Source organism: Pseudomonas sp. DWP2-2 (assembly GCF_049897065.1).
Lineage (GTDB): Bacteria > Pseudomonadota > Gammaproteobacteria > Pseudomonadales > Pseudomonadaceae > Aquipseudomonas > Aquipseudomonas paracarnis.
The window spans coordinates 1-110463 of record NZ_JAFCVN010000013.1 but is presented as its reverse complement, the minus strand read 5'-3'; the positions used below and the strand labels follow the sequence as shown (position 1 = coordinate 110463).

112 protein-coding genes (1 of these 112 only partly in view) are annotated in these 110463 nt (G+C 60.7%); 59 read left to right on the top strand and 53 right to left on the bottom strand.

The window, feature by feature from the left end:
- On the bottom strand, positions 1 to 1509 hold the start of the coding sequence (locus ACP7CZ_RS23060; RefSeq protein WP_294167222.1) for a DEAD/DEAH box helicase. Its footprint begins 2739 nt before the window's first position; 1509 of the gene's 4248 nt are visible here — the first part of the coding sequence; its start codon is at positions 1507 to 1509; the stop codon falls past the left edge of the window.
- Between the two features lie 166 nt (positions 1510 to 1675).
- Between ACP7CZ_RS23060 and ACP7CZ_RS23055 the strand changes: the two genes are divergently transcribed.
- A complete protein-coding gene (locus ACP7CZ_RS23055) occupies positions 1676 to 2560 on the top strand; it encodes a sugar nucleotide-binding protein (protein ID WP_054896955.1) in 885 nt (294 codons plus the stop codon).
- A gap of 166 nt (positions 2561 to 2726) precedes the next feature.
- On the opposite strand, the gene ACP7CZ_RS23050 is transcribed toward ACP7CZ_RS23055, so the two are convergent.
- From ACP7CZ_RS23050 to ACP7CZ_RS23030, 5 genes are all read right to left on the bottom strand, one after another.
- Positions 2727 to 3425 carry an OmpW/AlkL family protein gene (locus tag ACP7CZ_RS23050; protein WP_014720136.1) on the bottom strand — a complete coding sequence of 233 codons (699 nt, stop codon included), beginning with the start codon at positions 3423 to 3425 and terminating at the stop codon, positions 2727 to 2729.
- 227 nt (positions 3426 to 3652) lie between these two features.
- A complete protein-coding gene (locus ACP7CZ_RS23045) occupies positions 3653 to 4174 on the bottom strand; it encodes a DUF3299 domain-containing protein (RefSeq protein ID WP_181125283.1) in 522 nt (173 codons plus the stop codon).
- Positions 4175 to 4185: 11 nt separating this feature from the next.
- Positions 4186 to 5451: an ABC transporter permease gene (locus tag ACP7CZ_RS23040; RefSeq protein WP_294167242.1), complete on the bottom strand. Its 1266-nt coding sequence runs from the start codon at positions 5449 to 5451 to the stop codon at positions 4186 to 4188.
- Between the two features lies 1 nt (position 5452).
- On the bottom strand, positions 5453 to 6163 hold the full coding sequence (locus ACP7CZ_RS23035; protein WP_054896940.1) for an ABC transporter ATP-binding protein: 711 nt from the start codon (positions 6161 to 6163) through the stop codon (positions 5453 to 5455).
- Between the two features lie 148 nt (positions 6164 to 6311).
- Complete coding sequence (locus ACP7CZ_RS23030) at positions 6312 to 6911, bottom strand: DUF2796 domain-containing protein (RefSeq protein ID WP_220382817.1); 600 nt, start codon at positions 6909 to 6911, stop codon at positions 6312 to 6314.
- Between the two features lie 129 nt (positions 6912 to 7040).
- Here ACP7CZ_RS23030 and ACP7CZ_RS23025 point away from each other — a divergent pair, with 129 nt between their 5' ends.
- Positions 7041 to 7382, top strand: coding sequence for a hypothetical protein (locus ACP7CZ_RS23025; RefSeq protein ID WP_089042525.1), 342 nt, complete (start codon positions 7041 to 7043; stop codon positions 7380 to 7382).
- Here the strand turns inward: ACP7CZ_RS23025 and trxA are convergent.
- The 3 genes from trxA to ACP7CZ_RS23010 form a co-directional block, all read right to left on the bottom strand.
- Positions 7379 to 8251, bottom strand: a complete 873-nt coding sequence (trxA, locus tag ACP7CZ_RS23020; RefSeq protein WP_294167247.1) for a thioredoxin — start codon at positions 8249 to 8251, stop codon at positions 7379 to 7381. The two genes, ACP7CZ_RS23025 and trxA, sit on opposite strands and share 4 nt — an antisense overlap.
- 151 nt (positions 8252 to 8402) lie before the next feature.
- Positions 8403 to 9059, bottom strand: a complete 657-nt coding sequence (locus tag ACP7CZ_RS23015; RefSeq protein ID WP_057975582.1) for a class I SAM-dependent methyltransferase — start codon at positions 9057 to 9059, stop codon at positions 8403 to 8405.
- Complete coding sequence (locus tag ACP7CZ_RS23010; protein WP_034133864.1) at positions 9056 to 9511, bottom strand: YbaY family lipoprotein; 456 nt, start codon at positions 9509 to 9511, stop codon at positions 9056 to 9058. The genes ACP7CZ_RS23015 and ACP7CZ_RS23010 overlap by 4 nt, the downstream gene beginning before the upstream one ends.
- 140 nt (positions 9512 to 9651) lie before the next feature.
- Between ACP7CZ_RS23010 and nrdR the strand changes: the two genes are divergently transcribed.
- The 11 genes from nrdR to ACP7CZ_RS22955 all read left to right on the top strand — a co-directional run bounded on the left by nrdR (position 9652) and on the right by ACP7CZ_RS22955 (position 17827).
- Positions 9652 to 10116, top strand: a complete 465-nt coding sequence (gene nrdR / locus ACP7CZ_RS23005; protein WP_019818855.1) for a transcriptional regulator NrdR — start codon at positions 9652 to 9654, stop codon at positions 10114 to 10116.
- A complete protein-coding gene (gene ribD / locus ACP7CZ_RS23000; protein WP_294167263.1) occupies positions 10113 to 11240 on the top strand; it encodes a bifunctional diaminohydroxyphosphoribosylaminopyrimidine deaminase/5-amino-6-(5-phosphoribosylamino)uracil reductase RibD in 1128 nt (375 codons plus the stop codon). The genes nrdR and ribD overlap by 4 nt, the downstream gene beginning before the upstream one ends.
- A 49-nt stretch (positions 11241 to 11289) precedes the next feature.
- A complete protein-coding gene (locus tag ACP7CZ_RS22995; RefSeq protein WP_047711880.1) occupies positions 11290 to 11952 on the top strand; it encodes a riboflavin synthase in 663 nt (220 codons plus the stop codon).
- 15 nt (positions 11953 to 11967) lie between these two features.
- Positions 11968 to 13059: a bifunctional 3,4-dihydroxy-2-butanone-4-phosphate synthase/GTP cyclohydrolase II gene (gene ribBA / locus ACP7CZ_RS22990; RefSeq protein WP_060772740.1), complete on the top strand. Its 1092-nt coding sequence runs from the start codon at positions 11968 to 11970 to the stop codon at positions 13057 to 13059.
- Between the two features lie 88 nt (positions 13060 to 13147).
- Positions 13148 to 13624, top strand: coding sequence for a 6,7-dimethyl-8-ribityllumazine synthase (gene ribH / locus ACP7CZ_RS22985; RefSeq protein WP_003194576.1), 477 nt, complete (start codon positions 13148 to 13150; stop codon positions 13622 to 13624).
- Positions 13621 to 14121: a transcription antitermination factor NusB gene (gene nusB / locus ACP7CZ_RS22980; protein WP_014720126.1), complete on the top strand. Its 501-nt coding sequence runs from the start codon at positions 13621 to 13623 to the stop codon at positions 14119 to 14121. The genes ribH and nusB overlap by 4 nt, the downstream gene beginning before the upstream one ends.
- A gap of 18 nt (positions 14122 to 14139) precedes the next feature.
- On the top strand, positions 14140 to 15105 hold the full coding sequence (gene thiL / locus ACP7CZ_RS22975) for a thiamine-phosphate kinase (protein ID WP_197900756.1): 966 nt from the start codon (positions 14140 to 14142) through the stop codon (positions 15103 to 15105).
- Between the two features lie 54 nt (positions 15106 to 15159).
- Positions 15160 to 15882 (top strand): substrate-binding periplasmic protein, encoded by a 723-nt coding sequence (locus tag ACP7CZ_RS22970; protein WP_259284739.1) that lies wholly within the window; start codon positions 15160 to 15162, stop codon positions 15880 to 15882.
- A gap of 129 nt (positions 15883 to 16011) precedes the next feature.
- Positions 16012 to 16629 carry a GTP cyclohydrolase II gene (gene ribA, locus ACP7CZ_RS22965; RefSeq protein WP_005791841.1) on the top strand — a complete coding sequence of 206 codons (618 nt, stop codon included), beginning with the start codon at positions 16012 to 16014 and terminating at the stop codon, positions 16627 to 16629.
- The gene (locus ACP7CZ_RS22960; protein WP_054896934.1) at positions 16626 to 17045 is read left to right on the top strand and encodes a nuclear fragile X mental retardation-interacting protein 1; all 420 of its coding nucleotides are present in this window, start codon (positions 16626 to 16628) and stop codon (positions 17043 to 17045) included. Before ribA ends, ACP7CZ_RS22960 begins: the two co-directional genes overlap by 4 nt.
- Positions 17042 to 17827, top strand: coding sequence for a cobalamin-binding protein (locus ACP7CZ_RS22955; RefSeq protein WP_072448233.1), 786 nt, complete (start codon positions 17042 to 17044; stop codon positions 17825 to 17827). Before ACP7CZ_RS22960 ends, ACP7CZ_RS22955 begins: the two co-directional genes overlap by 4 nt.
- Positions 17828 to 17917: 90 nt before the next feature.
- On the opposite strand, the gene ACP7CZ_RS22950 is transcribed toward ACP7CZ_RS22955, so the two are convergent.
- The 6 genes from ACP7CZ_RS22950 to ACP7CZ_RS22925 form a co-directional block, all read right to left on the bottom strand.
- Positions 17918 to 19792 carry a TonB-dependent receptor domain-containing protein gene (locus ACP7CZ_RS22950; RefSeq protein WP_054896932.1) on the bottom strand — a complete coding sequence of 625 codons (1875 nt, stop codon included), beginning with the start codon at positions 19790 to 19792 and terminating at the stop codon, positions 17918 to 17920.
- 137 nt (positions 19793 to 19929) lie between these two features.
- Positions 19930 to 21828 (bottom strand): 1-deoxy-D-xylulose-5-phosphate synthase, encoded by a 1899-nt coding sequence (dxs, locus tag ACP7CZ_RS22945; RefSeq protein WP_034126860.1) that lies wholly within the window; start codon positions 21826 to 21828, stop codon positions 19930 to 19932.
- Between the two features lie 110 nt (positions 21829 to 21938).
- Complete coding sequence (ispA, locus tag ACP7CZ_RS22940; RefSeq protein ID WP_034126861.1) at positions 21939 to 22826, bottom strand: (2E,6E)-farnesyl diphosphate synthase; 888 nt, start codon at positions 22824 to 22826, stop codon at positions 21939 to 21941.
- Positions 22823 to 23065 carry an exodeoxyribonuclease VII small subunit gene (locus ACP7CZ_RS22935; RefSeq protein WP_003194556.1) on the bottom strand — a complete coding sequence of 81 codons (243 nt, stop codon included), beginning with the start codon at positions 23063 to 23065 and terminating at the stop codon, positions 22823 to 22825. Before ACP7CZ_RS22935 ends, ispA begins: the two co-directional genes overlap by 4 nt.
- A 122-nt stretch (positions 23066 to 23187) precedes the next feature.
- Entirely contained in the window at positions 23188 to 23565 is a 378-nt protein-coding gene (locus tag ACP7CZ_RS22930; RefSeq protein WP_054896931.1) for a MerR family transcriptional regulator, read from the bottom strand.
- Positions 23504 to 24148 (bottom strand): NAD(P)H-dependent oxidoreductase, encoded by a 645-nt coding sequence (locus tag ACP7CZ_RS22925; RefSeq protein WP_082423386.1) that lies wholly within the window; start codon positions 24146 to 24148, stop codon positions 23504 to 23506. Before ACP7CZ_RS22925 ends, ACP7CZ_RS22930 begins: the two co-directional genes overlap by 62 nt.
- 174 nt (positions 24149 to 24322) lie before the next feature.
- Between ACP7CZ_RS22925 and ACP7CZ_RS22920 the strand changes: the two genes are divergently transcribed.
- From ACP7CZ_RS22920 to ACP7CZ_RS22880, 9 genes are all read left to right on the top strand, one after another.
- The gene (locus ACP7CZ_RS22920) at positions 24323 to 25354 is read left to right on the top strand and encodes a PDDEXK nuclease domain-containing protein (RefSeq protein WP_054896929.1); all 1032 of its coding nucleotides are present in this window, start codon (positions 24323 to 24325) and stop codon (positions 25352 to 25354) included.
- Between the two features lie 228 nt (positions 25355 to 25582).
- The gene (locus tag ACP7CZ_RS22915; protein ID WP_032895109.1) at positions 25583 to 26164 is read left to right on the top strand and encodes a YjfI family protein; all 582 of its coding nucleotides are present in this window, start codon (positions 25583 to 25585) and stop codon (positions 26162 to 26164) included.
- 17 nt (positions 26165 to 26181) lie between these two features.
- Positions 26182 to 26880: a PspA/IM30 family protein gene (locus ACP7CZ_RS22910; protein ID WP_014720114.1), complete on the top strand. Its 699-nt coding sequence runs from the start codon at positions 26182 to 26184 to the stop codon at positions 26878 to 26880.
- A 156-nt stretch (positions 26881 to 27036) separates the two neighbouring features.
- A complete protein-coding gene (locus tag ACP7CZ_RS22905) occupies positions 27037 to 27597 on the top strand; it encodes a rhomboid family intramembrane serine protease (RefSeq protein WP_197880345.1) in 561 nt (186 codons plus the stop codon).
- A gap of 72 nt (positions 27598 to 27669) precedes the next feature.
- Positions 27670 to 28704 carry an ion channel gene (locus ACP7CZ_RS22900; protein WP_054896927.1) on the top strand — a complete coding sequence of 345 codons (1035 nt, stop codon included), beginning with the start codon at positions 27670 to 27672 and terminating at the stop codon, positions 28702 to 28704.
- Complete coding sequence (locus tag ACP7CZ_RS22895) at positions 28691 to 29365, top strand: DUF2491 family protein (RefSeq protein ID WP_054896926.1); 675 nt, start codon at positions 28691 to 28693, stop codon at positions 29363 to 29365. The genes ACP7CZ_RS22900 and ACP7CZ_RS22895 overlap by 14 nt, the downstream gene beginning before the upstream one ends.
- A 15-nt stretch (positions 29366 to 29380) precedes the next feature.
- Positions 29381 to 29809 carry a DUF350 domain-containing protein gene (locus ACP7CZ_RS22890; RefSeq protein WP_003194539.1) on the top strand — a complete coding sequence of 143 codons (429 nt, stop codon included), beginning with the start codon at positions 29381 to 29383 and terminating at the stop codon, positions 29807 to 29809.
- A gap of 18 nt (positions 29810 to 29827) precedes the next feature.
- The gene (locus ACP7CZ_RS22885; protein ID WP_181125279.1) at positions 29828 to 30538 is read left to right on the top strand and encodes a DUF1190 domain-containing protein; all 711 of its coding nucleotides are present in this window, start codon (positions 29828 to 29830) and stop codon (positions 30536 to 30538) included.
- An 11-nt stretch (positions 30539 to 30549) separates the two neighbouring features.
- Positions 30550 to 31707 carry a glutathionylspermidine synthase family protein gene (locus ACP7CZ_RS22880; RefSeq protein ID WP_294167350.1) on the top strand — a complete coding sequence of 386 codons (1158 nt, stop codon included), beginning with the start codon at positions 30550 to 30552 and terminating at the stop codon, positions 31705 to 31707.
- Positions 31708 to 31859: 152 nt separating this feature from the next.
- Here the strand turns inward: ACP7CZ_RS22880 and ycaC are convergent, their stop codons facing one another.
- Entirely contained in the window at positions 31860 to 32492 is a 633-nt protein-coding gene (gene ycaC / locus ACP7CZ_RS22875) for an isochorismate family cysteine hydrolase YcaC (RefSeq protein WP_014720109.1), read from the bottom strand.
- Positions 32493 to 33179: 687 nt separating this feature from the next.
- Between ycaC and ACP7CZ_RS22870 the strand changes: the two genes are divergently transcribed.
- Positions 33180 to 34457, top strand: a complete 1278-nt coding sequence (locus ACP7CZ_RS22870; protein WP_198862895.1) for an outer membrane protein transport protein — start codon at positions 33180 to 33182, stop codon at positions 34455 to 34457.
- 457 nt (positions 34458 to 34914) lie between these two features.
- Here the strand turns inward: ACP7CZ_RS22870 and ACP7CZ_RS22865 are convergent, their stop codons facing one another.
- The 3 genes from ACP7CZ_RS22865 to ACP7CZ_RS22855 are packed head-to-tail and all read right to left on the bottom strand — an operon-like array spanning position 34915 to position 37633.
- Positions 34915 to 35472, bottom strand: a complete 558-nt coding sequence (locus ACP7CZ_RS22865) for an NADPH-dependent FMN reductase (RefSeq protein ID WP_198791694.1) — start codon at positions 35470 to 35472, stop codon at positions 34915 to 34917.
- Positions 35469 to 36422: an NAD(P)H-dependent flavin oxidoreductase gene (locus ACP7CZ_RS22860; protein ID WP_294167358.1), complete on the bottom strand. Its 954-nt coding sequence runs from the start codon at positions 36420 to 36422 to the stop codon at positions 35469 to 35471. Before ACP7CZ_RS22860 ends, ACP7CZ_RS22865 begins: the two co-directional genes overlap by 4 nt.
- Positions 36423 to 36439: 17 nt before the next feature.
- Positions 36440 to 37633, bottom strand: a complete 1194-nt coding sequence (locus tag ACP7CZ_RS22855; RefSeq protein WP_197880350.1) for an acyl-CoA dehydrogenase family protein — start codon at positions 37631 to 37633, stop codon at positions 36440 to 36442.
- A 183-nt stretch (positions 37634 to 37816) separates the two neighbouring features.
- Between ACP7CZ_RS22855 and ACP7CZ_RS22850 the strand changes: the two genes are divergently transcribed.
- From ACP7CZ_RS22850 to ACP7CZ_RS22840, 3 genes are all read left to right on the top strand, one after another.
- Entirely contained in the window at positions 37817 to 38479 is a 663-nt protein-coding gene (locus ACP7CZ_RS22850) for a TetR/AcrR family transcriptional regulator (protein ID WP_197880351.1), read from the top strand.
- Positions 38480 to 38905: 426 nt separating this feature from the next.
- Complete coding sequence (locus ACP7CZ_RS22845; RefSeq protein WP_294167364.1) at positions 38906 to 39598, top strand: Crp/Fnr family transcriptional regulator; 693 nt, start codon at positions 38906 to 38908, stop codon at positions 39596 to 39598.
- A gap of 189 nt (positions 39599 to 39787) precedes the next feature.
- Positions 39788 to 40552, top strand: coding sequence for an SDR family NAD(P)-dependent oxidoreductase (locus ACP7CZ_RS22840; RefSeq protein WP_294167367.1), 765 nt, complete (start codon positions 39788 to 39790; stop codon positions 40550 to 40552).
- 888 nt (positions 40553 to 41440) lie between these two features.
- On the opposite strand, the gene ACP7CZ_RS22835 is transcribed toward ACP7CZ_RS22840, so the two are convergent.
- From ACP7CZ_RS22835 to exaC, 9 genes are all read right to left on the bottom strand, one after another.
- Positions 41441 to 42211, bottom strand: coding sequence for a LexA family transcriptional regulator (locus ACP7CZ_RS22835; RefSeq protein WP_034126892.1), 771 nt, complete (start codon positions 42209 to 42211; stop codon positions 41441 to 41443).
- Positions 42212 to 42422: 211 nt separating this feature from the next.
- Positions 42423 to 42950 carry an inorganic diphosphatase gene (gene ppa / locus ACP7CZ_RS22830; RefSeq protein ID WP_003176323.1) on the bottom strand — a complete coding sequence of 176 codons (528 nt, stop codon included), beginning with the start codon at positions 42948 to 42950 and terminating at the stop codon, positions 42423 to 42425.
- A 109-nt stretch (positions 42951 to 43059) separates the two neighbouring features.
- On the bottom strand, positions 43060 to 43875 hold the full coding sequence (locus ACP7CZ_RS22825; RefSeq protein ID WP_057975558.1) for a zinc-dependent peptidase: 816 nt from the start codon (positions 43873 to 43875) through the stop codon (positions 43060 to 43062).
- A 6-nt stretch (positions 43876 to 43881) separates the two neighbouring features.
- Positions 43882 to 44538, bottom strand: a complete 657-nt coding sequence (locus ACP7CZ_RS22820; RefSeq protein WP_003194521.1) for a DedA family protein — start codon at positions 44536 to 44538, stop codon at positions 43882 to 43884.
- 321 nt (positions 44539 to 44859) lie between these two features.
- Complete coding sequence (locus tag ACP7CZ_RS22815; protein WP_014720105.1) at positions 44860 to 45318, bottom strand: GNAT family N-acetyltransferase; 459 nt, start codon at positions 45316 to 45318, stop codon at positions 44860 to 44862.
- Between the two features lie 89 nt (positions 45319 to 45407).
- Positions 45408 to 46244, bottom strand: coding sequence for an ethanolamine ammonia-lyase subunit EutC (eutC, locus tag ACP7CZ_RS22810; RefSeq protein WP_034126894.1), 837 nt, complete (start codon positions 46242 to 46244; stop codon positions 45408 to 45410).
- On the bottom strand, positions 46241 to 47635 hold the full coding sequence (locus ACP7CZ_RS22805; RefSeq protein WP_054896914.1) for an ethanolamine ammonia-lyase subunit EutB: 1395 nt from the start codon (positions 47633 to 47635) through the stop codon (positions 46241 to 46243). Before ACP7CZ_RS22805 ends, eutC begins: the two co-directional genes overlap by 4 nt.
- Positions 47636 to 47698: 63 nt before the next feature.
- Positions 47699 to 49132, bottom strand: coding sequence for an ethanolamine permease (gene eat, locus ACP7CZ_RS22800; RefSeq protein ID WP_054896913.1), 1434 nt, complete (start codon positions 49130 to 49132; stop codon positions 47699 to 47701).
- Positions 49133 to 49288: 156 nt separating this feature from the next.
- Positions 49289 to 50809: an acetaldehyde dehydrogenase ExaC gene (exaC, locus tag ACP7CZ_RS22795; RefSeq protein WP_005791797.1), complete on the bottom strand. Its 1521-nt coding sequence runs from the start codon at positions 50807 to 50809 to the stop codon at positions 49289 to 49291.
- A gap of 272 nt (positions 50810 to 51081) precedes the next feature.
- Here exaC and ACP7CZ_RS22790 point away from each other — a divergent pair, with 272 nt between their 5' ends.
- The 4 genes from ACP7CZ_RS22790 (at position 51082) to ACP7CZ_RS22775 (ending at position 55453) form a co-directional block, all read left to right on the top strand.
- Entirely contained in the window at positions 51082 to 52992 is a 1911-nt protein-coding gene (locus ACP7CZ_RS22790) for a sigma-54-dependent Fis family transcriptional regulator (RefSeq protein WP_294167501.1), read from the top strand.
- A 208-nt stretch (positions 52993 to 53200) separates the two neighbouring features.
- Positions 53201 to 54550: a UDP-N-acetylmuramate:L-alanyl-gamma-D-glutamyl-meso-diaminopimelate ligase gene (mpl, locus tag ACP7CZ_RS22785; protein WP_096144078.1), complete on the top strand. Its 1350-nt coding sequence runs from the start codon at positions 53201 to 53203 to the stop codon at positions 54548 to 54550.
- Positions 54547 to 55176 carry a flavin prenyltransferase UbiX gene (gene ubiX / locus ACP7CZ_RS22780; protein WP_032895136.1) on the top strand — a complete coding sequence of 210 codons (630 nt, stop codon included), beginning with the start codon at positions 54547 to 54549 and terminating at the stop codon, positions 55174 to 55176. The genes mpl and ubiX overlap by 4 nt, the downstream gene beginning before the upstream one ends.
- Entirely contained in the window at positions 55169 to 55453 is a 285-nt protein-coding gene (locus tag ACP7CZ_RS22775; protein ID WP_003194502.1) for a YceK/YidQ family lipoprotein, read from the top strand. The genes ubiX and ACP7CZ_RS22775 overlap by 8 nt, the downstream gene beginning before the upstream one ends.
- Before the next feature lie 159 nt (positions 55454 to 55612).
- Here ACP7CZ_RS22775 and ACP7CZ_RS22770 read toward each other — a convergent pair whose 3' ends face one another.
- From ACP7CZ_RS22770 to ACP7CZ_RS22760, 3 genes are all read right to left on the bottom strand, one after another.
- A complete protein-coding gene (locus tag ACP7CZ_RS22770) occupies positions 55613 to 56254 on the bottom strand; it encodes an oxidoreductase (RefSeq protein ID WP_014720096.1) in 642 nt (213 codons plus the stop codon).
- 29 nt (positions 56255 to 56283) lie between these two features.
- Positions 56284 to 58002, bottom strand: a complete 1719-nt coding sequence (locus tag ACP7CZ_RS22765) for a C13 family peptidase (protein WP_019818759.1) — start codon at positions 58000 to 58002, stop codon at positions 56284 to 56286.
- Positions 58003 to 58197: 195 nt separating this feature from the next.
- Positions 58198 to 58653 (bottom strand): MaoC family dehydratase, encoded by a 456-nt coding sequence (locus ACP7CZ_RS22760; RefSeq protein ID WP_003194496.1) that lies wholly within the window; start codon positions 58651 to 58653, stop codon positions 58198 to 58200.
- Between the two features lie 182 nt (positions 58654 to 58835).
- Here ACP7CZ_RS22760 and ACP7CZ_RS22755 point away from each other — a divergent pair, with 182 nt between their 5' ends.
- The 4 genes from ACP7CZ_RS22755 to ACP7CZ_RS22740 all read left to right on the top strand — a co-directional run bounded on the left by ACP7CZ_RS22755 (position 58836) and on the right by ACP7CZ_RS22740 (position 60831).
- The gene (locus ACP7CZ_RS22755) at positions 58836 to 59189 is read left to right on the top strand and encodes a CidA/LrgA family protein (protein WP_054918124.1); all 354 of its coding nucleotides are present in this window, start codon (positions 58836 to 58838) and stop codon (positions 59187 to 59189) included.
- The gene (locus tag ACP7CZ_RS22750) at positions 59186 to 59902 is read left to right on the top strand and encodes an LrgB family protein (protein WP_034126899.1); all 717 of its coding nucleotides are present in this window, start codon (positions 59186 to 59188) and stop codon (positions 59900 to 59902) included. Before ACP7CZ_RS22755 ends, ACP7CZ_RS22750 begins: the two co-directional genes overlap by 4 nt.
- A 22-nt stretch (positions 59903 to 59924) precedes the next feature.
- Positions 59925 to 60515, top strand: coding sequence for an LON peptidase substrate-binding domain-containing protein (locus ACP7CZ_RS22745; RefSeq protein WP_197900746.1), 591 nt, complete (start codon positions 59925 to 59927; stop codon positions 60513 to 60515).
- Between the two features lie 100 nt (positions 60516 to 60615).
- Positions 60616 to 60831, top strand: a complete 216-nt coding sequence (locus ACP7CZ_RS22740; protein ID WP_034126901.1) for a hypothetical protein — start codon at positions 60616 to 60618, stop codon at positions 60829 to 60831.
- Here the strand turns inward: ACP7CZ_RS22740 and ACP7CZ_RS22735 are convergent.
- Positions 60825 to 62141, bottom strand: coding sequence for a bifunctional DedA family/phosphatase PAP2 family protein (locus ACP7CZ_RS22735; protein WP_054918122.1), 1317 nt, complete (start codon positions 62139 to 62141; stop codon positions 60825 to 60827). The two genes, ACP7CZ_RS22740 and ACP7CZ_RS22735, sit on opposite strands and share 7 nt — an antisense overlap.
- A 156-nt stretch (positions 62142 to 62297) precedes the next feature.
- Positions 62298 to 62981 carry a DNA-3-methyladenine glycosylase gene (locus ACP7CZ_RS22730; RefSeq protein ID WP_294167524.1) on the bottom strand — a complete coding sequence of 228 codons (684 nt, stop codon included), beginning with the start codon at positions 62979 to 62981 and terminating at the stop codon, positions 62298 to 62300.
- A gap of 175 nt (positions 62982 to 63156) precedes the next feature.
- Here ACP7CZ_RS22730 and ACP7CZ_RS22725 point away from each other — a divergent pair, with 175 nt between their 5' ends.
- The 13 genes from ACP7CZ_RS22725 to ACP7CZ_RS22665 all read left to right on the top strand — a co-directional run bounded on the left by ACP7CZ_RS22725 (position 63157) and on the right by ACP7CZ_RS22665 (position 75640).
- Positions 63157 to 64422 (top strand): glutamate-5-semialdehyde dehydrogenase, encoded by a 1266-nt coding sequence (locus ACP7CZ_RS22725; RefSeq protein WP_034126904.1) that lies wholly within the window; start codon positions 63157 to 63159, stop codon positions 64420 to 64422.
- Complete coding sequence (nadD, locus tag ACP7CZ_RS22720; protein ID WP_003194480.1) at positions 64422 to 65066, top strand: nicotinate-nucleotide adenylyltransferase; 645 nt, start codon at positions 64422 to 64424, stop codon at positions 65064 to 65066. Before ACP7CZ_RS22725 ends, nadD begins: the two co-directional genes overlap by 1 nt.
- Positions 65067 to 65132: 66 nt before the next feature.
- A complete protein-coding gene (gene rsfS / locus ACP7CZ_RS22715; RefSeq protein ID WP_003176298.1) occupies positions 65133 to 65627 on the top strand; it encodes a ribosome silencing factor in 495 nt (164 codons plus the stop codon).
- Between the two features lie 9 nt (positions 65628 to 65636).
- Complete coding sequence (gene rlmH, locus ACP7CZ_RS22710; protein ID WP_003176297.1) at positions 65637 to 66104, top strand: 23S rRNA (pseudouridine(1915)-N(3))-methyltransferase RlmH; 468 nt, start codon at positions 65637 to 65639, stop codon at positions 66102 to 66104.
- Between the two features lie 15 nt (positions 66105 to 66119).
- Positions 66120 to 68018: a penicillin-binding protein 2 gene (gene mrdA / locus ACP7CZ_RS22705; RefSeq protein ID WP_034126905.1), complete on the top strand. Its 1899-nt coding sequence runs from the start codon at positions 66120 to 66122 to the stop codon at positions 68016 to 68018.
- A 31-nt stretch (positions 68019 to 68049) separates the two neighbouring features.
- Positions 68050 to 69153 carry a rod shape-determining protein RodA gene (rodA, locus tag ACP7CZ_RS22700; protein ID WP_044268991.1) on the top strand — a complete coding sequence of 368 codons (1104 nt, stop codon included), beginning with the start codon at positions 68050 to 68052 and terminating at the stop codon, positions 69151 to 69153.
- 17 nt (positions 69154 to 69170) lie between these two features.
- Positions 69171 to 70181: a lytic murein transglycosylase B gene (mltB, locus tag ACP7CZ_RS22695; protein WP_054896188.1), complete on the top strand. Its 1011-nt coding sequence runs from the start codon at positions 69171 to 69173 to the stop codon at positions 70179 to 70181.
- On the top strand, positions 70181 to 71185 hold the full coding sequence (locus tag ACP7CZ_RS22690; protein WP_032895156.1) for a septal ring lytic transglycosylase RlpA family protein: 1005 nt from the start codon (positions 70181 to 70183) through the stop codon (positions 71183 to 71185). Before mltB ends, ACP7CZ_RS22690 begins: the two co-directional genes overlap by 1 nt.
- 183 nt (positions 71186 to 71368) lie before the next feature.
- Positions 71369 to 72526, top strand: a complete 1158-nt coding sequence (locus tag ACP7CZ_RS22685; protein ID WP_003194468.1) for a D-alanyl-D-alanine carboxypeptidase family protein — start codon at positions 71369 to 71371, stop codon at positions 72524 to 72526.
- An 85-nt stretch (positions 72527 to 72611) separates the two neighbouring features.
- The gene (locus tag ACP7CZ_RS22680; protein WP_005791752.1) at positions 72612 to 72893 is read left to right on the top strand and encodes a DUF493 domain-containing protein; all 282 of its coding nucleotides are present in this window, start codon (positions 72612 to 72614) and stop codon (positions 72891 to 72893) included.
- Positions 72893 to 73540 (top strand): lipoyl(octanoyl) transferase LipB, encoded by a 648-nt coding sequence (gene lipB, locus ACP7CZ_RS22675; RefSeq protein WP_034126907.1) that lies wholly within the window; start codon positions 72893 to 72895, stop codon positions 73538 to 73540. The genes ACP7CZ_RS22680 and lipB overlap by 1 nt, the downstream gene beginning before the upstream one ends.
- Positions 73541 to 73565: 25 nt before the next feature.
- On the top strand, positions 73566 to 74567 hold the full coding sequence (gene lipA / locus ACP7CZ_RS22670; protein WP_161793230.1) for a lipoyl synthase: 1002 nt from the start codon (positions 73566 to 73568) through the stop codon (positions 74565 to 74567).
- Positions 74568 to 74719: 152 nt separating this feature from the next.
- Positions 74720 to 75640, top strand: coding sequence for a S66 peptidase family protein (locus ACP7CZ_RS22665; protein WP_198790880.1), 921 nt, complete (start codon positions 74720 to 74722; stop codon positions 75638 to 75640).
- A gap of 115 nt (positions 75641 to 75755) precedes the next feature.
- Here the strand turns inward: ACP7CZ_RS22665 and ACP7CZ_RS22660 are convergent, their stop codons facing one another.
- From ACP7CZ_RS22660 to leuS, 5 genes are all read right to left on the bottom strand, one after another.
- Entirely contained in the window at positions 75756 to 77081 is a 1326-nt protein-coding gene (locus tag ACP7CZ_RS22660) for a lytic murein transglycosylase (protein WP_054918108.1), read from the bottom strand.
- Between the two features lie 62 nt (positions 77082 to 77143).
- Entirely contained in the window at positions 77144 to 77308 is a 165-nt protein-coding gene (gene arfA, locus ACP7CZ_RS22655) for an alternative ribosome rescue factor ArfA (RefSeq protein ID WP_003176285.1), read from the bottom strand.
- A 172-nt stretch (positions 77309 to 77480) separates the two neighbouring features.
- A complete protein-coding gene (gene holA, locus ACP7CZ_RS22650; protein ID WP_032895162.1) occupies positions 77481 to 78518 on the bottom strand; it encodes a DNA polymerase III subunit delta in 1038 nt (345 codons plus the stop codon).
- A gap of 39 nt (positions 78519 to 78557) precedes the next feature.
- On the bottom strand, positions 78558 to 79163 hold the full coding sequence (gene lptE, locus ACP7CZ_RS22645; RefSeq protein WP_014720078.1) for an LPS assembly lipoprotein LptE: 606 nt from the start codon (positions 79161 to 79163) through the stop codon (positions 78558 to 78560).
- Between the two features lie 87 nt (positions 79164 to 79250).
- Positions 79251 to 81857, bottom strand: coding sequence for a leucine--tRNA ligase (gene leuS / locus ACP7CZ_RS22640; RefSeq protein WP_252950805.1), 2607 nt, complete (start codon positions 81855 to 81857; stop codon positions 79251 to 79253).
- A 261-nt stretch (positions 81858 to 82118) separates the two neighbouring features.
- Between leuS and ACP7CZ_RS22635 the strand changes: the two genes are divergently transcribed.
- Positions 82119 to 82424 carry a hypothetical protein gene (locus tag ACP7CZ_RS22635; protein ID WP_020301951.1) on the top strand — a complete coding sequence of 102 codons (306 nt, stop codon included), beginning with the start codon at positions 82119 to 82121 and terminating at the stop codon, positions 82422 to 82424.
- Positions 82425 to 82521: 97 nt separating this feature from the next.
- The gene (locus tag ACP7CZ_RS22630) at positions 82522 to 83283 is read left to right on the top strand and encodes a YdcF family protein (RefSeq protein WP_294167765.1); all 762 of its coding nucleotides are present in this window, start codon (positions 82522 to 82524) and stop codon (positions 83281 to 83283) included.
- A gap of 111 nt (positions 83284 to 83394) precedes the next feature.
- Here ACP7CZ_RS22630 and lnt read toward each other — a convergent pair whose 3' ends face one another.
- The 5 genes from lnt to miaB form a co-directional block, all read right to left on the bottom strand.
- Entirely contained in the window at positions 83395 to 84918 is a 1524-nt protein-coding gene (gene lnt, locus ACP7CZ_RS22625) for an apolipoprotein N-acyltransferase (RefSeq protein ID WP_252950806.1), read from the bottom strand.
- Between the two features lie 8 nt (positions 84919 to 84926).
- On the bottom strand, positions 84927 to 85766 hold the full coding sequence (locus ACP7CZ_RS22620) for an HlyC/CorC family transporter (RefSeq protein ID WP_003194444.1): 840 nt from the start codon (positions 85764 to 85766) through the stop codon (positions 84927 to 84929).
- 42 nt (positions 85767 to 85808) lie between these two features.
- Complete coding sequence (gene ybeY / locus ACP7CZ_RS22615; RefSeq protein ID WP_003194442.1) at positions 85809 to 86267, bottom strand: rRNA maturation RNase YbeY; 459 nt, start codon at positions 86265 to 86267, stop codon at positions 85809 to 85811.
- On the bottom strand, positions 86260 to 87264 hold the full coding sequence (locus ACP7CZ_RS22610; RefSeq protein ID WP_019818064.1) for a PhoH family protein: 1005 nt from the start codon (positions 87262 to 87264) through the stop codon (positions 86260 to 86262). Before ACP7CZ_RS22610 ends, ybeY begins: the two co-directional genes overlap by 8 nt.
- Before the next feature lie 230 nt (positions 87265 to 87494).
- Positions 87495 to 88823 carry a tRNA (N6-isopentenyl adenosine(37)-C2)-methylthiotransferase MiaB gene (gene miaB / locus ACP7CZ_RS22605; RefSeq protein ID WP_014720071.1) on the bottom strand — a complete coding sequence of 443 codons (1329 nt, stop codon included), beginning with the start codon at positions 88821 to 88823 and terminating at the stop codon, positions 87495 to 87497.
- Positions 88824 to 88953: 130 nt separating this feature from the next.
- Between miaB and ACP7CZ_RS22600 the strand changes: the two genes are divergently transcribed.
- Positions 88954 to 89280: a DUF1820 family protein gene (locus ACP7CZ_RS22600; RefSeq protein WP_003215457.1), complete on the top strand. Its 327-nt coding sequence runs from the start codon at positions 88954 to 88956 to the stop codon at positions 89278 to 89280.
- Positions 89281 to 89407: 127 nt separating this feature from the next.
- Here the strand turns inward: ACP7CZ_RS22600 and ACP7CZ_RS22595 are convergent, their stop codons facing one another.
- The 4 genes from ACP7CZ_RS22595 to ACP7CZ_RS22580 form a co-directional block, all read right to left on the bottom strand.
- Complete coding sequence (locus ACP7CZ_RS22595; RefSeq protein WP_034126914.1) at positions 89408 to 89962, bottom strand: tetratricopeptide repeat protein; 555 nt, start codon at positions 89960 to 89962, stop codon at positions 89408 to 89410.
- A gap of 226 nt (positions 89963 to 90188) precedes the next feature.
- Positions 90189 to 91472 (bottom strand): glutamate-1-semialdehyde 2,1-aminomutase, encoded by a 1284-nt coding sequence (gene hemL, locus ACP7CZ_RS22590; RefSeq protein WP_294167807.1) that lies wholly within the window; start codon positions 91470 to 91472, stop codon positions 90189 to 90191.
- An 11-nt stretch (positions 91473 to 91483) separates the two neighbouring features.
- The gene (gene thiE, locus ACP7CZ_RS22585; protein ID WP_294167811.1) at positions 91484 to 92113 is read right to left on the bottom strand and encodes a thiamine phosphate synthase; all 630 of its coding nucleotides are present in this window, start codon (positions 92111 to 92113) and stop codon (positions 91484 to 91486) included.
- 30 nt (positions 92114 to 92143) lie between these two features.
- Entirely contained in the window at positions 92144 to 92941 is a 798-nt protein-coding gene (locus ACP7CZ_RS22580; protein ID WP_127881461.1) for a hydroxymethylpyrimidine/phosphomethylpyrimidine kinase, read from the bottom strand.
- Positions 92942 to 93216: 275 nt separating this feature from the next.
- On the opposite strand from ACP7CZ_RS22580, the gene ACP7CZ_RS22575 reads away from it, so the two are divergent.
- The 4 genes from ACP7CZ_RS22575 to ACP7CZ_RS22560 all read left to right on the top strand — a co-directional run bounded on the left by ACP7CZ_RS22575 (position 93217) and on the right by ACP7CZ_RS22560 (position 99823).
- Positions 93217 to 95616: a hybrid sensor histidine kinase/response regulator gene (locus ACP7CZ_RS22575; protein WP_197901259.1), complete on the top strand. Its 2400-nt coding sequence runs from the start codon at positions 93217 to 93219 to the stop codon at positions 95614 to 95616.
- 195 nt (positions 95617 to 95811) lie between these two features.
- Positions 95812 to 97464 (top strand): acyl-CoA dehydrogenase family protein, encoded by a 1653-nt coding sequence (locus tag ACP7CZ_RS22570; RefSeq protein ID WP_294167817.1) that lies wholly within the window; start codon positions 95812 to 95814, stop codon positions 97462 to 97464.
- 182 nt (positions 97465 to 97646) lie between these two features.
- Positions 97647 to 99119, top strand: a complete 1473-nt coding sequence (gene amn / locus ACP7CZ_RS22565) for an AMP nucleosidase (RefSeq protein WP_294167818.1) — start codon at positions 97647 to 97649, stop codon at positions 99117 to 99119.
- A 71-nt stretch (positions 99120 to 99190) separates the two neighbouring features.
- Positions 99191 to 99823 (top strand): pseudouridine synthase, encoded by a 633-nt coding sequence (locus ACP7CZ_RS22560; RefSeq protein WP_005791693.1) that lies wholly within the window; start codon positions 99191 to 99193, stop codon positions 99821 to 99823.
- Here ACP7CZ_RS22560 and ACP7CZ_RS22555 read toward each other — a convergent pair.
- Positions 99818 to 100027, bottom strand: a complete 210-nt coding sequence (locus tag ACP7CZ_RS22555; RefSeq protein WP_025999909.1) for a DUF2788 domain-containing protein — start codon at positions 100025 to 100027, stop codon at positions 99818 to 99820. The genes ACP7CZ_RS22560 and ACP7CZ_RS22555 overlap by 6 nt on opposite strands.
- A gap of 227 nt (positions 100028 to 100254) precedes the next feature.
- Positions 100255 to 100734 (bottom strand): Lrp/AsnC family transcriptional regulator, encoded by a 480-nt coding sequence (locus tag ACP7CZ_RS22550; protein WP_003194418.1) that lies wholly within the window; start codon positions 100732 to 100734, stop codon positions 100255 to 100257.
- Positions 100735 to 101161: 427 nt separating this feature from the next.
- On the opposite strand from ACP7CZ_RS22550, the gene ACP7CZ_RS22545 reads away from it, so the two are divergent.
- Positions 101162 to 102124: a DUF6515 family protein gene (locus ACP7CZ_RS22545; protein ID WP_294167855.1), complete on the top strand. Its 963-nt coding sequence runs from the start codon at positions 101162 to 101164 to the stop codon at positions 102122 to 102124.
- On the opposite strand, the gene ACP7CZ_RS22540 is transcribed toward ACP7CZ_RS22545, so the two are convergent.
- Both ACP7CZ_RS22540 and ACP7CZ_RS22535 read right to left on the bottom strand, forming a co-directional pair.
- Entirely contained in the window at positions 102121 to 103014 is an 894-nt protein-coding gene (locus ACP7CZ_RS22540) for a cation diffusion facilitator family transporter (protein WP_054896180.1), read from the bottom strand. The genes ACP7CZ_RS22545 and ACP7CZ_RS22540 overlap by 4 nt on opposite strands.
- A 9-nt stretch (positions 103015 to 103023) precedes the next feature.
- Positions 103024 to 103443 carry a hypothetical protein gene (locus ACP7CZ_RS22535; RefSeq protein WP_003194410.1) on the bottom strand — a complete coding sequence of 140 codons (420 nt, stop codon included), beginning with the start codon at positions 103441 to 103443 and terminating at the stop codon, positions 103024 to 103026.
- A gap of 253 nt (positions 103444 to 103696) precedes the next feature.
- On the opposite strand from ACP7CZ_RS22535, the gene hrpB reads away from it, so the two are divergent.
- On the top strand, positions 103697 to 106204 hold the full coding sequence (gene hrpB, locus ACP7CZ_RS22530) for an ATP-dependent helicase HrpB (protein ID WP_294167862.1): 2508 nt from the start codon (positions 103697 to 103699) through the stop codon (positions 106202 to 106204).
- Positions 106205 to 106326: 122 nt separating this feature from the next.
- On the opposite strand, the gene ACP7CZ_RS22525 is transcribed toward hrpB, so the two are convergent.
- Both ACP7CZ_RS22525 and ACP7CZ_RS22520 read right to left on the bottom strand, forming a co-directional pair.
- Positions 106327 to 107415 carry an endonuclease/exonuclease/phosphatase family protein gene (locus ACP7CZ_RS22525; protein ID WP_089042501.1) on the bottom strand — a complete coding sequence of 363 codons (1089 nt, stop codon included), beginning with the start codon at positions 107413 to 107415 and terminating at the stop codon, positions 106327 to 106329.
- A gap of 41 nt (positions 107416 to 107456) precedes the next feature.
- Positions 107457 to 108116 (bottom strand): YciC family protein, encoded by a 660-nt coding sequence (locus ACP7CZ_RS22520; RefSeq protein WP_032873246.1) that lies wholly within the window; start codon positions 108114 to 108116, stop codon positions 107457 to 107459.
- A 182-nt stretch (positions 108117 to 108298) separates the two neighbouring features.
- On the opposite strand from ACP7CZ_RS22520, the gene ACP7CZ_RS22515 reads away from it, so the two are divergent.
- The 3 genes from ACP7CZ_RS22515 to ACP7CZ_RS22505 all read left to right on the top strand — a co-directional run bounded on the left by ACP7CZ_RS22515 (position 108299) and on the right by ACP7CZ_RS22505 (position 110257).
- Positions 108299 to 109024, top strand: coding sequence for a DUF2076 domain-containing protein (locus tag ACP7CZ_RS22515; protein WP_198862905.1), 726 nt, complete (start codon positions 108299 to 108301; stop codon positions 109022 to 109024).
- Between the two features lie 119 nt (positions 109025 to 109143).
- On the top strand, positions 109144 to 109620 hold the full coding sequence (locus tag ACP7CZ_RS22510; protein WP_003194396.1) for an NYN domain-containing protein: 477 nt from the start codon (positions 109144 to 109146) through the stop codon (positions 109618 to 109620).
- Positions 109621 to 109645: 25 nt separating this feature from the next.
- Complete coding sequence (locus tag ACP7CZ_RS22505) at positions 109646 to 110257, top strand: 3'-5' exonuclease (RefSeq protein ID WP_294167873.1); 612 nt, start codon at positions 109646 to 109648, stop codon at positions 110255 to 110257.
- The last annotated feature ends 206 nt before the right edge of the window (positions 110258 to 110463 follow it).

Genomic DNA, 110463 nt, shown 5'->3' with positions numbered 1-110463 from the left:
GGGGATCGTGCCGCCGCTGGTTACCGCCGTGAGCCTGGCGCCACGGCGGCCACGCAGGGTGTGGGCCACAGCGTCGCGGTGCAGGTAGGCGCTGCGCATGCCCTGGCGGCCGTTGTAGCCCTCGCTGAGCATCTGCAAAAGGGCCTGGTAGTGGCGTTCATCCAGTTCGGCGTAAGGCGCGGCGCGGTGGATAAGCGCCAGCAGCGCCTGTTCCGGCCATTCCTGGGCGCTGACCTCGGCGATGATCTGCTGGGCCAGTACATCGAGCGGTGCCACCGGAATATGCAAGGTATCCAGCTCGCCACGGCGCACGCAGTCGAGCAGCGCGGCGCACTCGATCAGGTCGTCGCGGGTGGTGGCAAACAGGCGCCCCTTGGGCGTGCCACCGACCTGGTGCCCTGAACGGCCGACCCGTTGCAGGAAGCCGTTGATGGAACCGGGTGAGCCGATCTGGCACACCAGGTCCACTTCGCCGATATCAATCCCCAGCTCCAGGGACGCCGTGGCGATCAACACTTGCAGTTCGCCGGCCTTGAGGCGCTGTTCGGCATCCAGGCGCATCTCCTTGGCCAGACTGCCGTGGTGAGCGGCCACGGCGGTCTTGCCCAGGCGCTCGCTCAAGTGCCGGGCCAGGCGTTCGGCCAGGCGTCGGGTGTTGACGAATACCAGGGTGGTGCGGTGTTCACGGGCCAATTGCGCGAGGCGATCGTAGACCAACTCCCACACGTCGTTGGCCATCACCGCCGAGAGCGGCACCAGCGGCACTTCGATCGCCAGGTCACGGGGGCGGGCGTGGCCGATATCCACAATGGCGCAATCACGTTCGGTGCCAACTAAAAAGCGTGCGACGACTTCGATGGGTTTTTGCGTGGCCGACAAGCCGATACGGGTCAATGGCTCGGCACACAGCCCTTGCAGGCGCTCCAGGCTCAAGGCCAAGTGGCTGCCGCGCTTGCCAGCGGCGATGGCGTGGATCTCATCGACGATCACCGTACGTGTGCTGGCGAGCATGTGCCGGCCGGAATCCGAGCCGAGCAGCACGTAGAGCGATTCAGGAGTGGTTACCAGGATATGCGGTGCGCGTTTGCGCATCTGGGCGCGGTCTTTTTGCGGGGTGTCGCCGGTGCGCACAGCGGTGCGGATTACCAGCGGCGGCAGCCCCCGCTTCTCTAGATGTTCGGTAATGCCGGCCAGCGGGTTTTGCAGGTTGATCTGGATATCGTTGGATAGCGCCTTGAGCGGCGACACATACACCACCAGGGTTTGGTCCGGCAGTTCGCCGCCGTTGGCCAGGCCTTGGTGCACCAGGTCGTCCAGCACCGCCAGGAAGGCCGTCAGCGTCTTGCCGGAGCCGGTGGGCGCGGCGATCAGCGTCGAGCGGCGCTGGCGGATCAACGGCCACGCCTGGGCCTGGGCGTTGGTCACCGAAGGAAAGGTACTACGGAACCAAGTGCTGACGGCGGGGTGAAAGCCGTGCAAACCCTTGTCCGTTGATTCGGGAAGGTTCATTCACCCTATATGCAACCGGCGGGGCCAAGTTGCAACCCCGCACTTTATCCGTGACGGTTGCGCTACAAACCCGCAAAATGCAACGATTCTGGCAACTACCTACGGCAAGGCGCACATGCCTGTCGATAATAACCATCGTTCCAAACAGACCGGGCCTGCTCAATCTATGCGAATGCGCCTTATGTTACTGGGCGGCGGGAATGCCCTCGGGCAGGCGCTGATTCGCCTCGGTGCGGAGGAAGACATCGGTTTCCTCGCCCCCAAACCGCCCCAAGACGGCTGGGATGCCGCAAGCCTCACCCAATTGCTCGACGACACCCGTCCCGATGCCTTGATCAACCTCGCCTACTATTTCGACTGGTTCCAGGCCGAAGCCGTGAGCGAAACCCGCTTGGCCGCCCAGGAGTTCGCCATCGAACGCCTGGCCGAGCTGTGCCAGCATCACAGCATCACCCTGCTGCAACCGTCCAGCTACCGCGTATTCGATGGCTCCCGCGCCACGGCCTACAGCGAGAAAGACGAGCCGGTGCCCCTGGGCCTGCGCGGCCAGGCGTTGTGGCGTATCGAACAAAGCGTGCGCGCTACGTGCCCGCAGCATGTGCTGCTGCGGTTTGGCTGGTTGCTCGATGACAGCGTCGACGGCACGCTCGGGCGCTTCCTGGCCCGGGCCGAGAACGCCGACGAGCTACTGATGGCCGACGACCGCCGGGGCAACCCGACGCCGGTGGACGATGCGGCGCGGGTGATCATCTCGGTGCTCAAGCAACTCGATTGCGCTGCGCCGCTGTGGGGCACCTACCACTACGCCGGCCACGAGGCGACTACCCCGTTGGCGCTGGGGCAGGCGATTCTGACTGAAGCGCGCAACTTCCATCCGTTGGCCATCGAGTCCCCCACCGCCCAGGCTCACGCAGCGCGGCCGGATGCGGCGGATGAACCGCAGCATGCGGTGTTGGCCTGCAAGAAAATCCTCCACACCTTTGGCATCAAACCACGGGCATGGCGGGCAGGTTTGCCGGCGCTACTGGATCGCTTCTACCGCCATAGCTGACACCCTCAAAACCAAAATGTGGGAGGGGACTTATGTGGGAGCTGGCTTGCCTGCGATAGCATCACCTGGGTATCACTGATACACCGTGGTGTCTGCATCGCGGGCAAGCCCGGCTCCCACATAAGCCCCCTCCCACATGGGTTATGCGGTGTGGCTTAAACCGAACTCAGAATTTGTAACCGATACCCACCATGTAAACCATCGGGTCTACATCCACATTGACCTTGGCCCGAGTGCCCTGGCCCAGCGCGTTGTTATCCACAGTCGCTTTGGTGCTGATGTCGATGTAGCGCGCCTGGGCGTTGATCATCCACTTGTCGTTGATCATGTAGTCGGCGCCGATCTGTGCAGCCCAGCCCCAGGAGTTCTCGGCCTTGAAGTTGCTGAAACCAGCCTGTTCGGCGCGGCTGCCCACGTGCTCGTCGTAGATCCAGGTGTAGTTGATACCGGCGCCCACATACGGTTGGAACGCGGATTTGTGATCCAGCGGGTAGTACACGACGCTCAAGGTCGGCGGCAGGTGCTTCAGCGTGCCGAGCTTGCCATTGGCGGCGCCCAGGGCGGTGTTCTTGATCTTCACGTCATGCTCGAACGGCGTGGCCGCGAGCAATTCGATGCCGACGTGGTCGGTGATCATGTAGGCGAAGTTCAAGCCCAGTTGGGTGTCGCTGCTCATGGTCGCCTTGCCGCCCAGATTGGTGCCGGCCAATGGGCCCTGGTCAACCTTGACGCTGCTGCTGTCGGCCTTCGGGTTCACGGTAATTGCACCGGCGCGAACCAGAATATCGCCCGCCTGGTGAGCGTGGGCGACGGGGGCGACGAGGGCGAGCGCGAAGAGGGACGCGCCGAGCAGAGACTTGTTCATGGGAGCTCCAAAGGACGTTTAAAAGTTGTACGTCCAATGGTAAAGATCGTTCCGTACGGTCTTTTGACTCAGCTCAATGAAAGGGTGATCAGTCACTTGCGCCACTGATCTAAACCTGTGGGAGCTGGCTTGCCTGCGAAAGCGGTGGTGCAGTAACAGATGCAGCGCCTGATACACCGCTTTCGCGAGCAGGCCCGCTCCCACATTTGGATCTTCGGTGTGTGGGGTTATTCCTCAAGCTCGTACATGTAAATCTTCTGGGCATCCATCTGGTAACCAGCGTCCGCCAACTCGCTGGACGATGGCTTGACCTGCATCGCGCCCTCGATCCAGTACGGTTGATACAGCTCATCGAGCTTCACCCCGACTTCACTTTTCACATGCACGATCTGGTTCGATGGCGGTGGCGGCACATGGATACAGGCGCCGAAATACGGCACCAGCAGAAACTCCGTGGTGCGGCCTTCTTCGCTGACTTCCAGGGGCACGATATACCCCGGCAGGCGAATGTGCTGGCCGTCCAGGCTCTGTACCACTGGCGCGTTAGGCATGTCCTGCTTGGCCGCCGGCGCGGCTTCGACGGACAAGGCATCGGCCATGTTCGACAGGTCGTGCAGCGGCTTTATATTGGGCACTTCAGGTGGCGCATCCGGTGGGATCATCTCCTGCCAGGACAGATCCTTGGGCTGTTCCTGCGCCCAGGCAGGCACGGCTATCAACAACAACAGGGCAAACAGGGCACGACGCATCGAAGCCTTCCTCATAAACGGATGGACAGGCCATCGGCCAAAGATTGGCGGTAGGCGCGCCACGCGGGCACGCTGCCCATCAACAGGGCGGCTGCCAGGATACCGGCGAGCAACGTCCATTCATATTCGCTCGGCCACGACATCGGCAGGTCCAGACCGTAGTTGGCCTGCAAATAACCCCGCGAGGCGGCGATGCACAGGTACAGCAACCCCAGGCCCGCCACCACGCCAGACAAGGCCAAGGCGAAGGCTTCGAAGATCAGCAGCGTTGCGATGTGCCAAGGACGCGCGCCCACCGACCGCAGGATCGCCATCTCGCGGCGACGCTCGTTAAGGCTGGTGAGAATCGCGGTGAGCATGCCGATCAAGCCGGTCAGCACCACGAACAGCGAGATCACAAACAAGGCTTTTTCGGCAGTGCCCATCATGCTCCAGAGTTCTTGCAGCGCGACACCGGGCAGGATCGCCAGCATTGGCTCGCCACGGAATTCATTGATCTCCCGTTGCAAGGCAAAGGTGGAAATCTTGTTGTTCAGGCCGAGCATGAACGCGGTAATGGCCTGCGGCGTCAGGTCCATATTGCGCGCCTGGTCGGCACTGATGCGGCCTTTGCCCTGAGCCGGCACACCGTTGTGCCAGTCGATATGGATCGCTTCCATGCCGCCGAGGCTGATATGCAGCGTGCGGTCCACCGGCGTACCGGTGCGCTTGAGAATGCCGACCACCGTGAACGGCTTGTCGTCATGCTTGACCAGGCTGACCACCGCCACGCCGTGGGCCAGCACCAGCTTGTCGCCGAGTTTGTAATGCAGGGCGTCGTCCACTTCGGCGCCGAGCACCACCTCGAACGGGTCGGTGGCGAAGGCGCGGCCGCTGGCCAGCTCGAGGTTTTGCTTGCGCCCGTACTGGTAGTGCTCGAAGTAGGATTCGTTGGTGCCCATCACCCGGTAGCCGCGATGGGAGTCGCCGAGGGAGATCGGGATCGCCCATTTCACTTGAGGGTTGGCGGCGAAGTGCTCGTAGCTGTCCCAACGGATGTTGTTGGTGGCGTTGCCAATGCGGAACACTGAATACAGCAGCAGGTTGACCGAGCCGGAACGAGCGCCGACGATCAGGTCGGTGCCGCTGATGGTGCTGGCGAAACTGTTGCGCGCCTCGACGCGCACACGCTCCACCGCGAGCAGCAAGCAGACGGAAAGCGCGATGGCAAACGCGGTCAGGATCGCGGTAAAGCGGCGGTTAGCCAGGCTGGCCATGGCTAGACGGAACAGATACATCTCAAACCTCTGCGGGCATGGCGGCGCGATTGAGTTCGGCCAGCGACAGGTTGCGGTCGAACAGCGACGCCAGGCTCTGGTCATGGCTGACAAACAACAGGCTGGCGCCCGCTTCGCGGCATTCTGCGAACAGCAACTGCAGGAAGGCTTCGCGGGCGTCGTAGTCCAGGGCCGAGGTGGGTTCGTCGGCAATCACCAGTTCCGGTTGTCCGATCAGCGCTCGGGCAGCGGCCACCCGTTGTTGCTGGCCGATGGACAGCGAATCGGCACGGCGTTCCAGCAGGCTCTGGTCCTTCAAACCCAAATGTGCGAGCAAGGTCGCCGCGGCCTGGTCGACACTGCCGTGGCGCTGTTTGGCCCGTTGCGCGCGCAGCTTGGAAAAGTGGCATGGCAGCTCGACGTTCTCGCGCACCGACAGAAACGGCAGCAGGTTGAACTGCTGGAAGATATAGCCGGTGTGGTCCACACGGAAACGGTCACGAGCACCGGCCGAGAGTTCGGTCAACTCCTGGCCGAGCAGGCGGATGCTGCCCTGGCTGGGCTTCTGCACGCCTCCCAACAGCCCGAGCAGAGTGGTCTTGCCACTGCCGCTCGGGCCCTTGAGGAACAGGGTTTCCCCGGGTTCCAGGCGGAACGCGGGAATGTCCAGCAACTGCGGGTGACCGGGCCAGTTGAAGCCCAGGTCGGACAGTTCGATTAACGCTTGAGTCATGGGAAGTCAGTGTCGCCTGGTAGTCGAAAATGGCGCCGATCCACTGTGGGAGCTGGCTTGCCTGCGATACAGGCGATGCGGTGCAGCAGGCACACCGTAGCGATGCCATCGCAGGCAAGCCAGCTCCCACAGGGACTGTGCTTTCAAGTCAGAACTTCAGGGTGGCGGCGGTGGCCGTCGCTTCAACACCTTGCTGACCGCTAGGGCCGATCAGTTGTACCTGAATTTTCTGCGTGGCGGGGAAGGTTTTGAACACTTGGCTCAAGTCCAGGTTGCCCAGGGCCGCCGGCGTGGCGCAGGTGAACTGGTAATGGGCGTGGATTTCACTGTGGTCGTGATCATGCTTGTGGGCGGCTGCGCCCTTGCCATCGGTGGCGTGGTCATCGTCGTCATGCTCGGCTTCTGGTTTGTCACCGAACAACGGGCTGTTGAGTTCCTGGCTGCTGACCACGCAACCAGCGGCCTTGGGCAGGTTGAACAGTGCCGATGGATTTTCCAGCTGCTTGCGTACGGCGGCGACCTTGGCTTTGTCGGCGGCGCTGGTGGCGGCATGTTCGAAACCCACCAGGCTCATGGCCGGGCTGTCCAGTTCCAGCTCCAGGGCCTGGCCGTCCAGTACGGCATTCAGGCGCCCGACGCCATGTTCATGGGCGCCGAGGCTGCCGTGCTCGTGGTCGTGGTCTTCGTGAGCATGAGCGACAGCCAGTGGCAGTAGGGCAAACGGCAAAGCAAGCAGCAAACGGCGCATGAGAGGGCTCCAGGATGAAAGTTTTGTTATGTGATCTTATAACAATTAATCCGAGAGTTTGACCGCCCGCTTGGTGTTGCGCAAGCTGCATGGGAGCATGCCCGTCAGAAAAATGCAGGAGTAAGGACGATGTTGCGAATTCGTGGAACCATCGGCGACCTGCCGGTGGACTTGACCCTTGAGCTGGACGACGGCGATTGGGCGCGATTAGGCGCTCAACTGCAGGCCGCTCCAACGCCCAGCGCACCGGCTGCGGCGCCGGTCAAACAGAACGAAGACCTGTGGCAGAACGCCCAGGATTTGCTACGCAAGGCCGGGCAACTCAATGGCCTGGAATTGCTCGACCAACTCGAAGGCTTGGCTGGCGATGCCGGGGCGGGCAAGCGCCTGCTGGTGCGCCTGCGCCACAGCGCCAAGGTGAAGGTGAGCAGCGGCGGGGATACGCCGCTGTACAGTTGGATCGGTGATTAATACAACGCGGCAAACAACTTGCGGCGGTACACCGTGACCAGCGGGTGATCATTGCCCAGCAATTCGAACACTTGCAGCAAGGTCTTGTGGGGCAGGCCTTCGCTGTAGCTGCGATTGCGGATAAACAACTTGAGCAAACCTTCCAGCGCCGCGTCGTATTGCTGGCGCGCCAGTTGCTGGATCGCCAACTGATAGGCCGCTTCGTCATCCTGGGGGTTTTGCGCCAGGCGGCTTTTCAGCTCGGCAGCGTCCGGCAAATCCGCAGCCTGGCGCAGGAAGGTTATTTGCGCCTTGGCCCCGGCCAGGGCGGCCTTGTGGTCGTCGCTCTTGACCGCGTCGAGCACGGCCTGGGCTTCACCCAATTTACCGCGTTCGGCCAGGCAGCGTGCATACAGGATCAGGGCGGCGGCGTTGGTATTGTCCTCGCCCAACAATTGCACCAGCAACGCTTCGGCCTCGCTGATACGCCCTTCGCTGAACAGCGCCTGAGCCTGCTCCAACGGGTCCGCCGCAGCCGGCGGTGGCATTTGCACATGGGGCTCCAGCATCGCCCGCACTGCCGACTCCGGCTGTGCACCGGCAAAACCGTCCACCGGTTGGCCATCCTTGAACAGCACCACCGTCGGCAGGCTTTGAATGCCAAAACGCGCCACGATGTCCTGTTCGGCTTCGCAGTCGATCTTGGCCAGCAGCAACTCACCCTGATAACTCTCGGCAATCTTCGCCAGCATTGGCATCAGTGCTTTGCAGGGGGCGCACCACTCGGCCCAGAAATCGACCAGTACGGGCTTTTCAAAGGAGTTCTGGATAACGGCCTGGTCGAAGTTGGCGGTGGTGACGTCGAAGATGTACGGCGTGGGCTCACTCATGGGGCGTCTCGAATAAAGCGGGAATGGGGGCAACTATAAGGGCTGGCGAGGTTGGCTGAAAGCATCCTGGATTCAAGACCGCTATCGCAGGCAAACCAGCTCTCACCTTGAAATGCATTCCCCTGTGGGAGCGGGCTTGCCCGCGATGGCCTCAAGCGCGCCGCGAATGGTACAGGCTCACCTTGCGAAACTCCCAAGGCTCGGCCAGGTCCGGCAGGGTCAAAGCCTCGAGGATCTCCAACCGCTGATAATTCGGATGCTGGAAGTCCCGTACCCGTGAATCCGCTACCAGCGCTTCGCGGCCGCGGGTGAGGAACTGATCCAGCAACGGCAGGTTGGCGCGGTCGTAGAGTACGTCGGCCACCAGGATCAGGTCGAAGCGGTCGGCTTCGGCAAAAAAGTCTGCCGAATAACTCAATGACACCTGGTTGAGCTCGGCATTCGCACGGCAAGCGGCCAAGGCCAGTGGGTCCAGGTCGCAGGCCACCACCTCCAGGGCCCCAGCCTTGACGGCGGCGATCCCGGCTACTCCCGAACCTGCGCCGAAATCCAGCACGCGTTTGCCGGCGACCCACTCGGGATGCGCCACCAGGTAGCGGGCCAACGCCAGGCCGCTGGCCCAGCAAAAGCTCCAGTAGGGCGGCTCATGCAGGATGCGCCGGGTTTCTTCCTGGCTGAAGGCGCGGTCCATGTTGTCGGCGTCGAGCAGCCACAGCGACAATTCGGTGCCCGGCAGTGGGCAGGGCACTAATTGCGCGTCGCCGATCAGTTCGCTCAAGGCACGCTGCAGGTGCAGCGGTGGTGTCATGGTGCCTTGACGAGTTGCAAGGGGCCGGTGCTCTGGGTGATCGCCTGGGTGACGCGCACGGCAGGTAGATGCAGGATCAACTGGCCGGACTGGCTGGCGCGACCGCGCAATTCCACGCGGGCACCGGCCGGGAAGGCTTCAGGGTTGAAGCGCAGGCGGAAGGCCAAAGGCTTGCCGTTGCCGCTCAGTACGCTGCTGGCGAGCAGTTGCTGCGGGCGCGAACGCTCGTCGATCACCAAGAGCGCCATCTCGACTTCGGCACCGGCGGGCACGTTGGTCAGGCTGCCGCTGATTTCGCGCTGATAGGCGGGCAGGGGGCCGAGGTCTTCAATGCCCGGGACTTTCTTCTCTTGCGCGGGTGTCGGTTGAGGCGCGGCCGGCTTGGGGGCTTCGCTGCTGCAGGCGACCAGAAAACTGAACAGGCTGAGTAGAACGAGTGGTCGTAACTGCATGTACGGCTCCAGAAAGGACAAAATCCGTGGCTTAAAAAATATCAAACATATAAGCCTGCCTATATACCGTAAAGGCTATGGCTTGTCTTGCCACAGGGATGCGCTACCATGGCCCTCCCATTTTTTGTTGCCTGCCAACCATGCACTGTCCCTTCTGCGGTGCCAACGACACCAAGGTCATCGACTCGCGTCTGGTCGCCGAGGGCGACCAAGTGCGTCGCCGGCGCGAATGCCTGGCCTGTGGTGAACGTTTCACCACCTTCGAAACCGCCGAACTGGTGTTGCCGCGTCTGATCAAGTCCGACGGCAGCCGCCAGCCTTTCGACGAAGAAAAACTGCGCGCCGGTATGCAGCGCGCCCTGGAAAAACGCCCGGTGAGTGTCGAGCGCCTGGAAGCGGCGCTGGTGCATATCAAGCACAAGCTGCGGGCGACCGGCGAGCGCGAGGTCAAGAGCCTGGTGGTCGGCGAGTTGGTGATGGGCGAGCTGCAAAAGCTCGACGAAGTCGCCTATATCCGTTTTGCCTCGGTGTATCGACGCTTCCAGGACCTCAATGAGTTCCGCGAAGAGATCGACCGCCTGGCCCGTGAGCCCTCCAAACAATGACATCTGAACAGGCTGTGCTTGACGCCCACTACATGGCCCGGGCCCTCGAATTGGCGCGCAAGGGCCTGTACACCACCCACCCCAACCCGCGGGTCGGCTGCGTGATAGTGCGTGACGGGCAGATTGTCGGCGAAGGCTGGCATGAGCGCACTGGCGAGCCCCATGCCGAGCCCAATGCCCTGCGCGCCGCTGGCGACAAGGCCCGTGGCGCGACAGTGTACGTGACCCTTGAACCGTGCAGTCATCATGGCCGTACGCCGCCCTGTGCCGATGCGCTGGTGACCGCCGGCGTCGCGCGGGTGGTGGCTGGCATGCAGGACCCGAACCCCGAAGTGGCTGGCCGAGGTATGCAGCGCCTGGCCCAGGCGGGTATCGAGGTGCGCAGCGGTGTGCTGGAAACCGAAGCGCGGGCGCTTAACCCCGGCTTCCTCAAGCGCATGGAGCACGGTCTGCCGTTTGTGCGGGTCAAGCTGGCGATGAGCCTGGACGGCCGCACGGCGATGGCCAGCGGCGAAAGCCAATGGATCACCGGCCCCGCCGCCCGTGCTGCGGTGCAACGCTTGCGTGCCGAGGCCAGCGTGGTGCTGACCGGTGCCGACACGGTACTGGCCGACGGTGCCCGCTTGACCGTACGCGCCGCCGAACTGGGCCTGGACGAAGCAACCACCGCCCTGGCCATGTCGCGCCCGCCGTTGCGCGTGCTGATCGATGGCCGCCTGCGGGTGCCGCTCAACGCACCGTTCTTCAAGGCCGGCCCGGCATTGGTCATCACCTGCGTGACTCCGGAAAACCAGTTCCCCCGGGGCCCTGAGTGCCTTGTGGTTCCAGGTGTGGAGGGTCAGGTTGACCTGCGCTCGGCATTGGTCGCCCTGGCCGCCCGTGGCGTCAACGATGTGTTGGTGGAAGCCGGCCCAAGCCTGGCCGGCGCGTTTGCCCAACAAGGCCTGGTGGATGAATACGTGATATTCATCGCCGGCAAGTTCCTCGGCTCCGCTGCCCGCCCGTTGCTGGACTGGCCGCTTGATAAGTTGGCCGATGCTCCCCAACTCAAGATCACCGAAATGCGCGCTGTGGGCGACGACTGGCGAGTCACTGCCATCCCCGTCCCAGCAGTGAGCGTATAATTCCCGGCCTGCGCTTGAGCGTCAGCCCCCTCGTTTTCAGGAGAACGAAATGTTCACCGGCATTATCGAATCCATCGGCAGCATCCGTGCAATGACCCCCAAAGGCGGGGATGTCCGCCTGCTGGTTGAAACCGGCAAGCTGGACCTCGGCGACGTCAAGCTGGGCGACAGTATCGCCGTCAGCGGCGTGTGCCTGACCGTCATCGAGCTGCCGGGCAACGGCTTTGCTGCCGATGTCAGCCGGGAAACCCTGGACTGCACCGCGATGAACGATCTTGCGGCCGGCAGCCCGGTCAACCTGGAAAAAGCCCTGACGCCCACCACACGCCTGGGCGGTCACCTGGTCAGCGGCCACGTCGACGGTGTCGGCGAAGTGGTGGCCCGCAGCGAAAACGCCCGCGCCGTGGAATTCCGTATCCGCGCGCCAAAAGAGCTGGCCAAGTACATCGCCCACAAAGGCTCGATCACCGTCGATGGCACCAGCCTGACCGTGAACGCCGTGAATGGCGCTGAATTTGAACTGACCATCATTCCCCACACCCTCAGCGAAACCATCATGGCCTCGTACCAGCCGGGTCGCCGGGTGAACCTGGAAGTGGACTTGCTTGCCCGTTACCTGGAGCGCCTGTTGTTGGGCGAAAAGGCCGCAGAGCCTGCAGCCGGTAACATCACCGAAAGTTTTCTGGCCGCTAACGGCTACCTGAAATCCTGACCAAGGGGGTGCCGCGTGGCGCTCAATAACATCGAAGAACTGGTTGAAGACATCCGCCAAGGCAAGATGGTCATCCTCATGGATGACGAAGATCGCGAGAACGAAGGCGACATCATCATGGCCGCCGAAGCGTGCAAGCCCGAGCACATCAACTTCATGGCCAAGCACGCCCGTGGGCTGATCTGCATGCCCATGAGCCGTGAACGCTGCGAATTGCTCAAGCTGCCCTTGATGGCGCCGCGCAATGGCTCGGGTTTCGGCACCAAGTTCACCGTATCGATTGAAGCCACCACGGGCGTCACTACCGGCATTTCCGCCGCTGACCGCGCCCGCACCGTGCAAGCTGCGGCGGCGAAAGACGCCAAGGCTGAAGACATCGTCAGCCCCGGCCATATCTTCCCGCTGATGGCCCAACCGGGCGGTACCCTGGCCCGTGCCGGCCACACCGAAGCCGCGTGCGACCTGGCGCGCATGGCCGGTTTCGAGCCAAGCGGGGTGATCTGCGAAGTGATGAACGACGATGGCACCATGGCCCGTCGTACTGAACTCGAAGCCTTTGCCGCAGAGCACAACCTCAAGATCGGCACCATCGCCGACCTGATTCACTACCGGATGATCCACGAACGTACCGTTCAGCGGATTGCCGAGCAGCCACTGGACAGCGAGCTGGGCCAATTCAATTTGGTGACCTACCGTGATTCAGTGGAAGGCGACGTGCATATGGCCCTGACCCTGGGCAACATTTGCGCAGAAGAACCGACCCTGGTACGCGTACACAACATGGACCCACTGCGTGACCTGTTGATGGTCAAGCAGCCCGGTCGCTGGAGCCTGCGCGCCGCCATGGCTGCGGTTTCCGAGGCCGGCAGCGGTGTGGTGCTGTTGCTCGGTCACCCGCTCGATGGTGATGTGCTGCTGGCGCACATCCGCGAAACCGCCGACGCCGTGCCGGTGAAAAAACCGACCACCTACAGCATCGTCGGTGCCGGTTCGCAGATCCTGCGCGACCTGGGCGTGCGCAAAATGCGCCTGATGAGCGCACCGATGAAATTTAATGCGATATCCGGATTCGACCTGGAAGTTGTAGAATACGTGCCCTCCGAATAAAGGCTGGCGATTTTTGCCCCTTGTTCGCGGTTAAATCATCACTGAGGGACGCACTTTTCGCGTCCCGGCTCTTTAAGAGATTTGTCGAATGACCCTGAAGACCATCGAAGGTACCTTCATCGCCCCCAAAGGCCGCTATGCCCTGGTGGTTGGCCGCTTCAACAGCTTCGTGGTTGAAAGCCTGGTAAGCGGTGCGGTTGACGCCCTGGTTCGCCACGGTGTGAGCGAGAGCGATATCACCCTTATCCGTGCCCCTGGCGCCTTCGAAATTCCACTGGTTGCGCAAAAAGTTGCTCAGCAGGGTGAATACGCGGCGATCATCGCCCTGGGCGCGGTCATTCGTGGCGGCACCCCGCATTTCGAATACGTAGCCGGCGAATGCACCAAGGGCCTGGCCCAGGTGTCCATGGAGTTCGGCGTGCCAGTCGCTTTCGGCGTACTGACCGTGGATTCCATCGAGCAAGCCATCGAGCGTTCCGGCACCAAGGCCGGTAACAAAGGCGCTGAAGCTGCCTTGTCCGCCCTGGAAATGGTCAGCCTGCTGTCGCAGTTGGAGGCCAAGTGATTTCCGACGAAAGCGATCAGTTCAACCCTCAGGACCCGCGTCCTGCCGATGCCGGCAAACCGTCCAAGAGCGAGAAGCGCCGCAAGGCGCGTCAACTCGCGACCCAGGCGCTGTACCAGCGTCACCTGGCGGGCGCTTCGCTGAACGAAATCGAGGCACAGTTTCGCGTCGATAACGATTTCACCTTCGCCGACCAGAGCTACTTCCACGACATCCTGCACGGCGTGCATGCCAACCTGACCGAGATCGACACAGCCCTGGCGCCATGCCTGGACCTGACCATCGAAGAACTCGACCCGGTTGAGCTGTGCGTGATGCGCCTGTCCACCTGGGAGCTGCTCAAGCGCGTCGACGTGCCGTACCGCGTCGTGATCAACGAAGGCATCGAACTGGCGAAAGTCTACGGTTCGACCGACGGCCACAAGTTCGTCAACGGCGTGCTCGACAAGCTGGCCCCACGCCTGCGTGAAGCCGAAGTGAAGGAACACAAGCGCTAATCTGCGCTTGATTCCTCAATGGGTGAGTTTGAGCTGATCCGCACATACTTCGCCGCCGCGCCTTGTGCGCAAGGCGGCGAAGGCATTGCCCTGGGGATCGGCGACGACTGCGCCTTGCTGGCGCTTCCCGCCGGGGAGCAACTGGCAGTCTCCACCGATACGCTGGTGGCTGGCGTGCATTTTGCCGACCCCTGTGACCCGTTCCTGCTCGGCCAGCGCTCGCTGGCCGTGGCGGTGAGCGACCTGGCCGCCATGGGCGCCCACCCCCTCGCCTTTACCCTTGCCCTGACCACGCCGAGCGTCGAAGCCGATTGGCTGCAACGCTATGCCCAAGGCTTGAACGCCATGGCGCAAAGCTGCGGCGTAGGCTTGGTGGGCGGCGATACCACCCGTGGGCCGCTGAGCCTGACCCTGACCGTGTTCGGCCGTGTGCCGGCTGGCCAGGCCTTGACGCGCAGCGGTGCACAGCCCGGCGACCTGCTGTGTGTGGGTGGCGAGTTAGGCAATGCCGCTGGTGCCTTGCCGCTGGTATTGGGGCAACGCACGGCTGACGCAGCAATCGCCGAGCCGCTGTTGGCGCATTACTGGTCGCCGCAACCGCAGCTGGCCCTGGGGCTTGCGCTGCGGGGCAAGGCGACAGCGGCCATGGATATTTCCGATGGGCTGTTGGCCGACTGTGGGCATATCGCCAAGGCGTCAGCGGTGCGCCTGGTGGTTGAGCGCCACCGGTTGCCGTTGTCCGAGGCGTTGCTGGCGTTTGTCGGTGAAGACCAGGCTCAAGTAGCGGCGTTGAGCGGGGGCGACGACTATGTGTTGGCGTTCACCTTGCCACCGTCCGAGTTGGCGCCGTTGCAGGCGGATGGCTGGCCGGTGCATGTGGTCGGTCGGGTCGAAACGGGGCAGGGCGTGACGCTGCTCGACGTCGACGGCCAGGACATCACCCCGGCCGTGCGCGGCTACCAGCATTTTCGCCAGACGCCCTGAGCCGGCGGTCTGCGCTACCCTTAAGACGATTATCCCGAGTAAGAGGCCGTGACTATGGCTGCATGCCGCTGGCTGCTGATCGTGCTGTGTTCCTTCGTTTCCCTGGCCCAGGCGGACACTCCCGTGCCCGGTAAAATCGTGCTGGCCAGTGAGGAGTGGAACGACTACACCAACAGAGATGGTAGCGGCCTGGCCTGGGACCTGCTGCGCCGCGTCTTCGAGCCAGCAGGCATTACCCTGGAAACTCGCAGCGTGCCCTATACCCGATCGGTCGGCCTGGCCCAGCGTGGTGAGGCGGATGGTTGTGTCGGCACCTACCGCGATGAGGTCAGCGCAGTGCTGTACCCGCGCTGGAACTTCGACGCCGATCATGTCTACGCTCTCGGGCTGGCAACTTCACCCACGCCGACGTTGGCGACCCTGGGCAACTACCGCCTGGCCTGGGTGCGCGGCTATAAATACGAGGAATACCTGCCCACCGTGCGCCGCTTCAACCAGATCGAGCGGCGCAGCGGCATTCTGCCAATGCTGCAACACGGCCGTGCCGATTTTTATATCGACGCCCTCACCGAAGCCAAATACGTGCTCAGCCAGGCGCAAGACCCGGCGCTGTTCAAACTCACCCATATCGCTGAGCTGCCGCTCTACGTAGGCTTTGCCGACACCGAGCGCGGCAGGGCATTGATGGCCGTGTATGACCAGCGTTTGGGTATCCTGGTCCAGACCGGTGAGTTGAAATCGATATTCGAACGCTGGAAACAGCCGTATCCGTTCTGACGCCCATAGAACTGACTCAAAGGCCAATCGAACCTATTGATCTTTATCAGCGATAATTCAGCTTAAGCGTCTGTAGGAACGTGCTGTTACAATGCCCGCCTCTGTGAAATCTGAAATCAGGAGCACACGGTGCCCGTCGTTTTCGTCGCCGCTTCCAAGCTGCCTACCCCTTTTGCCACGTTCACCATGAACGGCTTTCTTGAAGAAGCCACCGGGCGCGAGCACGTTGTGCTCAGCCTCGGCGACATCACCGATGGCGCGCCGGTGCTGGGGCGTGTGCATTCCGAGTGCCTGACCGGCGATGCGCTGTTCAGCCAGCGCTGTGACTGCGGCTCGCAACTGGAGGCCGCACTGCAGGCCATCGCCCGTGAAGGGCGTGGCGTGCTGCTGTACTTGCGCCAGGAAGGCCGGGGCATTGGCCTGTTGAACAAGATCCGCGCCTACGAACTGCAAGATGGCGGCGCCGACACCGTGGAGGCCAACGAGCGCCTGGGCTTTGCTGCCGACCAGCGCGACTACGCCATCTGCCTGCCGATGCTCGAGCACCTGGGGGTCAAATCCCTGCGCCTGATGACCAACAACCCCCGCAAGGTCAAAGCCTTGACCGAGATGGGCATCACCGTGGCCGAGCGCGTGCCTCTGCACACCGGGCATAACCCGCACAACAAGCTCTACCTGGCCACCAAAGCCAGCAAGCTCGACCATATGATGGGCAATGAGCACCAGGGCGAGGTCGACCGCGCGTGACCCGTGGCCAGGTGAAACGGCGACTGTCCTTCAACTGGTGGCAGTACCTGGCCTTGGCGTTGCTGCCCTTGTTTTTGATCAACCTGCTGTTTGGCCGCGCTGAATCCTTGCTACCGGTACTGGCCATGCCGTTCTTCATCGCTGGCGTGGCCTCGATGTTTCTTAGCCTGCGTTATTTTCATGGCTATAAACACGCGCTTATCGCCACCTCCAAAGCCCTTGATACTGCTGAAGAACCCGCCGCTTGGATCACCCTGGCGGCGCGTCGGCGCACAGCCTTGCTGGTTGCAGCGTTACCGGCCTGGATCGGTGCGCTGGCGGTGTTCGTCGGCCTGGAGGCGGTGCCGCTGTTTCTGTTGGCGCTGTCGACGCTGGTGCTGTTCTACCTCTATCGCATACCGCGTCAGTTGGGATGAAGCGCTATTGGCTGGCGCTGCTGCTGGTAGTCAGTGCCCAGGCGTTGGCGGTCGAGCGGGTTGTCAGCCTGGCGCCGTCACTGTCCGAAATCGTGCTTGAGCTGGGTGCCGAGGACTTGCTGGTCGGCGTGCTTGACGGTGGTGACCGCCCGGCGGCGTTGGCGAAGGTGCCCTCGGTCGGGCACTACGGCCAGTTGGACATGGAGCGCCTGCTCAGCCTCAAGCCCGACTTGATCCTGCTGTGGCCTGGCAGCGTCGGCCCGGCCCAGCGCGAGCAGCTCCAGCGGTTGAATATCCCGGTGTACGTCGCAGAACCCCACAGCCTTGAACAACTGACCGCCCAGGTGCAGGCCATTGCCGAGCAATTGGGCCGCGCTGAGGCAGGGCGCCAGCTCGCGGTACAACTGCGTCAGCGCTTGGCCGAGTTGCGCCAGCGCTACCAGCGGGCCGAGCCGCTGCGGGTGTTTTACCAAGTGTGGAACCAGCCGCTGTACACCGTGGGCGGTGGGCAGATCATCAGCGATGCCCTCAGCGTGTGCGGGGCGCGCAATGTGTTTGATGACCTGAAGTTGCCGGCGCCGCAGGTGAATATCGAATCGGTGCTGGCGCGAGACCCCGAGGTGATCCTGGTGGGGGATCAGGCTCAGAAGGAGGCCTGGAAGGCATGGCCGGCGATGGCTGCTCGGGTGCGGTTGGTGCCGGACAAGGGCCTGGAGCGGCCCAGCGGGCAGATGTTGGAGGCGGTGGGGCGGTTGTGCCAGGTGATTGCGCCGAACTTGTGACAACGCTATCGCAGGCAAGCCAGCTCCCACTGGGGAATGCATTTCAATTGTGGGAGCTGGCTTGCCTGCGATGACGCCGGATCAGGCTACTTAGATCTCAGGTGTCCACGTCACCCCAACCATCCACACCCGACCTTCTTCACGATAATTCTGGCTTTCCCCGAGGTAGCTGTACTTCGCCCGTGCGTAAGACTTGTCCAGCACGTTATCCACCTTCAACGACAACGACACCTCCCGGTTCAACGCCCAACTACTGCGCAGCCCCAACAAGGCATAACCGCCCAGACGGTTGCGGTTGGCTTCATCGTCGTAGCTGCTGCTGATCGCTTGCCAGCTGGCGCCGAGACCGAGTTGATCAAATTGCCGGTCCAGATCCAGGTTCACCGTTCGCCGGGCGCGACGTGCCAGGGTGTGGCCGCTGTCACGGTCACGCGGGTCGATAAGCGACAGGCCCAGGTTGCCCTGCCAGCCAAACAGTTCCTGCTTGAGCGCCGCTTCAAAGCCGTTGATCCGCGCCGACGCCACGTTTTGCGGCTTGCCAGCGTCAAGGATAATCGCGTCGCTCAGGTCGGTGCGATACAGCGAGGCTTCCAGGCGCGTGCTGTCGCTCAGTTGGCTGCGCCATTGCAGCTCGTAGCTCTTTGATGTCTCGGGCTGCAGGTTGGGGTTGCTGTACTGGGTGTCGGGGTAATAGAGGTCGTTGAAGGTCGGCGCGCGAAAGCCTTCGCTGTAGCTCAAGAGCAGGTCATTGTCAGGGTTGACCGGCAAGGTCAGGGTGCCGCTCCAACTGTTCTGGCCGCCGAACTGCTGGTTCTGGTCGCGGCGCAGGCCCAGCTCGGTGGAAAACCACTGGCTATGGAAGCGATGCTGCACGAACGCTGCCCGGTTCCAGCGGCTGTTCTCGGTAAAGGTGGTAGAACCGTGGAAACGATCTTCGTACCAGTCGCCGCCGACGATCAGGCTGTTTTGCTCATCCAGGGTCAGGTCGTTCTGCCAATTGACCGAGTCGCGGTAGGTGTTGAATGCACTGTAATCATCGCTGAGGGTATCGCGCTTGGTGTCGCGGTTTTCACTGTGGCCCAGCTCCAGGCGCGACTGCCAGCTGTCATTGAGCTTGGCATCGAGATAGCCGCTGGCGCTGCTCACGGTGTAGTCGGTGTAGGGTTTCTGGCCCAGGCTCTGCCCGGTGGCGCCGTCGTAGCGGCCATAACTGTTGTCGTACTCCGACTTGCCACGGTTATCCCACAGGTTGAAGCCCGCCTCCAGCTCATCGCTGAACGAATGGCTGAGGTTCAGGCTGATGGACTGGTTGCGGTACGCATCATGGTCGCCGTCACTGGGAAACGACGCGTGGCTCGCGTTGATACCGGCGGTTTCATCCAGGCTCGCGCCCAGGTTGAAACGCGTGTGTTCATCGCCGCCCGACAGGCCCAGGCTGCGCTCCCAGGTCTGGTTGCTGCCAAAGCCAAGTTTCAAGCGCGGCTGCAAGCCTTGCTCGGCATTGCGCCGGGTGAACACCTGAATCACCCCGCCAATCGCATCGCTGCCATAAATGACCGAACGTGAACCGCGCAGCACTTCCACCCGTTCAATCTGATCGACGTTGAGGTATTGCAAGCCGCTGTCGCCGGAGGTGGTGTTGGCGATGCGTTGGCCGTCCACCAGCACCAGGCTCTGCGCCGATTTGGTGCCGCGAATGAAAATCCCCGGCAAACTGCCACGCCCACCGGATGGCGCAACTTGCACGCCCGGCACGCGGCTGAGCAGGTCGGTGACGCTGGTGGGCTGAAGGCGGTCGATGTCGGCGCGGGTGAATACGGTGTTGGCGGCGCTGCTGTCATTACGCGCCTGGACTTGGCGGTTGGCGCTGATGACCACGTCGGAGAGCTTCAGGGCCTGGTCGCGGGTGTCGGCGAGCAGGTCAGCGCAGGGTAGCAGCAGCAGGGCAAGGCACAGGCGTTTCATGGGCTGTCCATAGCATTCGAAGGTCATGCAAAACCACTGTGGGAGCTGGCTTGCCTGCGATAGCGGTGTATCTGACACATTGTTAGCGAATGTGCCGCCGTCATCGCAGGCAAGCCAGCTCCCACATTTGGGGCAGATTACAGATTCAGTAGCGCCAAGCGCTCGCGAACGGACGCCTCGATACCCGCCTCGTCCAACCCGCATTCAGCCAGCATCTGTGCCGGCTTGGCGTGCTCGACGTATACATCCGGCAAGCCCAGGTGCAGCACCGACTTGAGGATATTCTCCCGCGCCAGGAACTCGCTGACCGCCGCACCGGCGCCGCCCATGATGGCGTTCTCTTCGACGGTCACCAGCAGCTCATGGCCAGCGGCGATCTCGCGCACCAACGCGTCATCCAGTGGCTTGACGAACCGCATGTCGACCACGGTGGCGTCGATCTTCTCAGCGACTTTCAAGGCTTCGGCCAGTTGTACGCCAAACACCAGGAATGCAGTCTTGCTGCCTTGGCGACGCACGATGCCTTTACCGATTTCAATCGGCTCCAGGTCTTTCTCGATCACGGCATTCGGGCCTGTGCCGCGCGGGTAGCGCACGGCGGCCGGGCCGTTGTACAGGTGGCCGGTGCTGAGCATCTTGCGCAGTTCGTTCTCGTCGCTCGGAGTCATCACCAGCATGCCGGGGATGCAGCGCAGGTACGAGAGATCGAAACTGCCGGCATGGGTCGGGCCGTCTTCGCCTACCAGGCCGGCGCGATCGATGGCGAACAGCACATCGAGGTTCTGCACCGCCACATCGTGAACCAGCTGGTCATAACCGCGTTGCAGGAAGGTGGAGTAGATCGCCACCACTGGCTTGGCGCCTTCGCAGGCCATGCCGGCCGCGAAGGTCACGGCGTGTTGCTCGGCAATCGCCACGTCGAAGTAACGCAGCGGGAAACGCTCGCTGAACGCCACCAGATCGGAGCCTTCCTTCATCGCCGGGGTAACCCCTACCAGGCGCGGGTCGGCGGCGGCCATGTCGCACAGCCATTCGCCAAACACCCCGGAATACTTCGGCCCGCTGGCCTTTTTCGGCGCGGCGGCGGGGGCATCGAGGGGTTCGAGCTTGGTGATCGCGTGGTAACCAATCGGGTCGACTTCCGCCGGAGCGAAACCTTTGCCTTTTTTGGTGACAATATGCAGGAATTGCGGGCCCTTGAGGTCGCGCATGTTGCGCAACGTGGCGATCAGGGTGGGCAGGTCGTGGCCGTCGATAGGGCCGATATAGTTCCAGCCCAGCTCTTCGAACAGGGTGCCGGGTACCAGCATGCCCTTGGCGTATTCTTCGGTGCGACGCGCGATTTCCCACGCGCCAGGTAGGCGCGACAGCACTTTCTTGCTGCCTTCGCGCATGCTGGCGTAGGTACGGCTGGAGAGGATCTTCGCCAGGTAATTGGACAAGCCACCCACGTTGCGCGAAATCGACATGTCGTTGTCGTTGAGGATCACCAACATGTTGGCGTCCACTTCAGGCGCATGGTTCAGCGCTTCGAAGGCCATGCCGGCGGTCAGCGCGCCGTCACCAATCACCGCAATCGCCTTGCGCTCACTGCCTTGCAGGCGGGCGGCAATCGCCATGCCCAGCGCTGCACTGATGGACGTGCTGGAGTGGCCGACACCAAAGGTGTCGTACTCGCTCTCGGCACGGCGCGGGAAGGCGGCCAGGCCGTCCTTCTGGCGCAGGCTGGCCATGCGCTCGCGACGGCCGGTGAGGATTTTATGCGGATACGCCTGGTGGCCCACGTCCCACACCAGCCGGTCGTCCGGGGTGTCGAACACGTAATGCAAGGCGATGGTCAGCTCGATCACGCCCAGCCCGGCGCCAAAATGCCCACCGGTCTGGCCGACCGTGTAGAGCAATTCCAGGCGCAGCTCATCGGCCAGGGTTTCCAGCTCGGCTTCACCCAGTCGACGCAGGCCGTCCGGCGTGGCAGCACGGTCGAGCAGGGGCGTAGACGGGCGTTTGCGGGGAATCTCTTGAAACGTCGTGGGCATCAGGCGAATCGTTATAGGTATAGAAGAGGCGGCAGTTTACCTCAAGCCGTGCAAACTGCCCACGCAGAGGGCCTAACTTGGCCGATATGCGGCGCAAATGGCCGCGGCTGTCAGTGGCGACGTTCGACGATATACCGCGCCAGGTCACGCAGTGGCTCGGCCGCCGCGTCGAAAGGTCGCAGGGCATCCAGGGCCTGGTCGCGCAGCTCGACGGCGTACGCCTTGGCGGCTTGCAGCCCCAGCAATGCAGGATAAGTCGGCTTGTCCCGTGCGATATCGGCGCCTTGGCGTTTGCCGAGGGTGGCGGTGTCACTTTCCACGTCGAGAATATCGTCCTGCACCTGGAAGGCCAGGCCGATAGCGCGGGAATAGGTCTGCAGGGCCGCCAATTGCTCGGCGCCGGCGCGGCCACTGGCCAGGGCGCCCAACTGCACGGCCGCCTCAATCAGCGCGCCGGTCTTGTGGCGATGCATGTGTTCCAGGGCTTTTTGATCCAGCTTGAGGCTGACCGAGCCCATGTCGATGGCTTGCCCGCCGACCATGCCAGCCGGGCCTGCGGCGTGGGCCAAGGCGGTGACCATGCGCAGGCGGATCTCGGCGTTGACGCTGCTCAAGCGCGGGTCCAGCAATGCGCTGAACGCCAGGCTCTGCAAGCCGTCACCGGCCAGGATCGCATAGGCTTCATCAAAGGCTTTATGGGTGGTGGGCTGGCCGCGACGCAAATCATCATCGTCCATGGCTGGCAAATCGTCATGCACCAGGGAATAAGCGTGGATCAACTCCACCGCACACGCCGCGCCATTGGCCTCGGCCGCCGGCGCTCCCAGGGCTTCGCAGGCCGCATAGGCCAGCAACGGGCGCACCCGCTTGCCACCATTCATCACGCTGTAGCGCATGGCTTCATAGAGGCGCGTCATTTCCGGGCTTGGCGCAACAAACAGGGGCTCCAGCGCGGCATTCACCCGGGCTTGGCTACTGGCCTGGTATGCGCTGATCATTCCGGCTGTTCCGCATCGAAAGGCTCTTCGGCCAACTCCCCGTCACGCTCCAGCAACACCTGGACCTTCTGCTCCGCCTGCGCCAACGCGCTCTGACAGTCGCGGGTCAGGCCGATGCCTTGCTCAAACGCTGTCAACGAGTCTTCCAGCGACAACTCGCCGTTCTCCAGACGCTCGACCAGGGCTTGCAGGTCGGCGAGGGATTGTTCGAAATCGAGTGCAACTTTTTTGCGGGCCATGGCGGCAATTCCGGTAGACGGTAAACCGGCGCGACACTAGCAGACATGGGGGATTGGGGCAAATGAGTGGCGCACACACGGTGGTGTAAGCCGATTGATGAGTTTATTCGGCTCACCGAGTCTCAGCTTGCCTTCGTGGCGACCGAGCACTCCCCCTGCGCCGCTTTCAATTGGGCCTCGAAGACCAATAAACCCCGATGCATATTCTGCAATGCCACAATTTGCATGGCTAACGCTTGCTTCTTATTGGCGATGGCTTGATCAGCCTTGTCCCAAGGAAGCGCGTCACCCTCGTACCCCTGCAAAATCTCCTGTAATTCCTTGAGCTTGAACCCCAGCTGTTGCGCGCACTTTATAAACATCAGCCGCTCGACACTCTGCGCGGTATAAACGCGATAACCGCCCTCACGCGCAGGTGCTGGCATCAGCCCGATCGCCTCATAGTGACGAATCGCCTTGATGGTCGTGCCGGACAACTGCGCGGCTTTGCCGATGTACATGAAAATTCCCTTTTTCAAATAGTGCGCCGGCCTGTTTGAGCCACTTGGCCCGCTGCGTCAGCGAAGAGCCCAGCACCGGCCCCAACAGCAGCGTCTTGCTCGTCGCGATGCCGCACAGCGCCAGCGTGGTGCGCCGCATTTGGTGGATGGCCGGCATGCGATAAGCCCAGCGGTAATACCACGGCGGCGTGTCGAGGGTCACTAACAAGTGCGCGGTTCGGCCCTTTAGCAGCGTGTCTGGGAATGCCTTGCCTGTGCGGTATTTGAAGGCAAAGCCGGGGAGGAAAACGCGGTCGATAAAGCCCTTCATCAGTGCCGGGATACCGCCCCACCAGACAGGGAAAACCCAGGCCAGATGCTCGGCCCAAAGGATGTCGGCTTGGGCGCTGAGCAAGTCAGGTTCCAGCGCTTGAACCTGGGTGTAAGCATGATGAAGGATGGGGTCGAACCTGAGATCACCCAGGCGCAGGACGCGGACTTCGTGACCGGCCGTTTTAGCAGCGTGGATATAAGTGTGTGCGAGGGCGGAACAAAAGCTATCGGCGGACGGGTGGCCGAGAATGACCAGAATGCGCTGACTCATGGTGATAAGTTCTGAGAAAAGGGCATTCAGGGTAGGGGGTGCCGTATAGGGGAGAGTCAAGTGCCAGCAGGACCTTTCTGTGAGGTACGCAGGACCCTTCCTGAACTGTTCTCGAATGCTTGTGACGGTACTGTCGGTTGGCTAGCCTGCCGAAAACACCAGAGTAAAAAAGGCATGAGCGAAACTTCTATCGGGTTGATCGCGCCTCCTGAGGGCTACGGCGATTGGCTGACAGACCTCAAGGGCCGTATCCATCAGGCGCAACAGCGCGCATCAATTGCCGTTAATCGTGAGCTGGTGCTGCTCTACTGGCAGCTCGGCCACGATATTTTGACGCGTCAGCACGCTCAAGGCTGGGGTAGTAAAGTGATTGACCGCCTTGCGCAAGATCTGCGAGCGGCCTTTCCGGACATCAAGGGTTTTTCGCCGCGCAATCTGAAGTACATGAGGGCTTTTGCCGAGGCGTGGCCGGATTCGGAGTTTGTGCAAGAGGTGCTTGCACAATTGCCTTGGTACCATCAAATCGCGCTTCTGGACAAACTTCCCGGCCCTGAAACGCGACGTTGGTACGCCATCCAAACGATCAAGCATAGTTGGTCGCGCAACACCTTGGTGATGCACATTGAAAACCGCCTGTTGGAGCGCAGTGGCAAGGCAGTGAGCAACTTCGAAAGCCATCTGCCCAAAGCGCAATCCGACCTGGCTCGCGAGTCTCTTAAGGACCCTTATCGCTTTGATTTCCTCAGCCTGGGTCAGAATGCACAAGAGCGCGAAATCGAAAACGCCCTGATCAAGCATGTCACTGACTTCTTGTTGGAGTTGGGCGCAGGTTTTGCCTTCGTTGGCCGGCAAGTGCTGCTGAATGTAGGCGGCGATGAGTTCTTCATCGACCTGTTGTTCTATCACCTGAAGCTGCGTTGCTATGTGGTGATCGAACTCAAGGCGGGCAAGTTCAAGCCCGAGCATCTGGGCAAATTGAGCTTCTATCTTGCGGCGGTGGATGCCGAGATAAAGCACCCACAAGACGGCCCGACTATCGGTCTCTTGCTGTGCAAGGGTAAAAATGAAGTGGTGGCTGAATATGCACTGCGCGATAACAACCGACCTATTGGTGTGGCGGAATATCAACTGATGGAGTCTTTGCCAGTCGAACTGCAGTCGAGCTTGCCTAGCATCGAGCAAATCGAGCGAGAGTTGGCGGGATAGGCTGGGTCTTTTCGGTGGTTGAAAAATGTAAGGAAAAATCTCACGCGTGAGCTATTGAGTACCTTGCGGATTGCCTGTAGATTTTCTCACGCGTGAGTTTTTCACAGCGAGGTCAGTACCATGAACAGCAGCTCTCCATCGAGCCCATCAACTGGGCCCGATACCGATTCAACAAGCCTCAAGGGAGAGCGCTTGAAGCCGTCCGCAAAAAAGCCGTCGAGCTTTTACATGAAGCAGATGCGTGCGGGGCTGGCGGCGGCCGGTTATGTGAAACACGAGACTTGGGTGCTTCCCGAAAACCGAAGCCTGCTCAAGCAAATGGAGAAACAGCTACGCCAACCGATCCTGGCTGGCTCATTCATGTCGGAGAATTTCATGAGCGCAGGTACCAACTGGAATATCGATCGCCTCTTCAGTGCTCTTCAGGCGCTGGATGACGTGACGTCCAATGACATTACGCTTTCTCTCGTCCAAGGCTCCGAGTCCAGCATCAAGCTGGAGATGAACGACTTTGGTGGCTTGCCGATTTACATCGCGGTGGTGGGCGAGCAAATCATCGTGGATACCGTCCTGGTTGACGCTGAGTCCATCAACGACGTGCCGGCCTTCAACGACGCCGTGCTGCGCAGCCGGGAGATGTTCCCGTTGTCGTCCATCGGTATCGAGTCCATGCCGAACGGGCAGGTGGTTTACAACATGTTCGGTGCGCTCAGCTCCGACTCCAGCCTGACCAACATCGTGACCGAGGTGAAAACCCTGGTTGATAACGTGCAGCGCGCCAGCGAAGCCTTCGAACGTTTCTTCATTTAATTATTCGGGAAAACCCAATGACTCAGTCCATCTGGAGCAAATTGTTCACCGCGTTGCGTGGCGGTGCCAGCGAAGTCGGCGAATCGATCGTCGACCAACAGGCCCTGCGCATCCTCGACCAGGAAATTCGCGATGCCGACAGCGCCTTGGCCAACGCCAAGCGTGAATTGGTAAGCATCATGGCCAAGCACAAACTGGCGGCTGATCGCGTTGGCGAGTACGACGCCAAGATCAAAGACCTGGAATCCAAGGCGATGGCCGCTATCCAGGCCAACCGTGAAGACCTCGCCCTGGAAGTGGCCGAAGCCATTTCGACCCTGACCAACGAGCGGGACGTGGAGCAAAAGCAGACCACCGAGTTCGGTGGGTACGCTGAGAGCATGCGCAAAGACATCACCAAGGCCGAAAGCCGCATCAAAAGCCTGCGCCAGCAAGTGGACATGGCCAAGGCTCGCGACAGCGTGCAAAAGGCCCAGGTCAGTGCCTCCATTGCCAGCGGCGGTGCCAACGGCAAGCTGGAAACCGCCGTCGGTACGCTCAATCGCTTGCAGGCCAAACAGCAACAACGCGCCGCTGAGCTGCAAGCCCAGGATGAGCTGGCTGAAGCGTCGACGGGGACAGACCTGGAACGCAAACTGCGCGATGCCGGCATCACGCCGAACGAAGGCAGTGCCAATGCGATTCTGGAGCGTCTGAAGCAAAAGTCGGCTGAGTAATCAACGTAGGTCAGTTAAGCCTGCAACTCTGTGGGGAGGGAGCTTGCTCCCGCTGGGCTGCGCAGCAGTCCTGTTTTTGGGGCCGCTTCGCGCCCCAGCGGGAGCAAGCTCCCTCGCCACAGTCGCAGTGCTCTTCTTTTGCATGTTGAGGTCAGGATGAACGCCTTGAAGGGTTTCAAGACAATCGCAGGCCTGGCCCTCTTCATGGTCGCGCTGCAACTGCTCAATGTGGCGACCGGTTACAGCCTCATGGCATTCGGGCTAATCCCAAGAACGGTGCAGGGTCTGTTCGGCATACTCTCCTCGCCGTTTTTGCACGCCTCCTTCGCTCACCTGAGCGCCAACCTGATTGCCTTTTTGGTCTTGGGCTCTCTGGTCATGATCGAAGGGGTCAACCGGTTCATCGCCGTCAGTGCCATCGTCATTCTGCTGGGCGGCTTGTTGGTCTGGCTGTTCGGTTTTTCAGGCGTACACGTCGGCGCCAGCGGCTGGGTGTTCGGGCTATGGGCCTATCTGCTGTCTCGCGCCTGGTTCCATAGAAGCTGGGGCAACCTGCTAACAGCCGCTGTCGTGGCTTTGCTGTATGGCGGACTGGTCGTGGGCTTCCTTCCGCGGCAGGGCGTTTCCTTCGAAGGGCATCTGTTTGGTGCGCTCGCCGGATTTATTGCAGCCAAGGTACTTCTATCCACGCCGCGCAGCGGGTTTAATGCCGGGTGAACGCACTTGAGCATCCAGACGCCGAGGCGATGCTGTCGTCAGGATTCAAGTACCCAGGGAGCCAGGGGCCAAATGTCGATTTTCCTACTGTTACGCATGTACGCCTCGTCCCTCTTTCACCGCTTCGGTTGGGCAGGGCTGATCGTTGCCTTGGGTGTCCACCTGAGCACGGCTTATCTGGGCCTGGTGTTGCTGGGCGAACAACACCTCACCGCTCCCGCCACGTTTATCTACTTCTACCTCACCACCACACTCACCGTCGGCTATGGCGACCTCGCGCCGCAGACCTCGGCGGGACGAATTTTCGTGGCGACCTGGGTCATGCTCGGGGGCATTGCGCTGCTCACGGCCGCCATCGGCAAAACCACCAGCAGTGTTATCGATGCATGGAGAAAAGGCATGAAGGGCAAAGGTGATTTCACCGGCAAGGTCGGCCATACCGTGCTGATCGGCTGGGAGGGCGCGTCCAGCGAGCGGGTGATTGAATTGTTGCTGCAAGACGAAACCTCGAACGACAACCTGATCGTGATCTGCGATTGCAGCCTTGAAGAAAACCCGATGCCGGGCAAAGCAGCGTTCATCCGCGGCGAAAGCCTGTCTTCCACCGCACTGTTGCTGCGTGCCGGTGTGCCCGGTGCCGAGCGTGTGCTGGTGCGAACCCCGTCTGATGACCTGACGCTGGCCACCGTGCTGGCGGTGAACCAACTGAGTCCCGTCGGGCATGTGGTCGCCCACTTCAACGAAAGTGAAATCGCCGCACTCGCCAGCTCCTACGCCCCGCGCCTGGAGTGCACGTCCAGCATGGCAATTGAAATGCTGGTGCGCGCCTCTCAGGATCCGGGCTCGTCGGTGGTCATCAATGAATTGCTGTGCGTAGGGCAGGGCGCCACCCAGTACCTGATGAAATTGCCCGAAGCCTTTGAGGCAACATTCGGCGAGCTGTACACGCAGATGAAGGAGCGCCACAACGCCACCCTCATTGGCTATCGCGCCAAAGGTGTTCAGCAGCCGTCGATCAACCCGCCCAGTGCCACAGAGGTCAAAGGCGGCGAACTCTTCTACATCGCTTCCACTCGCCTTAAGGAAATCTCCCATGGGATGGCTTAAACAGTTGATGGGGCTTGAGGCCCCAAAAGCCACTACCGACTCGAGCCGAACCGCCAGCCCAAGCCTGCCTGCTACCGGTCCTTTGGGCCTGGCGCCGGGCAAGGGCGTGATGTTCGACACCACCCTGAAATTGCTGCTCGATGAAAAAACCAACGTGGTGATCCCCGGCTCCCAGGAAATCTGGAGCAATGGCACCATCGATCTTGGCCAGTCCACCTGGCTGTCGCGCTATTACATGAACGACGAAGATTATTGGTTGCAGGTGCACACCACCGGCCAGATAGCGGGCCAGGTCGAGTCAGTGATTCTGTTCAACTACCTCAGCTACGTCACCATCAGCAGTGAAGCGGAACTGCGCAGGCTGGCGGGCCCACAGAGCCTGATCGGGCTGCCGACCTACACCCACGACGGCGTTGAGTACTTCCGGGAGTGGGGCAGCGAGGACGGCCAGACCGAATTGGTGGCGATGAGCGAACAGGTCACCAGCCCAGAAGCCACCTACAGCGTCGAGCACCGTTCGATGCTATACGCCCGCGACACCGGCCTGACCGACCGTCGAGAATTCCTGCTGTTCTCCGTCGAAGAAGATGCCGAAGGCACCATCAGCCTGAGCATATCCCTGGGCATTTCGCTGTACACCACCGACCTGACTACGCTCTAAAAAAGGAAGCCGTCCATGCTAGAAGCACTCTCCATCTCCCTCAACAAAGCTGCGGTGCTCGGCTTTGTCCTCTACATCCTGGGGGCTGCGGTACTGTTCGCGCTGTTCCAGTTCATCTACACCCGCATCACCCCGCACAAGGAGTTCGAACTGATCCGTGCGGGCAACACCTCCGCAGCGGTCGCCCTGGGCGGTGCCATCGTCGGTTTCGCCATTCCGGCCAGCAACGTGATTGCCTACTCGATCAACGTTCTCGACTTCATCGTCTGGGCCGTGATCGCCGCCGTCGTCCAGCTGCTGGCGTTCCTCCTGACCAGCCTGGTGCTCAAAGGCACGTCCGAGCGCATCAAGAAGGGCGAACTGGCGGCCGGTATCTACGTGGCCGCGGTGGCCATCAGCGTCGGCATGCTAAATGCCGCGTGCATGACGCCCACCTCGAACTGATTGCCCACGGAGCTCCCGATGAAACGAAGCAAGTACGTCCAGCTGTCGCTGGCAGCGTCGGTCGCCATGGCGATATCCGGCTGCGGCCCAACGGAAAAAACCTACGATCTGCAAAAGAAGTACAACTTCCAGTCGGTACAGCAATGCGCCGATGAAAAGCTTCCGGTGGACGTCTGCTCGGACGCCTACATGACGGCCATGGCCGAGCATCGCCGCATTGCGCCGGTGTATGACAGCCAGGCCGATTGCGACGCCGACTTTGTCGCTGATTGGTGCCAGCAAGACTCCACCGGCAAATTCATCCCGCGCTTGGGCGGTTTCGAACTGACTGCCGAAGGCCAGGTGACCCAATCCCAGGTCGACGCTGCCAATGCGCAAGCGGCCAATGCTCAGGCCAGCAGCGGCGGCTCAGGCTTCTCCACCAGCAGCCTGCTGACCGGCTTGCTGATCGGCAACATGCTGAGCAACAACCGCAACAGCTACCGTTCGGAACCGGTGTACCGCTATCGCGATGATCGCGGCAACTACGGTAATTCGACGCTCAACCAGCGCGTGTCCAATGGCGCGACCTTTGGCCGTTCCAATCAGGCCCGGTACGGCAGCAGCAATTACACCAACACGCTGCGCTCTTCACCTAAGTCGAGCTCGGTTTCATCGGCCACCTCCCGCGGCGGCTTCGGCAGCAAAGCCAGCGCACGCAGCGGCTGGGGCGGCGGGTCGAGCAGCTAAGGAAACCGGCCATGAAGAAGATCCAATGCGCAGAGCGTCATGACTGGAAACACACAGCCGAGAGTCTTGGCTTCCTGTTCCATACCATCGACGACGAACCTTACTGGGACGAAAGCGCGTACTACCAGTTCACGCTCAAACAAATCGAGCGCGACCTCGAAGACCCGACCACCGAGCTCCATGACATGTGCATTGACCTCGTCGCCCGCGTGGTCCACAGCGAAGAACTGCTTGAACGCCTGAGCATCCCCGCGCCGTTCTACGACATGATCCGAACCTCATGGCTCGAAGGCCACCCGCACCTGTACGGGCGCATGGACTTCTCCTACAACGGCAGCGGGCCCGCCAAGTTGCTGGAGCTCAACTACGACACCCCCACCAGCCTCTACGAAGCAGCTGCGTTTCAGTGGGGCTGGCTGGAACAATGCATCGAGCGCGGCCTGCTGCCCAAGCACGCCGACCAGTTCAATAGCATCGACACCAAACTGCACCAGGCCTTCGCCCAACTGCAGGTCAACCAGCCGTTCTACTTCGCCTCGATGAAAGACTCCATCGAAGACAAAGGCACCACCGACTACCTGCGTCTGGTTGCCGAAAAAGTCGGCATCGAATCGCGCCACATCGACGTCGAAGACATCGGCCTGACCAGCGAAGGCCGCTTCGTCGACCTTGAAGATCGCTGGATCCCCCACCTGTTCAAACTGCACGCCTGGGAGTTCATCTTCCACGAGCCCTTTGGTGCCGCGATTGCCAAGAGCGACACGCAGTTCTTCGAACCCGCGTGGAAATCCGTCCTCTCCAACAAAGGCATCCTGCCGCTGCTGTGGGAATTCAACCAAGGCCACCCCAACCTGCTCGCGTCCCACCTGGACACCGACCCAGGCAAGGCCGTGCCAAAAGGCTGGGTGCGCAAGCCGTTCTTCTCCCGGGAAGGCGCCAACATCGAACTACAAACCGCCGACGGCCTGATCGTAAAAGAAGACGGCCCCTACACGGATGCGCCCTTCATCCTTCAGGAGTTCGCACCGCTGCCAAAATTTGGGGACAGCTACACGCTGATCGGCTCTTGGGTAATTGGCGACCAGGCCGCTGGCATAGGTGTGCGAGAGGACAATAGCTTGATCACCAAGGACTCAAGCCGGTTTCTGCCGCACTTGATCCTGGATTAAGGAAGTTGATCGTTCCCATGCTCCGCTTGATCGTTCCCACGCTCCGCGTGGTAATGCATCCAGTGACGCTCCGCGTCACCCACACGCATCTCAATCTACGCCCATAAAAAAGCCTGCCTTTTCAGGCAGGCTCAATACGGAGCATGGCAGTCTTAGCTCTGGCGAGCAGACAGGGCCGAGTAGCTGTTCATCAAATTGCGATAGTTAGGAATCCGCTGGGACAACAAATTCCCCAGCCCTTCGATATCGTTGCGCCAGTCGCGGTGCAACTCACACGCCACCGAGAACCAGTTCATCAACTGTGCACCGGCCTGTGTCATCCGGCTCCACGCCGCCTGCTGCACCGTGGTGTTGAACGTGCCCGACGCATCCGTCACCACAAACACCTCAAACCCTTCCGCCAGCGCCGACAACGTCGGGAACGCCACACACACATCCGTCACCACACCGGCAATGATGATTTGCTTACGCCCCGTGGCCTTGATCGCCTTGACGAAATCCTCGTTGTCCCAGGCATTGATCTGACCAGGGCGAGCGATATACGGCGCGTCCGGGAACATCTCCTTCAACTCCGGCACCAGCGGGCCGTTAGGGCCTTGCTCGAAACTGGTGGTGAGGATGGTCGGCAAGTTGAAGAACTTGGCCAGGTCAGCCAGGGCCAGCACGTTGTTCTTGAACTCGTTGGGGGAGAAGTCCTGCACCAGGGAGATCAGGCCGGTCTGGTGATCGACCAGCAGAACAATGGCGTCGTCTTTGTTCAAGCGGTTGTAGGTTGCAGTGCTCATGGTTGAATCCTTTTTTGTTTAGGTTGGTTGGGCGTTGCGTTCAACATGGGCACAGATTAATGGGTGGGTGACGAGGGATAAATTGGGTGGAAGGAGTCTTACTGTCAACTTAAAAGAGACAGTTGTTGGCGCATAATGTTTGCATCGGATTGCTGCGCAAAGGATCCCCATCGCCTGCATCTTATGGTAGCTGTGCGCAGCACACCCTCGTGTGCGCCGGGTTCCAAGCGACCGGTGGACTAACTGCTTACGGCTGCCACCGTTTGTTTAGTTCCACAAATGACCGCTTCAATTAGCGATTGGAACTTTGCTATGGATAACGTTGTTTTGGATTCGATGTCGTCACGCGACTCATGTCTCACTGACATAGCAATTTTATTGAGTGGCAGTTTTTCAAGCGTTGGTGGTAGTTGCGGAAAATACTCAATTCGGTCAGGCCGGTTCTACTCATTGTCTAAGCGTATTGGGACGATCGAGAGGTCACGATTTTTCGGTTTGCTCTCCCGTTTTGCTTATTCAGACGATTTTCTCGAGCAGATTGTCTCCTAGGTGACACTTTGGGCTTTCTCGCCTTAATAGAATTAGAACTCCCATGTTTCACGCACGTTGTGAAAAGTGCATGCGCGCGTGGTAGGGCCCTTTGTGTATTCGTCAAAGGGCCATTTTACGAATCGGAGTCGGATAACAATGTATAAAAAGGCTGTTTCTCGAGTTTTTGCCCTGAGTGCTTGTGCAATATCGCTTCAAGCATATTCCAACGGCGTCACAGTTAATGAACAGAGTGCAAGTGGGGCGGGCACGGCATTTTCTGGCAGGGCATCGACTGTTCTGGACGCAAGTATTATCTACGGAAATCCCGCAGGATTAGTAAAGCTCAAGCGTTCGGAGGTCAGCGGTGGTTTTGCAGTCATTGATCCGAGCATTGATATAAAAAATGTATCGAGCAGTGCTCGAGGTACTAATAAGGGTGATTCAGCTCCTATTACAACCATTCCGTTTGGGTACGCTTCGTCCCCCTTGAGTGATGACGTCAGTGTTGGGATAGGTGTGTATGCGCCGTTCGGACTGATCAACGACTATGAGTCTTCGTTCCAAGGTCGCTATCACGGATCATATAGTATGGTAAAAGTCATCACTTTCCAGCCAACCATCAGCTTCCGAATCAATGACTTCATTTCTGTCGGAGGAGGTTTAACCATAAATCGTCTTGATGGCAAGTTGAAGAATGACTTGGCCACCGCAGCGCTTAACCCAACTGGAAAAGATACCGAACTCAAGATTAAGGGGGATGATACTGCTATCGGTTATAACCTTGGTGTGATGATCGACATCAGTGAGTCCGCCACGTGGGGCTTAGCCTACCATTCCAAGGTTGATTATAGCCTCAAAGGCCACATCAGCGTTTCGGAGTCCCCCGCTGCTTTTCGCTTGAACGGTCGATACGGCACGAGCATGGATGTCACTCTTCCAGAGTCTGTCGACACCTCACTGACATACCGCTTCGATGAGAAGTTGACTGGTTACCTTGGCACAACTTGGACACGCTGGAGTCGCCTGAAGGATTTGACTGCTGAGAATGAGGGAATCCCTCCGCTCGGCGTCGCTTTAGGATTTGGGACGGTGGGTGAGGAGGTCAACTTTCGTGATATTTGGTCGGTGGCTGTAGGTACTGCCTACCAATTGACACCGCAGTGGGTGCTGCGAACTGGCTTTGCCTACGATCCGTCTCCGACGACGAACGAAGATCGGATCGTTCGCATCCCTGTGGGGGATCGTCGAACAGTGACTGTTGGCGCAGGTTACTCTCCCTTGAGCGAGGTGACATTCGACATTGCATATGCTTACCTTTGGGAAAACGCTGCTCCGGTCAGTCAGTCAAACTCATCCGGTCTCCAGCCCGCATACAGCGCGAAGTACGAAAATAGCGCACATGGACTGACAGCGCAGATGACTTATCGCTTTTGAGCGGGCGATGTTGATATCGCACTTCGGCGCCCTGCCGGGTAATTGCTCCGCTACGGTGGTTGTCAGATTTACTGGCTGTTCCTCATCTTTGCCAGAGCAACCCTGACGATATAAAAGCTTCGTCTTTAAACGACCTCTACAGTGGTTTTCTGGCCGCCGTCTGTACCGACAATGTCATGGTATATCGCCTGTCGCTATACAGGGTATTCTGGATAGCGATGGGTCCGAGGCCGACTATATAACTCTGATAACATGATCTTCGCGCCTCGGTCATACCAAGGTTTCCAGATACTTGGGTCAGTTTAAACCCCCGTTGACCAATTGGATGTAAGTTGTATAAGGCTGCGCGCTGCAATAGGCGTTTACGCGTGATGACCGGACGATTTACCAATTCACATAGAGTGGCCGATTCGGCGTAAGATCAGTCAAAGTTTCAGAGCGTGAAGTTGGCATTACGTTAATGAGTCATGTGGCAGAACTCCAACACCTGATCGGTCATGATTTGTAATTGTTTATCCACCAGTTCGTCATTGCATGCACCGTCCGCCTCGAAAGTTGTCTGCGTCGAATTGATCACAACGCCCATAGGTGTGGGCCAGCCACGCAATGCATGAACGATACTGCGCAATCCCACTAGGGTAGCCGCGCCGGCCTGCCAGCCTGCCGCTAAACCGATGCAGCCCACGGCGCGACGACTTAGGTAGGGATGCGCATCGCCACGCGCCTCCTCCATATAGTCGAGAGCGTTTTTCATCAATCCAGAAAGCGCTCCGTGATAACCGGGCGAGGCCAGAATCACGCCATCGGCTTGCCGTATCTCGTTGAGCAAATCCTGCACCAGTGGGTGGGAAACCGGTGCTGAGCCATACAGGGGTAACTGCAGTTTTTCTCCCCCCAACAGTTTGATGCGAGCTCCACCGTTTTCTGCATGACTGAGGACGTTGAGCAGCACTCGCTCAGTCATTGAACCGGAGCGAGTAGTGCCACCGATAGCCACGATATAAGGTTTTTTCATTTCAGTGTCTCTTCCGTGCAGATGAAGGCCGGCCGGCGAACGGCCTGCCAGTAGTCGTTGACCAAACCGGCGATTAGCTCGCGTGCGGGCTCCGAACGCTTGATCGCATCCACGCCGTGTCCCGCGGACCGTACTTGAGTCCAGCGTCGTTTTGCGCCTTTGGGATCGGCGAAGTCGATCGCCGTGGACTTGCCCGGGTTGTCATCAGTGATATCCGCAAGATCCAAACTCTGCCGCAACCAGTTGGCTGCCACACCGGTGACTTGGTTGCTTAGCACCAGATCCTCGAAGCCAGATTCCACTAGCATTTTCCTGTAGTGCTCATCAGCGAGGCTTTCTTGGCAAGGAATGAAACGCGTACCCATGGATGCTAAATCTGCACCCAATAATTCGGCGGAGCGTACTGAGGCCCCCGTCATCAAGCCTCCGGCCAGTACCAAAATGCCGTCGAAGAACTCACGAACGGCGCCGACCATGGCGAAGCCGTTCATCTGTCCCGTATGCCCGCCAAATCCGGCACTGACTAAAATCAGGCCATCAGCGCCTGCCTTAGCGGCCTCCCTTGCATATTTCAGCGAGTTGACATCCGCTAGTACGCGGCCACCGTATCTCTGTACCCGCTCGATTACCGCCTTGGGACTGCCAAGCGCAGTGATCACGAGTGGTGGCTTGAACTCTTCAACTAACTCGAGATCTTGCGATAGACGATCATTACTGCGGTGTACCACTAGGTTGACCGCCCAAGGCGCATCCTTTTCGGTAAGCGTCTGGCTAATCTGCAATAGCCATTCTCGAAGAATCGCAGGAGTGCGGGCGTTGGGAGTCGGAAAGCTACCAATTACACCGTTTCGGCAACACTCGATCACCATTTGCGGTCCAGAAATGAGGAACATTGGAGCCGCGATTAGCGGCAATGCAAGACGTGAACGCCACTCCGTAGGAATGCTCATTGGAGGTCTCCTCTGTTTCAGAACATAGAGACGTTGGTATCGAGCCCAAGGAATAGCCGCCCGACCACTTCATAGGTGGATTCACTCACCATGAAGTGTTGGGTGACTACGTGGATGTCACGCAGACATTGCTGCAGGGGCGAACTGTCAAAAATCGAAGAGCCACCACCCAGTTGATACATGCTGGTAACGATGTTACGGGCGATCTCTACTGCGTAAGTCGTAGCCAAGCGAATATCGCGGCGCTTTTCAAGGGCAATCACACCTTGCTGCTCGGCCTCATTCCACGCCTGACGAACGGATTCCATCAAGAAAGCCCTCGCTGAGCGCAAGCCAGCCTCGGCCTTTGCTATTGCCTGTTGCGTGCCCGGACGTTGATCCAGGGTTTTGCCGCTGAACTGCGGTGTTCGCACTTTGGCTAGGTCGCACAGGCTGTCCAGCGCATGTCGGGCTATACCCAGCGCCACAGCACCTACGCCAATACCGAGCAGGCCGAATGCGGGAAACCGATAAAGCGTTCGAGGCAGCGGCTCATCATCCGTAAGCGAGGCGCTGTGATGTTCAGCTACGAATACGTCATGCACTTCGAACTCGCCGCTGCCACTTCCACGTAGCCCAAACGTGTCCCAGTTGTTCAGCCAAGTCACTTGGTCTCGACGGAATACCATCATCTGCACACGTGTAAAACCGTCGGGGAGGATTTCTGGTTTGCCCTGCTCGTTGAGGACCATGCAGCCACCGAGGACGATGTCAGCATTTTTGCTTGCCGACCCCCATGCCCAGCGACCACTGATGCGAAAGCCCGGTACGCCGTCGCGCACTTCACGTGTGGCTTTGCCACGCGGGGCGAACACACCCGCCGCCTTTAGCTGAGGATTGGAAAACAGTTCCGACGCGCCCTCATTGGGTAAATAGGCGGCGAGAATACAAGCGGTGCAGTCGATGAATGTGCACCAGGCAGCCGAGGCCTCGTAGCTTGCCAGCCGCTCAATAACTTCGACAAAGGTCTCCACACTCACTTCCAGTCCACCATACTCGCGCGGCGTCAGCATACGGTACAGTCCGGCGCCGGCCAGCGCTTCGGCCAAGTCTTGAGGCAGGAATCGATTGGCTTCGATCTCCTTGCTCCGGGCCGCACAGCGACGCCCAAGATCATCGGCCGAGGCCAAGAGGTCTTCACGCTGGGAATCGGAAGGGGCAACAGTGCTCATTATTGTTCTCCTGTTTTCAAGCGGGTGGCAGACAGCTGCACAGAAAAGTACTCCAAGTGGAGTATTTTTACTTTTATCCGAGTGGATAATTTTGTCAATAGGCGCGTATCTGAAATAATCACCCCTCATGCCGCAGCCGGAAAAATTGGCCGTGGAGAACCGTCTTCCTCCTCAGGTCTTGTCATGACAGAACTGCATTCGAATAAACCGTCGCCGTCCCGCTGCGACGAAAACCTTTCCGCCAAAGGGGAGCAGCGCCGCCTTTCGCTGATTGAAGCAGCCATGCGTCTGATCGTTCGCGATGGGCATCACAGCCTCAGCCTGCGCAGCGTGGCCAAGGAAGCGGGTTGCAGTCATGGCTCGGTTGCTTACTATTTCGGTTCGAAGGGCGCATTGATGTCGGCAGCCATCGACCATGCCTGCGAAAAAATCGCCACCAGTTTCAGCGAAATCGCTCCTGACTTAGAGGCGTGCGCACATGACCCAGCACGGTTCGCTACGCTCATCGCCCAGTACAACACTCGCCTGCTGATCGAGGATCGCAGTATGGGGATCGCTGTATACGAACTGAATCTTGCCGGTGCCCACGACCCGAGCTTGCGTCCAGCCCTATCAAAGTGGGGACGTATACACGCTGACCTTTGCAGAGAGGCGTTTCTGAAGCTCGGCTCGCAGGACCCAGGCGCCGACTTTGCCTTCGTCTTGCATGCCATCGGCGGCTTGGTCATTGCTCAGTTATCCCTTCCACGCAAGGACTTCGAACATCGGATTTTCCTACCCGCCATCGAGCGTTTGGTATTCAGTGTTGCTGGACTCGCGCCGAGAGCTGCTCAAGCTAAATCCTAGTGTGGCGTGTTAATACGTAGAATAATAAAGCATTAAATAATATATAAATTATTGCGTTACTCATGATTGTTGTGGGGACTGACCTACCACGTTGAAGGTGGGGGGGCGCATTTGCCAGTCTGATCGAGTGGGCAGTGTTCGGTATTTAGATCGGTTTTTTTTGCAGTTGTCTTAATATATAAGGCTGAGGTTGTGGAGGGTTGGCTTCTAATCAAGTCTGGCGCGTAGTCTCCTTTTCGTAGGTCAATAACAGTAATCGACGAACGTATCGCCAACCACGGGTTGTCCGAATTTGCGTGACGGCTTGTAGTCGTGATTTGATGTGGTCAGGGCGCAACCTGGTAAGCCGTACCTTGAACATATTCTGGCGGCGGATAGGTCGGTTGGTTAGAGACGATTGATTACATGCGAAAGGGGAGTGATGAAATGACCGGTTTTAATTGGATCGAAGACTTGAGTCCTTCGGCTAGCGAAGCTTTGCGTGAAAAGTCACGCATACGTAGCCTGCCTGGTGGCATTACTCTGTACCGTCAGCGTGATCCAATGACGGAGGTCTTTCAGATTGTTTCTGGCGCGGTTCGGCAATGTATATTAACCGCGGATGGACAAGAAGTTCTGATCTATATCTATAGGCCCGGAGATGTAATCGGTGACAGCGCTGTAGCTAGCAATGAATCGTATTCGATAAACTTTATCACGCGGGGGAAGTCGGTATTAAGAGTATGGGGTGCGCGTGACTTTAATGATCTTAGGGCTCGTTATCATGACATTGAAGCGGCTATAGTTGCGCAGACTAATCGTCGACTCAAAGGTGCGCTTCAGATAATCGAGGAGCTTTTGACGCTGCCGGTCGCCGCCCGCATAGCGTCTCGGTTTGTTTCTTTGGCACAGATGCAAAAGTCAGAAAAAGTTGCTGTCAGCCTGAGTTTGTCCCAATCAGATATAGGCTTGATGGTTGGCAGTGCTCGACCTAATGTTAACCGAGCAATAAGGGAATTGCGCGAGTTGGGTCTAATAGAAACCGATTACGGTAGAATTTTGGTAAAGAATAGGGAAGGGCTTGTCCGCTACATACACGATCATGGTCGTCAAACTAAAAACAATATAGATGATGAATGATACGACATCGCGACGGGTGATGTTGCATGAGAAGGTACAAGAGTGTCATTTGTATGACGTTGTTAGGGAGCGACTCTTTCTATCATAGGGGCCCGGTGTGTGACCCAAGGCGGATCGGGTTCATTACAAAAATCGAAGCGCTTTAAAATTGTTCTCTGATACGCACACGTCCGGTGGGTAGCATTAAAAATGAATAGTAATAATAAGCTTTTTGATGTGTCTGGCAAGGTTGCTGTCGTAACTGGAGGCACTCGAGGGATAGGTTTCATGATTGCCAAAGGGCTGGTGCAGAACGGGGTTAAAACCTATGTGGTATCTCGCAGTTCTGAAGCCTGTGCACAAGCAGAAGCTGATTTGAAACAATATGGTAAGGCGATCGCAATCGCTGCCGACTTGGCAGACCTAGCGCAGCTGGACGTTGTGGTCGAAAAAATTTTGGCGCGTGAGCCAGAAATCGACATTTTGGTAAATAATGCTGGCGTCACTTGGGGGGCGAGTTTTGATGCGTTTCCTGAAGCTGGGTGGGATAAGGTGATTGATCTCAATGTGAAATCTGTCTTCTTCTTAACTCAGCGCTTGGTGAACGCGTTAAAGGCAGCCGGCAGCCTCGCGGATCCATCTCGAGTGATTAACATCGGTTCTGTCGACGGGATTAGTGTTCCTGAGTTTGAAAATTATTCATATTCCACAAGTAAGGCAGCGGTGCACCATTTGACCCGCCATTTAGCGTGCGATCTCGCGTATGCAAACATTAACGTTAATGCTATAGCGGTAGGCCCTTTCAAAACTAAAATGACAGAGTTTATGCTTGGTAAGCATGGCGATGCTATAATAAAGTCAATGCCGCGCGGACGTCTTGGTATTGAATCAGATATCGTTGGAACCGTTATTTTTCTAACGTCCGCGGCATCGTCGTTTATGACTGGAGCAGTGATTCCGCTTGATTCCGCTTGATGGCGGTTGTTCAATCAGTCGATAAGAATGCACCCGCTGATAGACTTTAAAAAGATCGAAATATTCTCTATTAGAGTAATTGAGGTGACCGGGTAGTTGTGAAAAATCAGTTTTTTCCGCGGTCCACTCGCTGGTAAAAATCAAAGAATATTTAATATTGGTGTTGCAATGTTCTGGAGGCGATAGTGGCCGCTGTGCTTGCGATGCTCTGTTTTGCAGCTTGAGCGCGCGTGAATATTTTCAGGGCGTTGCGGGGTTGTGAGCTAGAACTTTTTCCCAATGGGTTTAGGGAGGCGGAAGCCACGACCTTCTGGAATACTTCCCATTTTTTATTGCGGTAAAATTATTGTCTGCAGTGTACTTCGATTTGGGGGGCTATTGTTAATGCAATTGAGTTATGGTCTGTGTGTCATCTAATATTAAATGTGATTTCTGTGTTCGATATGCTATTAATTACCTGCCAGGTGTTTGCTGTTTCTCTGTGGTTGCAATAATTAAATATCAAGCGCGTTTTTTCTTGGTGGTGATTGCGGGTGTTGTAAAACTCGGCTAGCTGAGTTTTCCCTAAAGCCATATTTACGGATGGGTTAATTAAAGAACACCATGGGAAAGAGAAATGTCCGAAAGCCCCGAAATATCTTAGCTATCAGGAAGATTCTCGGATGGGGCAGGATTATTTCGGACATTAAAAAGCCGGCTTGTGGCCGGCTTCTCGGGGGACTGCCTCAGCTTGTTTTTGACAAACCTCACCAGCCTTCAAATCGCTCAGCCCACATTGCGTCAGGCTGAATAGTAGGGGCATCCGCGGGAACTCCTCCGCTTCGCCGGCAGGGAATCAGCTAAAAGCGACCCCTGCCAAATGTGCGGCGCATGATACCCACATTCACTTCAGTTGCCCACCTCCGGTTCCGATTTAGAGCCTTCCCAGCCCAGCAGGTGTTCATCCAGCGGCACCGGTGGGCGGCGGTTGTTGAGGGTGGACCACCAGAATACCCAGCCGACGATCTTGAAGCTTTGCTCGAAGCGTTCCTCGTGGTTCAGATATTCGTCCGGGTGTTCGCTGGCGTTGTGGCTGCGCATGCGCAGGCCGCCGCCAGGGCGGTTGTAGAGGTATTTGATGCGCAGCATGCCGTCGTGTTCGACGGCGTAGATTTCGCCGTCGATGATTTGGGTGCGGCCTCGGTCGATGGCGAGGGTGGCGCCTTGTTGGATGATGTCGATCATGCTGTTGTCGACCATGTAGGCGCCTATCGCGCGGTCGGGGTTGACGTTGAGGGTTTCCAGATTGTGCAAGGAGACGCGGATGCGTTCGGTTGAGGTGAAGGTGGGGTGGAGAGGGATCTCCACGTCGGTTTTTTCCGGGCGGCAGGCGGGGCCTGTGAGGTATTTGCCTGTGTCTTCGCGGGTGGTTGCAATCCTTGCGATGGGGCCTTCCAACAGGTAGTTGGCAGGCGGGTGCTTGGGGCCTTTACCGTCGCTTAACCAGCGACTTGAGACGCACAGCAATTCTGCGATCTCGTTGAGTCGGCCCATGGGGACGCCGCGTTTGAACCAGTTGTTCACGTGCTGAGGCGTGACGCCGCGGTTCTTGGCGAAGTCGGAGGCGGAAAGATGAACTTCCCGTAGTAGTGCTTTTAAACGATCACCTGATGTATTCATAAACGCAGAGTTTACTGGCCGGAAAGTCCCATCAAATAAACCATGCGTTGATTTGCAGTTGTAGGATCTGGCTTAGTTATGGCTTGATCTTTCATATGTGCAACTTGGTTAAACGCTGCAACTAAACATTGAACTTGATGTTTAGTCTGGCCCATAAAAAAGCCCCGAATTAACGGGGCTTTTTATTTGCCGTGGCACTGAGGTGCGGGTATCAGCCTTTGTAGGCAGCAACCGACTTCATGATCTCGGCGCGGGCGGCGTCTGCGTTGCCCCAACCGTCGATCTTCACCCATTTGCCTTTTTCGAGGTCTTTGTAGTTCTCGAAGAAGTGCTTGATCTGTTCCAGCAGCAGTGGCGGCAGGTCGGTGTATTCCTTCACGTCCACGTACAGCTGGGACAGCTTGTCGTGTGGCACTGCGATGACTTTGGCATCGCCGCCGCCGTCGTCGGTCATGTTCAGGATGCCGACTGGGCGGGCGCGGATAACCGAGCCTGGGGTGACCGGGTAAGGGGTCACGACCAGCACGTCGAGGGGGTCACCGTCGTCAGCCAGGGTGTTGGGGATGAAACCGTAGTTGGCCGGGTAGAACATCGGGGTGGCCATGAAACGGTCAACGAACAGGCAGTCGCTGTCTTTGTCGATTTCGTATTTGATCGGCGCGTGGTTGGCCGGAATTTCGATGGCGACGTAGATGTCGTTCGGCAGGTCTTTGCCAGCCGGAATCTTGCTGTAGCTCATTGGGCGTTGCCCCCGTTAGTTGGCCATATGACATGGCCGGATTGGCCTAAAAGTGGCGGCGATTATAGGCATATTCTGACGCCGATGCCATGCGCCAAGCGTCGTACGGTCATTCGCCCTGTGGCGAGTAGCGCGGGTCGCTGGCTTGCAGTTGAGTCAGGCGGGCCAGCGGATCTTGGCGATAAAAGCGGCTGAGTTGGGCGTACACCTGTGGATAACTGTTGACCAGTAAATCCGGGGCGCTGAAGAAATACTCGCTGGTGACGGCAAAGAACTCCGCCGGGTTTTCCGCAGCGTAAGGGTCTATCTCGGTCTCGGCGTCCGGGTTGGCGTCCAACTGGCGGTTGAGGTCATCGAAGGCGCCTTGCATGACGCTGGCCCAGTCCTGCACGCGCATGTCATGGTGCAGCGGCGGCAGGCCGTTGGCGTCGCCGTTGAGCATGTCCAGCTTGTGCGCCAGCTCGTGGATGACCAGGTTGTAGCCTTCCCATTGGCCGCTGGCGAGCACACCAGGCCAGGCGAGAATCACCGGGCCTTGTTGCCAGGCTTCGCCGCTGTGTTCGCCGTCCCATTCGTGCTCCACGCCACTGGCATCGCGATGGCGTTGCGGGCTGAGGAAGTCGTCGGGGTACAGCACGATCTCATGGAAACCCTGGTACCAGTCGAGGTCGCCCAGGTTCATCAGCGGCAATTGCGCCTGGGCGGCGAGCAACAGGCGTTGTTCCTGATGCAGTTCGACGCCGGGCAGGGCGGTGAGGTGTTTTTCGCTGAGGAACACCACGCAGGCTTCGCGCAGCCACTGGTCTTGCTCCGGCGTGATGCCGTCGAGGAAGGTCAGGTGGTGGCGCACCCGTTGCCAGGTGTCATCGGCAATCGGGTGCTTGGCCAGCAGGCGCCGGCGACGCCAGGCGCTGAGGGACCACACGGGCGGTCAGTGCGGGTTGGCTTCGGAGGACGTGCGGCCAAAGCGGCTGCGCACTACGCCAATAATCATCGGCACCAGTGACAGCAGGATGATGAACACCACAAGCAGCGACAGGTTCTTCTTGATAAAAGGCACGTTGCCGAAGAAGTAACCCAAGGTCACCAAGCCACCGACCCACAGGATGGTGCCCAGTACGCTGAAGCCGAAGAAGCGCGGATACGGCATCTTGGCCACGCCCGCGACGAACGGCGCGAAGGTACGCAGGATCGGCAGGAAGCGCGCCAGGGTCACGGTCTTGCCGCCGTGCTTGTCGTAGAAGTCGTGGGTTTTTTGCAGGTAGTCGCGGCGGAAGATCTTGGAGTTCGGGTTGCTGAACAAGCGCTCGCCCGCCGTTCGTCCGATCACGTAGTTGGTGCTATCGCCGAGGATGGCCGCCAGCATCAGCAGGCCGGCCAGCAGGACTGGGTCCATACCGCCGCCAGCCGCTACAGCACCGGCGATGAACAGCAAGGAGTCGCCCGGCAGGAAAGGCATGACCACCAGGCCGGTTTCGCAAAAAATCACCAGGAACAGAATGGCGTAGATCCACGGACCGTAATTGGTTACCAGCATGTCGAGGTAGACGTCGAGATGCAGGATAAGGTCGAGCGGGTTGAAATCCATGGATGGCACCTGTGTGAATAGCCCGACTCAGCGGGCTTGTGCGGAAGCTCAGGCAATAAGGCTACAAGTAATTGTCGCGGTTCTTACAACCCTGAAAGGTCGGCATTATACGGATTGAGAGGTGAAAAGCGTGTGGCTTTTGTAGCGGGGAGTGTCGCGAAATTGTGAAGGGGTTGGGCTTCAAGCCAGTCGCCGGATCCAATGTGGGAGCTGGCTTGCCCGCGATAGCGGTGGGTCAGTATGAGAAATGCTCGCTGACACTCCGCCATCGCAGGCAAGCCAGCTCCCACAAGGATAGTGCGGTGTCTGGCTGACTGGTTTTCAGTCTTCGTTGATCGGCAACACGTAGTTTTTGAATTCGGTGTCTTCGCGAAACCCAATCGATTCATAGGTCTTCTGCGCCACGTCGTTATCGCTGCTGGTCGATACCCGCAACCGTACAGCGTGGGTGTCCTTGGCCATTTTCTTGGCCGTGCGCATCAGGTTGTCAGCCACCAGTTGCCGGCGTGCGTCCTCGGCCACATAGATGTCGTTGAGGATCCACACCCGCTTGAGCGACAGCGAAGAAAAACTCGGATACAGCTGGCAAAACCCCAGCAGCCGCTTGTCGTCATCGTCGGCCAGGGCCAGGTAGATCACCGACTCCTTGCGCCGCAGGCGCTTTTCCAGGAAGGCCCGTGACGAGTCCGGGAACGGCAAGGCCCCGTAGAACTCGCGGTATTTGACGAACAACGGGGTCAACAGGTCCAGGTGTTCCAGGGTCGCTTGAGTAATCCGCATGCCAGGCCTCAACTTCCAAATGGGGTATGACCACACGAGCGGCCGTGACTCGATGCTGCCTAATGACGCCAAAAAGCGCAATCGTGCCGCTATCGGTCATCCGCCGGGCTGAGCAGGAAATTGCCCTTCATCAGGTCCGGGTCGTCGGATTCGAGGGTCTGAACCTGTGCCTCATCCTTGAGATTGACCCCCGACAACTGCCGGCGACACGCCTCTCGCATCAAGTACAGCAGGCGATGGGCCGCCATGCCATAACTCAAGCCCTCCAGCCGCACATTGGAGATGCAGTTGCGATAGGCATCGGTGAGGCCGACCTTGGGGTTGTAGGTGAAATACAGGCCCAGGCTGTCCGGCGAGCTGAGCCCCGGTCGTTCGCCGATCAGGATCACCACCATCTTGGCGCCCAGTAGCTGCCCGATTTCATCGGCCACCGCCACGCGGCCTTGCTCCACCAGAATCACCGGTGACAAGGACCAGCCTTCGGCGTGGGTCTGTTCTTCCAGGCGCGCCAGAAACGGCGCTGTATGTTTATGCACGGCCAGTGCCGACAGGCCATCGGCCACCACGATGGCCAAGTCCACGCCACCGGGTTGGGCCAGGGCGTAGTCGCGCAGCGTTTGCGCCGACTCATCGCTCAGGCGTCGCCCAAGGTCCGGGCGTTGCAGGTAGATGTGCCGGTCCGTGGCGGCGCTGTGCAACAACAGGCTGTCTCGGCCACGTTCGGCCAGTTGGTGGCTGAGCCCGGCGTGATCGAAGGGCAGGTGCACCGCGTCCCGCGCCTGGGCGTGGGCAAACTGGAAGTCCAGTTGGGCGCTGGTGGGAAGGCTGGTGCCGGTGCGGCCCAGGGCAATACGCGCCGGGGTCAGGCGGCGCAGTTCCAGCCACGGGTTGTCAGGCAATTCTGGTTGCACAGTCGGCTCCTTCATCCCAATTGCGCCAAGGCGTGACGAAAGGCCGGTGGCAGGCTGTTGCCAAAGTGCACCTTGCCATCGGCCTGCGTGAAGATGCCCATTTTCGCCAGCCACTGCTCGAACTCCGGCGCCGGTTTTAAACCCAATGTTTGCCGCGCGTACAGAGCGTCGTGGAACGAGGTGGTCTGGTAGTTGAGCATGATGTCGTCGGAGCCGGGGATGCCCATGATGAAGTTGATGCCGGCCACACCGAGCAGGGTCAGCAGGGTGTCCATGTCGTCCTGGTCGGCTTCGGCGTGGTTGGTGTAGCAGATATCGCAACCCATGGGCACGCCGAGCAGTTTGCCGCAGAAGTGGTCTTCCAGGCCGGCGCGGATAATCTGCTTGCCGTTGTACAGGTACTCCGGGCCGATAAAACCGACCACGGTGTTCACCAGAAACGGCTTGAAGTGCCGCGCCACGGCGTAGGCACGGGTTTCACAGGTTTGCTGGTCGACGCCAAAGTGCGCATTGGCCGACAAGGCGCTGCCCTGGCCGGTTTCGAAGTACATCAGGTTCTGGCCCAGGGTGCCGCGCTTGAGGCTCAAGCCGGCGTCGTAACCTTCCTGCAGCACGTTCAGGTTGATCCCGAAACTGGCATTGGCCGCTTCGGTACCGGCAATTGACTGAAACACCAGGTCCAGCGGTACGCCGCGGTTGATCGCTTCGATGGAGGTGGTGACGTGGGTGAGCACGCAGGCCTGGGTGGGGATTTCGTAGCGCTGGATGATCGCGTCCAGCATCTCGAGCATGGCGCAGATCGAGGCGATGCTGTCGGTGGCCGGGTTGATGCCGATCATGGCGTCGCCGTTGCCGTACAGCAGGCCGTCGAGAATGCTCGCGGCGATGCCGGCCGGTTCGTCGGTGGGGTGGTTGGGCTGCAAGCGCGTGGACAAGCGCCCGCGCAGGCCCAGGGTGCCGCGAAACTGGGTGACCACGCGGATCTTCTGCGCCACCAGCACTAGGTCTTGCACGCGCATGATCTTGGACACGGCCGCGGCCATTTCCGGTGTCAGCCCTGGCGCCAATGCGCGTAGGGTATGTTCATCAGCCGCATCGCTGAGCAGCCAGTCGCGCAGGCCGCCGACGGTGAGGTGGCTGACCGCTGCAAACGCCTGTTTATCGTGGGTGTCGATGATCAGCCGGGTGACTTCATCGCTTTCATAAGGAATTAGTGCTTCTTGCAGGAAGTGCTTGAGCGGGATATTCGCCAGCGCCATCTGCGCCGCCACACGCTCACCGTCATTCTGGGCGGCGACACCGGCGAGGAAGTCCCCGGAGCGTGCGGGGCTGGCCTTGGCCATCACGTCCTTGAGGCTGTCGAAGCGGTAGGTTTGAGCACCCACCGCGTGGGAAAAACTTGCCATACAGTGTCTCCTTGATGACGCGGGCCTGCTGTGGGCAAGGCACCGCGTCGAGGTTTTCGGCAGTTAGTGCAGAGCGGCCTCTGCGGCCTGGATCGCCGCGAATTCCTCTTCCGGCGTGCCTGCTACCAAGTGATGCCGGCTGTAGAAAGCAAAGTAAGCAATTAATACTCCATAGATGATCGCCGCGCCAATCACCACACGCGGGTCCACCAGAAAGCCAGCCACCACGGCCACGCAAGCCAGCACCAGCGCCACGCCCGAAGTGAAGATGCCACCCGGCGTGCGGTATGGCCGCTCCATTTTAGGGCGACGGATGCGCAGGGTGATGTGGGCGGCCATCATCAATACGTAGGAAATGGTGGCGCCAAACACCGCCACCAGGATCAGCAAGTCACCCTGGCCGGTCAGCGACAGGCCAAAGCCGATAATCCCGGGGATCACCAGTGCCAATACTGGCGCCTTGCTCTTGTTGGTCTCGGACAATTTGCGCGGCAGGTAACCGGCACGGGACAAGGCAAAGATCTGCCGCGAATAGGCGTAGATAATCGAGAAAAAGCTCGCGATCAAACCGGCCAGGCCGACCAGGTTGACGAAGCTCCCCATCCAGGTGGAACCGCCGTATGACAACGCCAAGGCTTCAACCAGCGGGTTGCCGGATTTGATCAGCGCGTACGTCCCCGCACCGCCCGGCGCGATCACCAGGATCAACAGGGCAAAACTGGTCAGCACCACAATCGCGCCGATCAGCCCGCGCGGCAGGTCGCGCTTGGGGTTCTTGGTTTCTTCAGCGGCCAGCGGCACGCCTTCTACCGCCAGGAAAAACCAGATGGCATAAGGGATCGCGGCCCACACGCCGACGTAGCCGAACGGCAGGAAGCTGCTGGCGCCCTTGGCCTCGGTCACGGGTATATCCAGCAGGTTGGCGACGTTGAAGTGCGGCACCATCGACACCAGGAACACGCCCAGGGCAATCGCGGCGATAGCGGTGATCACGAACATCAGCTTCAAGGCTTCGCCCACACCAAAGATGTGGATGCCGATAAAGATGATGTAGAACGCCAGGTAGATCATCCAGCCGCCAATGCCGAACAACGACTCGCAATAGGCGCCGATAAACACCGCGATGGCGGCGGGGGCGATGGCGTATTCGATAAGGATGGCAGTACCGGTGAGGAACCCGCCCCAAGGGCCGAAGGCGCTGCGGGCAAAACCGTAGCCACCGCCAGCAGTGGGGATCATGGACGACAACTCGGCCAGGGAAAAGCACATGCACAGGTACATGGTGGCCATCAGCAAGGTGGCGAGGAACATGCCACCCCAGCCGCCCTGGGCCAGGCCGAAGTTCCAGCCGGCGTAATCGCCGGAAATAACATAAGCGACGCCAAGGCCAACCAGTAGTACCCAGCCGGCGGCGCCTTTTTTCAGTTCGCGTTGTTGAAAATAATCGGTGCCGACTTTTTCGAAGTCGACAGAAGAACCAGTGGGTTCGCTAGGCATGGGAAGTACCTTTGATTGTTATTGTTTTTAACTCGGCATCTGTGTGCCGAACGAGGTAGCAATTACTGGCGAAGTTCAAGTGTAGGAGCGGGCAAGCCAGCTCCCACACTTGATTGCATTTCAAGTTGGGAGCGGGTTGCTTGTTAAGAGGCTAAGTTAGAAAAAGCCCAACGGATTAATGTCGTAGCTCACCAGCAAGTTCTTGGTCTGCTGGTAGTGATCCAACATCATCTTGTGGGTTTCACGGCCCACGCCAGACTTCTTGTAACCACCAAACGCGGCATGCGCCGGGTACAGGTGGTAGCAGTTGGTCCACACGCGGCCGGCTTTGATCGCCCGGCCCATGCGGTAGGCGCGGTTGATGTCGCGGGTCCACAGGCCGGCGCCCAGGCCGAACTCGGTGTCGTTGGCAATCGCCAGGGCTTCGGCTTCATCCTTGAAAGTGGTGATGCTCACCACCGGGCCGAAGATTTCTTCCTGGAACACGCGCATGTCGTTGGTGCCCTTGAGCAGGGTCGGCTGGATGTAATAGCCGGTGGCCAGGTCGCCCGTGAGCTTCTCGACCTTGCCGCCGGTGAGCAATTGCGCGCCTTCGCCCTTGGCGATTTCCAGGTAGGACAGGATCTTGTCGAACTGCTGCTCGGACGCTTGGGCGCCGACCATGGTGTCGGTGTCCAGCGGGTCACCACGCTTGATCGACTCGACCTTCTTCATCACCACTTTCATGAAGTCGTCGTAGATCGACTCTTCCACCAGAGCGCGGGAAGGGCAGGTGCACACTTCGCCCTGGTTGAAGAACGCCAGCACCAGGCCTTCGGCGGCTTTTTCGATAAATGCAGGTTCCGCTTTCATGATGTCGGCGAAGAAGATGTTCGGCGACTTGCCGCCCAGCTCGACCGTGGACGGAATGATGTTCTCGGCCGCGGCATGCATGATGTGCGAGCCCACAGGCGTTGAACCGGTAAAGGCGATCTTGGCGATGCGCTTGCTGGTGGCAAGGGCTTCGCCAGCTTCCTTGCCGAAACCGTGCACCACGTTCAGCACGCCCGGTGGCAGCAAGTCGCCGATCAGCTCCATCAGCACGCTGATGCCCAGCGGCGTTTGCTCGGCTGGCTTGAGCACCACGCAGTTACCGGCGGCCAGGGCCGGTGCGAGTTTCCACGCGGCCATCAGCAGTGGGAAGTTCCACGGGATGATCTGACCAACCACACCCAGCGGTTCGTGGAAGTGGTAGGCGGCGGTGAGTTCGTTGATTTCCGCGCTGCTGCCTTCCTGGGCGCGGATGCAGCCAGCGAAGTAGCGGAAGTGGTCGGCGGCCAGAGGAATGTCGGCGTTGAGGGTTTCGCGCACGGCCTTGCCGTTGTCCCAGGTTTCGGTGATGGCCAGCAGTTCGAGGTTTTGCTCGATGCGGTCGGCGATTTTCAGCAGTACCAGCGAGCGGTCCTGGGCGCTGGTTTTGCCCCAGGCGTCCGCGGCTGCGTGGGCGGCGTCCAGTGCTTTGTCGATGTCTTTGGCGGTAGAGCGCGGGAAGTCGGCGATGGGCTTGCCGTTGACCGGCGAGGTGTTGGAGAAGTAGTTGCCATCGACCGGCGCCACGAATTCGCCGCCGATGTAGTTGCCGTATTTGGCCTTGAACGAAACGATGGCGCCTTCGGTACCGGGGTGTGCATAACGCATGGTGGGCATCTCCTGCTTTTATGTTTATCGGAGTACAGCGCTGCGAGCGCGTTATAAAGCGTAGAGCAAAGGTCGGGCCATCGCCGTGCGGGCCAGCAGAATCAAGAGGTTGGGCTTTGTTGCAAGGCTTTGCCGTGACGGGAGTGATACAGGTAAGGTGACAGTTTGTGCCATAAACGATACAGCCTGTGACCGGTGGGTCGGGCCGGGATTGCAATGGCCGGATGGCTGGGGGATGCTGGGCGTTCTCACGCAGGGAGAATAATAAGAACATGCATAACGATCATTTCAGTCGCCATGCCCAGCAAGTCTTGACCGTCACCCGTGGCCAAGAGCTTTCCCAGGGGCCTGGCAGCGACCCGTCCATCGCCCGTTCCTGGCTGCGCTGCGTGGAGGATTACCACCTCGACCCGGCGCTGACCATCGCGCCCACCGTGCTCGAGCACGGGCGCTTGCTGGAAAGTCGCGAGCGCCTGCGCCAAGTGCTGCACATCGCCGGCAGCGAAATGAACAGCCTGCACCAGCAACTCTCCGGCGCCGGTCATGCGGTGCTGCTCACCGATGCGCGTGGGGTGATCCTCAACTGTGTCACCGCGCCGTCCGAGCGCAAGATATTCGAGCGCGCCGGCTTATGGCTGGGCGCTGACTGGAGCGAAGCCTGCGAAGGCACCAACGGCATCGGCACCTGCCTGGTGGAGCGGCAGTCGTTGACGATCCACCGTGACGAGCATTTTCGCGGCCGTCATACCGGGCTGACCTGTTCGGCCAGCCCGGTGTTCGACCCTCATGGTGAATTGCTGGCGGTGCTGGATGTGTCCTCGGCCCGCGAAGCCGTGTCGCGCCAGAGCCAGTTCCACACCATGGCGCTGGTGAACCTGTCGGCCAAGATGATCGAAAGTTGCTATTTCCTGCGCCACTTCGAACACCACTGGCTGTTGCGTTTCCACCTGCAGGCCGAGTCGGTCGGGTTGTTCAGCGAAGGCTTGCTGGCGTTTGATGGCGAAGGGCGCATTTGTGCGGTCAACCAGAGCGCTCTGAACCTGTTGGGGCAGCTACGCGGCGGCTTGGTGGGCCAGCCGGTGGAGGCATTTTTCGACTGCTCCCTGGATCAGTTACTGGGGCGGGCCAGCGCGAATGCCACGGCCAGTTGGCCGCTGCGCACCCGCGATGGCCGGCCTTTGTTTGCAGCGCTGCGAGGCCAGCTGCGCAGTGTGCCTGTACCCATCATCAAGCCGCAGGCGCCACGGCCTTTGGGTATCTGCGTGGGCGACCCGGCGTTGCAAAATGAGCTACGCAAGGCCTCGCGAGTGTTCGAGCGCGACGTGCCCTTGCTGATCAACGGCGAAACCGGCTGCGGTAAAGAAGCCTTCGCCAAGGCTGTGCACCAGGGCAGCCAGCGGGGCGATAAGGCCTTTGTTGCGCTGAACTGTGCGGCGATTCCAGAAAACCTGATCGAGAGCGAACTGTTTGGCTATCGCGCCGGCAGTTTCACCGGCGCCCTTAAAGAAGGCATGCGCGGCAAACTGCAACAGGCCGACGGCGGCACGTTGTTTCTCGACGAAATCGGCGATATGCCCCTGGCGTTGCAAACCCGCCTGTTACGGGTGCTGGAGGATCGCCTGGTGGTGCCTATCGGCGGCGAACCTCAAGCGGTGAACGTGCGCATCATCAGCGCCACGCACCGTAATTTGCTGGAGCGCGTGGCCGATGGCAGCTTTCGCGAAGACCTGTATTACCGCTTGAACGGCTTGGAAGTGGTCCTGCCGCCGTTGCGCGAACGCAGTGACAAGTCGCAACTGTTGGACTTCCTCCTGGCCCAGGAAGCGGGCACCGAGCAGGTGATGCTGGACGAGCCTGCGCGCCAGGCTCTGTTGGCATTCCACTGGCCCGGCAACCTGCGGCAGTTGCGTACGGTGTTGCGCACGGTAGTGGCGCTCTGTGAGGGCGGGCGAGTCGGTCTTGAAGACTTGCCGGCACTGATTCGCCAAGCGCAGCCGCAAGGGGCGAGGGTGGATGCGCCATGCGTCTCGCCGCTGGAGAACGCCGAGCGCCAGGCATTGCTCAACGCGTTGGCGCAGCAGCGCTGGCATATGAGCCATGTGGCTGAACAGTTGGGGGTCAGTCGCAATACGCTGTACCGCAAGTTACGCAAACATGGCGTTTCACGGGACGCCATGCAGTAAGGGGCGCTGTCGGAGTAACCTGGTTATTGCGAACTGCTCGTTTTTTGTCTCACGCGCTACCTTGAAAGACGCTGAGCTTAAAAACGCCGGCAGCGCGGTTCAAGGCCTCCCTTGTGCCGGATCCTACCGGCGAGCGTTTCGTGCTCAGCTAAAGCGTGCGAACTTTCCCACCCTACGCTAACCTGCCTCGATGTTTACGAGGTCGACTATGCACATTCATATTCTGGGTATCTGCGGTACGTTCATGGGTTCGATGGCGGTTCTGGCCAAAGAGCTGGGCCATCACGTAACAGGCTCCGATGCCAATGTTTATCCACCCATGAGCACGCAGCTACAGGCGCAAGGGATTGAGCTGACCCAAGGTTACGACCCTTCGCAATTCGACCCGGTGCCGGACCTGGTCGTCATCGGCAACGCCATGTCTCGCGGCAACCCGGCGGTGGAATACGTACTGAACAAAGGCTTGCCTTACGTCTCCGGCCCCCAGTGGCTGGCGGACCATGTGCTGCAGGGCCGTTGGGTCCTGGCAGTGGCGGGCACTCACGGCAAGACCACCACCAGCAGCATGCTCGCCTGGGTGCTGGAGCATGCAGGCATGAGCCCGGGTTTCCTGATTGGCGGTGTGCCGCAGAACTTCTCGGTATCGGCGCGCCTTGGGGAGACGCCGTTTTTTGTGATTGAGGCCGATGAATACGACAGCGCCTTTTTCGACAAGCGCTCCAAGTTCGTCCATTACCGCCCACGCACAGCGATCCTGAATAACCTTGAGTTCGATCACGCGGATATCTTCCCCGATCTGCCGGCGATTGAGCGCCAGTTCCACCACTTGGTGCGCACTATCCCAAGTGAGGGCCTTGTCATTCATCCCACCACCGAGCCTGCGTTGCAGCGTGTGATCGACATGGGCTGCTGGACCCCGGTGCAAACTACCGGCGCGGACGGGCAGTGGCAGGCGAGGTTGCTCAGCGAAGACGGTTCGCGGTTTGAAGTGCTGTTCGAAGGCCAGCCCCAAGGCATCGTCGATTGGGGCATGACCGGCCAACACAACGTGGCCAACGCTTTGGTGAGCCTGGCTGCCGCTCGGCATGTTGGCGTGGTACCAGCCATGGGCATTGCCGCCTTGAGCGCGTTCAAGAGTGTGAAGCGGCGCATGGAGAAAGTCGCTGAAGTAAATGGAATTACCATCTACGACGACTTTGCCCACCACCCGACCGCAATTGCCACAACCCTGGATGGCCTGCGCAAGCGCGTCGGCGATGCGCAAATTATTGCCATCGTCGAGCCGCGCTCCAACTCCATGAAGCTGGGCGCGCACCGTGATGGCCTGCCCGAGAGCGTCAACGATGCCGACCAGGTGGTGTGGTATGCGCCGGCCAACCTCGGCTGGGATTTGCCCGCGATTGCTGCGCTATGCACCGTGCCCTCCACAGTCTGCGATTCGTTGGAAGGCATCATTGAGCATGTGAAATCCTTGGCCCAGCCCGGCACCCACGTGGTGGTCATGAGCAACGGTGGCTTTGGCGGCCTGCACGGCAAGCTGGCCGAGGCACTGAAATGAGCGGGCCGGAACGCATCACACTGGCGATGACCGGCGCATCCGGTGCGCCCTACGGCTTGCGCCTGCTCGACTGCCTGGTGCGTGAAGACCGTGAGGTGCATTTTCTGATCTCCAAGGCGGCGCAATTGGTGCTGGCGACTGAGACCGATGTCGCGCTGCCTTCCAAGGTGCAGATGATGCAGGCATTCCTCACCGAGTACACCGGCGCAGCGGCGGGGCAGATCAAGGTTTACGGCAAAGAGGACTGGATGTCGCCGGTAGCCTCAGGCTCCGGTGCGCCAGCGGCGATGGTGGTGGTGCCGTGTTCCACCGGCACCTTGTCGGCGATTGCCACAGGCGCCTGCAACAACCTGATCGAAAGGGCGGCGGATGTGACCTTGAAGGAGCGCCGCCAGTTGATCCTGGTGCCGCGCGAAGCGCCGTATTCGAGCATTCACCTGGAGCACATGCTCAAGTTGTCGAACATGGGCGTGACCATCCTGCCCGCGTCGCCTGGTTTCTATCACCAGCCACAGACCATCGATGACCTGGTGGACTTTGTGGTGGCGCGCATTCTCAACCTGTTGAACATTCCCCAGGACATGCTGCCGCGTTGGGGCGAGCACCATCTGGGCGGCGATGAATAAAGCACTGCTGCTGTTGATGGCGCTGCAACTCACCGGCTGTGCCACAGCGCGTACTCTGGATGCCGCGCAACCGGGCGCCCCGGTGGTGTATGCCGGCACACGCCTGGATCTGTACGCGATCAATGGCGGCTGCTGCGCCAAGGACCGCTTTGGTGCCGAGGCCCCGAGCTATCCCCATCTCGACCTGCCCGCCAGCGCGTTGCTCGATACCTTATTGTTGCCACTGTCGGTGTTGACGGTGCTGGGTGTGGGCTTCAACGCCACGGGCGGGCTGTAGATAGGATGTGGATCGTTCCCACGCGCGTTGGATTGGATCGTTCCCACGCTCCGCGTGGGAATGCAGTCGGGGACGCTCCGCGTCCCAAGCATGACGCAGAGCGTCATAACCGGCGCTCCCACGCAGAGCGTGGGAGCGATCAGTACAAGCGCTGCACCATTACTTACCGAGCTTGCGCAACTCGTCCGATTCCACCACCCGCACGCCATCCTGTTCTTCCAGCGCCAGGCGCCACATGGCGCGGGCCAGTTCGCAGACTTCAATACCGTGGTACTTACCGGGAATCAGCCGTGACAGCGGCCCGGCCAACTGCTCGGCCAGGCGCGGTTCCAACCGCTCCCCCAGCAGCAGCGATGGACGTACGATGGTCAACTGCGGCCAGTCTTGCGCTCTCAGCGCCAGTTCCATTTCCCCCTTGACCCGGTTGTAGAACACCGAGGATTTCGGGTCGGCGCCAATCGCACTGATCACGATCAGATGCCGCGCGCCCAGTTCCCGTGCGCGCTTGGCGAAGGCCACCACCATGTCCAGGTCGACCGCACGGAACGCCGCTTCCGAGCCGGCCTTTTTGATCGTGGTGCCCAGGCAGCAGAAGGCAATATCCACGCGGCCGCTCAGTTGCGGCAGGAACACCGCCGGGTCGCCCACCGGGTTTTCCAGGCGTGGATGTTCAGCCAATGGTTTGCGGCTGGGTGCCAGCACGCGGGTCACGGTGGGTTCGTTGAGCAGGCGGTCGAGCAGGTGTTCGCCAGTGAGGCCGGAAGCCCCGGCCAGCAAGATATGCTGCGGTGTCAGGTACATGGTGTTTCCCCCTTGTTACACGTTACAGCTTAGTTGCCTTTGGCTTCCTTGCTATTCATTGAGACGCTTTCGAGCGCCTTTCGTGCCTGCTGTTTACGTAATAATTGCCAATGGGCGATCACGCCTTTAGGGGCCCAGATCTGCGGTTCGGAGGCTTCGAAGTTGTCCGCCTGTTCGCGTTCGGCCACGTGCAGTTGCGCCAGTTTGAAGGCGTGTTGCAAATCATCCGTCTGGTTGAAAGCTTGTGCGAAAAGGGCATCACCGAAGTAGGTGAAGTCTGCTTCTTCCGAGCAGCCGAATGACACGCGGTCTGCACGGGAGGCGGTCATGATCAGGGTGCGCTCATCTTTGAGCGCCGGTATGAAACCGCCGGAGTAACACGCGGAGATCACGATGACCTTGTCGCGGTTTTTCAGCGGTGCGAGCACGGCGGCCAGCTCGTCGGCGGGCAGGTCGGCCAGTTCCATGCGCGGTTGGTCGAGCACCAGCTCATGCTCATGGGTGCCATGGCTGGTCAAGTAAATGAACACCAGGTCTTCCGGCCCGGTCCGTTCGGCCAGGGTTTGCACCGAGCGGCGCAGGCTTTCACGGGTGGCCAGGGGGCGGTCGGCGATATGGTCGCGGTGGTTGACCAGGCGCACCTGCCCGCGCGCGCCGAAGCGGGTGGCGAGCAGGTTGCTGACGTAATCGGCCTCGCGCAGGAACACGCTTTGTTTGCCGTCGCCCGCCAGCACCAACGTGTATAGCTCGACGGCCGGAGTGGACGCGGGCACTGTCGCCAGGGCGTCATCGAGCAAGCGGCCTTGAGCCAGTATGCCGGTCTCCAGAGGGTCGGGCAGCAGCTTGCCCTCGGCGTCGCGCACGCGCAGGCCGTTGACCCAGGTGCCGGACTGCACGGTGCCGTCGGTGAGTACCAGGGTGCCACGGCCTTGATAGTTGTCGCTGTCGAAGCCACCGATATAGAAACTGCCATCGGTGAGGTTCAGGCGCCCTTCGCCGGTAAAGCGCCAGTCACTGAACTGGCCGACATAGTGGCTGCCATCGACCCCGATCAATTCGCCTTTGCCGGTCAGCGCGCCTTCCTTGAACTGGCCGATCCACACATCACCGTCGGCGTTCTCGTAGCGGCCTTTACCGTTGAGCTGGTTCTGCTTGAATTGACCGACATAGATATCCCCCTCGGCGCTATTAAAGGTGCCATTGCCTTCCAGTTGGCCATCGACAAAGCGGCCGCTGAACTGGTTGCCGCTGTCGTCATTGCGCTGGCCTTCGCCATTGGGCTTGCCGTGGGCGAACTGGCCCTGGTACTGGCTGCCGTCGGCCAGTTCCAGGCGGCCGAGGCCTGAGTACTGGTCGTCCTGAAATTCGCCGCGATAAGTCATCTGCCCCTCTTTGAGGGTGCCTTCGCCGTTGCGTCGGCCGTTCTTGAAACCGCCCACGTAGCTGCTGCCCGAGGTGGTCAGGCTGCCCTGGCCATCAAACAGGCCCTGCTTGAATTCGCCTTTATAGACTTCGCCATTGCTGCCATGCCATTCGCCCTGGCCGTGCCACTGGCCTTTGTCAAACTGGCCGGCGTACCAACTGCCATTGGGGTAGTCCACACGGCCTTGGCCTTGCAGCAAACCGTTGACCACATCGCCACGGTAGCGGCCGCCATCGGGCAAGCGCGCATCGGGCGGCAACAGCGATTCGCCGTCTCCGCAAGCGGTGAGCAACAGGGCAAGGGCAAGGGGAGCGAGTGGGCGCATAGCGGGATCCGGATAATTGAGCGCCGAGTATGCCGTAGCCGGGGTGCCGAACCTAGTGGTCTATGCGCAGGATCCATCACCTGTAGGAGCGGGCTTGCCCGCGAAAACTCACAGGCGCCGCATTTGTTCAGCAAGCACGCGTTATCGCTGACGACCTTCGCGAGCAAGCTCGCTCCTACAGTGGGGGTGTGGCGATCATACGAAGCAGAGTGACAGCGACTCGGCAATATAGGCCGGCTTCTCCTGACCTTCGATTTCCAGGGTGGCGGTGGCCTTGAACAGCCATTGGCCCGGTTTTTTCTCGGTGACGTCAGTGAGGGTGACGTTCAGCCGCACCTTGGAGTTTACTTTCACCGGCTGGATAAAGCGCACGCTGTCCAGGCCGTAGTTGACGGCCATCTTCAAGCCTTCGGGCATGATCAGGATGTCTTCCATCAGCTTGGGCATCAGCGACAGTGACAGGAACCCGTGGGCGATGGTGCTGCCGAACGGGGTTTGCGCCGCCTTGACCGGGTCGACGTGGATGAACTGATGATCGCCGGTGGCTTCCGCGAACAGGTTGATACGCGCCTGGTCGATGGTGAGCCATTCGGAACGTCCCAGTTCCTTGCCGACGTAATCTTTGAGCTGCGCTACGGGTACATAGGGCATTGCGTCTCTCCTTGGTTCATCACTTATGTGCCCGTTGATAAGGGGCGTTTTTATGGGTTACAGAGAACCAATGTAGATCATCATGGGCAATCAGCCTGGTCAACCCAACATGCTTTTGGCGAATGCCGGAGCATAGGGCGGGCATGCTTATAATGCGCGCGAGTTTTGAGGGGGAGAGCGGGATGCTGTTACGTGGCCTGACCTGGCTGGTGCTGTTTCAACTGATCGGCACGGCGATCAATCATTTACTGGTGCCGGTACTGCCGGGGCCGATCATCGGCTTGTTGCTGATGCTGGGCTTTCTGGTCTGGCGCGGTGAAGTCGGCGAGCCCCTGAGCCTGGCTGCCGGCAGCCTGTTGCGTTACCTGCCACTGCTGCTGGTGCCGCCGGCCGTGGGAGTGATGGTGTATGCCAAGGACATCGTGGCGGATTTCTGGGCCATCGTCGGGGCGTTGGTGGTGTCGCTGGTGATCGCCATGGGCTTTGTCGGTGTGCTGATGCAGCAGATGGTCAAGCGCAAGGAGAAGGACCAATGATCCTCGACTGGCAGGGCGCCTGGACGGCGGTCATTCATCACCCGCTGTTCGGTATCGGTATCACCCTGGGCGCCTATCAACTGGTGCTGGCGGGGTTCGAGAAAACCCGCTGGATCTTCCTGCAGCCGGTGCTGGTGTCGATGCTGCTGGTGATCGGCGTGCTGCTCACCTGCGGGCTGAGCTACGCCGAATACCGCAAGAGCACCGAGATCATGGGCATCCTGCTGGGGCCTGCCACAGTGGCCCTGGCGGTGCCGCTTTATCTGAACCTGCGACGGATTCGCCAATTGTTCTGGCCGATATTTACTACGCTGGTGGTAGGCGGGGTATTGGCCACCGGCCTTTGTGTGGCGTTGGGATGGTGGTTCGGGGCCGAGCACAGGGTGCTGATGACCATGGCGCCCAAGTCGGTCACCTCGCCGATTGCCATGCTGGTGGCCGAGCAGATCGGCGGCGTGGCGGCCTTGGCGGCGGTGTTCGTGTTGATCACTGGGGTGGTCGGCGCGATGATCGGTCCAGCGCTCTTGTCGCGCCTGGGTGTACGCAGCCCCGAAGCGCGGGGCATGGCCCTGGGCATGACCGCCCACGCCGTCGGCACTTCAGTAGCCCTGCAGGAAAGCGAAGAATGCGGCGCCTTCGCGGCGCTGGCCATGAGTTTGATGGGCGTGGCCACGGCGGTGTTCCTGCCGTTGGCGGTGTCGGTCATTGTTTAACCCAGGTTTTAAGGAAGCCGTTATGAGTCTGGCGCTATTCCCCCTCAACACTGTGCTGTTCCCGGGCTGCACCCTCGACTTGCAGATATTTGAGGCGCGCTACCTGGACATGATCGGCCGTTGCATGAAAAAGGGCGAAGGCTTTGGCGTGGTGTGCATCCTTGAAGGCTCGGAAGTGGGCACGGCCCCTGACGGTTATGCGCTTGTCGGTTGTGAGGCGCTGATTCGTGACTTCAAACAGCAGGACAACGGCCTGCTGGGCATTCGCGTCGAAGGTGGCCGTCGTTTCCGCGTGCGTGAGGCCGGCGTGCAGAAAGACCAGTTGCTGGTGGCCGATGTGCAATGGCTGCAAGAATTGCCGGACCAGCCGCTGGGCGAAGAGGACGCGGACTTGCTGGCGTTGCTTGAGGCCTTGGCCGAACACCCGATGGTTGCCTCGCTGGACATGGGCGGCCAGGCCGAAGGCCAGCAAGCCCTGAGCAATCAGTTGGCCTATCTGCTTCCATTTAGCGAGGCCGACAAGATTGACTTGCTGCAACTGGACGACCCAGGGCAACGCCTGGATGCGATCCAACTGTTGCTCGATGAATTGCAGGGCGAGCTGTTCACCTGAGATTCGGATTTGCCTGACAGAGCTTTCAGACTTTGCTCGGTCGCCTCCACTGCGCCGCCTGCACTATTTTCCGATCGCACAACAATGATCGGAGATAACCATGATTCGGCTGACCCCCTCGGAACAAGTCGCGTGGGACGCTTATTTTGTCAGCGTGACCACGCAATTACTCCAGCAGGAAGCCACGCGTGGCGCGGAGTACATCACCGAGCGCGCCGCCGAAATGGCCGATGAGATGCTGCTGGAGCGCCGCGAGCGTTACGCTGAACGGCGCAGCGCCTCCGTGGACTGGATCGGCCCGGCCAAGGGTCAATAGGCGTACCTGAGCAGTGCGTGGGGCGTACCGGTAAAGGCGATGAAACCGAGCACGGCCACCACGGCGGGCAGCACCAGCCACCAGGCTTTTTGCGACATGGCTGGCAATGGGCTGCGGTGCTCGATTGCCGTCAGGCTGAACGCACATACGGTCATTGCCAGCAAGGTGCCGGCCAGGATGTCCGTGGGCCAATGGGCGCCCAGGTACACCCGCGACAAGGCAATGAACGCCGCGGGAATGCAGCCCAGCAGCATCCAGGTCAGGCGCAGCCGCGTAGGTTGGCCGCGACCGGCCAATACCGCGAGCGCCAGGAAGAAGGCAAAGGCCCCGGAGGCATGGCCGCTGGGCATGCTGAAGCTGGTCAGCGGGTCCGTTAGGATTTCCGGGCGGCCACGGGCGAAAAACAGCTTGGTGCCGGTGTTAATCACTGCCGCGCCAGCGAGGGTGGCGCCGACAAATACAGCGTGGCGCCACTGCCGTGCCAACAGCAACAGGCCAGTGAACACGGCGCTGGCGAAAAACATCTTCTTGAACTCACCCAGTTGGGTGACCCGCACCATCACCTCGTCCAGCCACGGGCTGCGATGTTCCTGCACCAGTGCGCTCAGGCCCTGGTCGAAGTCATTGAGATGGGGGTAGCCGATAAACAGCGCGATCAACAACACTAGGCTGGCGCAACCAATCCACAAGGTGGTGCGCCGATGCCCGCGCCAACTGCTGTTCAAACTCATCCCCAGCAGTACCGCCAGGCACGCCGCGATAATCGCCGCTTCCGGCCAGAAGCCTTCCGGCAAGGGCAGACGGAACGCGGCGCCGGCAGCCCAGCCCGGCAGCAGATAGGCCACGGTCCAACCCGCTGCGGCAATGATGCTCACAGCGGCAAAGCGCGGGAAGGGCATGTCGCACATGCCGGCGACCATGGGCAGCATGGGACGCAATGGGCCGATGAAGCGCCCGACCAACAAGCTGGCGATTCCGTACTTGTGGAAGTAGGTTTCTGCGCCGTTCATCCATTCAGGATGCTGGCGCAGGCCGGGCAGGCGCCGGATGTTCTGATGGAAATGGCGGCCCAGGTAATAGGAAACGCCGTCGCCCAATAAGCCGCCGAGGAAGCCCAGCAGCAGGGTTTCACTCAAAGGCAGCGCACCGCTGCCAGCCAACGCGGCGATTGCAAACAGCAATACCGTGCCTGGCACGATCAACCCGGCAATCGCCAGGCATTCCACACACGCGACAATAAACACCGCCGCTGCCAGCCATTGTGGGTTGAGGGTCAACCAGCCGGTGATGCTATCGAGCCATTGGCCCATACAATCCACTCCATGCATACAAAACAGAATTTGAGACGGTGAAATTCAACTGTGGGAGCTGGCTTGCCGGCGATGGCTGCGGCATGGCCAGCATTGAAGTTGCCTGACACACCGCTATCGCAGGCAAGCCAGCTCCCACATGGGATGTGTCGCGCGTTAAATCAAAAAATAATCCCGGCCTTCGACCTGCCCCCGACGCAGCGGGTTCCGCGTGCAATAAGGCGCATAGCCAGCATCGACGAAACGGTACATCAAGTGCTCATCGCGCCCGCTGGGAATGCCCAGGCGCGTGGTCTGGATAATCTGCGTGGGCACCTGGCCCACGTCTTCGACATACAGCAGTTCCTGATCGAAGCGCTTGGCATCCCACATTGGCACTTTCAGGCCCAGTGCCTTGCACAGCAGCGTCTGGCCTGCACACAGCTTCTGCGAGGGGCGTGGGCTGCCGTCGGGGTTGGGGTTGTTCAACAGCATCTGCGCCAGGCTCGCCGCACCGGAAATTTCGTCGACCCAGGGATAGGCCGATTTGATCAGCACGGCATTGCCCGGGCCGTGGGCGCTGAAGTTCAACGAATCACCGCCACGGGCGTAGTACATGTAGATATGGCCACCACCCAGAAACAAAGCCTTACGCTTTTCTGTGTAGCCGAGTGAGGCGTGGCTGCCTTTTTCGGCCACGTAATAGGCTTCGGTTTCAATAATTCGCGCCGAAAGCCAGAGATCGCCCACACGATGACGAATGACTTTTCCGAGTAATTCACGCGCAAGCAGTTGGGCATCGCGGTCGAAGAAGCTATCGGGCAGCGGGCTGGCGGGGAGCAGCGGGGCAAAGTCGGGCATGGCGGTCAAGGGTTGATACGGCTAAATGTGACCGAATCATAACAACTCTCACCTTAATTACGGCTGAACCTGGGGTTTTTACAGTTCATTTCGACCATCCGCCCCTCACCGCTGTCAGTCGGGCGGCGTCACAGCTATAATCTGCCGCTTTCCTCTTTGCCAAGACTCCCTGACCATGACTGAGTCCGTTCTTGACTACATGACCCGCCTGGGTCGCGCTGCCCGGCAGGCCTCGCGGTTGATCGCCCGTGCGAGCACCGCGCAGAAGAACCGTGCGCTGCTGGCGGCTGCGGATGCTCTGGATGCTTCGCGCTCCGAGTTGACCGCCGCCAACGAGCTGGACCTGGCCAATGGGCGCGCTAACGGCCTGGAGCCAGCCCTGCTGGACCGCCTGGCGCTGACCCCGGCACGTATCGACGACATGATCGAAGGCCTGCGTCAGGTGGCCAAGCTGCCTGACCCCATCGGTGAAATTCGCGACATGCGCTACCTGCCGTCCGGCATCCAGGTGGGCAAGATGCGCGTGCCCCTGGGCGTGATCGGCATCATCTATGAGTCGCGTCCGAACGTGACCATCGACGCCGCGAGCCTGTGCCTCAAGTCTGGCAACGCCACTATCCTGCGTGGCGGTTCCGAAGCGATCAATTCCAACCGCGCCATCGCCGCCTGCATCCAGCAGGGCCTGGCCGTGGCCGAGTTGCCGGCTGAAGTGGTGCAAGTAGTGGAAACCACCGACCGTGCTGCCGTGGGCGCGCTGATCACCATGCCGGAATTCGTCGACGTGATCGTGCCGCGGGGTGGCAAGAGCCTGATCGAGCGCGTCAGCCGTGATGCCAAGGTGCCAGTTATCAAGCACCTGGACGGCGTCTGCCATGTGTTCATCGACATCGCCGCCGACCTCGACAAGGCGATTCGCATTGCCGACAACGCCAAGACCCACCGCTACGCGCCGTGCAACACCATGGAAACCCTGCTGGTGCACGCTGGCATTGCCGAGCGTGTGCTGCCGCCGCTGGCCGCCATCTACCGTGACAAGTCGGTAGAGCTGCGCGGTTGCGAGCGCACCCGTGCGTTGCTGGGTGCGGACGTCATCGAGGCGACCGAGCAGGACTGGTACACCGAGTACACGGCCCCGATCCTGTCGATCCGCATCGTCGACGATCTGGACCAGGCCATCGAACACATCAATACCTATGGCTCCAAGCACACCGACGCCATCGTTTCCGAGCATTTCAGCGATGCCCGGCGTTTCCTCAACGAAGTGGATTCCGCTTCGGTGATGGTCAACGCCTCGACGCGTTTTGCCGACGGCTTCGAGTACGGCCTGGGGGCTGAGATCGGTATTTCCACCGACAAGCTCCACGCACGCGGCCCGGTGGGCCTCGAAGGGCTGACCAGTGAGAAGTACGTGGTGTTTGGCGACGGTCATGTGCGCACTTGATGACTAAACGCATCGGGCTGCTCGGCGGTACTTTCGACCCCGTGCACATCGGCCATTTGCGCAGTGCCCTCGAAGTTGCGGATGCCCTTGCGCTGGATGAGCTGCGCCTGCTGCCCAATTTCCGGCCGCCCCATCGCGACACGCCGCAGGTGGCCGCCGAGCAACGCCTGGAAATGGTGCGTGTTGCCGTGGAAGGTATATCGCCGCTGGTGGTGGACGATCGCGAACTCAAGCGCGATAAACCGTCCTACACTATCGACACCCTGGAGCTGATGCGCGCCGAATTGGCCGCGGATGACCCACTGTTTCTGCTTTTGGGCTGGGACGCATTTTGCGGCCTGCCCTCTTGGCACCGCTGGGAGGAACTCCTCCAGCATTGCCACATCCTGGTTTTGCAACGCCCGGATGCCGACAGCGAACCGCCGGATGCCTTGCGCAACCTGCTGGCCGCGCGGTCGGTAAGTGACCCCTTGGCCCTGACCGGGCCGAACGGGAATATTGCATTCGTCTGGCAGACCCCGCTTGCGGTGTCCGCCACCCAGATCCGTCAACTGCTGGCCAGCGGGAAGTCGGTACGTTTCCTGGTGCCTGACGCGGTCCTGGCCTACATCGATGCGCACGGGCTTTACCGTGCGTCGAACTGAAAAGGCGCGCTTGAACGCACGAACCGTGCAGCAAGCGCCCGAACATACGAGCAAAACGAGTTTTATATGACGAACAAAGACGTAAGCAAAGTTAAGCGCAAAGGCACCTTCAAAAGCGCGCCGCTGCCGGTTGAAGCCCATGTCGGCCCGGAATTGGCTGGCGAAGAGCTGGTGAAAGTCGCCGTGGCTGCCCTGGAAGACGTTAAAGCCCAGGACATCCAGGTGCTGGACGTGCGCGACAAGCAGAGCATCACCGACTTCATGATCATCGCCACCGGTACCTCCAACCGCCAGATCGGCGCGATGCTGGACAAGGTTCGCGAAGCCGTCAAAGCCCAGGGCGTCAAGCCACTGGGTGAAGAAGGCAAGGGCGACAGCGACTGGGTGCTACTGGACATGGACGATGTGATCGTTCACATGATGACCTCCAATGCTCGCCAGTTCTACGACCTGGAACGTCTGTGGAAAGGCGCCGAGCAGAGCCGTGCCGCCGATGGCAAGCACCACAGCCCGGAAGTGGGCCACGCGCACTTCGACAAGCTCAACAAAGACCAGGAATAAGGAACGGCTGTGCGCCTGCGTCTGATCGCTGTCGGTTCACGCATGCCCAAGTGGGTGGAAGAAGGCTGGCACGAATATGCCAAGCGTCTGCCCGCTGAGCTGTCGCTTGAGCTGGTGGAAATACCGCTCAATACCCGGGGCAAGAACGCCGACGTGGCGCGCTTTATCCGTCAGGAAGGCGAAGCCATGCTGGCCAAAGTCGGCCCCAATGAGCGCATCGTCACCCTTGAAGTGCACGGCAAGCCCTGGAGCACCGAGCAACTGGCGGTGGAACTGGATCGCTGGCGCCTGGATTCGCGCACGGTCAATTTCATGGTCGGCGGCCCGGAAGGGCTGGCGCCGGAAGTCTGTGCGCGGGCCGATCAGCGTTGGTCGCTGTCGGCGCTGACATTGCCACACCCGTTGGTAAGGATTCTGATCGGTGAACAGCTGTATCGCGCCTGGACAGTCCTGTCCGGGCACCCTTACCACAAATAGTCTGCGCCGCCCCCGATGACCCAGCCGATCCGCATCAAGGACCACGAGAAAGACGCACGTCTGGTACGCGCGCGGGTGGTGTTCGGTGCTGTCTTGGTGGTGGTGCTGATGTGCGTGCTGATTGCGCGGCTGTATTTCCTCCAGGTGATCCAGTACGACTATCACTCCACGCTGTCGGAAAACAACCGGGTGCATGTGCAGCCGATTCCCCCGACCCGTGGGCTGATTTTCGACCGCAATGGCGTAGTGGTTGCCGATAACCGGCCCAGCTTCAGCCTGAGCATGACCCGTGAACGCTCCGGCGACTGGAAGCAGGTCCTGGATGTCATCGTCGAGGTGCTGCAACTGACGCCGGAAGACCGGGCCGTCTTCGAGAAGCGCATGCGGCAGGGGCGCCGGCCGTTCGAGCCGGTGCCGATCCTGTTCGAGCTGACCGAAGAGCAGATCGCCCGTATTGCGGTGAACCAGTTCCGCCTGCCGGGTGTGGAAGTGGTGGCGCAGTTGGTGCGGCATTACCCGCAAGGGCCGCACTTTGCCCACTCCGTTGGCTACATGGGGCGGATCAACGAGAAAGAGCTGAAAACCCTCGACCCGATCAACTACAGCGGCACCCATCACATCGGCAAAACCGGTATCGAGCGCTTCTACGAGGCCGAGTTGCATGGCCAGGTAGGTAACGAGGAAGTCGAGACCAATGCGCGTGGTCGCGTATTGCGCGTGCTCAAGCGCACCGATCCGGTGCCTGGCAAGGACATTGTCCTGAGTCTGGACATCAAGTTGCAGGAAGCTGCCGAGATGGCCCTGGGCGGTCGGCGGGGTGCCGTAGTGGCGCTGGACCCGAAGACTGGCGAAGTGCTGGCGATGGTCAGCCAGCCCAGCTTCGACCCCAACCCCTTTGTGACTGGCATCAGCTTCAAGGCCTACGCAGAGCTGCGTGATTCCATCGACCGGCCACTGTTCAACCGTGTGTTGCGCGGCCTGTACCCACCGGGCTCGACCATCAAGCCGGCGGTGGCGATTGCCGGCCTGGATGCTGGCGTGGTCACGGCCTCAAGCCGGGTGTACGACCCTGGCTACTACATGCTGCCCAACTACGATCACAAGTACCGTAACTGGAACCGCTCCGGTGACGGCTATGTCGACCTAGACACCGCGATCATGCGCTCCAACGACACCTATTTTTACGACCTGGCCCATAAACTGGGAATTGATCGGCTGTCTGCCTACATGGGCAAGTTCGGCCTCGGTCAGAAAGTCTCCCTGGACATGTTCGAAGAATCCCCCGGCCTGATGCCGTCGCGGGAGTGGAAGCGTGCGACCCGCCGCCAGGCGTGGTTCCCCGGCGAAACCCTGATCCTGGGTATCGGCCAGGGCTATATGCAGGCCACTCCGCTGCAACTGGCCCAGGCCACGGCGCTGGTGGCGAACAAAGGCGTGTGGAACCGACCGCATCTGGCCAGGACCATCGAAGGCGAAAAGCCGGTGGACGACAATCCGATTCCTGACATTGTGCTGCGTGACCCGTCCGATTGGGCCAAGGTCAACCACGGCATGCAGCAGGTGATGCACGGCGCTCGCGGCACTGCGCGCAAAGCGGCAATTGGCGCTCAATACCGCATTGCCGGCAAAAGTGGTACCGCCCAAGTGGTCGCGATCAAACAAGGCGAAAAGTATGACCGCTCCAAGGTCCAGGAACGCCACCGCGACCACGCCTTGTTTGTCGGCTTTGCCCCGGCGGAAGACCCAAAAATCGTGGTGGCAGTGATGGTCGAGAACGGCGAGTCCGGCTCCGGCGTCGCGGCCCCAGTGGTACGCCAGGTGATGGACGCCTGGCTGCTGGCCGACGATGGCCGGCTCAAGCCCGAGTATGGCGGCCCCCCTTCAAGCCCCGAGGTTACGGCCCGTGAAGAGTAATTTTGACCGCATCCTCTCCAGCGAAGATGTGATGCGTCGCCGTGCGACGTTGCTGCAACGCATGCACATTGATGGCCCCCTTCTGATCCTGCTGCTGACCCTGGCGGCCGGCAGCCTTTTTGTACTGTATTCGGCCAGCGGCAAGAACTGGGACCTGCTGATCAAGCAGGCGTCCTCGTTTGGCCTGGGCCTGCTGTCGATGGTGGTGATCGCCCAGTTGGAGCCGCGTTTCATGGCGCGCTGGGTGCCCTTGGGGTATGTCGCCGGCGTGTTGTTGCTGGTGGTGGTGGACGTCATGGGCCACAACGCCATGGGCGCCACACGCTGGATCAACATCCCCGGGGTGATTCGCTTCCAGCCGTCGGAATTCATGAAGATCCTGATGCCCGCCACCATTGCCTGGTACCTGTCCAAGCGCACCTTGCCGCCGCAGCTCAAGCACGTGGCGATCAGCCTGATCCTGATCGGTGTGCCCTTTGTGTTGATCGTGCGCCAGCCGGACCTTGGCACCTCGTTATTGATCCTCGCCGGTGGCGCGTTCGTATTGTTCATGGGCGGCCTGCGCTGGCGCTGGATCCTCAGCGTGCTGGCAGCCGCCGTGCCCGTGGCCGTGGCCATGTGGTTCTTCTTCATGCACGACTACCAGAAGCAACGGATCCTGACGTTCCTCGACCCGGAGAGCGACCCGCTGGGTACTGGCTGGAACATCATCCAATCCAAGGCGGCCATCGGTTCCGGCGGGGTATTTGGCAAGGGATGGTTGCTGGGCACCCAGTCTCACCTGGACTTCTTGCCCGAGAGCCACACCGACTTCATCATCGCGGTGATGGGCGAAGAGTTCGGCCTGGTGGGCATTTGCGCGTTGTTGCTGATTTATCTGCTGTTGATTGGTCGCGGCCTGGTGATCACTGCCCAGGCGCAGACGCTGTTCGGCAAATTGCTCGCCGGCAGCCTGACCATGACTTTTTTTGTTTATGTTTTCGTCAACATCGGTATGGTCAGTGGCCTGCTGCCGGTGGTTGGGGTGCCGTTGCCATTCATTAGCTACGGCGGAACTTCGCTGGTGACATTGCTGTCAGCGTTTGGGGTTTTGATGTCGATTCATACGCATCGCAAGTGGATCGCACAGGTTTGAATAAGGTGAAGATGTCAATGCAAGTAATGCGCGGCTGGGCGACTCGGCATGCGACCTGGATGGGCCTGATCGGGCTGCTGGGTGCAACGCAAGAGGCGCAGGCCGGTGACTACGATGGCTCTCCCCAGGTTGCCGAATTTGTCGGTGAGCTGACCCGCGACTACGGTTTTGCCGGTGAGCAACTGATGGGCGTGTTTCGCGAAGCCCAGAAAAAGCAGGCGATCCTCGACGCCATCTCCCGGCCCGCCGAACGCGTCAAGCAGTGGAAGGACTATCGCCCGATGTTCCTCACTGATGCGCGCATCGCCCGCGGCGTGGATTTCTGGCGCCAGCACGAGGCGGTACTGGCCCGCGCCGAGCAGGAGTACGGCGTGCCGGCGCAGGTGATCGTCTCGATCATCGGCATCGAAACCTTCTACGGGCGCAACACCGGCAGCTACCGGGTGATCGATGCCTTGTCGACACTGGGCTTCGATTACCCGCCCCGCGCCGAGTTCTTCCGCAAGGAACTGCGCGAATTCCTGTTGCTGGCCCGCGAAGAGCAGGTCGACCCGCTGAGCCTCAAGGGCTCCTACGCCGGGGCGATGGGCTTGCCGCAGTTCATGCCGAGCAGCTTTCGCGCCTATGCGGTGGATTTCGACGGTGACGGGCACATCAATATCTGGAGCAACCCCGACGATGCCATCGGCAGCGTGGCCAGCTACTTCAAGCGCCACGGCTGGGTCGCCGGCGAGCCGGTGGTTATCCGCGCCGATGTCACGGGCGAGCGCGCCGACGAGGGCCTGACCCAAGGTATCGAACCGGTCAAGACCGTCGGGGAGTTGCGAGCGCTGGGCTGGTCGAGTCAGAATGCGCCACGCGACGACATGCCGGTGACGGCATTCCGCCTGGAAGGCGCAAATGGCCCTGAATACTGGATGGGCCTGAAGAATTTCTACGCAATCACGCGTTATAACCGCAGTGTGATGTACGCCATGGCCGTGCATCAGCTGTCAGATGAGCTGGTTCAAGCACGGGGCAACAAGTAATGCGGGTATCGCCGTTCAAAAAACCGCTCAAGCTGGTGGCGTTCGCCGCGTTGTCCTTGTTGGTAGCCAGTTGCTCCACCACCCCTAACCGTGCGCCGGCCAAGAAGGCGGGCGGTGCGGTGGTACGTGCCCAGCCGGGCCTGGACATCAACCGCGCGCACAAAGACGGCGCGCCGTGGTGGGATGTGGATGTGTCGAAAATCCCGGACGCCACGCCGACCCTGCACACCGGCCCGTACAAGGCCAACCCCTATACCGTGCTGGGCAAGAATTACTTCCCGCTGCAGGAATCCAAGACTTACGTGCAGTCGGGCACCGCGTCCTGGTACGGCACCAAGTTCCATGGCCAGAACACCGCCAACGGCGAAGTGTATGACCTGTATGGCATGAGCGCGGCCCACAAGACCCTGCCGCTGCCCAGCTATGTGCGCGTGACCAACCTGGACAACAATCGCACCGTGATCCTGCGGGTCAATGATCGTGGGCCGTTCTATTCGGACCGGATCATCGACTTGTCCTACGCGGCCGCCAAGAAACTCGGTTATGCCGAAACCGGCACCGCACGGGTTAAGGTCGAAGGCATCGATCCGGCGCAGTATTGGGCCCAGCGTGGCAAACCCGCGCCGTTGATGCTCAACGAACCGCCAACCCCGCAACCGCAAGTGACGGCCTCCACCGGCAAGATCGAGCAATGGACCCCGCCACCTGCGCAGCATGCGCCTGATACCGTGGTGGTACCTCACGCGGCAGCGGGCGCCTCCATGGCCGGTGGGCAATACCTGCAGGTCGGCGCTTTCGCCAACCCGGATGCGGCAGAACTGTTAAGGTCCAAGCTCAGCGGCATGGTCAGCGCGCCGGTCTTCATCAGTTCCATCGTGCGTAACCAGCAAACCTTGCACCGTGTACGCATGGGCCCTATCGGCTCGCCGAGCGAAGTGGCGCAAGTGCAGAACAGCGTGCGTCTGGCCAATCTGGGGCAACCCAGCGTGGTCACCGCAGAATAAGCAGTAACGGATTGATGGCTCAGACGCGCATGCGCGCTTGAACCCTGGTTGTTGGCTCGTTGAACAATAAAAACCCAGGGGCAAGGGGTGAGCGGGCAACCGAACACGTGACAGTCTGGAAGCGGGCTGTCTGAATAGTTTTGCCCGCGAGGGCAAGTTTCCATAAGCAATTTCGAGAGACGGATGAACATCACCACCTTAGCCAAACGTACGTGCCTGCTTATCTCGCTGATCATCACGCCAGCCGCCTGGGCGGTTGAAATGGTGCCGGCCTCCCCGCAACTGGCCGCCAAGTCGTGGGTCCTCATGGACGCCGCCAGTGGCAACGTGCTGGTCGAAAACGGCGGTGATGTACGCCTGCCGCCTGCCAGCCTGACCAAGCTGATGACCGCCTACATCGCGACCCTGGAAATCCGTCGCGGCCAGATCGGCGAAAACGACCCGGTTACCGTCAGCGAAAACGCCTGGCGTACCGGTGGTTCGCGGATGTTCATCAAGGTGGGTTCGCAAGTCACCGTGAGCGACCTGCTGCACGGCATCATCATCCAGTCCGGTAACGACGCCAGCGTCGCCCTGGCCGAGCACATCGCCGGCAGCGAAGACGCCTTCGCCGACATGATGAACAAAACCGCCGGTGAGCTGGGCATGACCAACAGCCACTTCATGAACCCGACCGGCCTGCCGAACCCAGAGCACTATTCGTCGGCTCATGACATGGCGATCCTGGCGCGCGCCATCATCCGCGTTGACCCGGTGCACTATGCGATCTACTCCCAGAAGGAATTCTTCTGGAACAACATCAAGCAGCCTAACCGCAACCTGTTGCTGTGGCGCGACAAGACCGTCGATGGCCTGAAGACCGGCCACACCGACGAAGCCGGCTACTGCATGGTGTCGTCCGCCGTACGTGATGGCCAGCGCCTGATCGCCGTGGTATTCGGCACCAACAGCGAGCAGGCCCGTGCGGCCGAGACGCAAAAACTGCTGACTTACGGCTTCCGCTTCTTCGAAACCCAGACCTTCTACCAGAAGGGTGCTGAGCTGGCGACCGCGCCGGTGTGGAAGGGCGCGACGTCGCAAGTCAAGGCCGGCCTGGCCGACGACCTGACCCTGACCATGCCTAAAGGCCAGCTGAAAAAGCTCGCCGCCAGCATGACCCTGAACCCGCAATTGGTTGCGCCAATCGCCAAGGGTGATGTGATCGGCAAGGTCGAAGTCAAGCTGGACGACAAGGTGGTGCACAGCGCCGACCTGATCGCGCTGGACGCTGTCGAGGAAGGTGGTATCTTCCGCCGCGTATGGGATAGCATCCGTCTATTCTTCTACGGCTTGTTCAACTGATTGTGTGCACCTGCAAAGCCCCGCGTTGATCCAACGCGGGGCTTTGCCCGTCGCCACGGCTTAGCGCTTACGAGGCTGTTCTGCCATGACCGATAAAGACGTAGAAGTAAAGGCGCCAAAGATCGAATTTCCTGTGACGGATTATCCCGTCAAGGTGATCAGCGATACCGGTGTCGGCCGCAAGGACAAGATTCTCGAGATCGTCAGGAAGCACGCGACGATCAACGACAACCGCGTGGACGAGCGCCAAAGCTCCACCGGCAAGTACACCACGATCCAGTTGCACATCGTTGCGACCGATCAAGACCAGCTCTACAACATCAACAGCGAACTGCGAGCCACCGGCTTCGTGCATATGGTGCTGTGATGTCGCAAGTCCTGGGCTTTCGCGAGCTCGGCCGGATGGCATACGAGCCGGTCTGGCATGCCATGCAGCGCTTTACCAATGAGCGCGGCACTTCGGCCCCGGATGAAATCTGGCTGGTAGAACACCCGCCGGTATTCACCCAGGGCCAGGCCGGCAAGGCCGAACACTTGCTGCTGCCGGGTGATATTCCGGTGGTGCAGGTCGACCGAGGGGGGCAAGTGACTTACCATGGGCCCGGTCAACTGGTGGCTTACCTGCTGCTGGACGTGCGCAAGCTGGGGTTTGGCGTGCGCGACCTGGTCAGCCGCATGGAGACGTGCCTGATCGAGCTGTTGGCCAGTTACGGCGTGACCGCCGTGGCCAAGCCCGATGCACCGGGTGTATACGTGGATGGCGCGAAAATCGCCTCCCTGGGGCTGCGCATTCGCCACGGTTGTTCCTTTCATGGCCTGGCCTTGAATGTGGACATGGACCTGGCGCCGTTCCGACGGATCAACCCGTGCGGTTACGCCGGGCTTGCGATGACCCAGTTGAGTGACCATGCAACATCCATAGAATTTGCCGAGGTAAGTGCCCGGCTGCGCGCGCAGCTCGTCAAACACCTCGACTATGCAGAGCAGACGACCCTGACGGGCGGAATCGATTGATATGACTACTGATGTTGTGCAAACCATGATCCCGACGCTGGACATCACTGAGCGTCCAGCCCCGGCCCCGCGTGCCAAGGTGGAAGCCGGCGTCAAGCTGCGCGGCGCCGAGAAGGTTGCACGCATCCCGGTCAAGATCATCCCGACCACCGAACTGCCGAAGAAACCTGACTGGATTCGCGTGCGCATCCCGGTTTCGCCGGAAGTCGACCGTATCAAGTCGCTGCTGCGCAAACACAAGTTGCACAGCGTATGCGAAGAAGCCTCCTGCCCGAACCTGGGCGAGTGCTTCTCTGGCGGCACCGCCACGTTCATGATCATGGGTGACATCTGCACCCGTCGCTGCCCGTTCTGCGACGTCGGCCACGGCCGTCCGAAGCCGTTGGACGTCAATGAGCCAGAAAGCCTGGCCATCGCCATCGCCGACCTGAAGCTCAAGTATGTGGTGATCACCTCGGTAGACCGCGACGACCTGCGTGACGGTGGTGCCCAGCACTTTGCCGACTGCATCCGCGAGATCCGCAAGCTGTCGCCGAACGTGATGCTCGAAACCCTGGTGCCGGACTACCGTGGCCGGATGGACGTCGCCCTGGACATCACCGCTGCCGAGCCGCCGGATGTGTTCAACCATAACCTGGAAACCGTGCCGCGCCTGTACAAGGCGGCGCGCCCGGGTTCGGACTACCAGTGGTCGCTGACCCTGCTGCAGAAATTCAAGCAGATGATGCCGCACATCCCGACCAAGTCCGGCTTGATGCTGGGCCTGGGTGAAACCGACGAAGAAGTCATCGAAGTCATGAAGCGCATGCGCGAACACGACATCGACATGCTGACCCTGGGCCAGTACCTGCAACCGTCCCGCAGCCACTTGCCGGTGCAGCGCTTCGTGCACCCGGACACCTTCGCCTGGTTCGCCGAGGAAGGCTACAAGATGGGCTTCAAGAACGTGGCCTCGGGCCCGTTGGTGCGGTCTTCGTACCACGCCGATGAGCAGGCCAAGCTGGTCAAGGCGAGCCTGGTTTCGTAAGCCGCTCCAGAATCAATGTGAAATGCGGGCTTGTGTGGGAGCTGGCTTGCCTGCGATAGCATCACCTCGGTGTCACTGATTCACCGAGGCGCTTGCATCGCAGGCAAGCCAGCTCCCACATTTCGTTCTGCGTCATATAGGGAGAACCATGGATGACCGCCGCCGTACCTGCACTGCGCCCCGAAGGCACCCTCGGCCTGATCGCCCCCGCCGGCCCCGCCGCGCTGGATGTTGAAAAAGCCCGGCAATGGATGCGTGCCCGCGGCTACGACCTGCACATTTTCCCTGGTGTGCACGAGCGCGACGGCTACCTGGCCGGTAGCGATGAAGTGCGCCTGCGCGATTTGCATGCCGCCTTCGCCAACCCCGACATCGATGCCATCCTCTGCCTGCGTGGCGGCTATGGCACGCCCCGTTTGCTCGATGCGCTGGACTTCGACCTGCTGCGCGCCAACCCCAAGCCGTTTGTGGGCTACAGCGATATCACCGCCTTGCACCTGGCCATCAACCGCTATGCCGGCTTCGTGACGTTCCACGGGCCCATGCTCAATGCCGACCTGCTCGGTGGCAAACAGCCGCCCACCGAATCCTCCTTGTTCAGCCTGCTGCGTGGCCAACGGGGCGCCGGCAGTGTGCTGCCGCACCCGATGGCCTACCCGCTGACCACAATCGAGCCGGGTGTGGCTTGTGGGCGCTTGCTGGGCGGTAACTTGTCGATGATCGCCGCGGTCATGGGTACGCCTTACGAAATAGACGCTGATGGCATCATCCTGTTTATCGAAGACGTCAACGAACCGCTCTATCGCATCGACCGCCTGCTGACCCACCTGCGCCTGGCTGGCAAGCTGGCTCAAGTCGCTGGCGTGTTGGTAGGGGACGTGGCCGGTGTGGATAGCGCGGCATTGGCGCGTCTGCTGAAGCAGACCTTTGAGCCGCTGTGCATTCCAGTGCTGGCAGGCTGGCGCAGTGGGCATTGCGACCCGAACCTGACATTGCCGATGGGCGCCGTGGTGCGCCTGGATGCGGGGGAGCAGCGGGTGGTGTTGGAGCAGGATGTGGTGTTCAAGGCCTGATCGTTCCCACGCTCTACGTGGGAATGCCTCCAGTGACGCTCTGCGTCACCCTCTTCAGCCGCGGACGCGGAGCGTCCAAGGCAGCGCTCCCACGCAGAGCGTGGGAGCGATCACTTCAGCGGTTCTGCAGCGATTCCAGCAATTTCACCGTCGGATACCCATCCGCCGGCCAGCCCAGCGCCTGCTGTGCAGCCCGAATCGCCTTGCGCGTGTTGGCGCCAATAATCCCGTCGGCATTACCCGCGTCATACCCTTTGGCGCTGAGTGCCGTCTGCAGGTCAATGCGTTGCGAACGGCTCAGTGGCAGCTCATCTTTTGGCCAACTGCCCCGAATCACACCGCCGCCGCCAAATCGCTCCGACAGCAAGCCAACCGCCAGTGCATAGGACGACGAATTGTTGTACTTGAGGATCGCGCGGAAGTTATCCAATACCAGGAATGCCGGGCCACGGTAGCCGGCCGGTAACAGCAGGGCGGCGGACAACTGGTCGACATTGACCGGCAGGCTCACGCCAGGGGGAAGTTGGATGCCCAGTTGCAGCCATTGCGCCACGGTCTTGCGCACGCCGCCATCGGCCAGGCTGTAGTCGAAGCCAGACGGCAGCGGCTGCACTTCAACGCCCCATGGCTGGCCTTTCTGCCAGCCGGAGCTTTGCAGGTAATGCGCCGTGGAGGCGAGGGCGTCGGACGGGCTGTTCCAGATATCGCGGCGACCGTCACCGTCAAAGTCCACGGCATGGGTGTTGTAGGTGGTCGGGATGAACTGGGTCTGGCCCATCGCCCCGGCCCAGGAACCTTTCATCTGGTCGGCCTGAATATCGCCATGCTGGATGATCTGCAGCGCTGCCAGCAACTGCGCTTGCGCAAAGGCCGGCCGACGTCCTTCATAGGCCAGGGTGGCCAGGGAGCGGATCACCGAGTTATTGCCCTGGAAAGCGCCGAAGTTGCTCTCCATGCCCCACACCGAGACCAGCGCCTGGCGGTCGACGCCATAGCGTTGCTCGATGCTTTGCAGAATATCGGCGTACTTGACCAGCAGTGCCTGGCCATTGCGCACGCGCACCGGCGACAGTGCACCGTCGAGGTATTCCCAAACCGGGCGAGAAAATTCCGGTTGGCTGCGGTCGGCGCGAATCACCGCCATATCAGGAGTGACGCCGGCAAAAGCGTTATCGAACACGGCCGCAGTGATCCCGGCCTGCAGCGCTTGAGCACGGAAGCCAGCCTGCCATTCGGCAAAGGTCTGGGTCGGTTGGATATCGAGATTGTCCACCGCCAACGGGGCCACCACGGCAGGCGCGATAGCCGGGGCCGTCTGGAGCTTGGGCAGGGGTTGAGCGTCCGCAGCGGTAGGTTTTTCGGCGCAGGCGACGAGCAGAATGAGGCTGGAGGCAGCGATCAATTGGCGCAGGTGCCAATGACGAGAAAGACGAGAGGGCATGCACAGGTCCAGGGGGTTACAAATCAGGTACAGACCTTATCATGCCAGAGGGGCGCTTGCCTTCAGGCAGCCAGAAAGTAAGAAGCCTCCCAGCTATTAGACTGGAAGGCTTCGCGGCGGTAGCTGCCTTTGCCTTTGCCGGCGCGTTCCTGGCGGCTGCGGAACAAGGGCTGGGCGATGATGGATTTGGCCTTGTTGGGGCCATGCTTGGATGGCTTTTTGCTCATGGTGGATTCTCTCGCTTGGGGTGGAATGCAGCGGTGCAAATCATCTGCCGAAGTGGGCCGGCTGTAAAGCCCGTCGATAGGTGGGAAATGTTGCAAATAGGCAGTGGGCAGAGTCAATGTGGGAGCTGGCAAGCCAGCTCCCACAGGGTTTTGTGCCGTTGTACAGAGGTGGTTATTCGGCAGGCAACGCCAGGCGCTGGCCGGCCATCAACAGCGACAGACGGCTCAGGCTCATCCACGGCGAGCCGGCCGCCTGGCCCTTGATCTGTGCATCGATGCGCTGCGCTTCCAGCAACAGTTGCGCCCAGCGTTGCGCCGAGTGCCGCTGCAGGGCTTTGCTCATCAGGGGTTTGCGCTTGTCCCACACCGGTGGCCGCGCCTGGCTGAAGCATTTGTCCAGCGGTGTGCCCTGGCTGTATTGAAGGGCAATATTCGCCAACACGCGCAGCTCACGGGCCAGGGCCCAGAGAATCACCGGTGGTTCCACCCCTTCGCCGCGCAGGCCTTCGAGCATGCGCAGGGCGTGGGCGGGCTCGCCGTTGAGGATGGCGTCCACCAGGCCGAACACATCAAAGCGCGCGCTATCGGCCACTGCGCCTTGCACGGTTTCGACGGTGATCTGCCCGTCTTCGGCCATCAGCTTGAGCTTTTCGATCTCCTGGGCGGCGGCAAGCAGGTTGCCCTCGACCCGAGCGGCGATCAGCTCCACGGCATCCTGTGTCGCTGCGAGCCCTGATTGCGACAGGCGCTGACGAATCCACTGCGGCAACTGGTTGCTGTCCACTGGCCAGATCTGGATGAACTGAGTCTGTGGACCTTCAACCAGAGCCTTGCCCCATTTGGTTTTCTGCGCGCTGCCGTCGAGCTTGGGCAGGCTGATCAACAGCACGGTGTCTTCGGCAGGGCGCGAGCAGTATTCCATCAAGGCCGCCGCGCCTTTATCGCCCGGCTTGCCCGAGGGCAGGCGCAGTTCCAGCAGGCGTTTCTCGGCAAACAGCGACATGCTCGCGCCAGCTTGCAGCAGGGTGCCCCAGTCGAAACTGGCGTCGGCGCTGAACACCTGGCGTTCATCGAAGCCTTGCTGGCGTGCGGCGGTGCGGATAGCGTCAGCTGCTTCCTGGCACAGCAGCGGGTCGTCGCCGCTGACGATGTACACAGGCGCAAGGCCACCTTGCAGGTGCTTGGCGAGTTGGGCGGGGGCAAGTTTCATAGGCGGGGCGAACGGGGCGCCAGGGGCGCCCCGTCTGGCTTACTCGACAGGGACTTCAACAGGCGACTGTTTCGGTGTGTTGTCTTCATATTCCTGCGCGGCTTTCAGGGCGTCGGCGTCAGCCTTGGCCTTGTTGTCGGCCACTTGCTGCAGCTCAGCCAGTTTTTCCGGGGTGAGCATTTGCAGGCGAGTCATCATGCGCTGGATCAGCTCACGACGCATTTCCTTGCGCACCTGGATGGTCTCGGAGTCTGAACCCACCAGGTTGTTGCCATCGTGGCTCACCACTTTCTGCACCTGGATCTTGTCACCCATCAACGGCAACTGATCACGGCCTTGTATTTCGAACATCAGCGCCGTGTTCAACTCGACGTCGGACGCACGGCCAGCACTGGCGTAGCTGATATTGCGCTGGGTTTCTCGCTCATCCGTCAGGATCAGTTTGTAGGTTGCGCCGTTGTACACGTGCACACCGCTGTTTTCCAGGGTCTGGCGCAGCTGGGTGACGGTTTCGCCGTAGGCGTTGCGGGCGCTGACGTCGAGTTCCTTGAGCGACAGCTCATTGGTGCCGGTGCCGCGCAGCTGGAAGCCGCAAGCGCTCAACAGCACGGCAAGGCCCATAACCAGCAGATTGCGTTTGATCATTTTGTTGCTCCCCTTGAAACCAGGTGGGCCTTATCGGGCCCTAAAGGTTTAGTTCGGCGCGGGGCCAAGCCCCGCACCCGATCCGATTTAGCTGGCGACGATATTGACCAGTTTGCCGGGCACTACGATCACCTTGCGGATGGTCAGGCCTTCGGTAAAGCGCAGCACGTTCTCATTGATACGTGCAGCTGCTTCAACCTCTTCACGGCTGGCGCTGGCCGGCATGTCGATCTGGCCACGCAGTTTACCGTTAACCTGGATGACCAGTTGCAGCGTGTCCTGTACCAGGGCGCTGTCATCCTGCACCGGCCAGGCGGCATCGATGACGGCACCGCTGTGGCCCAGACGGCTCCACAGTTCATGGCTGATGTGCGGCGTGATCGGCGCGAGCAACAGGGTAACTGTTTCCAGGCCTTCCTGGATCAGCGCACGGTCTTGTTCGGTCGCCTGCGAGGCTTTTTCCAGCACGTTCATCAGCGTCATCACCTGGGCGATGGCGGTGTTGAATTTGTGGTTCTGCCCAACGTCCTGGCTGGCCTGGCGGATAGCCAGGTGGATGCTGCGGCGAACGGCTTTCTGCTCGTCGTTCAACGCGCCGATATCCAGCTTGCCCGGCAGGCCCTGGCTGACATGAGCGTGGGCCAGGCGCCAGACACGCTTGAGGAAACGGTGCGAGCCTTCGACGCCCGAGTCGGACCATTCGGCGCTCATGTCAGGCGGCGAGGCGAACATCATGAACAGGCGGCAGGTGTCGGCGCCGAACTGATCGATCATCGACTGTGGGTCGACGCCGTTGTTCTTGGACTTGGCCATCTTCTCGGTGCCACCGATTTCCACCGGCAGGCCGTCGGCTTTCAGCTTCGCGCTGATGACCTTGGCCTTGCTGTCACGCTCAAGCTCGACATCCGCCGGGTTGAACCAGGTGTAGGCGCCATTGGCTTCGCGGCGATAGTAAGTGTCGGCGATCACCATGCCCTGGGTCAGCAGGTTCTTGAATGGCTCATCGGAGCTCACCAGGCCTTCGTCACGCATCAGCTTGTGGAAGAAGCGCGCGTACAGCAGGTGGAGGATGGCGTGTTCGATGCCACCGATGTACTGATCCACTGGCAACCAATGGTCGGCTGCGGATTTCTCCACCAGGCCGCCTTCATAGTGCGGCGAGGCATAACGAGCGTAATACCACGAGGACTCGACGAAGGTGTCCATGGTGTCGGTTTCACGCTTGGCCGGCGCGCCGCATTTAGGGCAGCTGCACTCGTAGAACTCGGGCATGCGCGCCAACGGCGAGCCAGCACCATCCGGCACCACGTCTTCTGGCAGCACGACCGGCAGTTGGTCTTCCGCTACCGGCACGTCACCGCAGGCTTGGCAGTGGATGATCGGGATCGGGCAACCCCAGTAGCGCTGGCGGCTGATGCCCCAGTCACGCAGACGGAACTGGGTGCGCGAGGCACCGAGGTTTTTCTTGATCAGGGCCACTTCCATGGCGTCGAACGCGCCCTGGAAGTCCAGGCCGTCGAATTCGCCGGAGTTGATCAGCGTGCCGTGCTCGCCGTAGGCGTCTTGCCACGGAGCGGGGTTGGTATCACCCGAGCTAGTGCGCACGACCGACTTGATAGGCAGGCTGTACTTGGTGGCGAATTCGAAATCGCGCTCGTCGTGGGCCGGCACGGCCATGACGGCGCCATCGCCGTAGTGCATCAATACGTAGTTGGCGACCCAAACCGGCAGTTTCTCGCCGGTCAACGGGTGCTCGACGAACAGGCCGGTCGGCAGGCCTTTTTTCTCCTGGGTGGCGACATCGGCTTCGGCCACGCTGCCGCCTTTGCATTCAGCGATGAACGCCTGCAGCTCAGGGTTGTTCTGTGCGGCCTGGGTGGCCAGCGGGTGTTCGGCGGCCACGGCGACGTAGGTCGCGCCCATCAGGGTGTCGGGGCGGGTGGTGAACACCTTGAGTGCGCCGGCTTCGCCGATGGAGTCGACGTTGTACGGGAACTGCACTTCCATGCCCTTGGATTTGCCGATCCAGTTGCGCTGCATGGTCTTGACCTGTTCAGGCCAGCCCGGCAGATCGTCAAGGCTCGACAACAGTTCATCCGCGTAGGCGGTGATCTTGAAGTAGTACATCGGGATTTCGCGCTTTTCGATCAGCGCGCCGGAACGCCAGCCGCGACCGTCGATGACCTGTTCGTTGGCCAGTACGGTCTGGTCGATCGGGTCCCAGTTCACGGTGCCGCTTTTTTTGTAGATCACACCTTTTTCGAACAGGCGCGTGAACAGCCATTGTTCCCAGCGGTAGTAATCCGGCTTGCAGGTGGTGACCTCGCGGGACCAGTCCACCGCCAGGCCCAGGCTGCGCAACTGGGTCTTCATGTAGGCGATGTTTTCGTAGGTCCACTTGGCGGGCGCCACGTTGTTTTTCATCGCGGCGTTTTCTGCCGGCATGCCGAAGGCGTCCCAACCCATGGGTTGCAGCACGTTCTTGCCGAGCATGCGCTGGTAGCGCGAAATCACGTCGCCGATGGTGTAGTTGCGCACGTGCCCCATGTGTAGCTTGCCGCTGGGGTAAGGGAACATCGATAGGCAGTAGTAAGTCTCCTTGCCTGGCTGTTCACTGACTTCAAAGGACTTTTGCTCGTCCCAGAAGGTTTGGGCGGCATTTTCTATTTCACGGGGCTGATATTGTTCGTGCATGGCTACTTTTGAACTGGATAGGGGTGGCCTAATCCTCTTCGGTGCACTGTCCGGGTTGTTCGACACCAAGAAGCGGCGCGTCCGTGCCCAAACCCTGCGGGAAGTGGAGTTACAGGAAGCGCCGTAGCATACATGACCCCACTCTATCGAGGGAAACCCTGATTGCGCGCCAAGGGCCGTCTGTCGCGGCACCGGGCAGGCGCAGCAACGGGGGCTACGCTGTTTAGTGGGGAGCAAGTATTTCTTCAATGAGGTGAGGGGATGGTTGAATCGCAGCGAACTTTAACGAAACCGCAGTTGTATGAAGGATTGATCGACCGTTTGGGTCGGGCATTGGATGCCGCAAGAACCGCAGGCCGATTGCGTGATGAACGGCCTCTGGAGCTGGAGTTGCGAGGCTTGAGCCAGGCGGAGCTTGAATTGATCAAGAACTATCTGGCGTTGAATCACGACCGCGCCTCCCATGGGCAGGCTTCCCCGCCCGCTCATTCGGCCAAGGTCATCTGGCTCAAAGACCTGGCGACCGGCCGCGGGCCAGAGAACTTCCGCTCCGTGCGGTGCAAGTGAGCCCCGCGTTATCCGTTAGCGTTATCAAAATGTTGTCGGTAAGGATTGTTGCAAAACCCCGATGCATCTAGGCTTCGGGCATCTTTGGAGATGCCCGATGCCTTTTCGTTATTTCATTAAACAACTGTTGTTGCCGCCCGGTATTTTTCTGCTGTTGTTGGCGTGTGCCTGGTGGTTTCGCCGCAGCCGTCCGCGCCTGGCGGGCTTGTGCTTTGCCCTCGGGCTGGGCGGAATGTGGTTGATCAGCCTGCCAGTGATGGTGCAATGGGGCGCCCGTGCCCTGGAGACAGAGCCGCCTTTGGCCCGGGAAGACTGGGCTACCCTGGCCCAGCGTGCCGATGCGATTGTGGTGCTGGGCTCGGGGCGCGAGCGTGGAGACATTGCGTGGGGCAGCGACCAGCCCACCGGTATTGGCCTGGAACGTGAGCGTTTTGCCGCGCGGCTGGCCAAGGCATCCGGTTTGCCAGTGCTGACCAGCGGCGGCTTGCACTACGGCACGCCGCCCAGTGAGGCCGAGCTGATGGCCGTGTCGATGCAGGATGACTTCGGTGTCACCGTGCGCTGGAAAGAAGAGCGCAGCCGCACTACCTGGGAAAACGCCCAGATGAGCGCCGAGATTTTGTTGCCGAAAGACATCAAGCGTGTAGTGGTAGTGACCCAGGCCTGGCACATGCCGCGTTCGGTATGGAGTTTTGAAAAGGCCGGCTTCACCGTGGTGCCGGGGCCGGTGGGCTTTTTGGGTGTCGACCATGGCCGACCGCTGGGTGGCTGGATGCCGGAGGTCAAGGCGGTGTGGCAAAGCGGGCAGTTGATAAATGAAGCGGTGGGGCAGGTGGGGTATCGGTTGTTCTACCGATAGGTGCAACACAGGAGATCAAATGTAGCAGCTGGCTTGCCTGCGATGGCGGTGGGTCAGTGAGCACTCAGGGCACTGATACACCGCCATCGCAGGCAAGCCAGCTCCCACAGGTCAGACCGTTTTGGCCATCCGAGCCGCCAACAGCGCCCAGCCAAAGAGCAGCACACACACAATGATCAACGGCCACGAACGCCATTGCAGGTACGGCGTGAGGTTATGCATCGGCACCACCTCCCCATAGAGAATGCCACGCTCGAACTGCGGGATCTGCGCGGTGATCTGCCCAAACGGGTTGATCAGCCCGGTCACGCCGTTGTTGGTGGCGCGGATCATCCAGCGGCCAGCCTCCAGCGCACGCATTTGCGCCATTTGCAGGTGCTGCAGCGGGCCGATGGAGCGGCCGAACCAGGTGTCGTTGCTGATAGTCAGCAGCAGGTCGCTCTGGGCCGACAGGCCGGCGGCGAATTCGGGGTACACCACTTCATAGCAAATGAACGGCGCAATCTGATAACCCTTGGCCTGCAGCATGGCCTGGTCAGAAGGGCCGCGGGCGAAGTCCGACATGGGCAGGTCGAAGAAGGCAATCAGCCCGCGCAGCATGTCCTGCAGCGGAACGTACTCGCCAAACGGCACCAGTTTTTGCTTGAGGTAGGTGCCGTCGCCTTCGCCGACCACGGTGATGCCGTTGAAGTAGCGCTTCTGGTGGTGCACTTCCTGGCGAATCGGTACCCCGGTGATCAGCGCACTGTCCCGGTCGGCGGCAAACTTGCCCATCATGCCCAGGTAGCCCTCCACGGATTCCTTGAGCACCGGCACGGCAGTTTCCGGCCAGACCAGCAGGTCGACGCGCTTGGAACTCAGGCTCATGTCGCGGTACAGCGCCAACTGTGCATTGAGCTGGTCCGGGTCCCACTTCATGCTTTGCTCGACGTTGCCCTGAATCGCAGCCACGCTCAGGGGCGCGCCAGACGGCGATGTCCAGGCGTGGTGCTTGAGTGCCAGGCCAGTCGCCCAGGGCGCAACCAGCAATAACAGGCCCGCGCCGATGAAGGCATTGCGCTTGCTGGCCAGCAGGCGCGGCAGGTTGCACAGCAATGCGGCAGTGAGCGCGAGGGCGAAGGAAATCAGCCACATCCCACCCAATGGCGCGAGGCCGGTCAACGGCCCATCGAGTTGACTGTAACCGGAGTACAACCACGGGAAACCGGTAAGGAACCAGCCACGAAAGGCTTCCTGGCCGACCCACAACGCGGCGAACGTCAATGCATCCGCCAGTGGTGCTTCGTTACGGCGCAACCAGCGCGCCCATAGCCAGGCGGGCAGGGCAAAGAACCAGGCGATGGCGGCGGTGAACAGCAGCATCAGGAACCCCGCCAGCAGCACCGAAGCGCCGCCGAAGTGGTGGATGCTGTAGTAGATCCAACTGGTGCCGGCACCAAACAGGCCGAAGCCGAAACACCAGCCACGGCCCAGGGCCTGGCGGGGTGTCAGCTCCCGCAGGCCGATATAGAACAGGCCGACCGCTACCAGCGCCAACGGCCAGATATCGAACGGCGCCAGCGCCAGGGTTGTGATGGCGCCGGCCACCACGGCCAGCAAGTTACCGGGCCAGCCGGGTGAGGTGAGACGGCGCATGTCAGTCCTTAGCGGGCGATGGGTGTCAAACGGATCAGATGGATACGACGGCTATCAGCATTGAGGATGCGGAAGCGATAGGCGCCGATCTCGGTGGTTTCATTACGCTTGGGCAGGTGCCCGAACGCACTCATCACCAGGCCGCCGACGGTGTCGAACTCATCGTCCGAAAACTCGCTGTCGAAGAACTCGTTGAAGTTTTCGATGGGCGTCAGTGCCTTGATCAGGAAGTCACCGCTGGGCAGCGGCTTGATGTAGCTGTCTTCTTCGACGTCGTGCTCGTCTTCGATGTCGCCGACGATCTGCTCCAGCACGTCCTCGATGGTGACCAGGCCGGCCACGCCGCCGTATTCGTCAATCACAATGGCCATGTGATTGTGGTTGGCGCGGAACTCGCGCAGCAGCACATTCAGGCGCTTGGACTCGGGCACGAAGGTGGCCGGGCGCAGCAGGTCCTTGATGTTGAAGCTGTCGCCATTCTCCTTGAGGATCAACGGCAGCAGGTCCTTGGCCAGCAGGACACCCATGACGTCGTCATGGCTTTCACCGATCACCGGGTAGCGCGAATGCGCCGAGTCGATCACGGCCGGGAGGAATTCCCGTGGGGTCTGGGTCGCCTTGATGCTGATCATCTGCGAGCGCGGGACCATGATGTCACGTACTTGCAGGTCAGCCACCTGGATGGCGCCCTCGACGATGGCCAGCGCTTCGCTGTCCAGCAACTTGTTCTGGTGTGCATCGCGCAGCAGCTCCAAGAGCTCCTGGCGGTTTTTCGGCTCGTGGGCAAAAGCCTGGGTCAGTTTACCCAGCCATGACTTCTGCCCGTTGCTCGATCGGTCTTCGCTCATAGCGATTACTCTAAATCCTTTGATATGACAGTTGAGTGTTGATCAGCTTTCGTCGTCTGCATATGGGTCGCGGTGACCCAGTTCTGCAAGCAACGTTCGTTCCAGTGCTTCCATTTCCTCGGCTTCGTCATCGTCTATATGGTCGTAACCCAAGAGATGCAAGCAGCCGTGGATGACTAGATGGGCCCAATGGGCCTCAAGTTCCTTGCCTTGTTCCGCCGCTTCTCGCTCGACCACCGCGACGCAGATCACCAGGTCGCCCAACAGCGGGATATCCAGCAATTCGTCGGGCACGTCGGCGGGGAAGGACAGCACGTTGGTCGCGTAGTCTTTCTGGCGCCAGGTGTGGTTCAGCTCACGGCCTTCGGCCTCGTCCACCAGACGAATGGTCAGCTCCGAGTCAGCGGTGCGCTGGCGCAAAGCCAGTTCACACCATTGGCGGAACTGGGCTTCGCTGGGGGCGGGCGCGTCGGTGGCCAGCTGCAGGTCTAGCTCAAGCATCGTGGCGAGCGTCCTTGGCGGGCGCGTCGTCGCGGTGTTCGAAACGCTCATAGGCTTCGACAATGCGCTGCACCAGCGGGTGGCGCACCACGTCCTTGGGCATGAAGTGCGTGAAGCTGATACCCGGCACGTCCTTGAGCACCTCGATCACCTGGCCCAGGCCCGACTTGGTGCCCTTGGGCAGGTCGACCTGGGTGATGTCGCCCGTGATCACGGCAGTGGAGCCGAAACCGATACGGGTGAGGAACATCTTCATCTGCTCGACGGTGGTGTTCTGGCTTTCGTCGAGAATGATGAAGCTGTTGTTGAGTGTACGGCCACGCATGTAGGCCAGCGGGGCGATCTCGATCACCTGGCGCTCGATCAGCTTGGCCACGTATTCAAAACCGAGCATCTCGTACAGCGCATCGTAGAGCGGGCGCAGGTACGGGTCGATCTTCTGGGCCAAGTCGCCGGGCAGGAAACCGAGCTTTTCGCCGGCCTCGACCGCTGGGCGCACCAGCAGGATGCGCCGCACTTGCTCGCGCTCCAGGGCGTCGACGGCGCAGGCCACCGCGAGGTAGGTCTTGCCGGTACCGGCCGGGCCGATGCCGAAGTTGATGTCGTTGCCCAGGATTTCCTTGACGTACTTCTGCTGATTCAAGCCGCGTGGGCGAATCATGCCTTTTTTGGTACGCAAGGCCACGCTGGCTTCGGCCACCGGGTTATTGGCCAGGTCTTCCACAGCCGACTCCTGCAGGTACAGGTGCACGGTCTCCGGCGACAGCTCGCTACCCTTGGTTTCGCGGTAGAGACGGCGCAGCAGGTTTTCTGCAGACGTGGTGTGTTGGGGTTCACCAATGAGCTCGAACTGATTGCCGCGGTTGCGGATCTCGATGCTCAGGCGTTGTTCGATCAGGCGCAGGTGCTCGTCGAACTGTCCGCACAGGTTGGCGAAACGGCGAGCCTCAAAAGGCTCGAGGATAAAACGATGGGGTTCTGCTATGGGTGCGTTCAAGGTTGCTTTTAGCCGCCCTTTGGCTGATGAGGTGAGAGAGAGAATAACGCCAGGCGCTGGTGTGCGAAAGCACTTAAATAGCCTGGCCCCACTCTCGATAACCCTGAAGAACCCCTGTGGGAGCTGGCTTGCCTGCGATAGCGGTGGGTCAGTTGGCACATAAGGCACTGATACATCGCTATCGCAGGCAAGCCAGCTTCCACATTTTGATCTTCATCCGGTCAGCGAGATCAGTTGATCAACGAGCCACGCAACGAGTGTGGCTGCGCCGCATCAATGTGCACATCGGCAAACTGGCCGATCAGCGTGGGATTGTCGCAGCGGAAGTTGACGATTCGGTTGTTCTCGGTACGCCCCTGCAATTCACCCGGGTCTTTCTTCGAATAATCGGTCACCAGAATGCGCTGGATCGAACCGACCATTTGTCGGCTGATTTCGAAGCCCTGCTGATTGAGGCGATGTTGCAGCGCGTTCAAACGCTCTTTTTTCAACGCCTCCGGGGTTTCATCCAGCAGGTCGGCAGCCGGGGTGCCTGGGCGCTGGCTGTAGACGAACGAGTAGGAGAAGTCGAAACCGACGTCTTCGATCAGCTTCATGGTCTGCTGGAAGTCTTTCTCGGTTTCGCCCGGGAAGCCGACGATAAAGTCCGAGCTGATGCAAATGCCTGGCACGGCGGCGCGCAGCTTGCGCAGTTTGGATTTGTATTCCAGTGCGGTGTGGTTGCGCTTCATCGCCGAGAGAATGCGGTCCGAACCCGATTGCACCGGCAAGTGCAGGTGCTTGACCAGCTCTGGTACTTCGGCGTGGGCCTGGATCAGGCTGTCGGAAAACTCCAGCGGGTGCGAGGTGGTGTAGCGGATGCGCTCGATGCCATCGACGGCGGCGACCACGCGGATCAATTCCGCCAGGTCGGCCAGGCGGCCGTCATCGGTCTGGCCACGGTAGCCGTTGACGTTCTGGCCCAGCAGGGTGACTTCGCGCACGCCGTTTTCAGCCAGGTGGATGATTTCCGACAGCACATCGTCAAACGGCCGGCTGACTTCTTCACCGCGGGTGTAGGGCACTACACAGAAAGTGCAGTACTTGCTGCAACCTTCCATCACTGACACATAGGCGCTCGGGCCGTCGATACGCGGCTCGGGCAAATGGTCGAATTTCTCGATTTCGGGGAACGATACGTCCACTTGCGGCAGCTTGGTGATGCGTGCGGCGTCGATCATCTCTGGCAGACGGTGCAGGGTTTGTGGGCCAAACACCACATCGACGTAGGGCGCGCGGTCGCGAATCGCGGCGCCTTCCTGGCTGGCCACGCAACCGCCGACGGCGATCACCATGTCCGGGTTGGCCAGTTTCAATTCGCGCCAGCGGCCCAGCTGCGAATACACACGGTCCTGGGCCCGCTCGCGGATCGAGCAGGTATTGAGCAGGATCACGTCGGCATCTTCGGCGCGGGCAGTGACTTCCAGGGCCTGGTGTTCGCCCAGCAAGTCGACCATGCGCGAGCTGTCGTACTCGTTCATCTGGCAACCGTGGGTTTCGATGTAAAGCTTCTTGGCCATGGGAATCGTCAACTGGTGGTAAAGAACCGCGCATTATAGGGGGCATGCCCATTGGTTCCTAGCGCTGTGCATCGGGTGCCATGCTATAGTTCGCGCCCTCTTTTATATCCCCATGTGTTGTTCGCCCACCATGACCAAACGTGAAGCTCCAATCTATAAGGTGATTTTCCTCAACCAGGGCCAGGTGTTCGAAATGTACGCCAAGCAGATCTATCAAAGTGATCTGTGGGGCTTCCTGGAGGTGGAAGAGTTCGTCTTTGGCGAGCGCACCCAGTTGGTGGTCGATCCGGGCGAAGAAAAGCTCAAGGCCCAGTTCGAAGGTGTGGTACGCAGCTTTGTGCCGATGCATTCGATTGTGCGCATCGATGAAGTCGAGCGCCTGGGGACGCCGAAGATCAGTGAGGCTCGGGGCATGAGCAATGTGATGCCGTTTCCGATGCCGATGCCTGAGAAGTAGGGCTTTAGACCGAGGGGTGCCTATCGCAGGCAAGCCAGCTCCCACACTCGACCGCGTTTCAATGCTGGAATGCGGCCCACTGTGGGAGCTGGCTTGCCTGCGATAGCGATGTAAGGTCTACAAAAAATCAGGGAAGGGGTGAGAACGGCGAACGCCCATCAGCACTCTGCAATTCTTGCAGGTAGTTGCGGAAAATCTGCCCCAGCACCTGGGTTGCCACTTCCAGTTCATCGCGCTGCATGTGCTCGGCGACTTCGTCGGCAGTGTCCAGTGCGTCTTCGGCGCCGTTGACCGCGGCCATTTTCAGCACGATGTACGCCTGGACGTTGTTGGCCGGCACGCCTTCGCCTTTGAAGAACATGTTGCCCAACTGGTATTGCGCCTGGGCGTGGCCCTGCAGCGAGGCTTTCTCGAAGTAGCTCAACGCTTTGTTGAGGTCAACGGCCGGGTTCTTGCTGTCGTGGTAGTACTCGCCCAACTCGTATTGTGCTTGCGCATCCCCTTCCTCGGCCTGTTTCTGGCACGCGCTCAGGGCTTCGGCCTGGCTCTCTGGCTGGGTATTGAGGGTGCAACGACCCATCGCTGGGATTAACAACGAGTTGCCGCCGGCCTGGGCATGTGCCAGTAGCGGTTGAAGGAGCAACAGGCAGCCCAGAACCAGGGTGCGGCCGGTGCGTTTCATGGGAATCGACTTACCTCTGACGGGGCGCGCGGACCCTCGATGGAGTCCAATAAGCGCGCATTATGAAATAAGCAGGCCTCTGCTTACAAAGTCTTTACTCGTTTTTCTGCTGCTTGGGCAAGTTATCTGCCGGATTGCAGGGCAATTCTCGAAAAAACCAGGAATTCTCTGTAAGCAAAGTAGCAAATCTGACGCTGCCAGGGGCAACGTCAGAGGTTGCCGTCACTTATTTCAGGGCCGCGAACGCGCGCTCGGCAGCATCCAGGGTCAATTTCAGTTCGGCTTCGCCATGGGCGATCGAAGTGAAGCCGGCTTCAAAGGCGCTCGGTGCCAGGTACACGCCGCCTTCGAGCATCAGGTGGAAGAAGCGCTTGAACAACTCGGCATCGCTGCCCATCACGTCATCGAAGGTGACGATATCGTCGGCGCCGCTGAAGTACAGGCCGAACATGCCACCGGCCTGGGTGGTCACAAACGGGATGCCGGCGGCATCGGCGCGCTGTTGCAGGCCGTCGAGCAGGCGTGTGGTGTAGTCGGTCAGCTCGGCGTGGAAGCCCGGGCGGCTGATCAGGCGCAGGGTGGTCAGGCCGGCGGCCATTGCCAGCGGGTTACCCGACAAGGTGCCTGCCTGGTATACCGGGCCGAGCGGGGCGATGTGTTGCATGATCTCGCGCTTGCCGCCGAAGCAGCCTACCGGCATGCCGCCGCCGATGATCTTGCCGAAGGTGCTCAGGTCTGGCGTGACGCCGTAGTAAGCCTGGGCGCCACCGAGGGCGACCCGGAAACCGGTCATCACTTCGTCAAAAATCAGCACCACGCCATGCTTCTCGCACTGCTCGCGCAGGCCCTCAAGGAAACCCGGGGCCGGTGGAACGCAGTTCATGTTGCCGGCGACTGGCTCGACGATGATGCAGGCAACGTCCTGGCCGACTTCGCTGAGCATCTGCTCGACGGCCGCGATGTCGTTGAACGGCAAGGTCAGGGTGTGCTTGGCGAACGCCGCAGGTACGCCAGCGGAATTGGGTACGCCTTGGGTCAGCGCGCCGGAGCCGGCTTTTACCAGCAGGCTGTCGGAGTGCCCGTGGTAGCAACCTTCGAACTTGATGATGTTGTCGCGGCCGGTGAAACCACGGGCCAGGCGGATCGCGCTCATGGTGGCTTCGGTGCCGGAGCTGACCATGCGCACCATTTCCATCGACGGCACGATCGAGCAGACCAGGTCGGCCATCTCGGTTTCCATCGCGGTCGGGGCGCCGTAGGACAAGCCGTGCTGCAGTTGCTGGCGCACCGCGTCCAGCACGTCCGGATGGCTGTGGCCGAGGATCATCGGGCCCCAGGAGCCGACATAGTCGACATAGCGCTTATCGTCTTCATCGGTGACGTAGGCGCCTTCGGCATGCTTGAAGAACAACGGCGTGCCGCCCACGCTCTTGAACGCACGCACGGGGGAGTTCACACCGCCGGGGATGTGTTTCTGGGCGTTGGCAAACAGGGTTTCGGAACGGGACATGATCGGGCTCTCTAAACTGAAGATTTAAGAAGATGGTTGAACGCACGGGCGCGGCGAGTGACTTCCTGGGTGCTGTCGGCACCGAACAGGCCATGGACCACGGCGAGCAGGTCGGCCCCGTGGGCCACCAGCGGCTCGGCGTTTTCCAGGGTGACGCCGCCGATCACGCAGATCGGCAGGTGCAGGCGCTTGCGGGCCTGGGCCAGCATGTCAACGGTAGCGGCAGGTGCGCCGGGTTTGGTCGTGGAATTGAAGAAGCGGCCGAAGGCGACGTAGCTGGCGCCTTCTTTGGCGGCCTGTTCGGCCAGTTCGATGTGGCTGTGACAGGTGGCGCCGATGATCGCCTTGGCGCCGAGCAATGCCCGGGCCGAGGTCAGCGGGCCGTCGGTCTGGCCCAGGTGCACGCCGACGCCCAGGCGCGCGGCCAGTTCGGCATCGTCGTTGATGATCAATTGGGTCTTGTAGCGTGAGCACAGTTCGTACAGCTTTTCGGCTTCACGCAGGCGCCGTGCCTCGTCGCTGCTTTTGTCGCGGTACTGCAACAGGGTGACGCCACCGTCCAGCGCCGCCTCGACGTAGGCGAGGAATTTGCCGGCCAACAGCTGGCTGTCGGTAATGGCGTAAAGGCCGCGTAGTTTCATCGGGCAAACCCCTTGCTGACGAGCGATAAGTTACGAGCAGAAATCCAGCGGCAATCGGCGCGGCACGAACTGGCCCTGGCCGAGTTGTTCGGCATCACGCAGGGTACGCCACGTGTAGTTGAGGGCCGATTGCACGGCGCTGGCCAGGCCTTCACCCTGGGCAATGCGCCCGGCCAGCGCACTGGCCAAGGTGCAACCCGAGCCGTGATAACTGCCGGGCAAGCGCTGGCAGGTAAAGGTCTGGCGCGTGCCGTCGCGGCTGTACAGGCGATTGTGCACTTCGTGCTCATCGCCATGGCCGCCGGTGATGAGCAGGTGCTTGATGTACGGCAGCAGCTTCTCGGCGCAGTCGTCGGCGCTGCCGTCGGGCAGTTCCGCGAGGATGCGCGCTTCTGGCAGGTTGGGGGTGGCGATCAATGACAGGGGCAGCAGCCGCTCGCGCATCGCATAACCGACCTCGTCCTTGCCCAGGCTACCGCCGCCGCCGGCGCGCAGCACCGGGTCGCAGACCACCGGCAAATGCGGGTGCGCCTGCAGCAGTTCGACCACGGTGTCGACCATCGCAGTGGAGCCGAGCATGCCCAGCTTGACCGACGCGACTTCAGAGTCGCCGAGCACGGCATTGGCCTGGGCCAGTACCCACTCACGGTCAAGCACGCGGAAATCACTGACATTGACGGTGTTCTGCACGGTCAGCGCGGTGACGGCCGGGGCCGCGTGGCAACCCTGGGCGAGCAGGGCTTCGATATCTGCCTGCAGGCCGGCGCCACCACTGGGGTCGTGGCCGGAGAGACAGAGGACAACGGGGCGAGAACTGTAGATATTCATGGTGCGCGAGCTTACCACCAAACGCTTTTTGCGTGGCTGCCTGGCGATGGCAGAAGTTTGCTGTTGCAGCGTCGCTTTGCGTGGCCGAACGCTGCAACGCAGCGGTCTGAAAGCATTGCGCTAGAGCTGTTCTAAAAAAAGTTCCTGCAGTGGCTAATGGCTTTTACTGGCTATGCTAAAGTGCATCCCAATAACTTACTGTATCGCCGGTGTACGTCTTCTCAAAAGGAATGGGGGGCTTTTGACACAACCGGACCAGGCTACGCTGGGGCTCTATGCGCTATTTGCTGATGTTTATATTGTGCGGGCTACCGATGCTCGCCGGCGCTGTCGAGTTCAACCAGGACACGCGCAGCCTCCCGTTGGGCCGGGTCATGCAAGTGCTCGAAGACCCAACCGATGCCCTCACCATCGCCGATGTCAGTTCCCCCGCCTATGCCGCCCAATTCAAGACCCACGACAAAGACACGCTCAATGCCGGCTATTCACGCTCGGTGTTCTGGCTGAAGGTCAACCTGCACTACACCGCCAAAGATCCCCGCGCACCGCGCACTTGGTTTCTGGAGCTGGCCTACCCGCCGCTCAATCGCCTGGACCTCTACCAGAACGACGGCACCGGCCACTACCGCCTCACCGCCCGCACCGGCAGCGCATTGCCGTTTTCCAGCCGTGAGGTGAGCCAGAGCAACTACCTGTTCAAGCTCAGCTTCTTGCCCGACCAGCAACAAACCGTCTACCTGCGCTTGCAAAGCCAAGGCTCGATCCAGGCACCGCTGACGTTGTGGGCGGGCACCGCCTACATGGAAGAGCAACCGTTGCGTTTGTACGTGCTCGGCGCCATCTACGGTGTGTTGCTGGGCATGCTGATCTACAACCTGTTCATCTACCTGAGCGTACGCGACACCAGCTACCTCTATTACATCTTCTATATCGCTTCGTTCGGTTTGTATCAGCTGTCGGTCAACGGCGTTGCGGTGGAGTATTTCTGGCCGAACAACCCCTGGTGGGCGAATGCGGCGGTTCCCTTCCTGATCGGCTCGGCGGCCTTGTTCGGCAGCCTTTTCGCGCGCAGTTTCCTGCACACCGCGCAGCACAGCCGCTGGCTCAACCGCATCCTGCTGGCGCTGGCGGCCTGTGGCGGGTTGGTGATGGCACTGGCGCTGTTGACTAGTTACGCCGTAGCTCTGCGCCTGGCCACTGCGCTGGCGCTGGTGTTTACCGTGACCATCTTCGTGGCGGCCATCAAAGCCTGGTATTGCGGGCAGCGCATGGCGCGTTATTTCATCATCGCCTGGTCGGCCTTCCTGCTCGGCGGGGTGATCAATACCCTGATGGTGCTGGGTTATCTGCCTAACGTGTTCCTGACCATGTACGCCAGCCAGCTCGGCTCAGCCATTGAAGTGGCGCTGTTGTCCCTGGCCCTGGCCGACCGTATCAACGGCATGCGCGAACAGCAGGCGCAGATTCTCCTCGATGCCAGCCAGAAGCTGGAAGCGCTCAACCAGCAACTGGCCCGCAGCAATCGCCTCAAAGACGAATTTCTCGCCACCCTGACCCACGAATTGCGCACGCCGATGAACGGTGTGATCGGCTCTTTGGAACTGATGCAAACCGTGCCTTTGGACGATGACCTGACGCAGTACCAGCAAACCGCCGCCGGCTCGGCGCGGGACATGATGCGCATGGTCAACGGCATCCTCACCCTCACCGAGTTGCAGGCCGGTCGCCTGGTGGCCCAGCCGCAAGTGTTCAGCCTGCGCGGCGAGCTCGATACCTTGCGCCAGCAGTTCACCGGCAGCGCCCAGGCCAAGGGGCTGGCGTTCTCCATTGACGTCGCGGATGAGCTGCCAGACCGGCTCATCGGCGATGCCCAAAAGTTGCGTCAGTGCCTGGATTGCCTGCTCGACAATGCGTTCAAATTCACCCACGTCGGCGCGGTGCGTTTGCGTGTGGTGGGCGTGCCGCAAGGGGATGGCGCCTTGCACTTGAGCTTTATCGTCACCGACACCGGTATCGGCTTTGCCTTTCTCGATGAGGCCACGTTGTATCAGCGTTTCTTTCAGTTGGACGGCTCGATGACGCGTGAATACGGCGGCCTGGGCATTGGCCTGGCGATTTGCCGGCAGTTGATCGAACTGCTGGGCGGGCGCCTGACCCATCATTCGGAGCCCCGTAAAGGCAGCCGCTTCCAGTTGGAAATGGACGTCAGCGCCGTGCCGCAGCAGGTGACGCCGGCCGCGCAGGCTTTGCCTGCACAGCGTGCGCCTCAGGAATGCACGGTGCTGTTGGTGGACGACAACAGCGTGGGCCAGTTGGCGGTGCGTGGCATGTTGCTCAAGCTCGGTTACCGGGTCAAAACCGTGGACAGCGGCCCGGCGGCGCTCGCTGCATTGCAGGGGCACAGTTTCGACGCCGTGCTGCTGGATGTGCCAGAGGGTGGCTTTTCGTTGTGCTGCCAGATTCGCGCATTGCCCGGCTGCGGTGAATTGCCGGTGATCGCCCTGAGCACTTCGCCCAATGGGCCGGAGCGTGAGCGCTGCCATGGTATTGGCATGACGGACCGACTGGCCAAACCGGTGCGTTTCGACGCCTTGCAGGCGGCGCTTGAGCGCAGCGTGCTGTGTGCGGATGAGGGTGAAAGCGCCGAGCATTCGGCACGTATGCCACTTTTTTAAGCGCGGTGGCGATGCTTAACTGAAAAAACCGGCCTCAATCGATCCGTGTTTTTTGTAGAAGCGAGCTTGCTCGCGAAGAACGTCAACGATAACGCGCCCCGCCTGGGTTAGCGCGTTGCTCTCAGGTTTTTCGCGAGCAAGCTCGCTCCTACAGGCAGCCTGAGATCGATGCGGCCTTTTTCCAGGAGGCCCGTCATGAACCTGCATCAGTTTGCCGAAACCCACGACGTCACCAACCAGCCACCGTCCCTGGACGGCACTAACCTGTATCGCATCGACTTGCCTTTGCAGGAATGGTCACGCCGCTTCGGCGCCGGTTGGGCACAAGCGCGCATTGATGCCTACGGTGCGCTGGCCGGTGGGCCGTTGATGGCAGCCGGGTTCCTGGCCAACCAGAACAAACCGGTGTTCAGTAGCCATGACCGTTACGGCCATCGTATCGACCTGGTGGAGTTTCACCCGGCTTATCACGAGTTGATGCGCACCGCCGTCGAGCATGGCCTGCCGTCGTTGCCGTGGGCCCATCCGCAGCCTGGCGCCCATGTGGCGCGTGCGGCGATGACCTACCTGCATAGCCAGGCCGAAGCCGGCAGCGGCTGCCCGCTGACCATGACCTTCGCCTGCGTTCCGGCCCTGCGCCTGCAACCGGAGCTGGCGGACCTCTGGCTGCCTAAAGTGCTCAATACTCACTACGACCCGCGCAATGTCGGCATCGCCCACAAGGCCGGCGTTACTATCGGCATGGCCATGACCGAGAAGCAGGGCGGCACCGACGTGCGCGCCAATACCACTCGCGCTTATCCCGTGGGCGCGGGTGGCCCCGGCCAAGCCTACGAACTGGTGGGGCATAAGTGGTTCTGCTCGGCACCAATGTGCGATGGCTTCCTGACCCTGGCCCAGACCGATAAGGGTCTGACCTGTTTTTTGCTGCCCCGGCACCGCCCGGATGACACGCGCAACGAGTTCTACATCCAGCGCTTGAAGAACAAACTCGGCAACTGCTCCAACGCCTCCAGCGAAGTGGAGTTTCGCGGCGCCCTGGCGTGGATGGTCGGTGAAGAAGGCCGCGGCGTTCCAACCATTATCGAAATGGTTGCCATGACACGTTTCGATTGCATGGTTGGCTCCAGCGCCTTGATGCGCCAGGCGCTGACCCAGGCCAGCCATCACTGCGCCCATCGCCAAGTGGGTGGCCGCGTGCTCAGCGAGCAGCCGCTGATGCAGAACGTGCTGGCCGACCTGGCCCTGGAAAGCGAAGCGGCCCTGGCCTTGAGCCTGCGCATGGGGCGTGCCCTGGATCAGCTTGATGATGAAAATGAAGCCAAGTTCGCCCGGCTGGTCACAGCCGTGGGCAAGTATTGGATCTGCAAGCGCGCGCCCGCGATGATCAACGAAGCCGCCGAATGCATGGGCGGCGCCGGGTACGTGGAAGACAGCATCCTGCCGCGTCTTTACCGTGAGGCACCGGTTAACTCCACGTGGGAAGGCTCTGGCAATGTGCAATGCCTGGACGTGCTGCGTGCGTTGTCCAAAGAGCCGGGTGTGCTGGAGGTGTTGTTTGTGGAGCTGGGGGATGGCCATGGCGACAAACAGCTGGCGCGGCATATCGAGCAGTTGAAGGCGGCGTTCATGGACACCCAGGATATCCAGTATCGGGCACGGCAACTGACCGAGGACATTGCCCTGGCGTTGCAGGCCAAGTTGTTGCTGGAGGCGGGCAATGCGGCGGTGAGCGACGGGTTTATCGCCAGTCGGTTGGGTGAGTCGTCGGGGCGGGTATATGGCACCTTGCCGCGTGGGGTGGATGTGCAAGCTATTGTCGCCCGCTCAACCCCACAATCCCTCTGAATAAACACAGTCAAATGTGGGAGCTGGCTTGCCTGCGATAGCGGTGGTCCAGCCAGCAATTATGTGGCTGATAGACCGCTATCGCAGGCAAGCCAGCTCCCACCTATCAAAGCATTCCACTTCCGGTGTTTCGGTGAGGCCTGGATACAGGCAAGATAAAGGCCTGCAAGTCAGAACACAGGATGCTTACCGTGACCGAAGCTTTTGTTGTCGTTAAAACCGCCGAAGACGCCGTGGACCGGCTGGCGGCGCTGCATGAGCGTGCGACTGGCGCGCTCAACCAAGCGCTCAAGCAATACCTCAAGGACCGCGTCGAACCCGACGCCGCTCAACGCGCACTGTTTCGCTACCCGGAACTGCGCCTGACCTACCACTGCCACGGCGAAGTCCCACAGACCACCCGTGCGTATGCCAAGGTGCAGTTGCCCGGTACCTATAGCGTCACCGTGACCCACCCGGCCGCGTTCCGTAAGTACCTGCTGGAGCAACTGGTGCCGCTGATGCACGACTTCACCGTGACGGTGGAAGTGGGCGTCAGCCAGCAGAACATCCCGTACCCCTATGTGGTGGAGCAGGGTGATGAACTGGCCGGCTCCGGCGTCACCGCCGCGACCCTGGCTCGTGTATTCCCCAGTACCGACCTGTCCGCCGCCACCGACGGCATTGCCGATGGCCTGTACGACTGGGAAAACACCGACCCACTGCCCCTGGCCCTGTTCGATGCCGCCCGCGTGGACTTTTCCCTGCGTCGTCTGGTGCATTACACCGGCAGCGACTGGCGCCATGTGCAGCCGTGGATCTTGCTGACCAACTACCACCGCTACGTGGACCAGTTCATCCTGCATGGCCTGGAGCAACTGCGCAGCGACCCGCGGTTTATCCGTATGGTGCTGCCCGGCAACGTGGTGATCGACAAGAGCATGGACCACGGCGAAGCCTCGGCCATTGCCGCCGGCGTGGTCTGGCACCGCTACCAGATGCCGGCGTATCACCTGCAGGCCACTGACGGCCACGGCGTGACCTTGGTGAACATCGGCGTAGGCCCGTCCAACGCCAAGAACATCACCGACCACCTGGCCGTACTACGCCCGCATTGCTGGCTGATGATCGGCCACTGCGGCGGCCTGCGCCAATCCCAGACCATCGGCGACTACGTACTGGCCCACGCCTATATGCGCCGCGACGGGATTCTCGACCGCGTGGTACCGCCGAACATCCCTATTCCGGCCCTGGCCGAAGTGCAGCTGGCGCTTCAGCAGGCGGCTGCCAAGGTCACTGGCGAAAAAGGCGAAGAGCTGAAAAAACGCCTGCGCACCGGTACCGTGCTGACCTATGACGACCGGAACTGGGAACTGCGCTGGGCCCAGGAGCGGCCGTTGATCAACCTGTCCCGTGCCGTGGCCGTGGACATGGAAAGCGGCACCATCGCCGCCCAGGGTTACCGTTTGCGCGTGCCTTACGGCACCTTGTTGTGCGTATCGGACAAACCCTTGCACAGCGAGATCAAGCTGCCGGGTTCGGCCAACGCGTTCTATGAGCGTGCGGTCAGCCAGCACTTGAAGATCGGCATCGAGGCGGTCGACCTGTTGCGCACCGAACTCAACTCGTTGCACTCGCGCAAACTGCGCAGCTTCGACGAACCGCCGTTCCGCTAAGCGGTTGGGATGGTCATTTGGCGGTCAGGCCACTAGCATTGTCGGTCCTGACCGTTAGATGTTCCTTTGCCATGTCCCGTCCTACCCGTCCCGATTCGCGCCGCCCTGGCGTGAAACCTTCGCAGCCTGTTCGACGTGTCGCCAAGGCGCCACCGGCCGAGCCGAAGCTGATCCTGTTCAACAAGCCGTTCGATGTGCTGACCCAGTTCAGCGACGAAGGCGGGCGCGCGACGCTCAAGGATTTTATCGATATTCCCGGTATTTACCCGGCGGGGCGCCTGGACCGTGACAGCGAAGGCTTGCTGCTGTTGACCAACGATGGCCAGCTTCAGGCGCGCATCGCCGATCCCAAGCACAAATTGGCGAAAACCTACTGGGTGCAAGTGGAAGGTGAGCCGACTGAAGAACAGCTGCAACGTCTGCGCGATGGTGTCGAGCTGAACGATGGCATGACCTTGCCTGCCGAGGCTCGGCAACTGGATGAACCGGCGTTATGGCCGCGCAACCCGCCGGTACGCTTTCGCAAAAGCGTGCCGACGCATTGGCTGGAGTTGGTGATTCGTGAAGGACGCAACCGTCAGGTACGGCGCATGACCGCAGCAGTGGGCCTGCCGACGCTGCGCCTGGTGCGCGTGCGCATTGGCGACTGGTCTATCGACGGCCTGGATCAAGGCCAATGGAAGGCGGTGCCGGCGCGCTTATAAGGCGCCGGATTCAATCAGGCCGATCACCACGCTCTTGATGATGAACGCTGCCACACCAAGGCCCAACACGAAAAACAGGATGAACGAACCAAAGCGCCCGGCCTTGGATTTCTTCGCCAGGTCCCAGACGATGAAGCCCATGAAAATGATGAGGATAGTGACCAGGCCGGTCATCATCCATTCTTCAAACAGGGCGGGGTCGATGTTGTTCATGGGGCTCTTCCGACAAGACAAGCGAGCAGTATACGGCAGCGTCACAGACGCAACATTGACCTGAGTCCTGCACGGTCAAACTGTGGGGGGCCTGATGCCATTGTAGGAGCGAGCTTGCTCGCGAAAAACTCACAGACGCCGCGTTCATTCAGGAGGCACGGGTTATCGTTAACGTTTTTCGCGAGCAAGCTCGCTCCTACAGTTGAGCATCGTTGTTCTCAGGTGCGCAGGTGGGTCAGGGGCAGTTCGGTGCTGTTCAATACCTGGTTGAGCACAAAGCTGGACCGCACGCTGGTCACCCCTTCGATTCGGGTCAGATGCCCCAGAAGCAATTTCTGATAGTGATCCATGTCCGGCACTACCACCTTCAACTGGTAGTCCGCATCCATCCCGGTCACCAAACTGCACTCCAGCACTTGCGGCAGGGTGCGGATGGCGGCTTCGAAATTCTCGAAGCGTTCCGGCGTGTGACGGTCCATGCCGATCAGTACGTAGGCCGTAAGGCTCAGGCCCAGCATCTTGCGGTCGAGCAGGGCGACCTGGCGGGCGATGTAGCCGTCGTCCTCCAATTGCTTGACCCGGCGCGAGCAGGGCGAAGGCGACAGGCCGATGCGTTCGGCCAGCTCCTGGTTGGAGATCCTCGCGTCGCGCTGCAATTCCGCCAGAATACTCAGGTCGTATCGGTCAAGCTTGCTCATTGGGTTGGCCTTTGTCGTAACTATTGCGGTGAATTATCTATGAAGGGTTAAAAATTGCGCAAGCACTGTTTATTGACGCAATCTTCGCAATCCTCTGCCCGCCTGGCACGCCTATGATTACCAACAGAATCACCGCCTGGACAACAGTCCACAGCAGCGCGCCCAATCAGGCCCGTTGCGGCCGCCGCCCCAGCAGGGTTGAGCCGGCCTCCAGGCTGCACACTGTCCACAAGACGGCGTGAGGTGAGCCAACGTCAAAAGCGTTGAGCACGGACGAAATTCTCAAGGGGTGGCCGACGGGTCACCCCTTTTTCTTTGTGCGCGTTTTGCCTTCAGAAAATAGTTCTCGTGACTGATAACCTGTCTCAGAACCGGGCGAGGCTTTTCCAGTCTCATGATCAAGCCCCAATCCGCAGTGAGGAAAAGCATGAAGCGCATCTGGCGTATGGCAGGTGTTGGTTTGCTGGTGGTCAGCGTCGGCTCCCAGGCGATAGCCGAGGAACGCGATAACTCACCGGGCCAGGGGCAACGGCCTGAGCACAATCAGCCACGCCCACAAAACCCGCAGGGTGATCGTGGCGGCGAGCACGAGGGTGGCCAATGGCAAGGTCGGCCTCAAGGTCATGAGCCGGGGCGACCAGCACCGCAACCGCAACCCTCCAATAACCTGCCGATCCAGGGCCGGCCCGATACCGTGCGCCAGACCCAGGAGCCGCGCCAGGGTTATTACCGTGATATTCCCAGACGCCCCGATGACAACCGGCATTGGGAGGCCGGCGGCCCCGGTTCGCGTCCGAGTAACGATCGCCCCGGTGATAACCGCTGGCCAGGCCGCCCCGACGGGCATGGCAATGGCTGGGGCCCAGGCCCGCAGCATCGCCCTGGATATGTCATCGACCGTTTCCCCGATCGCAATTACCGCGTGCCTTACCGTGGCCAGGACTACTTTTTCTCCGGCGGCTACTGGTATCGCCCCCAAGGCCCGCGCTACGTAGTGGTGACGCCGCCCTATGGCATTCGCGTGCATTACCTGCCGGACTACGCACGTGAAGTGTGGGTAGGCGGCTCGCTGTTGTTCCTCGCCGCAGGCGCCTATTACGCCTACGAGCAAAGCACCCAGCAATACGTGGTGGTACAACCACCGACGCAGGTGCCATCACCTCCGCCGACGCCTCAAGGCAACGGCTATGACGTGGTGGCTTACCCGGCCAACGGCCAATCGCCAGCCCAGGTACAGCAGGACGGCTACGACTGTTATCGCTGGGCGGTGCAACAAAGTGGCTTCGACCCGCGCACCGTTACCTATGCCCCGGACCCTGCGGTGGTACAAACTTACCGCCAGGCCCAGGGCAACTGCCTGGGCAGTCGTGGATATCAGGTGCAGTACTAGGTTTTGTTGCCGGTGACCACTTCCCGCGGGTCGGCATGCACCAGCACTTCGGCCTTCGGATATTCCCGGTGGATGGCATCGGCGGCCTGGTCGCTGATGCCGTGGGCCACCGACAGCGTTAACTCGCCCGGCAACTCCAGGTGCAACTGCACAAACCAGTGGTTGCCGGAAACCCGCGTACGCAAGTCGTGGGCACCCAGCACGCCGGGTACGCCCCGGGCCAGTTCCAGCATGTGCTGGCTGACGTCTGGCGGTAACTCTTCATCCATCAGCACCGCAAAGCTTTCCCGGGCGATCTGGATCGCGCTCCACAGAATGTAAGCGGCGATTCCCAGGCCAAACCAGGCGTCGACCTGATGAAAGCCAAAACCTGCCAACACCAGCGCAATCAGGATGCTGCCATTGAGCAGCAAGTCCGAGCGGTAATGCAGCGAGTCGGCGCGCACCGCATTGGAGCCGGTCTCGCGCACCACGCGGTGTTGCAGCACCAGCAGGGCCACGGTCAGCGCCAGGGACAAGATAATCACGCCGATACTCAACCACGGTGCGCCAACCGGCTCTGGGTGCTTGAGCCGTTCATAGGCCTGGAGCGCAATCAGCACCGCACTGCCGGCGATAAACAAGGCCTGCGCCATCCCCGCCAGCGACTCCGCCTTGCCATGCCCATAACGGTGATCGTCATCGGCCGGGCGCAGGGCGTAATGCACTGCCAGCAAATTCAACAGCGAAGTGACGCCGTCGAGCAGTGAGTCGGTCAGCCCGGCGAGCATGCTCACCGAGCCGCTGAGCCACCAGGCGATGGCCTTGGTCACAATCAACACACAGGCCACGCCCACCGAGGCGCGGGTGGCCAGGCGCAAGAGCCTTGCGTGTTCGGGGCTGCTGGTCATGAGCTGTCCTTACGCGGCAGGCTGCAGGCCCAGGGCCGCCAGTTGCTGCACGCTGCCCTTGAACTGGATCAGGCGCGGGTCATCCAGCGGCAAGGTGCGGCCGGTTTCCTTCTGGATGATGCTTTGCAGCTTGGCGTTATCGACCGTGCCGTCGGCGCCGATGGCTTCGTGCAGTTTCTCGGGGGCGACCTGGGCGGTCTTGCCCGGTTCGAAGTAAATGGCGCCCGTGGCGAAGTCGACACCGAAGGCGATCAGGCCGGGGATCACATAAAACAGCAGGCCGAGGGCATCGAGTACCGCGATGGTTGGGTCGATCTTGCCGTCGATCTGGCCACGGCGGTCGGGGTAGAAAATCGACCCACAGGCGGTGAGTTGGCTCAGCAGGGTGACGGCGAGGACACCGCCGATGACACGGGAAGCGATACGCATGAAAAAGTCTCCTGAACAGATTTAAGGGTGACTATAAGCCAGATCGGCCAGGCGCCGATGAATCCATGTGGGAGCTGGCTTGCCTGCGATAGCGTCGGCTCGGGGAATACAGTGGCAACTGTCATACCGCTATCGCAGGCAAGCCAGCTCCCACCTTTGACTGCATTCCCAGTCCCAAGAGTGGCTGTTTTTGAGACCCGCATCGGCATCCGGCAGTTCGCCGTTATACTCGCCGCTCTGCTTTGGAGCCAGTATGAATTCGTTGCCGATCGATGATGTTTTACCCGCCTTGCGTGACGCCTTGGCTCATCGCCATGAAGCCGTGCTGGAAGCGCCCCCCGGAGCCGGTAAAACCACCCGCGTGCCCTTGGCTTTGTTGCATGAGCCCTGGCTTGCCGGGCAAACCATCCTGATGCTCGAACCCCGGCGCCTGGCTGCCCGTGCTGCTGCCGAGCGGCTGGCCAGTGAACTGGGTGAAAAGGTCGGTGAGACCGTGGGCTACCGCATTCGCCTGGACAGCAAAGTCGGCCCCAACACGCGCATCGAGGTTGTCACCGAAGGTATCCTCACCCGCCGCCTGCAGGACGATCCGGCGCTGGACGGCGTGGGCTTGTTGATCTTCGACGAATTCCACGAGCGCAGCCTCGACGCCGACCTGGCGCTGGCCTTGAGCCTCAACGGACGCGAGCTGTTTCGCGACGAGCAGCCGCTGAAAATCCTGCTGATGTCCGCCACCCTTGAAGGCGAACGCCTGGCCGGCTTGCTGGATGACGCGCCGATCCTGCGCAGTGACGGGCGCATGTTCCCGGTGCAGATGCGCTGGGGGCGCCCTTACCAGGCCGGCGAGTTTATCGAGCCGCGCGTGGTGCAAACCGTCCTCGAAGCCCTGCATGACGAGGCCGGCAGCGTGCTGGTGTTTTTGCCGGGGCAGGCGGAGATTCGCCGGGTCAACCAGCAACTGGCCGAGGCCCTGGGTGATCGCCCTGACGTGCTGTTATGCCCTCTACATGGCGAGCTGGACCTCAATGCACAGCGCGCCGCCATCGACCCGGCGCCGGCCGGCAAGCGCAAAGTGGTGTTGGCTACCAACATCGCCGAGACCAGCCTGACCATCAACGGCGTACGCGTGGTGATCGACGCCGGGTTGGCTCGGGTGCCGCGTTTCGACCCCGGCAGCGGCATGACCCGCCTCGACACCCAGCGCATCTCCCGCGCCAGCGCCACCCAGCGCGCCGGTCGGGCAGGTCGGTTGGAGCCGGGGGTGTGTTACCGATTGTGGTCCGAAGACCAGCACGACGGTCTGGCCGCTTATGGCAGCGCGGAAATCCTCGCCGCCGACCTGGCGGGGCTGGCCTTGCAACTGGCCCGTTGGGGCGTGACGCCCAGCCAGTTGGTGTGGCTGGATGCGCCACCCACAGCAGCGTATGCCCAGGCCCAGGACCTGTTGCAACGCCTCGGTGCATTGACCGACGAAAACCTCACCGCCCATGGCCAGAAGATGGCCGAGTTGCCCGCCCACCCGCGTATTGCCCACCTGTTATTGCGTGGCCAAGACCTGGGGCTCGCCGCCACCGCCTGTGACGTGGCGGCGCTGTTGGGCGAGCGCGATATCCTGCGCGGCGGCGGTGCCGATTTGCACAGCCGCCTGGCGCTGATGTCTGGCGAGGAGCGTGCGCGAGGTACCCAGGGTGGCGTGCAGCGCGCCAAGCAACTGGCCCGGCAATACCGTGGCTACCTGCGCGGCAAGGCGACCCAGCCGGTGGACAACCCCGACCACCCGCGCTGGCTCGGCGCCTTGCTGGCACTGGCCTACCCGGACCGCGTCGCCCAGCAACGTCGCCCCGGTGGCGCTGAATACCGCCTGGCCAATGGCCGCGCAGCGCTGTTTGCCGAAGCCGACAGCCTGATGAAACAACCCTGGCTGGTGATCGCCGACCTGGGCAGCCGCCAGGGCCAGCGCGAAGAACGCATCTACCTGGCGGCGGATTTTGATCCGGCACTGTTCGACACGGTGCTGACCGAGCAAGTGCGCAACGTCGACCAACTCGACTGGGACGAGCGCGAAGGCGTCTTGCGTGCCGAGCGCCAACGCAAAGTCGGTGAACTGGTGCTCAGCCGCGAACCCCTGACCGGCCTCGACGAATCCGCCCGCAGCCAGGCGCTGGTCAACCTGGTGCGCCGCAAAGGCCTGGAACTGCTGCCCTGGACCCCGGAACTGCGTCAGTGGCAAGCCCGTGTGATGCTGCTGCGCCAACTGGATGCCGGCAACACCAGCGAGTGGCCCGACCTCAGCGACAAGGCCCTGCTCGCCAGCCTCGAACACTGGCTGATGCCTTACCTGGGCAAGGTCTCGCGCCTCAGCCATTTCGCCAACCTGGATATCTCCAGCTACCTGCACAACCTGCTGCCCTGGCCCTTGCCCCAACGCCTGGAAGAGCTGGCGCCGCAGCATGTGAAAGTGCCGTCGGGGTCATCGGTACGCCTGGACTACAGCGAGCAGCCGCCGATCCTGGCGGTGCGCTTGCAGGAATTGTTCGGGCTGGCAGACACCCCGCGCATTGCCGGCGGGCGCCTGGCCGTGAAGTTGCACTTGCTGTCCCCGGCGCGCCGGCCGGTGCAGGTCACGCAGGACCTGGCGAACTTCTGGCGCAGTACCTATGCCGAGGTGAAGAAGGATCTCAAGGGGCGATACCCCAAGCATTATTGGCCGGATGACCCGTTGGTGGCCGAAGCGACGGCCCGAATCAAGCCGCGTAGGTAGGCACTATGCAGTTCAAATGTGGGAGCTGGCTTGCCTGCGATCGCATCGCTGCGGTGTCACTGAAAGACCGCATCGGCGGCATCGCAGGCAAGCCAGCTCCCACAAAAGATTAAGGATGTGGGTTATTGCGCGGCAGGCAGCAGGAAGCGGGCGATAACCGGTAGATGGTTGGAAATGCGCAATGTGTCCTCCTGCCTCACCTTCGCCTCCACCCGCTTGATGCGCGGGCTGTAGAACAGATAATCCAAGGTGCGATCCGGCCCGTCCAGGCTCGGGTCATTGGGGAAGTGCGTCAGCCATTTCTCACGATCAATCCCGCTGGACTCGCTGTTACGCGGGATCATCGGGTACTTGTCCCACAGCAGGTGCAACTCGCTGTCCGGCGCATACTGCCCACGCTTAGCCGCGTCCAGGCGCAGGTATTGGCCCAGTGGCAGCAGGTTGAAATCCCCGCCGATCAACCAGGGCGTGCCCCGGCCTTCGAACTTGTCCAGCAGCTTGGCCGCGGCTTGCACTTGTTGTTGCGCTGCCGAGCGGCCAGGTGCGCCGCCGTCCAGGCGTGTATTGAGCACCGCCAGTTGGCCGCCATCGCTCAAGGGCAGGTAAGTCAGTAGCAACGCAGGTTTAGGTTGGAACTGCCGGCTGACGAAGTTGGCATCGGCGGTTGGCAGTTGCAGGCGTTCGGCATGTTCGATCTGGTAGCGGCTGAGCGTAGCGAGCTTGCGCCCGACGCTGCCGAAGATATGCAGGCTGGGCACAAAGTCGGCTTTCCAGTCGAAGGCCTGGGCGCTGCACGGGTAGAGGTCGACCAGACGCTCCTGCAACAGCGCAAGCTGGTCCTGATAATGGGAAGGCTTGGCGCCTTCGTCGACTTCCTGCAACAGCAGGATGTCGGGCTGTTCGTCGCGAATCACCCGCGCCACTTCGTCGAGGCTAAAGGCCATGTCTTCGACGGTGGGGCGATCGTCCGGGCCGCTGCCGTCCGGGGTGTCGTACCAGAACACGTAGTTCTTGCCGGCCAGGTATTGCACATTCCAGGTCATGACCTTGAGCGCCTGCCCCGGCAGCAGTGTCGGGGCGCGGGGTGCCACGCAGCTGACGGGCAGGGTCTCTTTGTCGGCAGGGCGCCAGGTCAGGCTGTAGATCAGCGCGGCCAGCAGGCCGGCGATGATCAACAGGCTCAACAGGGTTATGCGCAATAAACGGGTCATCGGCTCGGCTTATATGCGTGTCAGAAGAGCCACGGAGCATATCACCGCACGTCGGCGTCGCCACCGATCAGCATGAATAAACGGAACAGCACCACGCTGGTGAACAGTTGCAGGAAGCTGTGGGCGCTGTCCATCAGCAACCCCAGCAACGGCGCGGGCTCAGGGTACGCCGCCACGCTGGCGCCCTTGAGCAGCCACAACGGCGTCATCACACACAGCAGGCACACCAGGATGCGCCAGAAATGCCCGCGGGTCAGGCGAAAGCTTTCCTTCATCGCCTCCAGGGCGGGCATGCCGCGCAGCACCAGCAGGTATTCGGCAAACGCCAGCACCACCATCAGCCACAAGCCCGGCAGGAAATACAGCGACAGCCCCAACAGAATCAGCAAGGTGCTCATGGCTGTCAGCAGGGCAAAACGCGGCCACAGGCTCAAGGCCATGGCCCACACGTCCTTGGTGCGCGGCGACTCGCCCCGGGTGCGGGCGTCGAGAAACAGGATCAGGGCGCCGGTGTACAGCGGGTACACCAACAAACCTACGACCACGCTGTAGCCGGGAAACGCATCCGGGCCCAGCGTGTGGTCCAGCACCTGTTGCAGCAAGGCTTCGAGGATCACCAATGGCAGGCACAGCTGGACGATGGCGCCCAGGTTGCGCTGGGTAAAGCGGAAGGAGTCGCGCAAAACGTCTAACGGATTCATCAGGGTCATCACAGGCCTGGAAGCAGAGGGCCACACTTTAACCGATCAGGGTCCAAGGGGCGCAAACGTAAACCTTGAGTAAAGACCATTGAAACAACTCGTAACATCCCCATAACTGGAAAGCCCCCATCCTGATCACAGGCGGGACCGGAATTTTTTATCGGCAATCTAACGAGGTCGCCATGAACAGCGAAGAGCAAACCCTGATCGATGGACTGTTTTCACGGTTGCAGCAAGCCGAAACGGACTCAGCCCCCCGCGACGCCCAGGCCGAAGCGCGGATCAAGGAGCATATGGCTCGCCAACCTGCCGTCGGCTACTACATGACCCAGTCGATTCTGGTACAGGAACATGCGCTGCAGAGTCTTGACGCGCAGAACAAGCAACAGGCCCAGCAGATTCAGCAATTGCAGGACGAGCTGCAACGGGCCAAAGCCACGCAACCTGCGCCGGCCAGCGGTGGTGGGTTCCTGTCGAGCATCTTTGGCGGCGGCTCCCGTGAGCCACAGCCTGCGCCGAGCAACTCAGGTGGCGGATGGCGTGAACCGGCGCGGCCATCGTTCAACCAGCCAGCGCCCCAGCAGAACTATCAACCGGCGCAAGCACCGGCAGCCGCGCCAGCCGGCAGTGGCTTCCTCGGTGGTGCCATGAAGACCGCCGCCGGCGTGGCCGGTGGGGTGTTGCTGGCCGAAGGGATCAGCAGCCTGTTCCATCACAACCAGCAACCGCAGGTGGTGGAAGAGATCATCGAACAACCGGCACCGGCCAGTGATTCAGGTAACTGGGGCAACGATGACCAGAAGTTTGCCGGCAATGACAGCTGGGGCAGCAATAACGCCGATAGCTTCGCCGACAGCGATTATTCCGACGATTCCTCTTCCTTTGGCGACGACGATTCCTTCGTCTGACACATCAGGCCCGGGGCGCTGCGGCGCTCCGGTCTGATTTTTTCCCGGAAACGCTCCCTTGGCTGGCATACTGGCGCCCTTTCCGGGCGCTGGCGCCTGGCTGTCCATGAGGAAGTGCGGTGAAAAAAATTGCAGTGTTCGCCGATGTGCAAAACCTCTACTACACCGTGCGCCAGGCCTATGGTTGCCACTTCAACTACGCCGCCCTGTGGGCTGACATCAGCGCGCGCGGGCAGATTGTCGAGGCGTACGCCTATGCCATCGACCGCGGCGACAGCAAGCAGCAGCAGTTCCAGCAGATCCTGCGCAACCTGGGCTTCACGGTAAAACTCAAGCCGTATATCCAGCGCAGCGACGGCTCCGCCAAGGGCGACTGGGACGTGGGCATCACGCTGGACATCATGGACGCCGCCGACCATGTCGACGAAGTCGTATTGGCCTCTGGTGACGGTGATTTCGACATGTTGCTCGAACGCATCATCCACAAGCATGGCGTGCGGGCCGTGGCCTACGGCGTGCCGGGGCTGACGGCCAACTCATTGATACGCGCCGCCAGCCACTACGTGCCGATCGAAGGCGCGTTGTTGCTCAAATAGATCGTAGAACGGAGTTGGAACAGGTTTGGAACGTATAGCGGTCATCGACTTTGAAACCACTGGCATCACCCCCAGCAGCCACTGCCGGGCCACGGAGATTGGCGTGGTCATCCTCGAGCGTGGGCAGATCGTGGACCGCTACCAGAGCCTGATGAACGCCGGTGTGCGCGTACCGGCGTTTATCGAACAGCTCACCGGCATCAGCAACGCCATGCTGCGCAGCGCGCCACCGGCTGAACGGGTGATGAACGAAGTCAATGAGTTCGTCGGCACCACGCCCTTGATGGCGCACAACGCGGCGTTCGACCAGAAGTTCTGGGACTTTGAGCTGGGCCTGATCCGCCGCACCCGCCTGCAGAAATTCGCCTGCTCCTTGCTGCTGGCCCGCCGCCTGATGCCGGCGGCGCCGAACCACAAGCTCGGCACCCTCAACATCTACGCCAAACTGCCCCACACCGGCAAGGCTCACCGGGCCCTGGCGGATGCGGAAATGGCCGCCAACCTCACGGCGCACCTGGCCCAGGAATTGCGCCAGACTCATGGCTTGCGCGAGCTGTCCCATGACTTGCTATGCACCTTGCAGAAAGTGCCTGCCGCGAAGATCAATGAACACCTGAAGAAACATCGCGGGTTTTAAGGCCTGGCGCTGATCGTCCCCACGCTCCGCGTGGGCATGCATCTGGTGACGTTCAGCGTCACGATTTTAAGAGCGGACGCAGAGCGTCCAGGGCGGCATTCCCACGCAGAGCGTGGGAACGATCAGCAAACAGCGCGGGTTCTGATCCGGCTACTGCCTCAAGAACACTGGAGTTCCCATGTGGGCGCTGGCTTGCCTGCGATAGC

Coding starts and splice junctions, on each gene's coding strand:
- ACP7CZ_RS23055 (WP_054896955.1), top strand. CDS start 1,676: ATGCGAATGCGCCTTATGTTACTGGGCGGCGGGAATGCCCTCGGGCAG.
- ACP7CZ_RS23050 (WP_014720136.1), bottom strand. CDS start 3,425: ATGAACAAGTCTCTGCTCGGCGCGTCCCTCTTCGCGCTCGCCCTCGTC.
- ACP7CZ_RS23045 (WP_181125283.1), bottom strand. CDS start 4,174: ATGCGTCGTGCCCTGTTTGCCCTGTTGTTGTTGATAGCCGTGCCTGCC.
- ACP7CZ_RS23040 (WP_294167242.1), bottom strand. CDS start 5,451: ATGTATCTGTTCCGTCTAGCCATGGCCAGCCTGGCTAACCGCCGCTTT.
- ACP7CZ_RS23035 (WP_054896940.1), bottom strand. CDS start 6,163: ATGACTCAAGCGTTAATCGAACTGTCCGACCTGGGCTTCAACTGGCCC.
- ACP7CZ_RS23030 (WP_220382817.1), bottom strand. CDS start 6,911: ATGCGCCGTTTGCTGCTTGCTTTGCCGTTTGCCCTACTGCCACTGGCT.
- ACP7CZ_RS23025 (WP_089042525.1), top strand. CDS start 7,041: ATGTTGCGAATTCGTGGAACCATCGGCGACCTGCCGGTGGACTTGACC.
- trxA (WP_294167247.1), bottom strand. CDS start 8,251: ATGAGTGAGCCCACGCCGTACATCTTCGACGTCACCACCGCCAACTTC.
- ACP7CZ_RS23015 (WP_057975582.1), bottom strand. CDS start 9,059: ATGACACCACCGCTGCACCTGCAGCGTGCCTTGAGCGAACTGATCGGC.
- ACP7CZ_RS23010 (WP_034133864.1), bottom strand. CDS start 9,511: ATGCAGTTACGACCACTCGTTCTACTCAGCCTGTTCAGTTTTCTGGTC.
- nrdR (WP_019818855.1), top strand. CDS start 9,652: ATGCACTGTCCCTTCTGCGGTGCCAACGACACCAAGGTCATCGACTCG.
- ribD (WP_294167263.1), top strand. CDS start 10,113: ATGACATCTGAACAGGCTGTGCTTGACGCCCACTACATGGCCCGGGCC.
- ACP7CZ_RS22995 (WP_047711880.1), top strand. CDS start 11,290: ATGTTCACCGGCATTATCGAATCCATCGGCAGCATCCGTGCAATGACC.
- ribH (WP_003194576.1), top strand. CDS start 13,148: ATGACCCTGAAGACCATCGAAGGTACCTTCATCGCCCCCAAAGGCCGC.
- thiL (WP_197900756.1), top strand. CDS start 14,140: ATGGGTGAGTTTGAGCTGATCCGCACATACTTCGCCGCCGCGCCTTGT.
- ACP7CZ_RS22970 (WP_259284739.1), top strand. CDS start 15,160: ATGGCTGCATGCCGCTGGCTGCTGATCGTGCTGTGTTCCTTCGTTTCC.
- ACP7CZ_RS22955 (WP_072448233.1), top strand. CDS start 17,042: ATGAAGCGCTATTGGCTGGCGCTGCTGCTGGTAGTCAGTGCCCAGGCG.
- ACP7CZ_RS22950 (WP_054896932.1), bottom strand. CDS start 19,792: ATGAAACGCCTGTGCCTTGCCCTGCTGCTGCTACCCTGCGCTGACCTG.
- dxs (WP_034126860.1), bottom strand. CDS start 21,828: ATGCCCACGACGTTTCAAGAGATTCCCCGCAAACGCCCGTCTACGCCC.
- ispA (WP_034126861.1), bottom strand. CDS start 22,826: ATGATCAGCGCATACCAGGCCAGTAGCCAAGCCCGGGTGAATGCCGCG.
- ACP7CZ_RS22935 (WP_003194556.1), bottom strand. CDS start 23,065: ATGGCCCGCAAAAAAGTTGCACTCGATTTCGAACAATCCCTCGCCGAC.
- ACP7CZ_RS22930 (WP_054896931.1), bottom strand. CDS start 23,565: ATGTACATCGGCAAAGCCGCGCAGTTGTCCGGCACGACCATCAAGGCG.
- ACP7CZ_RS22925 (WP_082423386.1), bottom strand. CDS start 24,148: ATGAGTCAGCGCATTCTGGTCATTCTCGGCCACCCGTCCGCCGATAGC.
- ACP7CZ_RS22920 (WP_054896929.1), top strand. CDS start 24,323: ATGAGCGAAACTTCTATCGGGTTGATCGCGCCTCCTGAGGGCTACGGC.
- ACP7CZ_RS22915 (WP_032895109.1), top strand. CDS start 25,583: ATGAAGCAGATGCGTGCGGGGCTGGCGGCGGCCGGTTATGTGAAACAC.
- ACP7CZ_RS22910 (WP_014720114.1), top strand. CDS start 26,182: ATGACTCAGTCCATCTGGAGCAAATTGTTCACCGCGTTGCGTGGCGGT.
- ACP7CZ_RS22905 (WP_197880345.1), top strand. CDS start 27,037: ATGAACGCCTTGAAGGGTTTCAAGACAATCGCAGGCCTGGCCCTCTTC.
- ACP7CZ_RS22900 (WP_054896927.1), top strand. CDS start 27,670: ATGTCGATTTTCCTACTGTTACGCATGTACGCCTCGTCCCTCTTTCAC.
- ACP7CZ_RS22895 (WP_054896926.1), top strand. CDS start 28,691: ATGGGATGGCTTAAACAGTTGATGGGGCTTGAGGCCCCAAAAGCCACT.
- ACP7CZ_RS22890 (WP_003194539.1), top strand. CDS start 29,381: ATGCTAGAAGCACTCTCCATCTCCCTCAACAAAGCTGCGGTGCTCGGC.
- ACP7CZ_RS22885 (WP_181125279.1), top strand. CDS start 29,828: ATGAAACGAAGCAAGTACGTCCAGCTGTCGCTGGCAGCGTCGGTCGCC.
- ACP7CZ_RS22880 (WP_294167350.1), top strand. CDS start 30,550: ATGAAGAAGATCCAATGCGCAGAGCGTCATGACTGGAAACACACAGCC.
- ycaC (WP_014720109.1), bottom strand. CDS start 32,492: ATGAGCACTGCAACCTACAACCGCTTGAACAAAGACGACGCCATTGTT.
- ACP7CZ_RS22870 (WP_198862895.1), top strand. CDS start 33,180: ATGTATAAAAAGGCTGTTTCTCGAGTTTTTGCCCTGAGTGCTTGTGCA.
- ACP7CZ_RS22865 (WP_198791694.1), bottom strand. CDS start 35,472: ATGAAAAAACCTTATATCGTGGCTATCGGTGGCACTACTCGCTCCGGT.
- ACP7CZ_RS22860 (WP_294167358.1), bottom strand. CDS start 36,422: ATGAGCATTCCTACGGAGTGGCGTTCACGTCTTGCATTGCCGCTAATC.
- ACP7CZ_RS22855 (WP_197880350.1), bottom strand. CDS start 37,633: ATGAGCACTGTTGCCCCTTCCGATTCCCAGCGTGAAGACCTCTTGGCC.
- ACP7CZ_RS22850 (WP_197880351.1), top strand. CDS start 37,817: ATGACAGAACTGCATTCGAATAAACCGTCGCCGTCCCGCTGCGACGAA.
- ACP7CZ_RS22845 (WP_294167364.1), top strand. CDS start 38,906: ATGACCGGTTTTAATTGGATCGAAGACTTGAGTCCTTCGGCTAGCGAA.
- ACP7CZ_RS22840 (WP_294167367.1), top strand. CDS start 39,788: ATGAATAGTAATAATAAGCTTTTTGATGTGTCTGGCAAGGTTGCTGTC.
- ACP7CZ_RS22835 (WP_034126892.1), bottom strand. CDS start 42,211: ATGAATACATCAGGTGATCGTTTAAAAGCACTACTACGGGAAGTTCAT.
- ppa (WP_003176323.1), bottom strand. CDS start 42,950: ATGAGCTACAGCAAGATTCCGGCTGGCAAAGACCTGCCGAACGACATC.
- ACP7CZ_RS22820 (WP_003194521.1), bottom strand. CDS start 44,538: ATGGATTTCAACCCGCTCGACCTTATCCTGCATCTCGACGTCTACCTC.
- ACP7CZ_RS22815 (WP_014720105.1), bottom strand. CDS start 45,318: ATGCGGATTACTCAAGCGACCCTGGAACACCTGGACCTGTTGACCCCG.
- eutC (WP_034126894.1), bottom strand. CDS start 46,244: ATGAAGGAGCCGACTGTGCAACCAGAATTGCCTGACAACCCGTGGCTG.
- ACP7CZ_RS22805 (WP_054896914.1), bottom strand. CDS start 47,635: ATGGCAAGTTTTTCCCACGCGGTGGGTGCTCAAACCTACCGCTTCGAC.
- eat (WP_054896913.1), bottom strand. CDS start 49,132: ATGCCTAGCGAACCCACTGGTTCTTCTGTCGACTTCGAAAAAGTCGGC.
- exaC (WP_005791797.1), bottom strand. CDS start 50,809: ATGCGTTATGCACACCCCGGTACCGAAGGCGCCATCGTTTCGTTCAAG.
- ACP7CZ_RS22790 (WP_294167501.1), top strand. CDS start 51,082: ATGCATAACGATCATTTCAGTCGCCATGCCCAGCAAGTCTTGACCGTC.
- mpl (WP_096144078.1), top strand. CDS start 53,201: ATGCACATTCATATTCTGGGTATCTGCGGTACGTTCATGGGTTCGATG.
- ubiX (WP_032895136.1), top strand. CDS start 54,547: ATGAGCGGGCCGGAACGCATCACACTGGCGATGACCGGCGCATCCGGT.
- ACP7CZ_RS22775 (WP_003194502.1), top strand. CDS start 55,169: ATGAATAAAGCACTGCTGCTGTTGATGGCGCTGCAACTCACCGGCTGT.
- ACP7CZ_RS22770 (WP_014720096.1), bottom strand. CDS start 56,254: ATGTACCTGACACCGCAGCATATCTTGCTGGCCGGGGCTTCCGGCCTC.
- ACP7CZ_RS22765 (WP_019818759.1), bottom strand. CDS start 58,002: ATGCGCCCACTCGCTCCCCTTGCCCTTGCCCTGTTGCTCACCGCTTGC.
- ACP7CZ_RS22760 (WP_003194496.1), bottom strand. CDS start 58,653: ATGCCCTATGTACCCGTAGCGCAGCTCAAAGATTACGTCGGCAAGGAA.
- ACP7CZ_RS22755 (WP_054918124.1), top strand. CDS start 58,836: ATGCTGTTACGTGGCCTGACCTGGCTGGTGCTGTTTCAACTGATCGGC.
- ACP7CZ_RS22750 (WP_034126899.1), top strand. CDS start 59,186: ATGATCCTCGACTGGCAGGGCGCCTGGACGGCGGTCATTCATCACCCG.
- ACP7CZ_RS22745 (WP_197900746.1), top strand. CDS start 59,925: ATGAGTCTGGCGCTATTCCCCCTCAACACTGTGCTGTTCCCGGGCTGC.
- ACP7CZ_RS22740 (WP_034126901.1), top strand. CDS start 60,616: ATGATTCGGCTGACCCCCTCGGAACAAGTCGCGTGGGACGCTTATTTT.
- ACP7CZ_RS22735 (WP_054918122.1), bottom strand. CDS start 62,141: ATGGGCCAATGGCTCGATAGCATCACCGGCTGGTTGACCCTCAACCCA.
- ACP7CZ_RS22730 (WP_294167524.1), bottom strand. CDS start 62,981: ATGCCCGACTTTGCCCCGCTGCTCCCCGCCAGCCCGCTGCCCGATAGC.
- ACP7CZ_RS22725 (WP_034126904.1), top strand. CDS start 63,157: ATGACTGAGTCCGTTCTTGACTACATGACCCGCCTGGGTCGCGCTGCC.
- nadD (WP_003194480.1), top strand. CDS start 64,422: ATGACTAAACGCATCGGGCTGCTCGGCGGTACTTTCGACCCCGTGCAC.
- rsfS (WP_003176298.1), top strand. CDS start 65,133: ATGACGAACAAAGACGTAAGCAAAGTTAAGCGCAAAGGCACCTTCAAA.
- mrdA (WP_034126905.1), top strand. CDS start 66,120: ATGACCCAGCCGATCCGCATCAAGGACCACGAGAAAGACGCACGTCTG.
- rodA (WP_044268991.1), top strand. CDS start 68,050: ATGCGTCGCCGTGCGACGTTGCTGCAACGCATGCACATTGATGGCCCC.
- mltB (WP_054896188.1), top strand. CDS start 69,171: ATGCAAGTAATGCGCGGCTGGGCGACTCGGCATGCGACCTGGATGGGC.
- ACP7CZ_RS22690 (WP_032895156.1), top strand. CDS start 70,181: ATGCGGGTATCGCCGTTCAAAAAACCGCTCAAGCTGGTGGCGTTCGCC.
- ACP7CZ_RS22685 (WP_003194468.1), top strand. CDS start 71,369: ATGAACATCACCACCTTAGCCAAACGTACGTGCCTGCTTATCTCGCTG.
- ACP7CZ_RS22680 (WP_005791752.1), top strand. CDS start 72,612: ATGACCGATAAAGACGTAGAAGTAAAGGCGCCAAAGATCGAATTTCCT.
- lipB (WP_034126907.1), top strand. CDS start 72,893: ATGTCGCAAGTCCTGGGCTTTCGCGAGCTCGGCCGGATGGCATACGAG.
- lipA (WP_161793230.1), top strand. CDS start 73,566: ATGATCCCGACGCTGGACATCACTGAGCGTCCAGCCCCGGCCCCGCGT.
- ACP7CZ_RS22665 (WP_198790880.1), top strand. CDS start 74,720: ATGACCGCCGCCGTACCTGCACTGCGCCCCGAAGGCACCCTCGGCCTG.
- ACP7CZ_RS22660 (WP_054918108.1), bottom strand. CDS start 77,081: ATGCCCTCTCGTCTTTCTCGTCATTGGCACCTGCGCCAATTGATCGCT.
- arfA (WP_003176285.1), bottom strand. CDS start 77,308: ATGAGCAAAAAGCCATCCAAGCATGGCCCCAACAAGGCCAAATCCATC.
- holA (WP_032895162.1), bottom strand. CDS start 78,518: ATGAAACTTGCCCCCGCCCAACTCGCCAAGCACCTGCAAGGTGGCCTT.
- lptE (WP_014720078.1), bottom strand. CDS start 79,163: ATGATCAAACGCAATCTGCTGGTTATGGGCCTTGCCGTGCTGTTGAGC.
- leuS (WP_252950805.1), bottom strand. CDS start 81,857: ATGCACGAACAATATCAGCCCCGTGAAATAGAAAATGCCGCCCAAACC.
- ACP7CZ_RS22635 (WP_020301951.1), top strand. CDS start 82,119: ATGGTTGAATCGCAGCGAACTTTAACGAAACCGCAGTTGTATGAAGGA.
- ACP7CZ_RS22630 (WP_294167765.1), top strand. CDS start 82,522: ATGCCTTTTCGTTATTTCATTAAACAACTGTTGTTGCCGCCCGGTATT.
- lnt (WP_252950806.1), bottom strand. CDS start 84,918: ATGCGCCGTCTCACCTCACCCGGCTGGCCCGGTAACTTGCTGGCCGTG.
- ACP7CZ_RS22620 (WP_003194444.1), bottom strand. CDS start 85,766: ATGAGCGAAGACCGATCGAGCAACGGGCAGAAGTCATGGCTGGGTAAA.
- ybeY (WP_003194442.1), bottom strand. CDS start 86,267: ATGCTTGAGCTAGACCTGCAGCTGGCCACCGACGCGCCCGCCCCCAGC.
- miaB (WP_014720071.1), bottom strand. CDS start 88,823: ATGGCCAAGAAGCTTTACATCGAAACCCACGGTTGCCAGATGAACGAG.
- ACP7CZ_RS22600 (WP_003215457.1), top strand. CDS start 88,954: ATGACCAAACGTGAAGCTCCAATCTATAAGGTGATTTTCCTCAACCAG.
- ACP7CZ_RS22595 (WP_034126914.1), bottom strand. CDS start 89,962: ATGAAACGCACCGGCCGCACCCTGGTTCTGGGCTGCCTGTTGCTCCTT.
- hemL (WP_294167807.1), bottom strand. CDS start 91,472: ATGTCCCGTTCCGAAACCCTGTTTGCCAACGCCCAGAAACACATCCCC.
- thiE (WP_294167811.1), bottom strand. CDS start 92,113: ATGAAACTACGCGGCCTTTACGCCATTACCGACAGCCAGCTGTTGGCC.
- ACP7CZ_RS22580 (WP_127881461.1), bottom strand. CDS start 92,941: ATGAATATCTACAGTTCTCGCCCCGTTGTCCTCTGTCTCTCCGGCCAC.
- ACP7CZ_RS22575 (WP_197901259.1), top strand. CDS start 93,217: ATGCGCTATTTGCTGATGTTTATATTGTGCGGGCTACCGATGCTCGCC.
- ACP7CZ_RS22570 (WP_294167817.1), top strand. CDS start 95,812: ATGAACCTGCATCAGTTTGCCGAAACCCACGACGTCACCAACCAGCCA.
- amn (WP_294167818.1), top strand. CDS start 97,647: ATGCTTACCGTGACCGAAGCTTTTGTTGTCGTTAAAACCGCCGAAGAC.
- ACP7CZ_RS22560 (WP_005791693.1), top strand. CDS start 99,191: ATGTCCCGTCCTACCCGTCCCGATTCGCGCCGCCCTGGCGTGAAACCT.
- ACP7CZ_RS22550 (WP_003194418.1), bottom strand. CDS start 100,734: ATGAGCAAGCTTGACCGATACGACCTGAGTATTCTGGCGGAATTGCAG.
- ACP7CZ_RS22545 (WP_294167855.1), top strand. CDS start 101,162: ATGAAGCGCATCTGGCGTATGGCAGGTGTTGGTTTGCTGGTGGTCAGC.
- ACP7CZ_RS22540 (WP_054896180.1), bottom strand. CDS start 103,014: ATGACCAGCAGCCCCGAACACGCAAGGCTCTTGCGCCTGGCCACCCGC.
- ACP7CZ_RS22535 (WP_003194410.1), bottom strand. CDS start 103,443: ATGCGTATCGCTTCCCGTGTCATCGGCGGTGTCCTCGCCGTCACCCTG.
- hrpB (WP_294167862.1), top strand. CDS start 103,697: ATGAATTCGTTGCCGATCGATGATGTTTTACCCGCCTTGCGTGACGCC.
- ACP7CZ_RS22525 (WP_089042501.1), bottom strand. CDS start 107,415: ATGACCCGTTTATTGCGCATAACCCTGTTGAGCCTGTTGATCATCGCC.
- ACP7CZ_RS22520 (WP_032873246.1), bottom strand. CDS start 108,116: ATGAATCCGTTAGACGTTTTGCGCGACTCCTTCCGCTTTACCCAGCGC.
- ACP7CZ_RS22515 (WP_198862905.1), top strand. CDS start 108,299: ATGAACAGCGAAGAGCAAACCCTGATCGATGGACTGTTTTCACGGTTG.